Below are 112,633 nucleotides of genomic sequence, written 5' to 3' on the forward strand. Positions count from 1 at the left end.
CCTTACGACAGCTTCGCGACCTCGGCCTGCAGCCCATCGAGGCGTTGTAGCGTCTGATCGCGAGGCTCGGTCGGCAGGTCCACCAGAAGGTGCTCCACACCCAGATCGCGATACGCCTCGAGTTCCGTCGCCGTCGGCTTGCCGCCGTGGAAGTGGATCACCGGCACGTCCTTACCGGCCACGTCGCGCAATTGCGCTAACGGAGAAGACAACTCCTCTGCCGACCCCGTCATCGACAGCCAGCCCGCGTTCAGCCGGGCGATGCGCTTGAAGCCCGCCGGTCCGCCGCCGAGATAGAGCGGCGGATACGGCTTCTGGACAGGCTTGGGCCAACTGTAGATCGGGTCGAAGTCCACGAATTCGCGGTGGTATTGCGCCTTTTCGTGCGTCCAGATCTCGATCATCGCGTCGAGCCGCTCGTCAACGACGCGTCCGCGGACCGAAGGATTCACGCCGTGGTTGGCGATCTCCTCACGCAACCAGCCGATTCCCACGCCGAATCGAAATCGCCCCTGCGACACCAGATCCAGCGACGCCACCTCCTTGGCCGTGTGGATCGGATCGCGCTGGGGCACCAGGGCGATCCCGGTGCCCACGACCAGCCGGTCGGTGGCAACCGCCGCGGCGGTCAGCGCCACGAACGGATCCAGCGTGCGGTAGTACTTCGGCGGGATCGGGCCGCCGCCCGGATACGGGGTCTTCGCGTCGACCGGGATGTGTGAGTGCTCGGCGAGGAAGAGCGATTCAAAACCGCGCTGCTCGAGCGCCTCCCCCAACTCCGCGGGACCAATGCCGTCGTCGGTAACAAATGTCAGCACACCGAAACCCATGATGCTCAGTCAACAGCATCACCGCCCGCCTGTCAGCGCGAGATCGTCCCGGCGGCCGGGCGGCCGCAGATCTCAGCTCACAACGGCTTCTGCGGTCACCGCGCGGGGCGCCCGGCGCTCGACCGGACGTACCGCTCCCCAGAGGCCGGCGGCGACACCGACCGCGGCGCCGCCCAGGCCGATGATCTGCTGCGAAGGCTTCATCTCGCCGTGCACGCTCATCCCGCCGACCAGGTCGGCCACGTCGGCACCCGCGGAGGCCAAAAACCAGCCGCGCGTGTTCTTACCGCGCAGAGCCGCCGACGCGAGCAGGACACCGATCAACGCGTCGCGATAGCCCATCGACCGCAACAACAGTTGCGCGGTCGGTGACGGCTCGTCCGGGTCCCCCCACAACTTGTTCGCCCGCAGCGGGTCGACGAGGAAGGAAACGCCAGAGGCAAGTCGGATGGTGCCCGCAAGGAGGCCGAACCGGTCGATGGACATGGTCTTCAGAGCCTAGGAGCAAACCGTCCGGTCGCGCACGCATTCGACCCGAGAGTCGCTCACGGCGCCGGACAGGCATCGGCCATCTGCAGCGACGCCGGCCACAGCACCGTCGCCACCCCGAAGGCCATGGCGTCGGCGCCGGTCGGCGCCACGGCTTCTATCCGCGCCTGAATTCGCTGGGTCTGCTCGGGATGAAAAGCCGTCCACGCGAACCCGATACACAGGTATGGGATCAACAACCACAACCCCAGCTCGATCAACCCGCCGACGCTGACCTTGTGCCCGAGGATGCGCCGGACCGGGTCCATCGCGTGTTTGATTCCGCCCATGACCGCACTCCCTACCGCAGCACCAGTTTCAGCGCGTAATCGACGACGACATCGAGATCAGTGCCCAAATGCCCGGCGAGCCACTGCTGCGCGAGCTCGGCCATGGCGCCCGTGTACAGGGCGGCGGCGACCTCCGCGGCCACCGGATCGGAATCGGGGTTGAGGCGCCAGCCCTCGGTCAGCACGCCCGCGCGCAGCATGTCCTGAGTCGCGCGGCGCCGGGCGGCCAGCACCGGGTTGGTGCGCGCGTCAGTGAACAGCACCCGGCCGCGGCGCGGATCGGCCGACGAGAAGCCCAGCACCGCCGCGATGCCGGCCCGGGTCCTGGCGCCGAGCGAATCCCCCGCCTGCTCGATGGCGGCCTCGATCACTTCGCCGAGCTGATCACTCACCCGGTCGTAGACCGCGCCGAGCAGATCGTCGGTGTCGCCGAAACTTTCGTAGAAGTACCGCGTGTTCAGCCCGCATTCGCGGCATACCGAACGCACCGAGACGGCCGCCTCACCGCCGCCGCCGAACAGTCGATAGGCGGCCTCGACCAGCAGCGCACGACGCTCGGCGCGGCGGTCCTTGAGCGGTATACCGGCCCACCGGGTGGGACTCGACATCCCTACAGAGTAAGTCGGGATGGCGCGGGTCTTGTCACACCTGTAGCCAGAACCTATTCTGGTTACAGTCGTGACCAGAAGTTTTGAGGGAGTGCGCCGTGTTTCTGCCACACCAGATCGTCGGTCAACTGATCAACAAACGGTTGGACGACAACATGCGGCGATACTTTTTCCGCGGCATGGAGTTCGCCGCGCCCGTCGGCGACCCGGGTTGGTTCGGCCCCGACAGCGCCGTGTGGCGCGTGCACTCGCACCTGCCCGCGCTGATCTTCGGTCTGCAATGCGCGGCCTTCATGGAGACGCTGGACCCGTCGATCTACTGGATGGGCATGCACCACTCGCGACTGATCAAGCGGGACAGCAACGGAAACCCGATATCGCGAGTGCCCCAGATCGATCCTGAAGGCGCCGCGACTCGCCTCGGCCACTCGGTGGCGTTCTTCATCGGCACGGCATATGGGTCAACGGAAACCGCTGAGCGCCTGGCGAAATCCGTGCGCGCGATGCACCACACCATCAAGGGCACTCGTCCCGACGGTGCCCACTACGACGCCGACGACCCCGAGTGGCTGCGCTGGAACTACGCGACGGTCGTCTGGGGCCTGGCCACCGCGCACGAGCTTTATCACCCAATGCCGTTGCGCGGCAAGAAACTTGACCGCTACTACAGTGAGTTCGTCCGCGTCGGGCACGCGCTGGGAGGCACCGACCTGCCGACCACCAAGGCCGAGACGCTCGAGTGCCTGGAGTCCTACTTGCCGAAACTGGCTGTCACCCACGGCAAAGCGATGGGCACCGGCCCCAACGTCCAAATGCCGCAGGCCGCCGTGGACTGGGCCATCCGCGACACCATGCCGAAGTGGGCCAAGCAAATGCTGCAGCACCGCGACTGCAACATCGTCGAACGCACCGCCCGTCGCACCGCGGTGTGGTCGATCATCAACGGGATCAACGCCGCATCCGGCCCCGCGCCGGAATTTCGGCAGGCGCAGGCCAGGGTCAAGGGCGGCACCACGGTCCCCCACACCCTGCCGACCTACGTGCTCGGCAGCGATCAGGTTCGCAGCCGCTCCGAGGTCGAGCGCAGCTTCCAGTCCGTGTAGTCGCTCCCCCGCCACCGGTGTCCGACACTGGGGGCATCTCACAAACTTCCCCGGCGAAACGTCTACACAGCGTGACAGCCAAACGACCGTTCGAGGCGGTGGTCGTCGACCACGGTCCCGCCGTCCTGCGGGTATGCCGCGCCATCGTCGGGCCCGTCGACGCCGACGATGCCTGGTCGGAGACCTTTCTGTCCGCGTTGCGCGGCTACCCGGACCTGCCCGCCGACGCCAACGTCGAGGCCTGGCTGGTCACCATCGCGCACCGCAAGGCCATCGACCTCACCCGGGCCCGGGCGCGACGCGCGGTGCCGACCGGCAACGTCCCCGAAACCGCCGGCCCGGCGGATTCCGACAGGGACGACGACCTGGCCGACGCGCTGGCCCGGCTGCCCGCCAAACAGAAGCAGGCGGTCGCCTACCACTACCTGGCCGGCCTGCCCTACTCCGAGATCGCCGCCATCCTCGGCGGCAGTCCCGATGCCGCCCGGCGCGCCGCCGCCGACGGCATCGCCACCCTCAGACGCACATACCCCGGCCTCGCCGCCGGCACGACCGGGACAGGAGAACACCGATGAACAACGAGCACGAATTGACCCGCGAGCTGGGCCGGATCACCGACGCCACGGCCGATGACCTGGGCGCGCTGCGCGCCCGGCTCGCCACCGCCGCGCAGGCCGAGGGCCTCCTCGACATCGCCTACCGCATCGTCGACAGCCCGGTCGGCGCCCTGCTCATCGCGGCCACCGAACTCGGCCTCGTCCGCGTCGCCTACGCCAGCGAGGGACACGACGCCGTCCTGCAAAGCCTCGCCGACAGGATCAGCCCGCGCATCCTGCTCGCACCCGGCCGCCTTGACACGGCCGCAAGGCAACTCGACGAGTACTTCGCCGGTAAGCGCCGGGATTTCGGCGTGCCGTTGGACTGGCGGCTCTCGGCCGGATTCCGCAACACGGTGCTACGTCATCTGCCCGAGATCGGCTACGGCCACACCGCGAGCTATGCCGCGGTGGCCAAGCTGGCCGGCAATCCGAACGCGGTTCGCGCCGTCGGCAGCGCCTGTGCCACCAATCCGCTTCCCGTCGTGGTGCCCTGCCACCGCGTGGTGCGCAGCGACGGCGCGATGGGCGGCTACCTCGGGGGCGTGGAAGCCAAACGCATCCTGCTCACCCTCGAGGCCGCGGCCTGACGGGCGAATCCCGTTGCGATACAACCCGACCGCCGCCCGTACCGGCCGCTAGGCGGCGCCCGGCGTGAGGGGCGGAAGGTTGACGGCCGGCGACGACTGCTGCGTCGGCGCGGGCTGCGGTCCCTGGTTGACGTGTTGCCCCAGGTGCTGGGGACAGAAGGCGCTCGCCGCGATCATGGTGAACTGGGCGGCGCCGTCGACCGTGAATCCCGGGTTACTCGACGACACGCTCTTGATCACGTCGACCTGGGGACTGCCCTCGTCCATCAGTTGGCACGCCCGCTTACCCACCCCGACGGCCGCCGCCGGGTCCTGGTAGGTAATGCCCGCCTGGTTGAGCGCGGCGATGAAGCTCGCGTCAGCTCCCGACGTGGCGACCGGGTCGGCGTACGCGGGCGCGGCCACACCAGCGAGGGCGGCGCAGCCCGCAAGCACTAGCAGCATTCGCATCGCCTCATCCTCATATAGATCGGCGTCCTTGTCCTGCCGAGCCCCTCCGGCTGTGCCTAACCACGACAAACGCCCACGTTGGGCCGCCGGGCGCCGATTCCGCACGGACCCTTAAATTCGGGCCCTATGTGGTACACAGTGGCTATGTCCTCGCTGTCCCAGCAACATCGTTGAGAGCCCCGAGGTGGACAACGATCGACTTCTGACTCCCGGCCAGACCTGCTGGCGCACGGCACGGGCCGAGCAGTTCGCCGCCATCATCGACGCGGCCGACTACTTCAGGCACGTCAAGGCCGCGATGCTGCGCGCCCGCCATCGGATCATGCTGATCGGCTGGGACTTCGATTCCAGGGTGGCGTTCGAGCGGGGCGAGAAGACACTTCCCGGGCCGAACCAGCTGGGTCCGTTTCTTTATTGGATGCTCTGGAAACGGCCGGGCCTGAACATCTACCTGCTGAAGTCCAACTTGCGCCTGCTGCCGGCCTTCGACGGCATCTGGTTCGGCCTCACCCCGGTGTCTCTGCTGAACCAGATCAGCAGCAGGCGAATGCATTTCGCCATCGACGGCGCCCACCCCATCGGCTCGGTGCATCATCAGAAGATCGTGGTCGTCGACGACGCGGTGGCGTTCTGCGGCGGTATCGACCTGACGCTCGAACGATGGGACACCCGGGCGCACGCGCATGAGAACCCTCTCCGCCGCACGGCGGGGCGCGGCTACGGGCCGCGGCACGACGTCGGCCTGGCCGTCGACGGTGCGGCCGCACGGGCCCTGGGTGAGCAGGCCCTGGCCAGGTGGCAGACCGCGACTGAACACTCGTTGGCGCCGGTCGAGGCCAAGCACACCACCTGGCCCAGCAAGCTGGAACCGAACCTGTGCAATGTCGACGCCGGAATCGCACGCACCATGCCCGAGCTCGAAGACCGCCCCGAGGTCCGGGAGGTGGAGGCGCTCAACCTGGCCGCCATCGCGGCGGCGCGCCACACCGTCTATGTGGAGAACCAATACCTGGCATCCCGAACCATCGCCCAGGCGCTGGCAGCGCGGCTGCGCGAGGACGACGGCCCAGAGATCGTCATCGTGCTGGCCCGCAGAGGCAACAACCCGCTCGAGCGCGGAACCATGGACAGCGCCCGCCACCTCCTCATCCGGCTGCTGTGGGAAGCCGACGATCATGGCCGACTGGGCGTCTACTGGCCGGCGACCGACGGCGGCACCCCGATCTACATCCATTCCAAGGTGCTGGTGGTCGACGATCGGCTGCTGCGCATCGGCTCCTCGAACTTCAACAACCGCTCGATGGGCTTCGACAGCGAGTGCGACGTCGCGATCGAGGCGCAGCCGGCCAATTCCGAACACGACGCCGTCCGCCACGAAATCGCCTCGGTGCGAAGCGAATTGATGGCAGAGCACCTCGGCGTTTCGGTAGACGAGCTCGAAGAGGCGATCGGCGAACACCGGTCGGTGCTGAATGCGATCGAGGCACTTCGGGGAGACGGCAAGACGTTGCGGCCCTTCACCGAGCGCACCGTCGCCGATGAGGCGGGCCCGCTGGCCGAGAACGACCTGATGGATCCCGATCACGTCCCACGGTCGCTGACCCGCAGCGTGCAACGGTTCATCACCGGCCTTCGGGGTTGACCGGTCGGCGATTTGGGTGTGGGTCGGGCGAACCCGGCCTAGTGTGGGCAGAAGTGCCAGTGAATTAAGGACGAGCACCGATGAGCATCGACGACGACTCCGTCACCACCCTGGAGGACCTGCGCGGCGACCTGGCGCAGCGGTACAAGCGGACGCCGACTGGTGGAAGTGCGGCGGACAGCGCGCTCGTCGAGGCCGACATGGCCGCACTCGATCGCGACGGGTACGTCATCTGGGAGAACCTGCTCACCGCCGAGCAGTGCTCGCAGATCCGTGAGGTCGTGCGCCCCTGGCTGCGGCACACCGGGCGCAACTCGTTCGAGGGCCTGCGCACCCAGCGCATCTACAGCGTGCTGAGCAGGACCCGGGTATGCGATCGGCTGGTCGATGACCCGCGGGTGCTCGCCGTGCTCGATCGGCTGCTGATGCCCAACTACCTGCTTTCGGCGTTGCAGGCCATCAACATTCAGCCCGGCGAGGCCGCGCAGCTGGCCCACCACGACGACGGCTTCTATCCGGTTCCGCGCCCGCGGGAACCGCTGGCGGCCGCGACGATTTGGGCGATCGACGACTTCACCGCCGACAACGGCGCCACCGTCGTCTACCCGGGCAGCCACCGCTGGGGCAAGCGGCGGCCGGGCCCCGACGATCAGGCGCTGCCCGTCGTGATGCCCGCCGGCTCGTGCGTCTTCTTCGTCGGCACCCTCTGGCACGGCGGCGGTGCCAACAACACCGACCGCGAGCGCCTCGCCGTCACCGCCCAGTACTGCCAACCGTGGCTGCGGCCCATGGAGGCCTACACCCTGTCGATATCACGCGACGTCGCGCGGGTGGTCTCCGATGACCTTCGCCGGATGCTCGGCTACAGCATCCATCCGCCGTTCGTCGGCAATGTCGACGGCCTGCATCCGTTGCGGCTGTTGGAAGTTGAGCCGCAGCCGTAGCGGGCCGACTCGTTCGCCATACCGGTAGCGACACCGCACACCGACGGTTAGGCCGTTCATACGTCGTAGTACAGCGCGAACTACATACAGGCCGTTTGAACCGCTTAGCTGTGATGGCAGCACGACAAAATGCCTGTTCAAAGCGTTGGCCCTGATGGCTGGCGCAAGCCGCCGGAAACTCTGCTGCGTACCCACTGCGTACCCGCCGCTGCCCGCATCCCACGCGCGGCTCCCACCCATCGACGCCGTTCCGCGGACAGCCGTCGCTCGTTCGAGCTATAACTCAGCAACCCCTCAACTCCGAAAGGGCAGCCCGCGCATGACCGCGACCACCCCAACCATCCCCGCCGACCTGTGGGCCGCCTATAAGCACCTCGTCGTACGGGAACTGGCCGAGAAAATGTACGGCCGCTACGAAGACGCCGACCATGAGTAGCGACGACGATCAGCCTTCGACGGCTGTCGGGGCGGGCGACGACGAGACCATGATCGTCCCGGCGCCACCGACTGAGGCTGCGCAGGAGCTCGCGTGGTCAGAGGATCCTGAACCCGACTACTCGCCACACGAATCCTGGCGGGCCGCTCTCATCGCTGCCGGCGCCGTACTGTTGCTCTGCGCTGTAGCAGCAACACTGATCATCGCCTGGCGCCACCCACACCAGCCGATGCCCAACAACGCCGCCGCCAAACCAAGCGTCCCAGTCCCGGCCGCACCGCCGCCCCCAACAATTCAACGCGTCGAGCCCCCCACACCAGCAGCCCCGCGCCCACTGCAATACGACAGCCGCGGCGTCCCCATAATCCCGAAAGACCCCACCTCACAAGAACTGCAGCAAGTGCTAATAGCCGACCTCGACGGCGCCAGCATTCCCCACCCCGGCCCGGCAATCACCGTCAGCGAAGCCCAAGCCGTCTGCGATTACCTCACCAGCGGCCACCACACCGGCCCCGATACGTTCACGTGGATACAACACACCCACCCCAACTTCACCGACGGCCAAACAGGCGGCTTCGCGGGTGCATCCATCGGGATCTACTGCCCTCATTTCGGCTACCTACTCGACCCAAACAACCAACAAGCAACCTCGTAGCGTTGGGCCTGTCGGTCGATCCAGCTTGGACCGCATCGATATTCGCCGTTTTGCCGCTGTTCACAGAGCGGGCTTGTAGCTCAAAATTCCCGAGGTCAAGCTCGCCTAGGCGTGTCTGAATCGGGTCTATTCTTTCCCGTACCGCTCCAAGGCGGCCTGGGCGCTACGGCCCATCGCGGCGCCGATGACGGCCCACGAGTCGCCAGCTGCCCGCGCATCCGCGACCGCCGCCTCCAGTTCGGCCTGGGGCGCGTTGCCGGTCACCGCGGCGCGGATGCTTCGAAAGTGGGTTGCCTCGCGTGCGTGGGCCGGGTCAACTTTGAGAGCGTCGAGCCATTGGTCAATCTGGTCGGCGGTGGGATCTGCAGCACTGCCAAACATCTCCACCGGGCCCGTCCGGGCCTATACCAACCGCCGCCCAGGCCGCCCGGCGCCGAGCGTCAACGGGTTTCGCCCACAGTGGTGGCAGATAACTCAGTACGTCGGTTGCCGGGGATACGCTTTCTTCCGTGATGAAGAACCTCACCCTGCCGTCTGTTACTCATCGGCAGCTAACCGCCGATGAGTAAGAGAGGCGACAAGAGACGCGCCAAGCAACGAGGCACGCAGCTCGCGGAATCAGCGCGCCGCAGCACCACAGAACACCCACCGGACAGGACGCCGAAGCCCAAGCCGGAACGGAAGCCTGTTGACGAGGCCCAGAAGGCGACGCCCCGGCAGAAGCTCCAGCGGATGGGGGCGCCAGGTGCTTCGAAGTCGCCGGATGGTCCCAGCGGTCTAACGCCGGAGATGGTGTCGGAATCCGAGTACATGTCGATCGAATTCCCACCGGATGCGCCAGGCGCTCCGTCGATCCAGTTTCTGCTGAAGATCACCGAGCGGATCGTGAATCTCAGCCAGGAGACGTTGTCGTTCAAATCGGTGCCGGTGGAGGACACGATCCATCCCAGACCGCTGCCCTTTGAACCGCCGCTTCAGCAATACGGCGTCGGCGATGCGAAGGGGTTCCGTCACCACTGGGAGAAACTGGACTACGTGTTCGAGCTAGCCGATCCGTATGTGTTCCCCGAGATCCCGTTGCTCGAAGCCGACCGGGAGATCGTCGAGCGGTACATCCGAATGTGCCGACGGCTCGCGGGGTTCAGTGTGATCAATAACGACAAGTCCACGTTGTCTGTCGGTAGCGATGCCGGTGTATGGCATGTCCGCGTGGTAGACCCGCCAAGCGACGAAAGTTTTATGGGTACGTCCGCTGCATTTCGTCAGCTGCACAACGACGGCGAGCCAGCCTCATTCGTAAAGGTCTCCAACGCGCTGTTCAAGTCAATCAAAACCCTTCCGGAGGAACAACAAACCCCGATCCGCGACACTGTGAAGCGGTGGCGGGCAGCGCGGGACAGACTGCAGAAACATACCCTCCAAACACTTACTGCCCTAAAAGCGGGCAACGCCACCCTCGACAACCCGGTGAGCTACGGCAACATCAACCCTGAAGAGCTAATCCGAACTTTCAACTATGGCGACTCGCTGCACTTCGGGAGCGAACGGAGCCAGCTGGAGGACTTGCTGGCAGACCCTCGCCATCAGGCGTACTACACATACGCTGCCCTAAATTCGATCGTCGGGCTGAGCCATCTGTACTTCGGATTCGCCGTCTTGCTGGACAGCGCGATCGGCGGAATGGCATAACTGGCCCGCCTTCAGCGTACGCGAAGACAAAAAGTTGTCAGTAACGCCGAGTAGCGTCCGCGGCGTGAATCTTCATGAGCGAGTTGTGTTTAATGCCGCACGCGACGTCTGGGATCGAACGCGACAACCGGTGTCCGCCAATGCCATCGCGGAAGCCACCGGGTTCGACGATGAAACCACCCAGCAGGTATTGCTCGCGTTGGACTTGAAAGGGTACTTCGCGGACGCCCTACGCGCGACGACCGGATCGATTCAATAGCGTTTTGGCCCGGATTTCCCGATTTTCCTTAGAGCGCTTCGTCGATGGAGGTAAAGCATTGTCATGAGCCAGCCCTTCGAACTGACGGAAGAGTTCGCGGCCGAAGAGTGGGTGAAGATAGCCCAGCAGACCGACATTCTGATGCGCCAGACGCTAAGCCAGAGCGCCTTTCCGGTCGATCCGGGATCGGAGTTCGCCGCCGACGATGCGCAGAGCCATCCCTATCGCGTATCACAGTGCGCCCGTGGATTTATTAACGCGGGTATCGACCACATGCACGCACTCAAGACGTTGATCGTCGACGGGCGGACGCTCCACTCGGCGTCAGATTGGACTCTGATGCGTGCCGCACTCGAGCACTTCGCGGTGGCGTTTTGGGTGATGAACCCCTCGGATCGACGCATCCGGATCGAACGCGCGCTGCGCTGTGCGGCGCAGAATTTCAAGGATCAAGACAAGGCGATGCAAAAGCTCCTTGATCCGTCCGATTACGACTCGCTGCGTTCCAATCTCGACTCCGTCGCCGAGGTGGCCGCTAGTGCTGGGTGCAGCAAGAAAGGCGCCCAGGGCGGATACACCAGTACGGAGATATTGCAGTATGCCGAAAGGGAAACGTCGATATTGCCGAGCCCACATGTGATGTGGCAGGTGTGCTCGGGCTTCGCCCACGGGCGCCAATGGGCGAATCTTGGCATGAATGACGTAGAGATTAACCCGACAAGCGAGGAGGGCGTGTCAGCCGTGAGGACGACCAGCGACTACAAACGTCTGCTCGCCGCAGGCAGACCCGCCTCTATCTTGATGGCAGAGACGGTCCGGCTATTCACTGAACGGTCGCGGGCGTGAGGTCGTTTCGTTAGCCGGTTCAACTGGCTGTCGTCCACCGGTACGCTGAGATTCATTACAGCCGCGGCGGTCTGGCATTCGATCGGGTCTGGCCATCCGGCGCAGCGGTGCCCGTGGACATTTGCACGACGCAGGATGATTTCGGCCATCGTTAACGGTGTCGAACCGGCGGCGGGTAACGTGGACGGAGGGGCCGCCCGCTTCCGCGGTGAAGGTGGGCGTGGCGCAGGATGACGTGTCTGCGGCGCGGATGAGCCAAAAATGCTTGGCTGCCCGCGCATAGCGTTAGCATTCCCCACCATGCCCGCTGAAATGAGTGGTGGCCGTCTGAGCCAACAAATAGCCGAGTGGATGTGCGAACTAGCCCAGAATCGTCCAGTGTTCCACTCCGAAGCCGACTTCCAACTCGCTCTAGCATTGGTTATGACCCGACACGGAGCGCGGCGCGTCCGTCTAGAGCGCCGGATCCGACTGCAGAAGCCATTGCGCAACAAGAAACAGTTGACGGTTGATGTACTCGCGACTGTCGACAACCAGCGGATCGGGTTGGAGCTGAAGTACCCAAAAAACGCGTACACCGGAACTGCGCTCTCCGACGGAGAACCAGAGGAGTATTTTCTTCGCACGGGTGCATCCGACGTTGGGGCAGCTGATTTTTGGCACGACGCCGAACGTATCGAACTGCTTCTCGCGGAAAACATCATCGACGCTGGGGCATCGATCATGCTCTCGAACGTCCCGTACTGGCGGTCAACGACCCTAACCAAGACCGCAGCACGCGCTTTCGCCCTATGCCAGGACCGTTCTGTCGGGCCCACAACGCTCGAGTGGAGCGGTAAACCGTATTCAGCTCCGGTCGAACTCACAACTCAATACCTGTGCCGATGGCGGCCCTTCAGCACGCCACCCGGCGGCGAGTTCCGATACATCATCCTCGAAAGCCCGGCCCAACCCTAGGCCCAGTGTGATGCCCGCAAAATCACCGATCGACCCCCTAGTGCTGGGACAGCGAGTTGTCGGGATCATCGAGACGGGAAGACGCACTGCCACATACAAGCTCGCTGTTCTCTCTGCACTCATCGACTACTGCGTGGAACATCTCCCTGAAACACCAACGGCAACGCTGGATGTGCCGCTCGATGACCTGGCGGATCGCGTGATTGAGCTGTACTGGCGTCAGGTAGTCCCGTTCGAAGGCGATGAGCACAGGCTGTACCAATCCAGTGGCGAGAAGAGCGGGGACCGCGCACTCATCCTCGACGAGATCGCCCAACTGCGAAGCTCCCCAGGCAAGCAGGCTCGTCATACCCCGGCAGTAGCAAGGAAGCAGGCGCCGACTGAATACGAGCAGGCACGTGCGCGCATCGTCCGCGTACTGGTGAGACAGCCCCTGTACCGACTTCAGAAGCTCACCGGGAAAGGCCAGCACGACGCATTTCTCTACGATGACTCGTGGATGCACGACAGCGTCAGCAAACGAGAAATCGATAAACATCGCAACCAGATACAGCTTGAACCCGGCGTAGCGAACGGCCTCGCACGGTTGGCAGGATTACTCAAACCCACGCTCCGAATCCACTGGGTCCAAGAGGTGCGAGCCCTTAATCCCGCCATCAACCACAAAGTGCCGCCCGTCGAACGCTACCTCTTCGGTGCGGACAGAGTTGCCCTCGCCCGTGCCGGCAATGCCCTGAAAGACGCATTCTCACATTCGTGCTTTTACTGCAGCAAGAGAGCAGCAACAACTGTCGATCACGTCCTGCCCTGGTCGAGGTTAGGGCTCGACAGTCTGGCCAATCTTGTACCGGCCTGCGACCGGTGCAACGGAAGCAAGCTAGACGCAGTTCCAGCTGTCGAGCACGTAATCGCAGCGCTATGCCGGGACCGAAGCAAGCTGGAAGAGATCTCCGACCGACTCCACTGGCCCGCCGAGTTCTCCCGTGTAGCCCTCGCAGCACGTGGCATCTACCTAAGTACGCCGGAACAATCACCGACCTGGTTCAGCATCGGCAAGTCGGTGCCATTCGAGTCGTCTGCTCTGCCGGATTGGATCCGAAAGCCGAAACCAGATCCACCGCCCGAATGATTTCGCGGACCACACCGCGGCATGTACAGAAGATCAACCTCGTTGTCCCCTGCGAACGAGAGCTGATATTCGTCGGCGCTGACCGACTTGACGGGTGCGGCACCGGGAAAGCACTCCACTCCGCAGCTTTCCAAAAAACGCAGCGTCGGCGCTGATTCCATTGCTAGCGTGAGCCTTCCACAGGTGGGAGGAGTGATTCGTGGCCGGAGAGTTGCTGGTTGACGGCGGCATCGTGATCTCATGTGATCGTTGCGGCGCGGGCAATGTCTTCGAGTTGTCTGCCGCAGACCAGCGGTGTGCGGCGTGCGGTGCCTGGACTGCGTATAGGTGGTGCCCAGGCTGCAGCGAGCCAACTGCGATTCCGCCGAGCGCTACAGGTATCAGCACTGCCAAGTGGACGTGCCGAAATTGCGGAAAAACCGCGAAGCGAAGCCGTTGGCTTCCGTCTTCGGTTGGCTGCTATTACACGGGCTCGGCTACAGGGTGGGCGCTCGAACATTACGGCGCCGAGCGCGTCGCGGAGGTCCTATCAGACCCTGACCGCAGGCGCATAGACGGCTCGATAGAGGCCGTGAGCGGGATCTCCGGCTTAGCCAGCGGAGGATGCACGGTTTTCTTCGATCGTAACTCGGCGGTGCTACTGGTCGGGAACGAAGAAAATCGCTGGGTGCTCGACTACTCCCAAATTACTTCACTGCAAATTGGTGGCCGCGGAGACATCGTCTGGACGACCACGACGTCGTCTGGAACACGTTGGGCTGGCGGGGGTTTCGGCGCGGCCGGCATCGTCGAGGGACTCGTTCTAAGCAGCGTCTTGAATTCCGCTACATCTAAGACCACAACGACCACCCATCACGAGATCGAGACGATCTTTCAGCTCGATTGGGAGTCGGGAAGCTTGACCCTGCTGAATGAGACTCGGATTCCCGACGAATGGGATGCACTCCTCAAACCGGTATTTCAACGACTGGAAGCGCACTGGGAGGCGCTAGCGGATGATCAAGAGCAGGGTCGCGCCGGCGAAAAGGAGTGCCCGTACTGCGCCGAGACGATCAAAGCGGCGGCCATAAAGTGCCGCTACTGCGGATCAGAACTGGGTCCATGCGCGGACGCGGGAGGCGGGGCGCACGACGGAGATGAGGGACGGTGACACCGCTTGAACTAGCAAATCTGTTGTTCGGCGACGAAGGACCACCCGACCGTGAAGTGGTGCTCAATCAGGGATACACGCGAGCCCCGGAGATAACCAAGGATGCGCTCCCCGATCGTCGACTATGGCCCGAAGAATTTGACTCATTGCCTATTGTTAACGGACGAATTCGAATCGACCGGCGGCTAGTATTTACCATCGCTAAGCGGGCCATGAATGACGCTGAGAATGATTGGGCAGCAGCGCAACTCCACACAGCGGCCGCGGTATGGGGCGCAAAGCCCGGCCAAAACACATACCGCGCATTTAAGCCACTGTCCAACCCTCACGCGTCTGAAAGGCTCACGAAGGCTCTGCAGCTCGTCCAAGGCGGAGGTGCCCTGAGTGGATACAAAGCGATGTTGGCACCAAGGGGGCGGCTAAATATTCCCTACCTAGCATCATCCTTCTTCACAAAGTTCTTGTACTTCGGCGGCTGGGATGCGAAGCCATCCAGCATCATGCCGCAGCCACTGATCATGGACGACGATGTCGTCGACGCGCTAAGAGAATTGACTCAAGGGCCTTGGCAACGAGACTCAGCCGAGGACTACGGGCGTTACATAGAGCTTGCGAAAGAAGTCGCATACGAAGCCCAAACATCTGCAGACGTCGTTGAGTGGCGCCTATGGGGATGGCTTCACCAGAAATCGATCGAGTCCTAGACGCTGGGAACTAGGTGGCTCGCACTGCAGCGCGGCGGCCACACCTTGCGCCCCCAGTGCGGGGGCCGAATTTGCCTGTGCACCAACCGCCGCGGCGGTAACATCCGCACCATGCCGTTGGCCGAAGGCGACGTATTCGCTGGCTACACCATCCTGCGGCTGCTGGGATCGGGGGGAATGGGCGAGGTGTACCTCGTTCAGCACCCCCGGCTGCCTCGCCGCGACGCACTCAAAATATTGGGCAATGACGTCTCCGCTGATGACGACTATCGACAGCGATTCGTCAGAGAGGCAGACCTAGCGGCCGAGCTGTGGCATCCGAACATCGTTCGCGTAAACGACCGAGGCGAGTTCAACGGACAGCTTTGGATCTCGATGGACTTCGTCGATGGCACTGACGCGGCGACGTTGCTGCAGGAGCGCTACCCGTCGGGCATGCCGGCAGACAAGGTAGCCCCGATAATCGTGGCGATTGCCAGCGCGCTCGACTATGCGCATCGGCAGAATTTGCTGCACCGCGACGTCAAGCCCGCCAATATCCTGCTCGCCAATCCAGAAGAAGGTGAACGGCGAATTCTTCTAGGAGATTTCGGAATAGCGCGTTCCACGGGCGACGCGGGCGGTTTGACCGCTACAAATATGACTATCGGCACGCTTCCTTACGCCGCACCGGAACAGCTCACGGATGAGCCGATCGATGGACGCGCCGATCAGTATGCTCTGGCAGCGACTGCCTACCATCTGCTTACCGGATCAACGCTGTTCCCGCACACCAATCCAGCGGTCGTCATTAGCCGCCACCTCTCCGCACCACCTCCCGCGCTAGCCGACACCCGACCCGATCTCGCGCCGTTGGACTCGGTGCTGGCCGTTGCCCTCGCGAAGGAACGCGCCGATCGATTCGCCAGTTGCACCGATTTCGCACGAGTATTCGCGACGACAGCCGACTCAAGCGGACACGCGAAAGCCTTGGCTTCGACCCTGCAGGCACCTCTGGGCAGCAGACCATTTACAAGCTCCGGAGTTCCCTCAAGCCAAGGTGAGGCCGGTAATCAGCGATGGCGCCGCCGCCGTAGGATTCTCATCACGGCAGCCTCGACGCTGGTAGTGATTGCAGCTATCGGCACCATCGGCTATGTGGTCGAAAGGAAGTCAACTACCTCCAAACCGAATCCACCCGCTGCCGTGTTAGACGGTACCTATCGTGTGAACTGGGACTTTACGAAGCAGACGAACAATGGCGCCCCCGCCCCAATCACAAAGCCAGCCGCCGGACCAGCCGACAACGCAGCATGGTGGGCGTTTCGCTCATTGTGCACACAGACGGGATGCGTTGCTACCGGCACCTCACTAGACCCAAAAAACCACCAAGTGGCGTCCACACCCCCGCACACCGCCGAATTGCATTTCGTCAACGGTCACTGGCTGCGAACGCCAGTCAAGGCGAAAGAAGCCGGGTCACGCTGCCTAGGAGCAGACAACAAGATTGTCCCAGGCGAGTACACCGAGGTCGTTATTTGGGCATTGGAACCACAGCCCGACAACACCCTGAAAGGCCAGGCGACCATAACTCCCGTAACCAATGAATGCGGAATGGCGGGTGGGGTGTTTCAGACTCCGCTTGAGCTGACACGGGTAGGCGATACGCTGGCCACGGTTACCGTGGCTGATCCTGCGACCGTGGCAACAATCCCGACGCCAATCAGCCCAATCCCTGACGTTGCGGGAGTGACCCCGGCACTGAACGGTACTTACCAGGTGGTGTTCGACTGGACAAAACAAACGGTAAACGGCGAAGCAACAACCGGCCCAGGCGAAAGTGAAACAGTCTGGTGGGCCTTTCGATCCCTCTGTACGTCGGCAGGATGCGTCGCCACAGGAGCCGAGTTAGCCAAGGAAAATCAGCAATTACCCGTGGGCGGCGGTTCGGTGTTCCATTTTGTCGACGGCCACTGGCAAAACGAGCCTGAGCTTGTAGATCCGTCGCCCTGCCCCGCAGGAACCACCAAAGCCCAAAAGAGCTCTACCGCAACGTGGTCGTGGACCCCGTTGCCTAACGGCACTCTTCAAGGCACCGCCACCTCGACGATTTTGACCAACGAGTGCGGCACACAAGGAGCGGTTTATCGGACCCCGCTTTCGATCACGCGGGTAGGCGATGTTCCGCCTACGGTTGTACTCGCCGATCCAGCGTTGTTCATCGCCCCAACTGCGCAGCCCTCCGGCTCGCACCCTTAAAACCGGCTCCTCGTGGATCGGGCCTGCGCTGGCCACCTGGGATCTCATGCCCGACTCTGTTCCAGATCGATCTTGAACTGCTCAACGTCCATCGACTTCTCAGCCCTCACCTTGAGGTGGCCTTCGATATCTAGTAGACGGAGCACACGGCAGATCACCGCAAGGGCTAGAATACGGCCTATGAGCAAGCGAGACAAAGACTTTGATTGGTCGGCGGGTGACATCTTCTCCCGCGTAACTCGCGAGGAAGTAGTCGCAATGAACGACGCGCTCGTCGACAAGAGGGTCACCGACGCCGCCAAGGTGGACCGGGTCTTCACGAAGCACCACCGCCCTCGATAACCCTCAGCAATCCCAACGGATCACGCGGATCATCCTCAGCGGCTGCTTCCTCAGCCATCCGGTCAAGATCTGCCAGTGTCGGCCCCGGATCACCCAACGGCACACCGGCTTTCGACGCCGACGACGGCGTCAACGCCAACTCGACTTCCAGTGCCCGAAGCTCCGCACTCAACTGCCGTATCTCCACCATCGCCGGATGGAATTTGACCTGCTTGTGGCTGCCCAGCACCATCAGGCCCGGCCCACCTCGCCTCAGCTCCGCGTGTGCATCCGCCAACAGATCCCGCAGCATGCAGTACCGTTCCACCAACAACCGGTGCCGATCCGGGGAGATCCAGTACTGCCGGAACACGAAATCCCAAGCAGCACGCCCAGCCTCACCTAGCCCGTCCGGTGCAGGCGGTGGCGTACGCGGCGCACCCGCTTCAGCAGGCGCGCGACCCAACCACTGAGACTTCGGACGACGCGGCACGTCATCGCCTCCAATCGTTGATAATCGGATGACCTCCGACATTTGCTGGTACGAACCTGCCCCGAACGAGTCCGACTTCAACCGCGTCAAACCACCCGGAAACCGCCCGCAAAGACACAGGTCGTAGGCGCACCAAACCTGGGATGCAGTCCGAAACCAAGGGCGTTACCAGGGTCGCGGCGGCCGACGCGCCGAAAAAACCGGCGCCGAACGGCGGGCTGGTTGTTTGCTGGGGCCGTGTGTGGGTGGTGGCTAGGTGGTGTCAGTGTGGGTGGTGAGTGGGGGTGCGCCTGTCGCGGCGGAGGTGTCGGTTGGGTTGGGGTGGGGCGTCGCTGCTGGTGTTGGTGTTGGCGCGGTAGGTGGGTGCCACCGTTGGTGGTAGGTGGGTGGCGATGCGCGTGGTAGGTGCGGTGGTCATTGGTTAGCCCTGCTGCTCGCGTAGTAGCACTCGATGTGGTGGAGGCGGCCCGTTGCTGCCGTGCCATTGGGTTGGTTCGCCGTCGACGAAATGTTTGGTCCGGCGCCCCCGGCCGAGGGGTAAACCGGGGGCGCCGGAGTTGGTCGTAACAGCCGCCGACGCTTCCTTCGCCGTGTACGGCGCCTTGACCTGCAGTCGAACCTTGGGAGCTTCCTTCTCGTGGGGTTCGACGGGTGCCCCGGTGCTGCGGGGGCTGCATCACTAGCCCGCAGCGCCGGGGCGGTCTCGGTGTGCACCCGAACGCTGGGCGGAGGGGAAGAGGCCCCGCCCAGCGTCGGTGCGTGGCCCCCGCCGCGCGCCGGGACGATGGCACCCCGATCGGACGCGCGCAGCGGGTGAGGGCTTTTGGGGGCTCAGTTCCACTCGATCCTGGCCTCAGTGAGTTGCCCAATTTTTCGTTGGTATTCCAACTGGGCGAGTCTTTCGGCGTGGACGTCGCCGCGCTCGATCTCATCAAGGTGACGCTCCAGGTCATGGGCGGCCATCTGATCCAGGAAGCCCGCGCACTCGGCAACCGTGCGAGGGCGGGATGTTTCCCACGATGCGTGTTCTTCGGCGCGCTGCTTACGTGACGAGAAGGGCCACATCAGGGTTCACCGCCTCTCCGGGTTGTGTTGGGTCGCCAGGGTCCCCACGTAACAGGACCCTGGGGGCGGTCTTGGCGTGGGCCACGGGGCGTCAGGCCTCCGGGTAGCGGAGGTCGGTGATCTGCGCTCGGCGGCGGTGTTCCTCAAGGACGCGGAACCAATCGGCCTCGCGGGCTTCGCGCTGCGCGGTCGTGGCGATGTGGACGAGTTCGCGGTCCCGCAGCTGGGCTTCGTTCGCGTCGATAGACGCGGCTGTCCGCGCTCCCATGCGCTGCTGGATATTGATAATGTCCTGATTCAGATTGGGTAGCTTTGGGCCGTAGCGGATTTCGGCGAGCTCGGCCAGCGCCTTGTGCGGGTCGCGGCCTTCGGGCTCGGCGCCTGGTTGGGGCGTGGGTGGTGAACTTTTGCCCACCTGCGGGTCGATGTTGTCGGTCCGCTGCCAGAAGCTACGCAACTCGTCCTTCTGTGCACGCTCCACAACATCCTCAAACGGCGCATCCACAAACCGAGCGAACGATCGCAGCGCCACTGAAGTTTCGCTGTATGCCGGGTTTACGACCGGCGCAACATCGATAATCCTGCAGGACAACAGCTGTCGAACCGGGTAGCCGTTATCGAATTTGGTCCAGTCGTCGGTCCAGACCTGGAACGCGAAACTTGAGTGTGCGAGGTCGCCGCGGGCGGTCATCTCCAGAATGTCGTTGCGACACTCAGGCAGATCCACGGAGTAATCCAGGCCCGTGTTGTCAACCGTCAATCGCAACGTCCCGCTTCTCGTAGTGCCAAGCAGATAATCATCCGAATGGTTGAAACGACAGACGACTCCGGGGAACTGGTCAGACTTTGATTTGTTGAAGGCCTTGGGGTGAATACGTTCGTAGAAGCCGCCGAGGTTTTCACTAGAACGGTCGAACACGGCAGCGTACCCGCCGATGGTCCGGGACTGTGACGACCGGACCTCGATCGGCGAGCCGGCCCTAAAGCCCTGGAAGTCGCTGATGTGCAGCCGCTCGACCGGCGGCGCCGAACGTTCAGAGTTGGACATATATTTCGAATCCTCAGTTGCTTGTCAGGTGGCGATACGCATTGCGGCGGCCACGTTTTCGATGCTGGCGTGGCTCACTTCGGGCAGCAGCGACGCCCAGAGCTTCAATGCGGCCAAAAGCACCTCGTAGAGTGATTCGTCGGAGTTGGTGATGATCTTGTTGAAATCCTCTGCGGCGGGGTTGTGGTAGACGGCTGGGTCGATTCCGACGATGTTGAAGTCGTCCCAGTTGAGGGCGTCGATGGCACGCACGTGCGCACTGATCAGCGCGGCGGCGTTGCGCCGGTGGACCCGCCACTCCTCGTCTGCGATGTCGAAGAACGCGGCCTGAATTTCAAGGAGGCCCTGGGCTGTCCGGTTGCGTTGCGCGAGTGCGTAACAGAGCCGCAGGCAGCTGTAGATCAGATCACCACAGTCATCGTCTGGCGTGTTGTTGATGATCATGATGGCGGCGGTGTCGTCGCCGCGGAAGATTGCCGCGACGAGATCGACGGCGCCTGTGAGGGTTTGGGTGCCGCGGTTCCGCGCCCTCACCAGACTGTTCCGCCACGCATCGAATTCGATCACCGAATTCCCCGTTCCCGGTTGACATTCGTGACTGCGGTTTCGCCGGTGATGTCGCTGTAGGAGACGACACGAGCAATATCGGGGTGCAGCAACGCGTTCCGGCGTTGCTCAGCGGTCAGGAGAGCAGAGTTGACGAGAAACGCCTCGAACTTGAAACCGTTGGCCTCAACACGCTTCTTGAACTGGCGGACAATGCGGCTGACCTTCGATGACGACATCTCAATGCCGCAGTCTCCGAGCAACTGATGGGCGCGGGTGATCAGCGCGTCAGCGCTCCTGACGACCCCGGTTGTTTCACGGGTGGTAATGAGAGTGGCCATCAGGCTTCACCAGAATGCGCGGAAACTGTTGATGATTCCAGTATTTGGGTTATGCCAGTGCGCTGCTCGTCTGTGGGTTGGGGCCACGTGGCGAAAACTTCCGCCAAGTGCTCCGCGGCCTTGGCGTACGCGAGTCCTTGCTTCGCTTCGAGGAATCGAGGATGGTCGCGGCCGAAGCTTTGAGCGCGGCGTCCGACGCGGGCTTGCCAGCGCGCACGTTCTTTAGACCAAGACTCGGGCATGAGATACCACCTCCAGGGAATTTCCGGGTGGTGGTCTGCCTGCCGCGGGGGTTTTAGTGCTTAAGCGGGAGGTGGTGTTGCGCCTGCCTGATCCGCTCAAAGATTTGTGACACAGTTGTGTCGATACTCGGCGTTCGTCGATCCGCCGGATGACTTCAATTACATACGTGTGGTTGGCGTTTGGCAAGTCGCCGCGCCGATAGCAGCGCCGCGTATTGCTAAGCGCTATACCGGATTGCAGGACGGTCAGCTTTCTCTCGGACTGCCCAGTACAAGTTCGCCGGTGCGTTGTTGTCGACGTTGCCGTCACTGTGGCGTGCAACGTGATCCGGCGATGGTGCGGGTCCAGCCCACGCGGTAAGCACGACGGTCGACAGATCGTGGTCCGTTTGGATGTTGTCGCGTGATAACCGGATGCGCCACCGGTCGCCCTCGTACCGCCGTTTGGGTTTGCGAATGCGGCCCGGTACGAGCCTCATACCGCCTGCACCAGCTTCCATACCTGGCTGGCAACAGCGGACGTGGCGTGGCAGGCTGTGGATGTTGCCGCCGGTGTCTACGGCGTAGGCGTCCTCGTGGCCGAGCACCGGGCGCCGCGGGCGCCGCTGTTCCGTTTCGGTCTGGTCGGTCATGCAGCCTTCGGTGGTGGTCATCCCTTGAGCTTCCAGTTGCGGCGTTCCTCTAGCTCACGCAACCGCTGCTCTGCCTTCCGACGTAGTTCGTGCTCCTGACGCTCACGTTCCCGCTCTTCCCGGATCTCGCGTTCGACGGCTTCCTCGTCATCGGGGGTGAACTCGAACTCGGTCCATTCGATGAAACTGCCATCGTGAATGTTGTTGGTGCTGTGAGTGACGACGCGTGCCTTCTTGGCAAGACGCTGCCCCCAATCTGTGCTGTACCGCGCCGAAACCGTTGCACCAGCTATCAGTTCCTCCGTCCTGGGTGCGCGGCCCAGTTCGCGGATGAACAGGCGGACAATCGCCTCCTGCGCCTCGATCATGAGGTCGGTGGCGTCGTAGCTCCATTCGAGATTGGTGCACATTTCGTGCGGGGTGTACGGGGTGGTCTCGTAGTAGTCGGCGGTGAAGTTCCAAAAGCCCATGGTGGCGTTCTCCTTAGTGCGGTGTTGAGATGGTTGGTAGTGGTGCGGGCCGGGGTGGAGCGCGGTGCCACCCCGGCCACGCAGGTGGTCCATCAGGCGTTGACGAGCTTCTCGCCCAGTACGTCACGGAACGTGTTGAGCACACGTGCGATTTCGCATTCAGCGGCTAACACACCGAGCGGCGCGATGTGTGCCGCGATGTGGTCGACGGCACCGGCGTAGTCGTAGATGTCGAGGTCGAGGCGCTGAGCATTCCGGTTCATGGATTCCCATGCCTGGTCGGCGTCGTACTCCAAGCTCATACCGCGTACCGGTTCCCGCATCTGGGCGACCAGGTCGTTCAGGAGTTCGGTTACTTCCTCACGGGTGGCGGGGTCGTGTCCGCTGCCATCGAACTGCTGCGTGTATGCGCTCAGGATTTCGGTGTTGGTGATCATCAATGGTTCCCTTCGGGGGTTGGGGTGGGGTGGTGGGTGCGGGTTAGAACGGCTCGTCGGTTGCGGGATCGTCGTCCTCGGTGGTGCCGAACGCCTCCATGAAATCGAGGCCCCAAGCCTCAACAGCGTTCCGGTGCATGCGATCACGGATGCCCGCGTCTTCGATGATGAGGCCGAGCAGCGTGTTGATGCCGCGGAACACGTTGGCGAACAGAATGCCTGCGAGTTCGGGGTTCTTCACGATGCCCATGGCGGTGTGAATCCAGTCCTCGACGGCGTCCTCGTCATGGCAGATCGCCAGGTACTCCATACCCAGCTTGCAGCCGACGATCTGGATGTCGCCGATGTTCGGGAAGGTCATTTCCCCGGCGGGTTCCCCGGTGGCGTGGTCGAAGGCCGGGATGGTGTTGAGGCGCACCGGGTTCCCCGCCAGGTAGCGGCGGCGTGCCTGGTCGATGATCTCAAAAGGCCTGGTGCTGGTGGTCATGGTGCGTGGTTCCTTTCGATGGGTTGGGTGGTGCTAAGCCTTGGGGTGGGCTGCATTGTGTGGGGTGCGCACCGTCGCCTAGGTGCAGCGGATGGGGATTCCGGTCATGGTCATCTGCTTAAGACCAACAGCGGAAGGGCCTCTACGACCTCGCATTCGGCATCGACGCGGCCCTGCGTCGAGTCGACATGTTCGGGTAGGCAGTAGCGCCGCTCGACTCCCGACCGGACAAGCGCACCGGTTTCGCGGTGCCGACCAAGAACGTCAGCGCTGATGACCTCGTTGTCTCCCAGGGGGACGTTGAGGCGCCCAAACGGGTCGATCTCATCAAGCGGGGCGAAGTCGAGCTGCCTGGCCACGCCGATGGTCACTTGCTGGCTATCGACCGTGAGCACCCGGACCTCGGCGGTCGGGTAATCGGTGGCGGTGGGCGTGGTGGTCATGGTTGGTTTCCTTTCGCGGTTTGGGCGAGGAGTCGTGAGCTGTTGTTCAGGCGCCCGGCTGCTCGCCCTCGTTCGGGTGGGGGTCTTTTACAAGACCCCCCCCCACCCAGGGACACGTTGGGCGACGCACAGCCGGGTGTGTCCCCATGTGTCCCCAAAACTTTGGGGACACGCTTTGACCTGCAATAACTCTCAGATCCGCCCGTGCCGGCCCACTTTCGGGGCCTGACGTGTCCCGCGACATCCATTTCGGTGGAAACCGCAGGCCAAGCCGTGTCCCCAGAGGGTCCGGGGACACGTCAGACCGCCATTTCTAGTGTGTCCCCGCCTGTTTGGGACACTTGGGGACACATCGTCGCCTTTCGGCGTTTCAAGGCCGCTGCCACGACTTCGTTCCGCACTTTGTAGCCGCTGTCTCGGAGGGCCGTTCGTGCTTTGCGGGCGCCCATGTCGGGCGGCAGGCGGATGCGTTCCATGGCGGCGATGCAGTTCCGGATGCGCTGCTCCTCATCAACCGAGAGCGGCGGCGGCTTCGCCTCGTGCCGCAACCTGGGGTTGATATCCCGGAGCACGCGGATCAGCTCGGGGTGGGCATTGCCGCGCTGGCGCTCCAACTTCAGCGACACGTAGGCCTCCCCGTTGGGGCCGGGCTGTTGCGCCAGGCTCCAAACCACGTCCACGTCATCGTTCTTGGCTGATGAACCGCGCGCTCCGGCACCAGGGTCCTTACCCCGATGGTCGAGGCGCACCACAGTCCGCCTAGCCGCCTTCAGCGGCAGGAGGGTGTGACGGTAGAAGTTCCGGTAGGTGTCGGCGCTGTTCTCCTCACCGACGACCACGCGGGCCAGGGTGTCGATCACCACCAGCTCGGCGCCGTAGTGATCCGCGACCTCCGCAAGCGCCTTTCCACCGTCCGCGCGATCCAACGGCGGCATCGTCGGAAACGACAAATAATGCAGGTTGGCGAGATCCGCCGGCCCGTAACCCATATCGCCGAGGCGCTCAGTCAAGTCGTCGCGCGAGTTCTCGTGATCGACATACAGCACGTGAGCGGCCTTCTGTGCCGGGTGCCCGAGCACGGGACGCCCAGCGGCCAGCGCCGCCGAAAGGTCCTGCAACAGCAATGACTTGCCTGATTTCGCCCAAGCCACCACCGAATACAACAGGCCGCGCACCAGGAAGTCGGGGACCAGCCAATCAACGTCCTCTGGTAGCCGCTCGAAGGCACGCGCCCAATCCAGTTCGGGGTAGCGGAGATACGCGGGCAGATGCGCACCACGTTCCGGCGCATCTGAGGTCTCCGGCTCGGGCGGCAGCGGGATCTCGTCACAGGCCGTAGGTGGTCCCGGCTTGTACTTGCCGCTCTCGCCCAGGGATTTTCCCCTGGCGACCAGATCGTTGTCGTCGGTCATGCGACCCGACCCTGATACCGTGCCGCGAGTTCGGTGGCGCGAGCGCGAGCGGCGTCATCAAGCCACGGCCAGAGCTCACGCAACACATCGATTGCACCGCGGGCAAATCCGTACTGAAAATAGTCACCTGCCAACCCTGTTGACCCCCTGTGGTAGCGAGAGCCAGGGAAGGCCGGATCGCGGTCACCGGATTCTGTTGGCGTGGAACGCATTGCCGTCTCGCGGCGTCGGCGTGCACCCGCCAGCACGTCGAGCGTGCTGTTATCGCCGATTTGTTCTACAATATCCATAACTTCTCCTTGAATTCGCCGTCCCGGCCAGCGCTGCTAACGCGCCGGGGCGGCGGGTTTTTCGCTTAGGTGGTTTCCTGGGCCTTGAGCCATTCCTCGACCACCGAGCGCTTCCAAACCCGGCGGCGGCCGAGCTTGAACGAGGCTGGGCCTTGGCCGATGGAGGCCCAGTAGCGCCAGGTGCTTTGCACGGTGCCGGTCATCTCCTGGAGTTGCGGTGCTGTTAGGTACTCATCGGTCATGGTCAGGTCAGTCCTTTCGAAATCAGCGTGGTGTACCGTCTCGGTATATCTTTAGTTTGCTGGCGAGACTGGTGACGGTCAAACCAAAACGGTAGAGTTGCGAACATGGCAAGAAGCAAGTGGACCGAGGACTATTTCCGCAAGCGGATCAAGCTGGAGCGCGAGCGGCGACGCATGACACAGCAGGACCTGGTTAAGGCGCTGAAAACCAAGGGAATTGAGCTCCATGAGACGACGATCGCCAAGATCGAACGGGGCGATCGCTCGGTCAGGATTGACGAAGCCTCTGCAGTGGCTGACGTTTTTGGCATATCGCTCGATGCGTTGTTGGGGCGCCGGGCGCGGCCGAAGAGCGATCGTGTCCACGTGCTCACTGCGGTAGCGGACACGGCCATCCGATCGACGGGACAGATCCTCGACATCGCCGACGCTGTGCGCGATCGGATTGCCGATTTGTCCCCGCCCGACGATGACCTGGCCGCTCGCGAGGATCTGATAGCGGGATGCGAGCGTGCCTATGAGCTGCTGGTCGCTGCCAACGATGCGCTGGCGGATACGGGACAGGCTGCCCGCCACGCGGTACGGGATGAGGTGAAACCCAAGTGAGCGAAGCCAAGGTGACGCGGCATCAGCGGGCCGGGGTCGAGGACCTTTGGACCAAGACCGTCCGCGACGCGGAGGGCAAGAAGCAGACGGTGCCCAGTGCCAGGGATGGCCGGGGGATGCGCTGGCGGGCAAGGTATGTCGATGAGCGGGGCAACGAGCACACCAAGGGATTCACACGCAAGGTCGACGCCACCCGCTGGCTTGCATCCCAGACGGCCGCGCTCGTCGCTGGTTCGCATGTCGCACCGCGTGATGCGCAGATGACCGTCGAGCAATGGTGCGGTACGTGGATTGAGGGCTACAAGGTCAACCGGGACTCCACGGTGCGGGAGGCGCGCACGCATATCCGCCAGATCGTCGCCGAGTTCGGTGGCATGCAACTATCCGCGGTGCGGCCGTCACACGTGAAGGCGTGGGTCGCGAAGCTCAAGGAGAGCGCGAAGCCCAGTTATGTCTATGCGTTGCATTCGCGGCTGTCGCAGATCATGTCCGATGCTGTGCACGACGGCGTGCTCGGCCGCAACCCGTGCTCGCGGCGCACATCCCCGCCCATGGGCAAGCCCAAGGTATATGTGGCGACTACCGAACAGGTGTGGGCAATCCACGACGCAGTGCCCGACCACCTCCAAGCGGCTGTGCTCCTCGGAGCATTCGCCGGATTGCGCGTCGCCGAGGTGTCCGGGCTGAAGGTGACCGATGTCGATTTCATCAGGGGAGTGGTGCACCCCAGAAAGCAGTGGGGCGACAAACCGCTGAAGACCAAAGGCTCCGATGCGCCGATCCCGATACCGCAGGACTTGGCGTTGCTGCTCTCCGCGTCGGTGCAGAAGTACCCGAGCGACATGATGGTGACCAAAGGCGCGGGCACCGACCGTTGCGGTCCGTGGATCATCGACCGCGCTATTCGCGATATCCGCGCGGACATCGTGGGGCTGCCCGAGGAGTTTGTTTTCCACGATCTTCGCCACTACCTGGCATCGCTGCTCATCGCTTCCGGTGCGGACATCAAAACAGTGCAGGCGCGGATGCGGCACGCGACCGCGCGCACCACCTTGGACACCTACGGGCACCTTTGGCCTGACGCAGACGAGTCCACCCGCTCGGCGATCGGTGCTGTGATCGCTGAGCGGATGGACTCGCTTGAATCTGCTGCGTACCGACTGCGTACCGAGGCGCCGCAATGAGCGCGTCAGTGCAGGTCAGTACGGTTCGCTGGCCTATACGTCGTAGTACAGCGCGTACTCGTATGGGGTGACGCGGAGGTTGAACGGCGCGATCTCGTAATCCCGTTTGTAGTTGATCCAGGTTTGGATCAAGTCGGGCGTGAATACGCCCCCCTCGGTGAGGTATTCGCTGTCTTCCTCCAGACGGTCGATCACCGAGGACAGTTGGGTGGGCGCCTGCGGGATGTGCGCGGCCTCTTCCAGCGGAAGTTCGTAAAGGTCTTTGTCGATGGGGGGAGGCGGCTCGATCTTGTTCTTGATGCCATCGAGTCCGGCCATCAGCATGGCCGCGAACGACAGGTAAGGGTTGCCCGACGAGTCGGGGCAGCGGAACTCCAGCCGCTTGGCCTTCGGGTTGTTCCCGGTGATCGGGATGCGCACGCACGCCGAGCGGTTGCGCTGGCTGTAGACCAGGTTGATCGGCGCCTCATAGCCGGGAACCAGGCGCTTGTAGGAGTTGACCGTGGGATTGGTGAAGGCCAGCAACGACGGCGCGTGGTAGAGCAGACCGCCGATGTAGTGGCGGGCGGTGTCCGACAGGCCGGCGTATCCCTCCTCGTCGTACATCAGCGGGACACCGTCCTTCCACAGCGACTGGTGGCAGTGCATACCGGAGCCGTTGTCCCCGAACAGCGGCTTGGGCATGAAGGTCACGGTCTTCCCGGCCTGCCATGCGGTTTGCTTGACGATGTACTTGTACATCTGGTGGTCGTCGGCCGCATGTAGCAAGGTGTTGAACTTGTAGTTGATTTCGGCCTGCCCGCCACTGCCCACCTCGTGATGCCCCTTCTCCAGCAGAAATCCCGCGTTGGTGAGGTGGGTGAGAATCTCATCGCGGAGGTCGACGTAGTGGTCGGTGGGTGCGACCGGGAAGTACCCGCCTTTGGGGCGGACCTTGTAGCCGCGGTTGAGGGTGCCGTCGGGCTCGGTCTCCTCCCCGGTGTTCCACCACCCAGATGTCGCGTCTACCTTGTAGAACGAGGTGTCGGTGCGCGAATCGAACTTCACCGAGTCGAAGATGTAGAACTCTGCCTCCGGGCCGAAGTACGCGGCGTCCGCAATGCCCGAGTTGATCAGGTAGTTCTCCGCCTTGCGGGCGACATTACGCGGATCGCGCGAGTAGGGCTCCAGGGTGTATGGGTCGTGGACGTGGAAGTTCACGTTCAGCGTTTTGGCTGCGCGGAATGGGTCGATGGTCGCGGTTTCCGGGTCGGGAAGCAGCAGCATGTCGGACTCATGGATCGATTGGAATCCGCGAATCGAGGAACCGTCGAAGGCCAGACCGTCCTCGAATACGTTGTCGTCGAATGCGTAGATCGGAATTGTGAAGTGCTGCATGGTGCCTGGCAGATCGCAGAAGCGAACGTCGACGTAATCGACGTTCTCGTCCTCGGCCAGTTTGAAGATATCGTCGGGCGTCTTTTCGGTCACATATGCTCCCTTGCTCGCTCATCCGGGCCGACATCGGTTGCGCGTCATGTTTGCTCCGCCACGGGACCTTCCCGCAGAACCAGGCATTGCCAAGTCTTTTCAGGCGGATAGAACCGACTCGGGACTTTTCTCTACGCCACTGCTATTTCGCCTGCATGACGACCTTGAGTCGAACGTGTTGCGCCAGTACTAGGCAACTCGCCCACGACGCTATCCATTCTCGCTCCTCCGCTGGCGCTATCCAACGCTGTGGCCGATAGTCATATGAACGAGATGCGAACGCGTAGATGCACGTATCAGCAGAGGCGGGAGCGGCCATGCCGAACGACCTAGAGGAACGGCATAAGGTCGCTACCGGTCTTGGGAACAAGAGAACGAAGCGTCCGACTTCCCGCGAAATGGGCGCAATTCATCAATTCCATCGCGAGATCATCGTCAGCGGCGACGACGCGCTGTCGAAAACGATCGCCGAGGAGCTGAGGGGAGCCGGCGCGCGAATCATCAGAATCGACACCGCCGCCGATCTGCTCGCCGCCGGGGTGAACCGCGCGCGCGCCGTCGTCTGCGCTGGGCCCAATGATGCGGTAAATCTCGAAATCGCCTTACTTGCAAGGGAATACAGTCCCGACGTCCGTGTAGTGGCGCGTCTGTCCAACGAAGTGCTGCATGAAGCGGTGGCTGCCGTTAACGGCCCTGGCGCGATTCTGGACGTCGCCGACCTCGCGGCACCCTCCGTTGTAGAAGCGGTTCTCTCTCGCAACGCGCATCAGTTCGACACGGCCGGCATCGAATTCGTTGTCTGGGGATCCGAGGCGCCGTACAACGCCACTCTGCGTGAGATCTACGCTGACCTGGCGCCGGTGGCCGTCGTCCACGGCAAAAACTCGCCCACCCCCGGCGAGGTGGTGCCATGCCCGGGACGGGATCTACGGGTCTACGTCGGCGACTGGACCTCGATGATCGGCATCAAAGAGGAATTGGACGCCCGCGGGATGAAGGTGCCGCCCCGCACTGCGACGCGGTCTCGCGACTCACGGGTGCGACGCACGATCGATGCCGTGCGCGCCATGCGCGACGACGTGAACCCGATGCTTTTTTCCTTGCTGGCATTCGCGCTTTTCCTGACGCTCGGCTCGACGGCCGTGGTGCGTTTCGCCTATCGCAACCCGCCGATGTCGTGGATTGACGCCTTATACTTCGCCTCCGAGACGATTACAGGCGTGGGCTATGGTGATTTCAGCTTCACCCAACAATCCCCTTGGCTGCGAATTTTCGCGGTGTTGTTGATGTTCGGCGGTGTGACCGTTACCGCCGTCCTCGTCGCGTTTCTTGCAGACCTGTTGCTGTCGCGCCGCTTTCTGCAAACGGCCGGACTCCGCCGGGCACGCCATATGCGCGACCACGTCGTCGTCGTCGGACTCGGCTCCATCGGCGTCCGCGTCGTCAGCGACCTGACGGCCGCCGGTTACGACGTCCTCGTCATCGAGGGTGACGAGACCAACCGCTTCCTATCGACCGTGGCCGAACTCGATGTGCCGGTAATTTTCGGAGACGCAACGATGCATCAGACGCTGGAATCCGCGCATGTCGAACGCGCCCGCGGAGTCGCGGTGGTGACCGACCACGACATGAAGAACATCGAGACCGGGATCGTGCTGCTGGAGATGTTGGGATCCGACACCAAGGTGCCGATCGTCACGCGCGTTCAAGGCCGCGCATTGAGCGCTGCGATCAATCGGCGGTTCGGTTTCGAGAACGTGCGGTCGATCGTCGACCTGGCGGCTCCCTGGTTCATCGGTGCCGCGATGGGCTTGAAGGTGCTCGGAACGTTCTGGGTCGGGCAGCGCTCCTTTATGGTGGGCGCAATGCTGGTCGCGGCGGGCAGCGAGTTGGATGGACTGCGGATGGTGGATTTGTCTACCCAGACGCGCGTCATCGCGATCACTCGACCGGAAGGGCCGGTCAGCCTTCGCCCCCGCCGCGACTCCCGCCTGATAGCCGGTGACACCGTTTACCTCATCGGTCCGTACCGCGAGTTGATCGCGACGCTGCGCAAGGGCCAGCCGCCACCGCTGACCGCGGTCAACGGTGAGCGTGCGGCAGCACTGGCCTCGGCGCGTTCGCCGCGCAAGACAGCTGTTCGCCGACCAAAATGGGCACCCGACCCGGACGCTTGACGGAAATATGCGCGGGAAGCTTCTCCGAACTCGAACCGCCATCCGCAATACCCAGTTTGAAGCGCCCCGACCTGGCTATTCTCAGATTTGTCATGACGCGTCGAGCGGGCCCGCCCGGCGAAGAAGCAGATCCACCGACGGCTGGGCCACGAAAACGCTTGCACCGCAACCACCGGATGGTGGCCGGTGCCAAGGTGCTGGCCGCGCTGATATCACTGGTAGTGGTGGCCGTCATCGGCATCGCCTGGCACGCCTACCGCAGTGCGTCGGCGGGCATCACCAAATCCGAGGCACTGGCCGGCGAGCCCGCGTCGACCGGAAGCGACCAGAACATCCTGATCATGGGCCTGGATAGCCGCCGTGACCAGCACGGGCAGCCGCTGTCGCCCGACATCTATGACGCGCTGCACGCGGGCAACGAGGATTCCGCTGACGGCGATTCCGACGCGCTCATCGTGGTGCACCTGCCTGCCGGCGGCGGCCCGGCCACGGCGATTTCGATCCCCCGCGACGATTATGTCGATCTGGCCGGATGCCCGACCTCGGATTGCCACGGCAAGATCAAGGAGGCCTACAGCTACGCCTACCAGCGGGTGATGGCCGGCCACGGTTCCACAGGCTCGCGGCCGACTCCGACGCCGTTGCAAGGGCAAGACTCGACGGCCAAGGAGCAGGCGGCGCGGGAGGCGGGCCGCAAAGCCGAAATCAGCACCGTCAAAAGTCTTCTGCAGCTCCCGATCGATCACTTCATCGAAGTCACCCTGGCCGGGTTCTTCCAACTCGCCCGGGTGGTCGAGCCGATTACGGTGTGCCTCAGCGCGGATACCTCGGACCGGTACTACTCGGGCGCGGATTTTCATCAAGGCGTCCAACAGATCAGCGCGACTCAGGCGTTGGCCTTCGTCCGGCAGCGCCGCGACCCCAACGACGCGGCGTTCACCGACCTTGATCGGAGCCGGCGCCAGCAGGCCTTCATCGTCTCGGTGATCACTGCGATGCGGCGCGGCGGAACGTTGTCGGACCCCACCAAACTGCACGCCCTGTTGGATGTCGCCAAGCAGAACGTCGCCGTCGACGCCGGTTTCGACTTCGACGAAATCATTCGTAATGCGTTGGAATTCCCCAACAGATCGGTGGCGCTGTACACGCTGCCGGTCGCCGGCTTCGGTCAACTCTCAGATGGCGCTTATGTGAACTTCATCGACATAGCCACCATCCGCTCGATCGTGCATAACCTGGTGGGCGCCGATTCGTCTACCGCACCCTCGACCAGCAGCCCCACCACGGCGGCGCAACCGGACGGTGCGCAGAGCACCTCAGGCGGCGTCGCGCTCGACGTCGTCAATGCCTCGGGCCGGCAAGGTGAGGCGGCAACTGTCCAAATGCTCTTGGCGACTGGGAGATTCAGTGAAGGCAAGGTCAGCACGGCCGACTCCACCACCGAGACGAGCACCATCACCTACGGAGCCGGCGCGAAGGTGGCGGCCACCGAGCTCGCCGACCAGTACGACATCACGGCGACCGCATCCGACAGCGTCGCGCACAACACGGTGCGGCTGACCGTCGGGACCGATTTCTCCCGGTTCGACCAGACCCACAATTCCACGTCGGAATCGCCGACCGCGACCGCCACAGCACCTGTTACCACAGTGCCCGCCACCGGAACCGGCGCGCAGCAACCCGCCGTTACCAACCTCTCGCGGATGACCGCTGACGGCATTCCCTGCGTCAAATAACAAGGCGTTACGGTGTTTTCCGTGGGACGGGCGTCGGTATCGATGGTGCGGCGCCGTAGAGGTGCAAGGCCTGCGCCGCGGCCGTCGCCACCTCACCCCTGAGGTGCGAGATCGGCGGGCTGCCCCGTAGGTGGATCGAGTTCGACAGCAGGATGACGTAGGTATTCGAACCTGGGTCTATCCACAGCGTGGTTCCGGTAAATCCGGTATTGCCGAAGCTGCCGACCGGAAAGACCTTCCCGCGCGGCCTGGAGAAGGCCGTGTCGATGTCCCAGCCAAAACCAAACAGGCTCTGCCCTTCGATCGCCGGATAGGTCGGAGTGTGAGCTTGTCGAGCGGCACGGTTTGCCGCTGGGACTTGATCGGTGGTATGGCCGGGCTGCTGAGGGGTCGTCATCAGCTCGAGAGTCTCTGGCCGCAAAGGAAACTCACTCGGGCGGTCGGCCAGCCGGTCAAGCAGCGCCTGCGCAAAGATGCCGACGTCGTGCGCCGTCGAGAACATGCCGGCATTGCCGGCCACTCCCCCCATCCGGCGTGCCGTCGGGTCATGCACCGTACCCCGAAGCAGGGCAAAGAAATCCGGATTCTTGCCGGGGTCGTCTCTGCTTTCCTCGTCGCGCGCCGTGGGTGCGATGCGCGGCAAAAGGCTCGTGCTCCAGGTCCCCGCGGGACAAGCCGTCGACTCACCTGCCGCCGGCGCGGGGGCCCAGGCAACCGCCGCTCCTCTGATCGTGTGGGGGCCGCAGGCCTTGGCCGCGGGAAGGTAGCGGGTGTCTTGCAGGCCAAGCGGGGCAAACACATTGCGCTGCACGTAGGTGTCCTCGGCCTCGCCTGTGGCCTTCTCGAGCAGCGCACCCAGCAGGATGTAGTTGATGTCGGAGTATCGGAAGAGCTCACCCGGACCCGACTGCAGCGGCGTGGTGAGCGCGCGATGAATGCCTTCGGCTTTGTCGGGTCCGCCAAGCCCCCACGGGTCTGCGAGGCTTACGTCGATCCCCTCGCCCGACGTGTTGGTCAGCAGCATGCGCACGGTGACCTGTGCCCGCCGTGGATCGTTCGTCGCGTTGAAGTCGGGCAGATACTTCTGCACCGGATCGTCGAACGCCACCTTGCCCTGTTCGTAGAGCTGCATGATGGTGACCGCCGTTGCGAGACACTTCGTCAATGACGCCATGTCGAAGATCGTGTCCTCGGTCATAGGCTCCGCGGGTGCGGGCGATCCGTCCAACCCCGGTTCGCCCGCGAGTTTGCGCGACCCGTACGCCTGGTGGAAGACGACCTTGCCGTCATGCCCGACCATTACCACGCCGCCCGGCAGTCCCCCTGCCGCGATCGCGTCGTTCATCAGCTTGGAGATGGTCTCGAATTCGGGTGCGGGAGCCGCAGCCGGTGCCGCCGCGGGCGCCGGCGTCTGTGTGGGCGGCTGCGCGGGCTGCTGTGGGCGGTCGGCTACCGGTGTGCGTGCTGTAAAAGTCCACGGCGAAACCGCGATGAGGGCGAGCAACACAATTGCGACCACGACCGTCTTGCGTAGCGAGGATGGCCAGAACTTCCACCTGCCACTGACTACCGGCATATGGCAAGAGTAGGTCGGCGCCCTCGCGGATTGCAGTAGCGTTGGCGCCGGACCTGTCTCGCGACACCCGGTCGCGACGGTCTTGTCGCGATGGAGCAAGCGGTGAGGACCCATCCTCGGTGACCTTCGGCAGGCGGTGGGTTGCCGTGCTGGCGGGCGCGATGGCGGCCGGGGCCACGCTGACGCAATGCACCGCCGCGCCGACACCCCCGGCGTCCAGGCCATCGTCCAGCAAGTCGTCGGCGGCGGGCGCGCCGTCGACGCCCGCCGCCAGCGACGTTCGCCCGGTCACCGCCGCCGAGCTCGGTGCGAGCTGGCGGCCGGGCTGCCCGGTGGACCCCGCGCAGCTACGACGTGTCGAAGTTGATCACGTCGGTTTCGACGGCCGGACCCATCGCGGCGAGCTGATCGTGCACCAGGACCTGGTGCCGGAGGTCATCACGGTCTTCGCACAGCTCTACCGGGTGGGATTTCCCATCGAGAGGATCCGCACGGCGGACCGCTACCCGGCCGCCGACGACGAGCTGTCCATGGAGGACGACAACACGTCGGCGTTCAATTGCCGAGGCATCCCGGGGAGCGAGCACTGGTCGCAACACGCCTACGGTCGGGCCATCGACCTGAATCCGCGTCTCAACCCGTGCGTCTACGCCGACGGCACCTTCCAACCGCACAACGCGGCGGAGTATCTGGACCGCAACCGCAGCGACCCGGGGCTCTTGCACGGCGGGGACCCCGGCGTACACATCTTTACGGACCGCGGGTGGCGGTGGGGCGGCTACTGGACGTCGCCCGCCGACTACCAGCACTTTGAGCGACCGTGAGCCGGGCCTCTGTAAGAATGGGCGGATATGTCGCGCTCATTCGACGTCTCGACCGAGTCGTCCGCCACCGTCGAACAGATACATGCCGCGTTCGGTCGCGAGGACTACTGGCTGGCCCGCATCGCGGCCGGCTCCGCCGATGCCACGTTGGATTCGCTGGTGACCGACGCCGACGGCACGGTGACGGTGCGCACGACCCAGCACCTGGGCCGTCAGATTCTCCCCGGAATGGTCGCCAAATTCGTCACCGCTGACGTGAAGATCGTGCAGACCGAGACGTGGCGACCGGACGGCGACAGCCAAGTGCGCGGGCACATCAGCGTCTCGGCGTCGGGCGGGTTGGGATCGGGCCGTGCGGAATCCCGGCTGGCGCCGACGGATGACGGCGGTTCACAACTGCACACCACCCTGAGGGTGGAGGTCAAGATCCCGTTGGTGGGCGGCAAGCTCGAGAAAACCATCGGATCCGATTTGTCCAAGGGCATCCCCGAGATGCTGCGCTTCACCACCACGTGGATCATCGAAAACAGCTGAGGCACAACTCGTCGATCGCGTCTTGACGTATTTCGGGGCCGGAATGAAGCAAACCGGCGTCGCGACACCCGGCGCGGCACTACGCTCCCTGTTGACGTGGTGAATCGGTCACCACAACAACGTGTTTCGCGCAGCGTAACAATCTCACGCGTCGATGGGAGCACTCCTTGATTCGCACGGTCGTGTTCAGGTCAGCGGCGGCCGCGGCCGCACTGGCCGGGCTGGTATCGCTCGCGCCGACGGCGAACGCCGACCCCGATCCCATCTCGGTCGCGGCCTACCTACACACGCTGAATGTGCTGCATGTGCCGTATGACAACCCGGGAAGGATGGTCGACATCGGAAACAACGTCTGCCAGCAGGCGCGCGGCGGCACCGATTTCGACACCATCTACCCGACAGTGGCGGGCAATGGCTTCGCGTCGGCGCAAGCCGGCCAGATCATGGGCGCCGCGGTCGGAACATTCTGCCCGGATGTGGAGTCCGCGTTCGACCGCTGGACCAACAGCTAGGAGCCACGGGGACTCGAACCCCGTGCCGCCTAAACGCGGGCCGGCATGCTGTCCCAGCCGCGCACCGCCGACGACGAGGAAAACACCGCGGCGTCGAGGTCGACTTCCCAATCGGGGAACCGATTCATGATCTCGTCCAGCGCAATTCGCCCCTCGATTCGTGCCAGCGCGTTGCCGAGGCAGTAGTGGGCGCCCACCCCGAACGTCAGATGCTGACGCGGGACCCGGGTCACATCAAACGATTCCGCGTTCTCGCCGAACCGCCGTCCGTCGCGGTTGGCCGCGCCGATCAGCGTCAGGATCGCGCTCCCCTCCGGCACGGTCTGGCCGTGGAATTCGATGTCACGGGTGACATACCGCGCCGCTTGCAGCGCGGGTGGCTCGAAGCGCAGGAGCTCCTCGATGGCGCCGGGCAACAGTGACCGGTCGTCGACGAGCCGGCGGCGCTGATCGGGATGCTCGGAAAGCAGCTTGCCCGACCAGCCGATCAACCGCGTGGTCGTCTCCGAGCCGGCGACCGCGACGACCTTCATGAACATCAGCAGTTCGTCGCGGTGCAGCTTCCTGGTGATGCCCTTTTCGTCCTCGAACTCGGCGTTGAGCAGCTCGGTCGTGAGGTCGTCGGCGGGATGGGTTGTGCGCCAGTCGATGAAGTCGGCGAAGACCTCTCCGTCGGCGAGCTTGGCGTCGGTGTTGTCCGTCATTCGTCCGCCACGCTTGGTGCGGACGAACTTCTCGCCGTCCTCCTGAACCCGGCGCTGGTAGTCCTCGGGGATGCCGAACAGCATGCCCACCACGCGCAGCGGCATGATGGCGCCGAGATCCTTGACGAAGTCCACGCGGTCACCGCCGACCAGCGGGTCCAGACATCGCTGGGTGAACTCGCGGATCATCGGCTCGAGGGAGTTGATCTTGCGGGGCGTGAACGCGCGGGAGATCAAGCTGCGGTGGATGTCGTGCACCGGTGGATCTTCGAAGATGAGCAGGCCCGGCGGAATCTCGATGCCCGCCTTGATGATTTCCAGCACGACGCCGCGCGCGGAACTGAAGGTCTGATGGTCGACAAGCGCCCGGTTGACGTCGTCGAACCGGCTCAGCGCATAGAAGTCGTGTTCGGCGTTGTAATACAGCGGCGCGTTCTCGCGGATGCGCCGGAACATCGGATAGGGGTCGGCGTTGAGGTCGACGTCCCACGGGTCGTAGTACAGGTCGTCGGTGGTCTTGGTGGTCATGAGATTCCTGTCTACCGCGTGGGCGCGTCCACACCGAAGGTTTCGCGGTGCAGTTCGATCAAGGCGTGCAGTTGCTCGAGATAGTGCTGCAACGAACGGTGGACGAAGCGAGCCGAAAGCATGGTGGTGCCGCCGTCGGCCAACTCCCGCAACGTGTCCTGCGTCGCATCGGGTTTCCCGGCTGGATCCAGCGGTTGCTCCGCGGGCATCACCACCTCGAAATCCGGCGGTAATTCGAACTGCTGCAACCAGTCCGCGGCCGTGTGGATCGACACGTAGTACGGGCACCAACCGTCCGCGAGAGTGACCGCACGCCGCAAGGAACGTCGTGTACGCCCGCCGACCCAGATCGGCATGTGCGCCTGTGCCGCACAGGGCTCCACGGTCAGCCCGCCGAACGAGTAGAACTCACCGCGATACGTCGGCTCATTGCTGGGCAGCGCCGCCCGCAGCGCCCTCAGGGCGTCGTCGCCGCGGGCGCCACGGTCGTCGAACGGCGCACCGAGAAGGTCGAATTCCTCCTTGAGCGAACCGACGCCCACACCGAGGATCAGCCGCCCGTTACTGACGTGGTCGAGTGTGCCGTAACGCTTGACGATCGCCAGCGGATGGTGGTATCCCAGCACCAACGTCATCGTGGCGAAGCGAATTCGCTTGGTGCGCCCCGAAACGTACCCGAACGTTGATAGCGGATCCCAGTAGCGAGCTCCGCGCCGGCCGGATTCGGTCGAGGGCACGCCGATGTGCTCGCTGCAGGTCATATGGTGATAGCCGAGCCGATCCGCGACCTCCGCGACCCGGCCGATGTCCTCGATGCCGGCGTCCTTCTCCCATTCCAGGGGCGCTCCAGCGACATTGGTGACGACCGGGGTGGCGATGCCGAGCTTCACTGCAGGGGCTCTTCCCCCGCGAGAATCGTTCGGTGCATGAGGCGGCCGCTGTCGACCGAATACGGCAACACCCGGTGCATGGTTCCGGTGTTGTCCCAGATGAGCAGGTCGCCGGGTTGCCATTGATGCCGATAGACGTACTGCGGTTGGGTGGCCCAATCACGAAGTCGCGCAAGCAGTGCGCGGCTTTCCTCTACCGGCAGGCCGATCACGTAATCCGAGGTCGCACCCAGCAGCAGGGATTTCCGCCCGGATTGATGCGTCCACACGATCGGGCACGCCTTGGTTGGCGACTTCTGCCAGAAGGCCACCTCGTCGTAGCTCATCTCCGGGGTGACGTAATACTGCGAGCGCTCCGCGCTGTGCACCACGCGCAGCTCCGCGATCGCGTCCTTGTCGGCATCCGGAAGGTCGTCGTAGGCCGCGTAGGTGTTGCAGAATTCGGTCTGCCCCCCGGTCTCGGAGAGCCGCACCGCGCGCAGCAGCGTGGCAAGATTGGGCAGCGGCTGCAGCGATCCGTCGAAATGCCAGAACAACGAACCCTGCAGGTATTTGGCGCGCTGATTGACCTTCTCGTCGAGGGAGATCTTGTTGATGCCGCCCTGGCCCTCGTTGGCGACAAGCGTGCCGAGGGTCTTGGCGATGGCGACTTGCTCCTCGTCACCGATGTCCAGCCCGCGGAAGAACACCACGCCGCGCCGCTCGAGAACGTCACGGATCGTCGACGCCTCCCGCCCGCTCAGCAGCGTGCCGAGATCGGTTCTGATTTCGCTGCCGATTCTCGGGGTGAGGTCGACGATCTGCAGCTGCGCAGAAGTGAGTCCCATGGTTTCAGCTGACTCTCGTGAGAATGGTGTTGGCCGAATGCTTTACCCGCGGCTGCTTCCACAGCTCGACCGCCAACGAGACGGTGATCAGCGAGTAGAGCAGGTTGCGCAGATTGGCGACGTCGTCGGGCAGCGGCTCGGAGTAGTCGAATTTGTCGATGTAGGCGACGGCTTCCTCGGCGTGCGGAAACACCTCGTCGTAGAAGGCCCGGATTTCCGCCATGGAGCTGTTGACGCGTTTGACGTAGCGCTGGTGCCCATCCTCGATCGCCCACTCGGGCACCAGATGCTCCAGGCCCGAAAAATCGGGCGGCAGAACCCTACTCACGCTGACCCGCCTTCGCCGCTTCGCCGGCCGCAACGTAATCACCAACCACCTTGTGCAGGTGGCGCAGCAGAATCTCCTCGTCATTCATCGTGAACTGCGTCAGGACACCGCTGTTGAGCATCGCCTGCAGGCCCTCGGACGGGCTCGCGTCCTCGAGGATGATGTCGTTGAGGAAGGTGACGGTGAGCTCTTGGCCGAGCCTCTCCTTGTGGGTCTTCGGAGGTTGATAGAACATCTCCACTTCGAACACGTGCGAGTGCGGGCCGGTGGGCCAGTGGGCGTGGGTGGTGAAGCCGGATGCGCCGAAGATGATGACGAAGTTGGGGAAGAACTGGAACGAGTCGAACCCGTACTTCTCCGACCGGGTGGGATTGATCCCCGGGGGCATCGGCCCCCGGTCGACCTTCTTGTTCCAGGGACCCGCGGCGCTGGCTTCCATCACGCACTCAATTGGCTTGGAGTACGGCGTCTTTTGCGAGGGCTCACCGGAGAACGAGAACATCCGGTGCGGGCCGCTGAGCTGGTAGGCCAGCGCGTCGGTGAACGGGTTCGGCTGGTCGAACGCGTCCCTGGCCTCCGCGGTGAGAGCGCCGAACGACGATGCGTGCAGGTACGGGCCGTGGTAACTCTCGGCGAAGCTGTCGACGAAAATCTTCCAGTTACACTGCAATTCGGCCGAGAACTTGTAGACCTGGTGCGGGCCGTCGAACGGATAGCCCTCGATGCCATGGGCCAATGCGCCGAGGAAGGATCGCAGCGGCTCGGTGTTGTCCGGGTTGAGGTTGATGAAGATGAAGCCTTCCCACACCTCGCACTGCACCGCAGGCACCTGGCAGCTGTCCGCGTCGAAGTCCAGCAGCAGGTCCGTGCGGGTGGCCGAGTGCAGCGAGCCGTCCAGCTTGTAGCGCCAGCCGTGGAAGCGGCAGTACAGCAACGGGGCGCGCCCGGTCACTTCCTGGAACGGGTCGTCCTCCCACAGCATCTTGTTGCCGCGGTGTGGGCAGATGTTGTGAAAGGCGCGGATCACTTGGTCTTTGCCGCGCACGATGATGATCGAGGTGTTCAGGAACCTGAACTCGCGGGTGAAGTAGCTGCCCGAACGCGGGACTCGTTCGACTCGCCCGACGTAGAGCCAGGTCTTCTTGAAGACGTGCTCGCGTTCCTTCTCGTAGAACTCTTCGGATACACAGTCTTCGAGTGACACCGGGCCGCGGCCGAGTTCGGGATATGCGTCGGTCCAGTGCCCGTTTGGGGGCTTGGCGACGGCGATGGGCTGATTCATCCCCGCGTACCTCCTACGTGGTGCGGCCGACGCTAGCAGCTGCGGGGACCCCCAATAAGGTGTACGAACGCAACACCCTGTTGCATACTTGGAACACCGATGCAACAGAATCTGCCCTTTGACCTCGATGCCCTGCTGATATTCGGCAAGGTGGTGGACTGCCGCAGCATCTCGAAGGCGGCGACGGCGCTCGGGATGCCCAAGTCCACGGTGAGCCGGAGGCTGACCAAGCTGGAATCCGACCTGGGCATCAAGCTGCTGCGTAAGAACACCCACCAGTTGACGGTCACCGACATCGGCGAGCAGATCTACGACCATGCGATGAACATCTTGGCCGAGGCCAACGCTGTACGGGCGCTGGTGGAGGGCAGTCGGCAGGAGCCCCAGGGTGAACTGCGGGTCGCGATACCGGTGAGCCTGGGCATCGACTACGCATCCCGCGTCGGCACGACGTTCTTGCAGCGATACCCGAACTCGCGCTTGGATATTCGGTTGGTCGACAACGTCGTCGACCCGGTCAAGGACGGTTACGACGTGGTGTTCGGCCCCGGACCGCTACAGGATTCGACGCTGATCGCGCGGAAAGTCTTCGACCTGAGCCTTTTCCTCTGCGCCTCAACCGATTTCGTAGCGCAGCTGAAGGATCCGATTACCGAACCCGCGCAGGTGAGCACTCTGCCTTTCATCGATTTCGGCTTCTGCGGGCCCCAAAAGCTGAAGCTGGCGGTGACCAAACTGGACAGACGACACGAGTTGTCACCACGGGTACGCGCGCGGGCCAACAACTTTCAGGTTTGCAAGGAGTACATCCTGCAGGGACTCGGCATCGGCGCCATGCCCACGCAGATCATCTGCACCGAGGAACTGCGCGAGGGAACCATCGTGCCGATCCTGCCCGACTGGGCGGTCGAGCCGCTGGCCGTGCACATGATCTATCCCTTCGAGCTGTCCTTCTCCACCCTGATCAGCGCCTTCTACGACACGGCCTGCCAGATCATCGTCGAGAACATCGCCAGGGCGCAGAGCTAGGGTTGGCCCGAATTGAGAGATAATCGCGTCATGCCCACTGAACCCTCGCATCCACCGCGGCCCGCGCCGAAATCGAAGCGGGTGCACGTCACGCCCGAGGACGTGGAGCGGTTCGGCGACGAGGAGCAGGTGCGCGAGGCGTGGGACGAGCGCCGGCTGCGCGACGAACAACCGCCGCATCACCACTAGCCCGCCGCGCCTCGCGGAAGGCACTGGCGAAGCTTGCCGCCGCTGAGTGAGACTGGAAGTTATGAGTTTCGTGGAGAAGCTGCTCCCGCAGGTGCTGCGGGTGCACAACACGGTCTATCAGAAGACGAACGGCTGGATCGGTCACCGCACGCTGTGGATACCAAGTCTGCTGCTGCACTCCGTGGGCGCGAAGACCGGTAAACAGCGCACGACGTCGCTGACGTACGCCCGCGACGGGGACAACTATCTGGTGGTCGCCTCCAAGGGAGGTGCGCCCGAGGCCCCCGGCTGGTACCACAACCTGAAGGCCAATCCCGACGTTGAGATCAACGTCGGCCCAAAACGTTTCGCCGTCACCGCGCGACCGGTGTTGTCCGGCGATCCGGACTATCCGCGGCTGTGGCAGATCGTCAACAAGAACAATCAAAACCGCTACAACGAATACCAGAAGAAGACGTCGCGACCGATTCCCGTCGTCGTCCTGGCCCCGAAATCTTGAACTCCAGCTGAACAAACCAAGAACCCCCGGTGCGAGCGCAATCGGTTCCAGCGGGCGTCCTGTAGGACGTCACGTCGGTCATGCGAAGCTACGTGTTCGATGGCCGGAACTAAGGAGAACAAGCAGTGAGAGCCCTCGTCGCGGGCGCCGCCGGATTCCTGGGGTCCCACCTGTGCGATCGTCTCCGCCGCGACGGCATCGAAGTCATCGGACTCGACAATCTCTGCACCGGCAGGCGCGAGAACATCGCGCAGCTCGACGAAGACCCGGGCTTCAGTTTCGTCGAGCATGACATCACCCGGCCGGTCGACGCGGTCGTGCCGGGTCCGCTGGACGTCATCTTCAACCTGGCCTGTCCCGCTTCGCCGCGCGCCTACCAGCGGGATCCCCTGTTCACGCTGGAGACCAACTACGTCGGGACCAGAAACCTACTGGAGCTGGCGCGCGAGCGGGAGGCGACGATTCTGCAGGCCTCCACCAGCGAGGTCTACGGGGATCCGACGATCCATCCGCAGGCCGAGAGTTACTGGGGCAACGCCAACTGCTTCGGGGTGCGGGCCTGCTACGAGGAAGGCAAGCGGGTCGCGGAGACGCTGACGCTCGAGTACGCGCGCCGCTACCGCGTCCCTATCAAGGTCGTCCGCATCTTCAATACCTACGGTCCGAGGATGGATCCAGAGGATGGCCGAATCATCTCGACGTTCATCGTCCAAGCGCTGCGCGGCGAACCGATCACCGTCTTCGGGGACGGCAGCCAGACCCGTTCCTTTTGTTATGTCGACGATCTCGTCGAAGGGCTCGTCAATATGGCGGCGAGCGACGCCTCGTTCACTGGACCCGTCAACCTCGGCAGCCCAGCCGAACGCACCGTCCTCGAAACCGCGAGCCTTGTCAAGGAGATGACCGGATCGCCCTCGGCCACGGTCTATGAGCCCCTGCCGCCGGACGACCCGAAGCAGCGCAGGCCGGACATCAGCCTCGCCGAGTCCGCGCTCGGCTGGACTCCACGAATCTCGTTCGAAGAGGGCGTCGAACGGACGATCGGCTATTTCAGAGGCATCGTCGACCCAGGCTCCGATGGGGGCGTTCAGCGATGAGAATTGTGCTGGCAACCTTGGGAACTCGGGGTGATGTCGAGCCGTGCGCAACCATCGGTCGGGAGCTGCAGCGCCGCGGTCACGATGTCACCATGGCAGTGCCGCCCAACTATGTCGGCTTCGTCGAGTCGGCGGGGCTCGCGGCGGTCCCCCACGGCCCGGATCAGGTTGAGCAGAACGCGAATATCGCCCGGAAATACGGGGAGACGCCGAACCCTGTCTTCATGGCGTGGGTGATTTCCGAGGACCTCAAACGACTCTGGCCGCAGCTGGGCACGGCGCTCACGTCGCTGGCGGACGGGGCCGACCTGTTGTTGACCGACGCGAGCCAGCAGGGGCTGGCCGCCAATGTTGCGGAATATCACGACATTCCGCAGGCTGCACTGCACATCTACCCGCTCGGGCGCGATACGTGTACGCCGGTTACCAAAGAGGCCGAAGACGCCCTGCGCCAAACGTTGGGCCTACCGGAGGAAACGGGGCCCTCGGCGCGACAACCGCTGGAGATCCAGGCCTACGACGAACTCTTCTTCCCCGGGCTGGCAGCCCAGTGGGCGCAATGGGATGTCCGACGGCCTTTCGTTGGCGGGCTGACGCTGGAGCTGACGACGGACGTCGACGACGAGGTGTCGTCATGGATTGGCGCGGGAACGCCGCCGATTTACTTCGGCTTCGGCAGCAGCGCGCGCGTCGCGTTTCACGCCGGCCTGCTCGAGATGATCAGCGGGGCCTGCGCGCAATTGGGTGAGCGTGCGCTGATCTGCAGCGGCGTAAGCGATTTGGCCCGCACCTCACAGTTCGACCACATAAAGGTGGTGGGCGCGGTGAACCACTCGACCGTCTTTCCCGCTTGCCGCGCCGTCGTTCACCACGGGGGTCCCGGCACCACGTTCGCCGGCATCCGGGCCGGCAAACCTACGTTGGCCCTCGCGGTTTCGGTCGATCAGCCGATGTGGGCCGCCGCGGTCGGGCAGCTGGGCGTCGGCATCGGACGGCACTTCTCCGCAACCACCCCGGATTCGCTGCTCTCCGATCTGCGGGCCATCCTCACTCCGCACTGCATCGCGCGAACCCTTGAGGTCGCCGCTCAGATGGCCACCCCCGCCGAAAGCGCTGCCACGGCCGCCGATCTCCTGGAAGCCATGGTCGGCCAAGACTCGGGCTGAACCCGCCTCAGTGCTCGTCGGTCGAGTCGTGAATGTGCATGTCCGAAACACTGCGATATGACGGGAAGTCGAAGTCGGGGAAGGCGCAGATGTCACCGCGATCCCGGACCCGCTCTAACCAGTAAGCCTGATCGGCGGCCGACGTGCAGGCGTAGAGCTTCATATACGTCGCCGCGAAGGGGAACACGAAGCCGTTGCCGACCGCCTGCCAGACGGCCGCCGCCACGCCGGGGGTTTCGACCCCCCGATAATCGTCCATCACGATCACGCCCCGCTCGGCCGTATGAGTCACGGCGAGCCTGATGTCATTGGCCACGCACCGGTAGGCGTGACAACCGTCGATGTGGACGAACCGCAGCGCCCGTTCGCCCAGATCGAGCGCCGATGATTCGCAGACCTCCAGCGTTGGCCGGCGGGTGTGGAACCGATCCCAGTTGGCCAGGAACTGCTGCTGATCCAGGCCCGAATACTCCTGGCGCGGGGCCTGCGCGATGTCGGCGTGCTCCATCACCGCGCCGAACAGATCGCAGATCACCAGGTCTTCATCGTCACGTAGGCCATAACCCATCAAGATGGCGGACTTGCCCTGGTACGCGCCGATCTCCAACATGTCACCCTTGATGCCCTCGGCCGTCTGGCACGCGAGCAGCCGACTGAAGAGCTCGACATCGGCCTCGAAGAACCAGCCGTCGACGTTGTTCATCTGCTCGGTGTAGAGGGCCCAGGCGGCATCGCTCATGACGCACTCCTGCGCATGGACTCCTCCAGTGCGGTTGTGGGCTGCCGGTTTTTACGGCGGTCAATTCGGCGGCCGTGGATTGAACTTATCAATTCTGCGCCGAGCCGCAATCGAAGCTTCAGCCGAGCACTGTTCTCAGTGCGGCTTTCGGTCCTCTAGAGCGAGAGTGAAGACTTGCACCGCAGCGGATTTGCCCTTCAAAGCGTGCGTTCCCCGATCGAGGAGTCCGAGCGGTCGACTGGTCAGCGCGTCCACGCACGAACCGGTGAGAAGAATGGCGTCGCCGGTGGTCTTGGTGAGTTGCTCCACGCGAGCCGCGACGTTGACGGTGTCGCCGATCAGGGTGAACTCGAGCTTGCTTCCGCCGCCGATGGTGCCGGCGATCACCTTTCCGGTGTTGATGCCGATGCCGATGCGAAGCCCACCGCCGAATCGCTCGCCGACGAGACGCTGAATCACCGTGGCGGCGGAGACCGCCGCGTCGGCATGATCTGTAAGGTCGTTAGGGGCGCCGAAGACGGCCAGAGCTCCGTCACCCAGAAACTTGTTCACATGCCCACCCGCGTCGACGACGGCGGGCACGACGATCTCGAACAGCGCGTTGAGCCGGGCGACCGTGTCCTCGGCGGTGTTCGCCTCGGCGAACGGAGTGAAGTCGCGGATGTCCACGAACATCACGGTCACCTCGCGCCGCTCGCCGGTGAACACGTCGTCGCCCTGTTGAAGCAGCCGCGCAGCGAGGGCCGGGTCGACGTAGGTGCCGAACGCGCCCTGAAGTCGTTGCCGCTCAGCCAAACCCGTTTGCATGCGGTTGAACGACGCGGCCAGTGCGCCCAAGTCGTCGTCCTGGACGACCGGCAAACGCTGGCCATAGTCCCCCGCCGCAACACGTTCGGCGCCTCTGGCGAGGTCGCGAATGGGTTGCAGGGATGGCGAGAATCCAAGTCCGACGGAGATCGGCACCGCGAATACGACCGCCAGCCCACCTCCGATCACCACCGACAGGATGGGGATGTCACTGACGCGATTGAACACGGCCGCAAGCAGTGCGCCGCCGACGGCGAACCCAAACGCGACCGCAACCATGGACACGTTGGACCGCGCGGCAAAGGTCGGGCGTGAGCGCGGCAGGGCGTCGCCGATCCCTGTGTCGCCGGCCAAAGCGACCCTGGGCGGCCGCCATGCTGCGTCCACGGCGTTATGGAGCGCGACCAGCTGGACCGCTACGGCGATGGTGGAGGCCACGACGCCGTATTGCACCAGCCGTAACCATTCGGCTCCGGCGATCGCGCCGACAGCGATCGACAACGCGGCGGCCAACAGACCGGCGCCCCACAGCGTGCGAGAAGTCGTCTTGCGGCTGAAGATGTAGGTGCCCTCCAGGGCCGTCATCCGATCGACGTCGTGGCCGGCAGCCCACCGCTCCGCAGGGCGCGCCCATCGGCGATCCGGAAGAACCATGAGGCCTGCGAGCGCCAGCATGGCCACAACGGTGACGGCCGTCGCAGCAACGTAGCGACCCGATTTCTCAAAAGCGACGATGGGAAACGACACGAACGTGAGATAGATCGGCAGCGAGATGAAAAACGAAATCACGCCTCCCGCCAACGTGTACCGCGCCCCGTACCGATCCCACGCCCACTGCCAGATGCGGTCCATGGCAGGAGATTAAATCGTCGCCGGCCGCGATGTGCGGGAAAAGGGCCGCATCGGGTCGGCTGCAGCGGGCACGATGTCTTTTATGGTCGCCGTCTACCGCGCGCCGATGCGATCCCGCAACGATGCCGTCGAGCCACAAGCCACCATCGATCGCGCTCGCCGGCTCGGCGTGTGCGGGTTCGGCCGACTTGTGAGCAGTTCAGCCGAACAGGACCGGCTTGCCCGTCGGGTCGCCCGATTCGCCGAGCTCGACGAAGGCTCGTTCGTGTGGACCCGCGACGCCCACGGCTGGTTCTGGCTGGGCCGCATCTCCGGGCCCTGCGTTTACGACACCGACGACACCGCTAAGGCGGTGGATTTGGTGCACATACGACCCTGCGAGTGGCTGTCCACCCCAATCCTGGAACAGGATGCGCCGGCCGCCGTCGTCGCCACATTCAATAGGGGTGGACGGAACTTCCAGAAGATCCACGACCCCTCGGTCGGTGGTGAGACACAACGGATTTGGGATTCACGGATAGACCGGCCAGCCGAAACCTAGAGCACGGCGGAAGCCGGATCGCGTCAACCCTCGACGGCGAACAGCCCCCACGCCCCCGTCACACCCTTGAGGACGTGTTCGCCGCGAGCGGCGAAGCGAAGGCCCGACCCGGCGACCAGGTCGACGACGATGCGCGAAACCAGCACCTCGCCGGCCCTGGCCGCTGCCGCCACACGCGCTGCGATGTGGACGGCGATGCCGCTGATGTCGTCGTCGCGCAACTCGACCTCACCCGTGTGTACGCCGGCCCGCACCTCGAGGCCCAGGCTTCGCATTACGTCGCGGATCGCCATGGCGCATCGAATGGCGCGGGCGGGCCCGTCGAACCGGGCCAGGAAGCCGTCGCCCGTCGTGTTGACCTCACACCCCTGGAACCGTGCGAGCTGGCGCCGCACCTGGGCGTCGTGCCTGCCGAGCAGCTCCCTCCATCGCTGGTCGCCAAGCTCGACCGCCCGCTTCGTGGAGTCGACGATGTCGGTGAACAACACCGTGGCCAGGACGCGCTCGATCGCTGCCTGCGGGCGGACGCCGGTAAGGAACTCCTCGACCTCATCGAGCAGGGCGTCGGCGTCGTCCGTGAAGAACAGGTGGTCGGCGCCGTCGACCTCGACGAACTTGGCCCCGGGGATACGCTCGGCGAGGTAGCGACCCATCTCAAGCCTCACCATCCGGTCGTCGCGCCGGTGCACCACAAGCGTCGGGGCCTGGATCGTGGGCAGCACGTCGCGGATGTCCAGCTGCGGATAGAGCGCGAAGATGTTGCGGACCATGCCCGGGCTGGCGGCCACCCGCTGCAGCCGCGCCCACCACCGCCGGAAATCGGCATCGTCCCGCCGGCTTGGAGCCCATGCGCCCAATCCGACGCCCTCACCCCAGCCCTTGGCACTCACCTCGACCAACGCCGACAGTTGCTCCTCGGTGACGCCCAGGGGATAGTCACTTGCTTCGAGCAGGCGGGAGAACGTGCCATACAGGGCAAGCGCATTCACGCGATCGGGATGGCCGGCCGCCGTCAGCATCGCCATCGTGCCGCCTTCCGAAACGCCCACGAGATCGGCGCGTTCACATCCGGCCGCGTCCATGACGGCGCGCAGGTCATCGACGGACTCTTCCAATGTCGGCGCGTGCATCACCGGATCCGAGAGACCAGTGCCCCGCTTGTCGAAGGTGACGACGCGGCGAAAGGACGCCAGTCGCGAGTAGAAGTGAACGACCGACGGCTCCTCCCACATGATGTCGAGGTGCGAGATGAAGCCGGGCGCGACGACCAGGTCGGGACCCTCTCCGGTAACCGAGTACGCGATGTTGAGACCACCGCTCTTGGCATAGTGAATGTCCGGCGGGACGTTCATGGTCGAACCTTACGCCTGCGTGGCCCAGGTTAGGCGGCAACGGACGATCCGCCGACGACGGCCGCGCATGGCGGGCAATATTGACGCGCATATCTCCGTCAAAGTCGTCACCCCGCTATCCAATACTTACTCTCTGGCAGAGACTTTCGGGATCCGCGGCTGCAACAGGCCCCGCCGTTCTGGGTAGGTCCGGCTTTTTGGGGCCGATGCCTCATGTGCCGCCGACGACGTGCGGTGGACGATTCTTGCATCGAACTTCGACTACGCACGCGAAGCCGCTCTCGTGGATCAGCGGCTTGCCGCGAAAGGAATTGGGAGGCAATCATGTTCACCATCGAAGAGCTGGCCGCTATTCCGCTCTTCTCGACGCTGGGGGACAAAGAACTGGAGTACCTCGCTGGCGCCGTAGAGGACATCCATCTCATCGCCGGTGAGTACGTGGGGCACGAGGGCGAAGGAAGGTGGAAACCGATACGGTGCATTGCATGCGCCGTGTGGACTACGTCATTCACTATGTCGAGTCGCTCAGCGAGTCGGTGGCGTTCTACCGCGACGTCATCGGGCTCCAAGTGCGGATCGAGGGCGACGGCTATGTCGAGTTCGACATGGAGAACACCAAGTTCTCGCTTTTCGAACGCTCGAAGCTGCCGGAGCTCATCGGTCGCGAGGGCGGCAACCCGCCCTGCGGTGAGATCGGCTTCCTGGTCGACGACGTCGATGCGGAAGCGGAGCGCTTGCGCGGGCTCGGTGTCGACATCCTCAGCGGACCGGTGGATCGACCGTGGCACGAAAGGACGCTGCACATCGCCGACCCGGACGGCAACATCATCGAGTTCGCGCAGAAGCTGCGGTGATCCTCGCCGTCGACCTCGGTAAGACCTCCTGCCGGGCCACGGCAGGCGGCCGCAGGGCCGAGGGCGCGGGCGCGCCGGGGCTCGCGACGCCTGGCGGCGCACGGGCCGCAGAGGCGGCGATTCTGGCGGTCGCGCACGAACTCGGCCCGGTCGACGAGGTGATCGTGGGCGCTGCGGGGGCGCTCGCGGCGCCGGACGCAACGCGCGCGCTGGGCGATGCGTTGCTGAAATCGCTTGGGGCGCAACGCGTCGCCGTGACGAGTGACGCGGTGATTGCGCACGCGGGCGCGCTGAACGGGGAGCCGGGGGTCGTGCTGATCGTGGGCACGGGCGTCGTGGCGCTCGCCATCGACGCGAACGGCGCGCTGCGCACCGCCGACGGTTGGGGCCCCTGGCTGGGCGACGAGGGCGGCGGCGCGTGGATCGGCGCCGCCGGGCTGCGCGCGGCATTGCGCGCGCACGACGGCCGCGGGCCGTCCACCACGCTGCTCGACGCCGCCCGCGCCCGCTTCGGCGCGCCGGGGACCTGGCCCGCGCAGCTCACCGGTGCCGCTGCACTCGCGTCGTTCGCGCCGGACGTCCTGGCCGCGGAAGGTGACGCCGCGGCGGTGGCGATCACCAGTTCCGCCGCCGAGGCGCTCGCTGCGACGGCCCGTGCGGCGGGCGATGGCCCGGTGGCGATGGTCGGCGGACTGGCGGAAGTTCAGGCGCTGCGCGCGCGGCTCGACCTCATCGCCGCCCCCGGCGACGCGCTCGACGGCGCGCTGCAACTACGGGCGATCCACGAGCCGTATGTGATTCGCGTGCAGGCGGATCCGAAAGCCGTTGTCCCGCAAGGACTCGACGCGCTCGCCACCGAGGCGGTGCGGCCGGAGCTTGACGATCTCGACGCGCGCCCGATCGCCGAAGTCGTCGCGCTGCTCGTTGCCGCCGAAGCCGAAGCGCACGGCGCGGTGGCGGCGGCGGTCCCGAGGATCGCGGCGGCGGCCGAGGCGATCGCGGCGCGGCTCGAGCGCGGCGGCCGCCTGGTGTACGCCGGTGCCGGAACGCCGGGGCGGCTCGGCGTGCTCGACGCTGCCGAGTGCGCGCCGACGTTCGGCACCGACCTGGTGCGTGGCGTGATCGCCGGCGGACCGGCGGCGCTCACCGAGGCGATCGAGGGCGCCGAAGACGCGTTCGATCCCGCCGACCTTGCGGACCTGACCGCCTCCGACGCGCTTGTCGGGATCACGGCGTCGGGCCGCACGCCGTATGTGCTCGGGGCGCTCGAGCACGCGCGCGCGGCCGGCGCCCTGACCGTCGCGATCGTCAACAACCCGGGCAGCGAGGCGTCCGCCGACGTGGTGATCGAACTGCTGACCGGGCCCGAGGTGCTCGCCGGCTCCACGCGGCTGACCGCGGGCACGGCCCAAAAGATAGTGCTCAACGCATTATCGACGAGCGTGATGATCGCGCTGGGCAAGGCGTACGGACCGCGGATGGTCGACGTGCGCGCAACCAATGCGAAGGTGCGCCGCCGGGCGGTACGGATCGTCCGCGACGCGGCCGGCGTCGATGAGGAGGCCGCGACCGCCGCGCTCGCCGCCGCGGGTGGTCATGCCAAGACCGCGATCGTGGCACTGCTCACGGGCGTCGAGGCCGCCGAGGCCGCCGCCCGGCTCGACCGGGCGCGCGGACGCGTGCGGGACGCCCTCGGCGGGACATGAATGAATACGTCCCACGGGACGGCGGCTCGCCCGTATCGTCAGGACCGTGTGTGAGCCAGCGTGTGGCCGGCCAGCTCACGTCAGCCGCCGTCAGCTGCTGATGGTGGCCGGCAGCGCCGGCGTGGCGTCCCTGGTCGGCGGCTGCTCGAGTGCGACGCGGATGAACTCTGCCTCGGCGCCTGAGACCCGCACGAAGCCACCTTTGGCTTCGACTCCTCCCCCGACGCCGGCGATCAGCGCAAGCCTGACCGCTGCGACTTCGGCACTGTTGCTATGCCGGGACGCCTGGGGCGCGCGACCGGCCCGCTCCGGAGGGAAGCGCCACACCATCACCCGGATGACTCTCCACCACGAGGCCGTCGTGCTTGGCGAAAACCGTAATGCCCCTAACCATCTCCGGCAGGATCAGCGATACCACCAGGACCAGCACGGGTGGATCGACATCGCCTATCACGTCGGCGTCGACCGCAATGGCAACATCTACGAACTGCGGAGCACCGAACTCGCGGGTGACACCGCGACCGACTACGACACGACGGGCCATTTCCTGGTCCTCTGCGAAGGAGACTTCGATCAAGAGGCTGTGCCGGAGGCACAGCTCCAGGGAGCAGCTCGCGCGTTCGCCTGGGCGGCTCAGAATTTTCACATTTCGAGCGACACACTGGCGGGCCACCGGGACCTGGCCCAAACCTCTTGCCCGGGCCGAAACCTGTACGCCCACATGTCCTCGGGCGACCTCAAGCGCCGCATTGACGACCTGCTCGCCGCGGGCGGAGTGGACCTGCAGCGCTTCTGCGGTCCGGATGCGGCCGCCAGAGTCGCGTCAATCGAGGCCGGCGACTGACCCCCTTAGGCGCTCGTCGGCGGAGCCGGCCGGCACTCGAATCGACTTGAATGTTTGTAGTCCCGTAACAGCGGGCACTTCGCTGAACAGGCTTAAAAAGGGGTCAGCATGTCGGTCACGCATCTCAGCGGTTTCGCTAACGCCTGCCAGGAGGCCGTGAGGGCCGTCCTTCATGCCATCACCGCTCAGGGGGAGGAACGCCGAGGACACCTCTCGGACGCCAAATCGGCAGTGGACATGGCGTTACGCGATGCCCACAGCGGTGAGGAATGGTACCTGGCCCAGCACCTGCGCCAGGGAATAAAGGATGTGGAGAGCCGCCTGCGCGACGCTTCTTAGTTGCCGGCCGTTCCCGCTGGTAGACCGGCCGCAACAATCACTTTCACCCGGCCCACACGTCCTCGACGTAGTGGTCGGATTCGATGAGACCGTTCAGCCAATCGCGGGCCTGATCGTCGTCAGCACCCGTCCGTGCCCGATAGATATCGAGGAAGGACCCCCGCACCGCCGGCGCCATCCGCGCGCCGTCGCCGCACACGTAGACGTGGGTGTCCTTGCCCGGGTCCCCCAACAGGTTCCACACTTCGTCGGCGTCCGCGGCGATCCGGTCCTGCACGTAGCGAACCCCGTCCTGGGGCGCGCGGGAGAAGGCCGGGCGCATTCGCACGATACCGATCGCTTCGGCCTGCTCGAACCGGTCTCGGAAGATGTAATCGACCTCCGGGTCACGCACCCCGAAGAAGCACAACGCGGGCTCTACCGGAGCCCCGGCCTGTTGTGCGGCGAGTCGATCACCGAGGAAACCGAGGAACGGTGCGACGCCGGTACCGGCGCTGACCAGAATCACGCTCTTGGCCGGATCGGCACCGGCCCGGAACGCCTGCCGGGCCGGGTCGACGCGGGCCCGGATCACCTGTCCGGGTTGGACTGTCGCCAGGTAGTTGGACGCGACACCCTTGAACAGGCCGCGACCGGAACGGGCCGGCGCATCGAGCACACTGACGACCAGTCCTACGGTGCGGGGCGACAGCATCGACGATGATGCGATCGAATAGTGCCTGGGCACCATGGGATCCAGCAGTTCGAGAAGTTCGGCACCGGTGAGAACGCAAGCCGGGTATTCGTCGAGGCACTCCAAAACGCTGAGCGGACAGCCGTCTGGAGCCGCGGCCAATTCGTTAAGCCGCTGGCGCTCTGAAGGACTGCTGTTGGCCGCCGCAAGACTACGTAATTGACTGCTGGTCACCGGTTTCCGCAATTCGACGAAGTGCGTGAGAAGTTCTCGTGCGCTGACCTCTCGGTCCAGCGCGATCAGCCGCCGCGAGCTGCGCCGGGGATTGATCGCCAGCCGCAGTCCAGGGTCGATGCCGAGTTGTGCCAACACCGCGTCGACTACCTCGGGCGGGTTGTCGGCCATCACCGTGAGGTGATCGCCCGTTTGATAGTCGATGCCGTCCGGAAGATCCACGCGGACATTGGTTTTGGCTTGGCCCAGCCCGGGGCGGACCAGTTGGGTGTTCTCGACGATGGTCATCGGGATCACCGACGACCGTGCGTCCATCGCCGCCGTGACCGGCCCGACGATCCGGCGCAGCTCGTAGAGCGGCTCGGCCGCGTCCGTGAGCGGCGCGGCGTCGGGGTCTCCGAAGCGTTCGGCCAACGATGACCACAGCGCGGCTGCGAACTCCTCGATCGCGCCGACCATATCTCCCGAAGTGTCGGCCGCTGCCCGCGAGACCAGTCGGTTCGCTCCCAGCTCGCCGAGGCGCTCGTCGATGCGCCGCGGGATCACCTGGTAGGTGTCCGCCCAGTTGTGATCGCCCACACCGAGAACCGCGACATTGGGTACTGGATTCAGCGTGGTATTCGCGTCGAGCAGCCAGTTGAGGAAGGCGCGCGCGTCGTCGGTCGGCTGTCCGTTATAGGAGGACGCGATGATCAGGATGGCCTCGGCTTCGGGGAAGCCGCCGACGGCATCGTCGAGGGGTGCCACCGTGGCCGTGCAGCCCAGTGCGGTTGCATCGTCGGCGAATTGGCGGGCCAGGGCGCGGCACGTGCCGAGGTTGGAACCGTGAAAAACGGCCAGCCGGGTGCCGGCCGTGATCGCCGTCGGGTGCTGCGCTTCGTTCTGGGCGGCGTCGCCCTCAACGCCTGGTGTGACGGTCCGGCGCTCCTGTGGGGTGCGCCTGATGACATCGAGCCGGAATCCGACCGGTCGGCGGCTGGTCGGGGTTTCCCATTGCGGCACATAGTGGTAGGTGTCGATGAGCCGGTAGCGATGTACGACCCGGGCCACTGCCATGGCCGCCTCATGCAGCGCGAACTGCCGGCCGATGCAGGATCGTGCTCCGGTTCCGAAGGGTTTGAACAGCGCGGTCGGCCGGCCCGCCGAACGTTCGGGAGCAAACCGCTCGGGATCGAAGAGTTCGACATTGTCGCCCCACTGCGGCTGGCGATGCAACGCGCCGGTGAGCACCGTGACCGCCTCGCCGCGCTTGATCGGATACTTGCCGCCGATCACAGTGTCTTCCAAGGCCATTCGATCGAAATTCAGCACCGGCGGAGACAGCCGCAGGGTTTCCTCGATCACCTGCCGCAGATAGGTCAGCTTGCCGATGTCGTCGTAGCCGGGCAAGTAGTCGTCTGCGGTGCCGAAAACGCTGTCCACCTCGGCCTGCACCCGGTGCAGGACCGTCGGATCGCTGACGATGTTGTAGAGCGTGTTCGGCATCAACTCCGACGTGGTGAGCTGCCCGGCGATCAGGAAGGTCATGATCTGATTGCGAATGTTCTCGGTGCCCAGTACCGGTTCGCCGCTCGGATCCTGTTGCAGCATAAGCGCTAACAGGTCTTCATACTCGCGTTCGCCGGATTGGTGCTGGGCTATCAGCCCGTCGATGAACGTGTGCAACGTGGCCAATTCTTCGGTGAACACCGCCGTCGGCTCGTCCGATACGAGCTCCCCGAGGGCGGTAGTGAAGCTCTGCGGGATCGGAGCCAGGCCGGGGCAGTCGAAAGAGTCGAAGCGTGAACCGAATCCCGCGAGCGCCACGGTGTCCATGGCCAGCTTCTGCAGGTCGTTCGACACGTCCACCGGCCCGGCCCCCGCGCTGGCATCCCATCGGTCGATCAGTTTGCAGTTGATGTCCAGCATCGCTCCGTGGTAGGCGCGCAGACCCGCGTAACTGAAACCCGGTAAGAGGACATCGTGGGCGCGCTGCCAGTTCGGTTCGCCGTGGTAGGCCGTGAACAGGCCATCACCGGCCAACGGCCTGACTCGGGCAAGGGTCGCAGTCAGGTTCTTGGCGAAGCGGCTTTCGTCGCAGAGCTCGGTGACGAGATCCAACGAGCACGCGTAGAGCTTCCTGATGCCGCCGTTGAAGTCGGCGTAGAACAGCGGACCGTGCAATTCGCCGAGTAAATCCACGGCCAACGCGCGGGGCCGGCCGACCAATTGATCAAGGCCGGGCAGGCGTCCCTCGACCGAGGGGATGCCCGGAAGATCCGGGGGCGGCGACGCACGGAACTCGCCCATGCGGGCAGCATAGGTTTCGACGCCGCGGCTTCGTCAACAATCGGCGAGCCTCGTCCTCGGCGCGACGCACCCCTATCTCGATGGCCGTGTCGACGGGCCTTCGGCCCTTGGTGTATTTAGGCGCTTGACCAGCGCTTCCCGTTGTGGAACGGTCGGAAATCGCACCCGGCGGTGCATGGGCTGGTCTGCGAAATCGCCACGGCGATTTCCGCCCCTGCCCTAGACTCCCCAGCTATGGCCAGGGGGAAGAAGATCTTGTTAGCGCTGGTGCTCGCCTTCACGGTCTCAGCGACGACGTCGAGCTGCATTCCTATTGTCAGCATCCCCAGCTGCCCCGCAGGTGGCAGCTTCATCGGCTGCTGATCGGATCATTCCCAGCCCGGGCGTGTAGCCCGGTGAAACACCTCGTGCAGGACATCGTCACTGCGCATTGCCCGGAGCCGCCGGGCTTGTGGGACTCGTTGAGGTGGCAGGACTCGTCGTTGGGGTCGCAGGGCTCGTTGAAGTCGTCGGACTCGTTGGGCTGGTAGGGCTCGTTGAAGTCGTCGGACTCGTTGGGCTCGTAGGGCTCGTAGGGCTCGCGGGCGTGGTGCTCGCAAGGCCCGGGCCTTCGCCACACCAGTCCGCCACATCTTTCGGGTACTGCTCGAGCGGTGGAGGACAACGCTGCCCCGGCGGGAAATTAGCGCCGGCGTTGAGCAGATCGCAGGGCACGTAGACCTGCTTGCCCTTAGGAGTGTTGGTCAGACACTTCGTCGGCGGCGCGCCATGTGCCTGGACGGGAATGATGGCAGCCGCCATCACCGCGCCGAGCGCCCAAGCAAGACGGCGATAGGTCATGAGGGCTCCTCGTTGTCGCTGCGAAGTTCATCACCGGGCTCACCGGTGATAATCCCAAGCAAACCAAATTCTGCCTTGGCGACAAAAACGCTCGTGCGATACGCGTTGTCGTGATGCGGTGCGGGGCGTGCACAATGTGGCAGCGCCGTCATAGGACAAAATGCAGTCCGACCAGCCGGTTCCTTCGATTTCGTTCCCGTTCCACACCGCTCGATACGTGTGATTTCTGGCCTGCACGGCGTCAAGAGCCCCCGTGCGGACGAAGTCGTCCATCCCCATGACTTCGGGTCCGTCGATCTCCGTTACTCCGTTGATCGGGCCCAGCAGCGGCGCGGGCGACGGCGCTTCCTGGCTTCCTGACGGCTCAATCCCGCCCCGTCCTCGTCGTACTGAGATTGCCGCCGAGCAGGGTGAGCTGTCATCACCTCAACCGTCTATTCACCCGGGTAAGTAATGCGCCGCCGTGAAGCGAGGAGCGAATAGCTATGGCCGCGCGATAGTTAGTTCGTTGGCGTAAACAATTGAACGCCATCTGCTTTGCGCAACCTGAATTGTTCGCCCTCGATCTGAAACCAGCTTCGATTTAGGGCCGTCGCGCGTACGCTGAGCGATATGGTCAAGACCAAGACCAAGGTCTGCATACATTGCGGCCATACGTTCGATCCGAACGAACGACCGCGTGACTTGTCCGATCCGGACTGGCTTCCGGCCGCATCAGTCTATTGTTCGCATGATTGTAGTGACCGGTTCCATTGCGAGATGGGGCATTGCTGCTCGACCCACGCGAAGGAGAAGGCCCGGCGCGAAGCCGCCAAGGCGGCGGCTTCCTCCAATGGCTAGGCGGGCATAGCGGACGCTACGTCTGCGGACCCGACGCAGCCCCGTGCCGCGGGTGGTACAACAGCGCACGAACCAGCGGGCGCGGCCCCACGGACCGAAGCATCTGGCTGGCCGGCCGGACACGTACCCGCTTCGGCCACCAGAACCAGCGGCCCATCACCGTCATGATCGATGGCGTAATGAGCGATCGGACGACGAAGGTGTCGAACAACAGGCCGATGCCGATCGTGGTGCCGAATTGGCCGATCGCCCGGAGATCGCTGGTGATCATTGTGGCCATGGTGACGGCGAACACCACACCGGCGGCGGTCACCACCGGGCCGGTCACACCCATGCCGCGGATGAGTCCCGTTTTCAGGCCGGCTCCGATCTCCTCCTCGATTCGGGACACCAGCATCAGGTTGTAGTCCGATCCCACCGCCAAGAGCACAATCAACGCGAATTCTGTTGCCACCCAGTGCAACTGGAAGTTACCAAGATGCTGCCAGATCAGTGTCGAGAACCCGAACGCGGCCCCCAACGACATCACGATGGTGCCGACGATGACACCCGCTGCGACCAGAGCGCGGGTGACGATCACCATGATGATGAAGATGAGCACGATCGAAGCCACCCCGGCGATCATCAGATCGTACTTGGCGCCGTTGGCGATGTCGTAAAACGTTGCGGCCGTGCCGCCGAGGTAGATGTCAGCATTCTCCAGCGAGGTGAGTTTCAGCGCCTCCTTGGCCGCTTGGCGCTCCTGATCGACGGACGCGATTCCCTTCGTCGTCGCCGGATCCACAGCGTGAGTGATGATGAAGCGAGCGGCCTTGCCGTCCGGCGACACCATCAAGCTCAACCCCAGCAAGAAGTCTGGGTTCTGGAAGATCTCGGGTGGCAGGTAGAACAGGCTCTCCACCTGAGAGTCGTTGAAAGACTTGCCCATCACGGCGTTCGTGTCTGTCAGCCTGTCGAACTGATCGATCAGGCTGTCGAACGAACTGTAGATGGTCAGCGTCGTATCCCGGATCGACTTCGAGACCGCGATATTCTCGGGAATGATCGCCAGCAATTCGCGCGTGGCCTTGGCTGTGTCGGTGAGGTCGCTGGTGAGGGCGTGGAACTTTTCGGCCAGCTGATCGAACCCGTCCAGGGCGTCGAACAGGCTTCGTAGCGACCAGCAGATCGGGATGTCGTAGCAGTGCTTCTCCCAGTAGAAGTAGCTGCGAATCGGTCTCCAGAAGTCGTCGAAATCCGCGATGTGGTCCCGGATCTCGTCCGTGATGGCCGCCGTCTCCCCCGTGGTTTTCGAGCTGTCGTCCGCGGCGTTCGCAAGTCTCTGGGTCACGGCGTACTGGCGTTCCAAAAGGGCGATCTGAGTGTCGAGGAAACCGGTGATCTTCTTGATGTCGCCGACACGGTCCTTCAGGTAGTTCAGGTTGCTGCGGATCGGCGCGCTTTGCACACTGAGCTGGAACGGAATCGAGCCGTCTTGAATTGGCGGGCCGAGAGGTCTGGTGATGCTCTGCACCCGTTCGATTCCGGGCACCCGGAAGATGGCGCCGGCAATCTTGTCCAAAACCAGCATGTCTCTGGGATTGCGCAGATCGTGGTCCGATTCGATCATCAGAAGGTCCGGATTCAGGCGGGCCTGGGTGAAGTGTTGATCGGCCGCGGTGTACGCCTGCACAGACGAAGCACTCTGCGGCAGGTAGTACAGGTCGTTGTAGCGCGGAGTGAAGCCCATCAAGCCGATTGCGCCGACGATCGCCAGGATGACGGATGTCGCGAGGATCGGCGCCGGCCACCGCACGATGGCCGTCGCCAAACGGCGCCACCGGGTGTAGTTGAATTCGCGCTTCGGGTCGAACAGGCCGAAGCCGCTTGCGAAGGCGATCAGCGCCGGCGTCAGCGTGACCCCGGCGGCCACCACCACCAGCAGACCCACCGCGCACGGAAACGCCAGCGAACTGAAGTACGGCAGCCGGGTGAATTTCAGACAGGCCAGCGCCCCGACGATCGTCAAACCCGAACCCAGCACCACCTTGGTGACACCCGCGAAGGTGTCGTAGTAGGCGGCTTCGCGGTCCAGACCCCGTTCGCGGCCCTCCTGGTAGCGGCCGACCATGAAAATCGCGTAGTCGGTACCCGCCGCGATGGCCAGTGCCGTCAGCAAATTGACGGCGAAGGTCGACAGCCCCATGATGCCGGTTTCGCCCAGCAGTGCCACCACGCCGCGGCCGGTAGCCAGTCCGACGAACAGGATGACCATCGTCAGCAGCACCGTGCCGATGGATCGATAGACGAACATCAGCATGATCGCGATGATGATGATGGTGATGATCGTCATCTTGGCCAGGCTCGCGTCGCCTACGACGATCGTGTCGGCGGTCAGGGCTCCCTGACCGGCCACGTAGGCCTTCACCCCCGCCGGCGGCTTCGAATCCGCGACGATTTTGCGAACCGCGGCGACCGATTTGTCGCCGACCGCTCCGCCCTGGTCACCGCGCAGGTTGACCTGAACATAGGCGGCCTTGTGGTCGTAGCTCTCGACACCGGAGGACGTGAATCGCTGTCCCCAGAAATTCAGCGCATGCTCGACGTGTTCGTCGTCCCGCTGCAGCTTCTTGACCAGGTCGTCGTAATACCGGTGGGCGTCCTCGCCGAGAGGTTTGTCGCCGACGAGGGTCACCAGGACGAGGTTGTCGGAGTCGTACTCCTTGAATTTCTGCCCGATGTGCTTCATCCCGGTCACCGAAGGCGCGTCGGATGGCGACAGCGGCACCGAGACTTCCTCGGCGACCGCCTCCAACTGGGGGACGAAGACGTTGACGCCGACTGCGATCAGCAGCCAGATCAACACGATCGGCAGCGCCAGGGCGCGGATGGTTCGGGCCAGCCGCGGTTTGCGCTCAACTTCGGTGCGCTGCGCGACGGGGATTCTGTCCGTGTCGCTCGTGTCGTCGGCGGTCACGCGGACTTGTCCAAGCAGGAAACCTGCGCGTCGCGGTTGTTGGCCTGTTGTTGATCGACCAATTTGCCGTCGACCGTGATGCGGCAGCCGATGAAGGGGCTGTCACCTTGGGCGACGACATAGGCGAAGATGCCGGGCATCTCGGCGACGATCGTCTTCGACCACGGCAGTGTGCTGAAGCTGGCCTTCTGGGGTAGCGAGTCCGCATCCATCCAGTTGACGACGCCGGTCGTCCCGGGCGGTCCCAGGATTTCGTAGATGGCGGTCTTGGCCGCGTACGGCGGGGTCGCATCCCGCGGGTCGGGCTTGGGCAGGCCAGGTCCTGGGAAAACGCCATTGAGTCGAACCACCGCAACGCCGCCGATGATCAGCGCGACGGCCACCACCAGCGGAACCCATGCCCGCTTGAGAAGCCTCAACACCGTGCCCCCCGATTAGGAATGCTCGACGGGCTGATACTAAGGCATCTCTTCGCGTGCGCCACGGCTAGCCGAACGCCACAGCGGTCGAGTTGATTCCCTGGGTGGCCACCAGACCGACGCTGCAGCGGCAGCGGCGACACAACCTCATCTTCGCTGCGATGGTGGTGGCGCGGAGTAGCGGTGTCAGCGATGCGGCGGAGCAGCCTTTGCTTCCAACCAAATTCACGCCGATACACACCTCCGCGCCCCGCGGCCGTCAAACCACTCGCTTGCAGTGCTTTTCACTATGACCCTTCGTCGGTCGCTCGAACGATTACTGCGGAGGCGATGGTTCGGTCGCGGCCGAGGTGCTTGACGGTCAGCCACCGCACCTTCGCGATTTTTTGCTGCGTACCTCTGTCCTCGGGCGACTCAGCGGTCCGCTGTGCGATGCGGTGCTTGAAACGTCTTGCTCGGCCTCGGTTTCGGAGAAAGATCGAGCGCGAAAACCTGTTTGTGGTGCCGCTGGACATGTCGCGTCACTGGTATCGCTATCACCAGCTGTTCGGAGAGTTGTTGCGCACCGAGGTCCTCCGCTTCGAGCCCGATCTCGTCGCCGATCCGCACCGACGGGCCCGCGAAATGGTTCGAGAGCCAGGGCCTCGTCGATAAGGCGGTGCGCCATCTGGTCGCCGGCGGTGCTGACATCACCTCGACGGTGGTCCCGTCCGCCGAGCGGCCAGCGAGCGTCGCAGCGACTTCGTGCGACCAGGGGTGCGCGGTCGGTGAGCAGCTGACCCCCAAGGAGTTCGAGGTTCTTCGCGTACTCCCCACGCGCAGGGCGGCGGTTAGCCGCGCGCGAGAACTCGGCCTGTTGTAATTCGCATATCCTCTGTGGAGCTGCGTCACGAGGTCACCTATGAAGACCACCCTTGACCACCTAGCCACAGCGGCGGCTCCTGGCCGTTGTACATGCTGTTGGGCCGCCATCGCTGCCTGCGCATAAGCCGACTGGCGTGGTGCTCGGCCACGTCCTTCAGGTATTCGACGTCGTCGCTGGTCCACGGGTGCTGACCGGTCCCGTCCAACGACCACCTCGGTTGGCCGTCCTGCTCGTAGCGGGTTATCCGGTACCGCCAGGCGACGTGTCTGCCCTTGGCGTCAACCTGCCAGTCCAGCAGCCGCGGGCGGACGGCCTCGGGCGTCCGCTGGATGAATTCCCGGGGGTGGGTGATCCGGATCTCGATGAACTCGCCACCCATGAATCAACCCTAATCGAATGGAACGAGGTCGTGGCAGACCGAAAACAATCCGAGCCGAAAGCATGACCCCGGCCATCCGCACCTGGTGACGGTGGATGGCCACCACAACACTGCTCCGCAGCCATAGGTCGCGACGATCGGCCCCGGTCAGGCGTTGACATAGACCTTCAAATCCCTTGAGCAGCTTCGCCATAACGCGTGCGGGTGACGTTCCATCTGGCCCGCAGCGCAACTTGCGCCCGCCGGGACTTCCCTCATCGGCAAAACAGGTAGCCCAATACGCGCGAATTGCACGCACCGCTCTCGTACCGTCACTGGCAGGAGGTGCGATATGCGGAGACCGGTGTTCGCGTTCCTCGTTGCAGGGCTGCTGGTGGCCGCGTGCCACGGCGTCGACCGCGAAAAGAGTTCTTCACCGAATGCACAGCAGCAGGCCGTCGTCGGCGTCGTGCTGCGAACCGCTCAGCCGCAGTATCCGAGAGGGACTGCACCGAAACTCGACATGGTGCTGCACAACAACGGCACCACGACGTGCAAGCTGCCCACCTCGCCGGTGGGCTCGGTCGACGTCGTGTCGGTCACGCGCGACGCCGAGGCCGTGGTCGGGAAGGCGGGTAATGCAACCTATTACGGCGGAATCGGCGATGTGGTCAATCGCAGCCTGAAAGACGTCCCGCCCGACGCGGAGACGACCGTACCACTGGACATCAAGGCGTTAGCGAATAGCCCTGCGGTGCTTGTCGTTTCGCGGCCAACTGGCGCCGGCGACGCGAACCTGACCAGTTGGAAGCTGGATCCGCCGGGCAAGTACAAGGTGACCGCGCGCCTGGCACCGGTCGTCGGCACCGCCGAGACGTGTGTGACCCCGTCCGCGTTAGCCGCTGTCGAATTCGAGGTCACGCCGTGAAGCGCCGTTCGTGCGCCGTCGTGGCCGTCTGTGTGTTGACCGCTATCGCCGGAAACGCGAAACCCGCAGCGCTGGCCGATGTCACGGCCGACTCGGGCGCCGAGCCGGGGCTGGCCGCATGCGAAAAAGTGTTCGCTACCACCGACCCGGCGGGCCTGTGGCGCCAGTCCAATGGCCCCGGTACCCCGCCGGTGCAGATAGAGACGACCGACGTCGGCCCGGACGGCGCCGGCACGGGAACCAGCGTGGTCGAGGGGCAGGTCATCATCTACTGGGACCCCGACCAGGTCATCACCAAGGACGGCATCACAGCGAGCCCGTGTGAGGTGCTCTACCACGAGCTGCAACATGCGGCCGACGACGGGCCCAACGGACTTCCACGCAGCGAGCTGGACAACACATGCAACGGCGTCAAGTACGCGGAGTGGCGCGCGGTAGCGGCCGAGAACATGTTCCGGCGCGCAACGGGATTGGGCGATCGCCAGACGTACAACGGCGGCAGCGTCGGGCCAGGATCATTCCAGGACTGTAAAAAACAGGAGCAGCAGAAACAACAAGAAAAAGGCAGGCAACAACGCGTTCGGCGACCCGCACATCACCACCACCGACGGCTTGATTTATGACGTGCAGCAGGTCGGCGAGTTCACGGCGTACACCTCGGACAACGCCGACGCGCCGAAGGTGCAGCTGCGCACCGCACCGGTGCCGGACTCGCAGTCCGCATCGATGGTGACCGCCGCGGCGGCGGGAAACAACGGCGAGAGGGTGGCGTTCGTCCTCGACGACGGGCGACTGACCATCAGCCACGGCGCCAAGCACGAAGCCATCGCCGTGGGCCGGGGCTCCACCACGACTCTTCTCGGAGGCGTCACGGTTTCGGCCACGGCAGCCGAAGCGATCTTCGTCGGCAGCTCTTACACCGTGCACTGGCCCGACGGATCGGAACTGTACGTCGACGAGTCAGGCTACTGGGGTCTGCGGGTGTCGTTCTCTCCGTCCGACAAAGCCAACGGGGACAAACCGCGCGGCCTGTTCGGCACGTTCAACGGCGACCCCGCCGATGACCTGACGCGACCGGACGGCAGGGTGGTTCCGGTCAATTCGCCCGATGACGTCATCCGGTCGCAGTTCGGCGACGCATGGCGAATCAGCCAGAGCGACAGTCTGTTCCCGTACGGACCAGGCCAATCGACCGACACCTTCACCAACCGCGCCTTCCCGGCCCCGCGGCCGCCGTTCTCTCCCGCGGTGACGGATCAAGCGCGGCAAGTGTGCACCTCCGCCGGGGTGATCGGCGACGCGATCCTGGCGGCGTGCGTGTTCGACGTGTCCATTACCGGCAACCCGGCGCTGGCCGATACGGCGGCGCAGGTGTCCCGCGAACAGACGGTTACCGCGGTAGCCGGTGAACCGTTGAACGCCAAGGGCTTTGGGCCTGGCCTATCGGTCAGCGGCGCCGTCCACAAGGACCAGCCGGTGACCTATGAGTTCACCGCGAAACCCGGGCAGGTGGCCGACATCCGAAGTATGTGCACACCGACGGGAAGGAACGTGAGGTACACGATCTCGTCGTCCACCGGTTCGTTCGCCGACCCGATCGGCGGCGTCGACGGATGCGCAGACCTCGGCCGCGTGGCCTTCGCCAGCGCCGACAGCTACCAGCTGGTGATCACCGGCGACGGACAGTACGGCATCACCTGGCGGACCACGCCGGGCGACGTCCACCAAAATCTGAACCAGACGGCGTCGAACGCCGGACACGTGAACGCGGCCACACGGCATTACCTCGCTTTCACGGTCACGCCCGGGCAAACGTGGACGTTCACCCCCGACGGAAACTGTCGTCAAGTCAACGGGTTCCAATGGTCCGTGGTCGATAACGGCGGGGCACTCAACGACCGCGGCATCTACGACGGGTGCAACCCGATGGGACCGCTCAGCCTCGCACCAGGCCGATACTCCGTGAGGATCGAAGCCGGCGGCGCCGACGCCGACTACCACTTCACCGCCAAGCAGTCGTGAGGTCTGGCGTCCTGATGCTGGCCGCCTGACTCCGCATCTGCCGATCGGGGCGACCAACCACATGAAAAAGGTAGCGATCGAACTCCAAGCGTGCGACGGTTCAGCGGCGACGAGAAGTGTCGCCGTGATCGGGGCCGGACCCGGCGGGCTGATCGCGGCGCGCTGGCTGCTCTCGCAGGGATTCGAACCGACGATCTTCGAGCAGGGACCGATGTTGGGCGGGCAGTGGACGGGGCTCACTGATCAGAGCGGCGTGTGGCCGACCATGCACACCAACACCAGCCGCACCATGACTGCCTTCAGCGACCTCGAGCACGAGAGCGACGTCGTCTACCCATCAAGTCAGGAGATCCTCGACTACCTGCATCGCTATGCGGAGAAGTTCGGCATTACATCGCGGATCCGGTTCGGCACTCGGGTCGAACTGCTCAGGCGGGACGGCGACGGGTGGCGCGTCGGGCACGCCGGCCGCCATGAGGCATTCGAACGAGCGGTGGTGGCGGCCGGCAGGTTTCATGCACCCGCCATTCCGTCTGTCCCCGGCCTCGACACGTTCGTCGGCTCGGCGGGAGCGATCTCCACGTACCACTACAGAGGGCCGTCGCCCTATCGCGGCAAGCGCGTTCTCGTGGCCGGCTGCGCGATCAGCGCCCTCGAGATCGCCGCCGAACTAGCCCAGCTCGGCGCAGCACGAGTTGTAGTCACACAGCGTCGACAGCGGTATGTCCTACCGAAGTTCGCCTGCGGAGTCCCCTCCGATCACCGAATCTTCACGCGATACGGCACCCTCGCGAGCGAGACTCTCCCAGCTGCCGAAGTCGACCGGCAGCTGAGGGAGATCGTGGTCGAGGCCGGGGGAAGCCCCGAGCAGTATGGTGCACCGGCACCTGATCCCTCTCTGTTCGCCGCCGGGATCACCCTCAGCCAGCACTACCTGCCGCTCGTAGCCGAGGGCCGAATTACGGTGCGTCCGTGGATGACTTCCATCGCCGACGCAACCGTGACGTTCGCGGACGGCCATGCCGAGGAGTTCGATGGGATCGTGCTCGGCACTGGGTTCGATCTGTGTCTGCCGTTCCTGAGCAACGACATCCGGGCCATCCTGAACATCGACGCCGTACACATGGACGCCGACCGCTACACGTTCCATCCTGACCTCCCGGGGCTGGCTTTCATGGGTATGTGGGACCAATCAGGCGGATACTTTGTGCCGCTGGAACTTCAGGCCAGGTGGATCGCTTACACGTGGGGCGGCATCATCCCGCCGCCGTGTGAAACCGACCAGCGCTTGTCCATCAGTGCTTATCGCTCGAAGCGGGGGATGTCGCAGAAAACTCGGATGAACCTCGTGGCTTTGACCTTCGCTCGAGCAGCCGGGGTCGAGCCGCACCTGGATAACTGGCCGCTCCTGCGGCGCGCCTTGCTGTTCGGTCCGCTCGCACCAAGCTGTTTTCGGCTCGAGGGTCCGGATGCGCTGCCCGATGCGCCGGTGCGGTTCGGGCGCGACGCCGCCACCTTCGGTGCAGTCACGTCGAACGAGCTGACCGAACGTGAACGGCGCTACTGGTCGCTCGTGGAAACCGCTGCCGCCTCCGTGGCAACGCGAACAAGCTGGCATTGATATGCAGTTACTCAGTGGAGCTGCCGGGAATCGATCGGCGGTGCAACGCGCACTGCGACGGCTCAATACAGAGCCATCTCTCCTCTAGCATGTGCTGAGGAGGGCCCGCCTTCCGAAATCTCACGGGACATCATGTGTTGGTGGTAGTGCATCGCGCACTTGACCACGCAGACGAACAAGACGCTCGGATCCGGTCGGTGGCGAAGCATGGTCGCCATCCTGCGGCGATAAATGCGGCGCAGCTCCGGGTCTGGAACGTTCCACATCAGCCGGAGGAACAAGGCGATCGCTGCAAGCGCTTCGAGCGACTGGAATTTCCGCTTGATCCAGGGATGTTGGCGCCAGTAGGCGTTGCGAGTTCGTGCGAAATCGATTCGGCGCTTGAGATAGAGGTTTTCGAGCCGTTCGAAGTAGAACTCGGGATCGTGTAAGTCCCGCACCAAGCCGATATACCCGTCGCGTAACTCTTCACGAGTCATGCCGAGCGGAATAACGTTTGTGCCGAACATTCCGTCGGAGGGGTTCGTCTTCGAAACATCAAGGCGGCCTTCCTTCTTCAAACGCGCGTATAGCGGCGTCTTTGGGATGGCCACGAGCATGTTGAGTGTGGGGTGCATGATGTCGGTCTGACGGATGAACTCGTAGTGGGCCTTGAAGATCCGGGAATCGTCGTGGTCGAAGCCGACGATCATGCCGCACAGAACTTCGAGGCCGGAGTCTTGCACTTTGCGGACGCGATCGACGATCGTCCCGCCTTTACGGACGTTTTGATATTTCTTCGTCTCTTGCAGCGATTCTTCGTTCGGGCTCTCGATACCGATGAAGACCATCGCGATGTTCGCTGCGTCCATCAACTCCATCATCTCGTCGTCTTCTGCGAGGTTGAGCGACGCATAAGCCATAAACGTGAGGGGGTACCCCTTGTCGGCTTGCCACGCGGCAACGTCGCGCAGCAACTTCTTGACCGCGATCGTGCCAATCAGGTTGTCGTCGACGATGAAGGCCATTCGTACGCGCTGCTTACGCATCGCCTCTAGCTCGGCGATCACCTGCGCGGTCGTCTTCAATCTCGGCTTGCGACCGAACGTGATGGGTATATCGCAAAACTCACACTGGAACGGACAGCCCCGGCTGAATTGAATGCTGCCGAACAGATAGTGCTTAGCCTTGATCAGGTCGTACCGTGGCACCGGCGCGCGGGTCATGTCGGTCGGTTCGCGTTGCTCGTACCGGTGCAGATGCCGTCCCTGGGCCCATTCTTCAAGAAACTGCGGCCAGGTCGTATCCGCTTCACCGACGAAAATCACATCCGCCAGGCCGTCGAAGTAATCTTCTTGCACGGTGACCGACGGACCCCCGATGACCGTGAACACGTCACGGGCTTTCAGTTCGCGGAGAATCTCGACCATCCGATGGCCTTGGACGTCCATGCCGGTGAGGCCCACAATGTCGGCCTTCGCCATACGGTCGTAGTCGATTGCCTCGACGTTCTCATCGACGATCGTCACGCAATGGTCGTCAGGAGTCAGCGCGGCCAGCAATGGTAGGCAGACGCTTGGCAAGATGCGCTTCTTACCGAGTAGCGGGAGGGCGTATTCGAGGCCCCAATAAGACACGTCGAACCGAGGATTGATCAGCACAATATCGGCCATAATCGCCTACTTCGACCAGAGGGGTGGGTCGCGGTGCTATGTGAAGGGTCATTCTTCGCCGGCTCAGGGCACCAGTCAATGAGGTGGCCGGGGTCGACTGACCCGAGACGGATCCCGGTTCCGCGAAGCTGAGGTACTTAGACACGGCGCCTTGGACAGCTGGCCCCACAGGATGTAGCAGTCCACCCTGCAGGATGTGCTGCGTCGCTGCATAGCTACAAGGTGCAAGCACAATGGACAAGTCGGGCCCGCAAAAAGGGCCGCTGTGCTGCGGCCCTTTCTCAGTGGAGCTGCCGGGAATCGAACCCGGGTCCTACGGCATTCCCTCAAGGCTTCTCCGTGCGCAGTTCGCTACGCCTCTACTCGGATCTCCTGATCACGCGAACAAGTCAGGATGACGATCCCAGTCGCTGTTGGTGTCCCGATGAGTCCCGCGACCGAACTCATCGGTGGATCCCTCTAGCTGACGCCAGGGTCCGGGTCGAGGGCTTTCCCGGTCTGACGGACTAGCTGTCGCTTAGGCAGCGAGAGCGTAGTCGCGCTGATGTGAATCGGCGCTTATCTGTTTGCAACGACGCTTACGGTGGTCAGTTGCCTGCACCGGCACGCTTCCCTTGATTCGATGCGCGAAGTCGAAACCTTTCAGCCCCTCGCACCCCACCGAGTTTCGGCAGGAATATCAATGGTACCTGCATACCAACCAGCGGCAACGCAATAATCTTCCGCGCCGGGCTGTCGATCAGATCACGAAGTTGAGGTGCTCGACGATTTGCGCCGCGAAGTCCCGATCGCCGTCAAGCTCGATGTCCTGAGTCCGGGCGGGACACATGGGGCGCCCGCCGGCGAGCCTGGTGAACTGCAGCCCGTCCAGCCGGATGGTCGCGGTCGGGTCCTGCCCGGCGAAGTCGTCGACCACCGCGGCCCGCCCGTCGACGCTGACCCGGATGGTGCGGGCCAGCGGTCCGGTGAGGTCGAACTGGACGCGGGAACCGTCGGGCGCCTTGGCCAGCTTGCCCACGACGTAGCCCATCGTCGCGGCGATCTCGTCGACGGCCAGCGACGCCGCCAGGCCGGCCAGCTCATCGTCGGACGGCGGCCGTTCCAACGCCACGCGCATGTCTTGTTCATGCATCCAGCAGTCGAACACGCGGACCCGCATGAATCGACCATAGGAATCCGGGCCCGTCGGAGTCATCGTCACCGCGTCCCATTCCTCGCCGGACAGGCTGGTCAGCGCCTCGCGCCGATCGGTGGTGATCGCCCTGAAGCTTTCTAGCACGTCGGCGTCGGCGTGGGCGCTCAGCTGGCGAACCCAACACTCGTTCATCACACCGACGTCGTTGCGCACATGCTGCAGCGTCGAGACGTCGATGTCGGGCTGCGGTGCGGCAATGCCGGCGAGGAACGACTCGGTGCCGATCATGTGCGCCACCAAGGCCTTGACGTCCCAGCCCGGCAGGGGGCTCGCCGCCCGCCATTGCGCTTCGGACAACCCGGCGAGTAGCGCGTCGATGTCGTCCCACACCGCGAAGAGACCGGAGAGCACGGCAGACTTGTCGAGTTTGGTGACGGGACGATCGGCCATGCTCAGGATCGTAGGCCGATCCATCAACAGCAGGCGCCTCGGTGCCGTCAGGCGGACGCGATCATCGCCACGGAGCCCATGGCGAGCACCATGCCAATGCCCTGCAAGCGGGTCACCCGCTCACGCAGCACCACCATCGCCAGCACGACCGTCGCGGCCGGATACAGCGAGATCAGGATGCTGGCCAGCGACAGCAGCCAGGTGTGCAGCGCCGCCAGCATGGTGATGTTGGCGAAGATATCGAGCACCGCGACGGCCACGGCCAATTTGAGTGGCCGTCCGCGCGGCATCTCCAGGTTCTGGCTGGTTTTGGCCATGGCGAACACCACCAGGCTGGCCGCCACCCGGGCGAAGACGAGGGGCCAAAGCTTGCACGCGTGCGGCGCCTGGTGCAGGAACACCAGGTTCAACCCCATCGCCGAGCCCGCAACTACTGTGAGCCAGGCCACTTTTGGCGTAAAACGGTACGGCGTGCCCTCGACGGGGGCCTCACGACTCACGAGCATCACCGCGCCCAGCGCCAGGACGACGCCCACCAGGGCCGCCTGCCCGGGCCGCTCCCCCAGCGCCATACCCACCGCGACTGGTACCGCGGCGTTGAGCACGGCCGCCAACGGCGAGACAACCGAAATCGGCCCGGAGCCAAGGGCAGCGAAGAACGCCCACATACCGAACGCCATGCCGATGCCGTATAGGCATCCCCATAGAACGGCGCCGGTGTGAATAGGGCCGCCGACGAAAACGGCCATCACGCCCAGTAACAGCGTCTCGATCGGGTAGGCGACGAGCATGACGCGCAGCGCGGCCACCCGCCGAGCTGCTACACCGCCCACGAAATCGCTGACTCCGTACGTAACGGCAGACAGCTGGGCGTACGCCGCCCCGATCAGGTCATGCCCTTTGCTCGACGTCCCATCTCACGAACCACTTCACGCTGTGCATCGCGCTGCGCCATGTCCTGGCGCTTGTCGTAAGCCCTTTTACCGCGCGCAAGGGCAAGTTCGACCTTGACCTTGCCCTCGGAGAAATACAGAGACAACGGCATCAAGGCGAGGTTACCATCTCGTATCTTGCCGACCAGCCTGTCAATTTGTTGCCTATGTAACAACAACTTTCGGTTGCGACGCGGCTCATGATTGGTCCAGCTACCGTGCTGATACTCCGGAATGTACAAGTTACGCAACCAGACTTCGCCGTCGTCGATCGTTGCGAACGCGTCAGCTAACGATGCTTGGCCTTGGCGAAGGCTTTTGACCTCGGTGCCCTGCAAAGACACTCCGGCCTCGAACAACTCGATGATCGAATAGTTGTGCCGCGCTTTGCGATTGGTGGCGATGACTTGTTTGCTGCCACCTTTGCCGCCCGCCGCCTTGGCTCGGCCGGAACCCTTGGCCACAGCTACCGCCGTATATAGAGGCGCAAGGTCGCGTACCCCGTCACCGCCGCCATCGACACGCCAAGCAGGAACAGCCACGGCGAGATGTAGAGGATGTCGGCGTAGTCGACCTTGGCGATGAGGTGTGCTTGATAGAACTGGCTCAGAGCGTTGTCCAGGAACAATGCCCGAACCAGCATGAGTCCGACGACCGCGATCGCCACACCGATGGCCGCGGCCAGCATCGCCTCCACCAGGAAGGGCAGCTGGGTGTACCACCGGCTGGCACCCACCAGACGCATGATCCCGATCTCGGTGCGGCGGGTGTAGGCGGCGACCTGCACCATGTTGGCAATCAACAGGATTGCCCCTACGGCCTGCACCAGGGCGACGGCGAACGCGGCGTCGCGCAGGCCGTCCAGGACGGCGAACAACCGGTCGATGAGGTCCTTCTCATTGAGGATGCTGCGCACCCCGGGCTGGCCCTGCATCGCGGCATCGAACTCCGCATGCTGTTCGGGATTGTTCAGTTTGACGATGAACGACGCCGGAAACGAGTCCTTACCCGCCACGTCCTTGAACTCCGGGAACTTCTTGATGGCGTCGTTGTAGGCGTCCTGCCGGTTGACGAACCGCACCGATTTCACGTCTTGCCGTGCATCGATCTTGTCGCGCAGCCCCTTACAGGCCGCCGACGCGCACGTCGTGTCGTTGGCCGAGATGTCGTCGGTCAAGAACACCTGCGTCTCGACGCGGTCGAGGTAGATCTCGCGCGAGTTGTCGGCGAGCCGGACGACCAGCAGACCGCCGCCGAACAGGCCGATGGAGATCGCGGTCGTCAGGATCATCGCGGCCGTCATCGTGACGTTGCGACGAAACCCGGTCAGGACCTCGTTGAGTAGGAAACCGAAGCGCACTTAGCGGTCCATCCCGTAGATGCCGCGCTGCTCGTCGCGAACCAGCCTGCCCAGGGACAACTCGACGACGCGCTGGCGCATCGCGTCGACGATGTGGTGATCGTGCGTTGCCATCAGCACCGTCGTCCCCGTGCGGTTGATCCGCTCCAACAAATCCATGATGTCCTTACTGGTATCTGGGTCGAGGTTGCCCGTCGGCTCGTCCGCCAGCAGGACCAGCGGCCGGTTGACGAACGCGCGGGCGATCGCCACCCGCTGCTGCTCACCACCGGACAACTCGTGCGGCAACCGATTGGCTTTGCCGGACAGGCCGACGGTTTCCAGCACCTCCGGCACCGTCCGGTTGATCGCGTCGGTTCGTTTGCCGATCACTTCCAGCGCGAACGCGACGTTCTCGTAGACCGACTTTTGCTGCAGCAGGCGGAAGTCCTGGAAAACGCAGCCGATGACCTGGCGCAGCTTTGGGACGTGCCGACCCCGCAGCTTGTTGACGTGGAACTTTGACACCCGAACGTCGCCGCTGGTCGGGTTCTCCGCGCCGAGCAGCAGCCGCATGAAGGTGGACTTGCCCGACCCCGAGGGGCCGATCAGGAAGACGAATTCACCCTTGTCGATCTTGACGTTGACGTCTTCCAACGCCGGGCGGGCCGACGCTTTGTACTTCTTACTGACATGGTCCAGGGTGATCATCACGGCACGCCAGTGTAGCGGTGATTTTCGCTGGCAGGCGAAGTCAACTGGCCGGTGGCGGCGAACTCGGCACCGGCCCGGGCCCCGGCTGGGGTTGCTGCGGCGTCGGTGTGGCGGGGCTTGAGCTGGGCGGGCAGAACGGCGCCGGCAGGATGCACGGCAGCTGCGGCAGCTGGAACGGCGGTGTGGTGGTTGTGGTCGTCGTCACCGGTGGTGGCGGCGGTGGCGGGGGCGGCGGCGGCGTGCTCGTCGGCGTCGGCGTGAAGGTGACGGTCGCCTGCGGCGCCTGAAGGCGGCTGCGCGGCACCCAGGTGTAGTTGGGGTCGGGCACGAAGCCGGGCGGCACCACCTGCTGGGCCGGGGGCTTGGGCGCCGGTTCCGGGCGGTAGGTGTCGTAGACCCACCACGCCACGAAGAAAGCGACGATCAGTACGAACGTCGACGTGCGCATCCGCCCGCCGAACATGTGCTTCGGCCAGCGATGCTCCGCATCCGAGTCGTCGCCGCGCTTCTCGAGGATGTTCAGGGTGAACTTCAACGCTTCTGCACCGCACCTTGGACTTCATCATCGTTTTGCTGTTCGGCGGCCTGGGCGGCCGGAACCGAGGGGTCCTCGACCAGGCCCACCTTCGCGTCCGCCGCGGTCACGATCCCGACGCGGGCCAACGCCCGGATGACCAGCACGCGCAGCTGCCGGCCGACCTCGAACTGCTTGCCGGGCAGCGTCCGGGCCACCAGACGCAGGGTCACGGTGTCGACCGCGATGCTTTCCACACCCATCACGGTGGGAGCATCCAACAGCAGCTGTCCGAGTACCGGGTTGTCCATCGCGCGGTCGCATTCCTGGTGCAAGACCTCGTTGACCCGGTTGAGGTCGGCGCTGGTCGACACCGGGATGTCCACCACCGCGCGGGCCCAATCCTTCGACAGGTTGACCACCTTGACGATCTGCCCGTTCGGAATGGTCAACACCTCGCCGTCCGCTGACCGCAGCCGGGTCACCCGCAACGTCACGTTCTCGACCGTGCCGCTGGCCTCCGTGGCGGACACCACGGTGATGGTGACCAGGTCTCCGAAGCCGTACTGGCGCTCCACCAGAATGAAGAAGCCGGCCAACAGATCTCGTACCAACTGCTGTGCCCCGAAACCCAGGGCGGCGCCGACCACGGTGGCCGGCGCAACCAGTCCGCCCACTGAGAACTGCAGCACCGACGAGATCTGCATGATGACCCAGATGCCGATGATGACGACCGACACCCAGGAGATCACCGACGCCAGGGCCTGCCGGTGCTTGGACGCCTCCGAGCGCACCAGCGCATCGCTCTCGGCGAAGCCCAGGTTGAGCTGATGCGTCACCTGCTGGGCCACCCAGTTGACGAACCGGGCCGCCAGCACCGCGGCGATCAGGATCATGACGATCCGCAGACCCCGGGCGATGATCCACTCACCGAGCTCGCCCCGCCAGAAGTCGTGCCAGCGGTGCGTCATCGATGCGGCGAGAAAACTTGTGTTATTCGTCATCTTTTCGGTTGCGCCAACGGATCCCCGCTTCCAGGAACCCGTCGATGTCTCCATCCAGGACGGCCGCGGGATTGCCGACCTCGTACTCGGTCCGCAGATCCTTGACCATCTGATACGGCTGCAGAACGTAGGAGCGCATCTGGTTGCCCCACGAACTGCCACCTTCGCCTTTTAGCGCGTCTAGCTCAGCGCGTTCTTCGGAACGCTTGCGCTCCAACAACTTTGCTTGAAGAACTCGCATTGCCGAAATCTTGTTCTGCAACTGCGATTTTTCGTTCTGACAAGTCACGACGATACCCGTTGGGATATGGGTTAAACGTACCGCAGAGTCGGTGGTGTTCACCGACTGGCCTCCCGGACCACTCGAACGGTAAACGTCAACGCGCACATCACCTTCCGGAATGTCGATGTGGTCGGTGGTCTCCACCACGGGAAGCACCTCGACCTCGGCGAACGATGTCTGACGGCGGCTCTGGTTGTCAAACGGGCTGATTCGCACCAGCCGGTGGGTGCCCTGCTCTACGGACAGCGTGCCGTAGGCGAACGGGGCGTGCACCGCGAACGTCGCGCTCTTGATGCCCGCCTCTTCGGCGTAGGACGTGTCGAACACCTCGACGGGATACTTGTGTTGCTCGGCCCAGCGGATGTACATCCGCATCAGCATCTCGGCCCAGTCCGCGGCGTCCACTCCACCCGCGCCGGAACGAATGGTGACCAGCGCCTCGCGTTCGTCGTAGTCGCCCGACAGCAGGGTGCGCACCTCGGTGGCTTCGATGTCCGCGCGCAGCGCCTTCAGCTCGGCGTCGGCCTCGACCAGCGCGTCGGCGGCACCCTCGCCCTCCTCGGCCGCCAGCTCATAGAGCACCGGCAGATCGTCCAGGCGTCCCCGCAGCTCCTCGACCCGGCGCAGCTCGCCCTGAGCGTGCGACAACTCGCTGGTTACCCGCTGGGCGCGCGCCTGGTCGTCCCACAGTTGGGGATCGGATGCCTCGTGTTCGAGCTTCTCGATGCGCGCGCGCAGACCGTCCACATCGAGCACTCGCTCCACCGTGGTCAGGGTGGCGTCGAGGGCGGCGATATCGGCTTGACGGTCGGGCTCCACAGGCGACAACGTTACCGGGGCCCTCCGGGCAGCTTCCGCTCGCTGCGAGTGTCCAGGTCACGACCAGCGGTCATGCGTTTAGCATCGAGTCACGATCATGTGCGCCCCGCTTTGCGCGCGACAGCCCCTTGCGCGCATTCGGGCACGAATAGAAGGTCGAGAATGCGCCCTTATCACGTTGCAATCGTTGGCTCCGGACCGTCGGGCTTCTTCGCCGCGTCCTCCTTGCTGAAGGCGGCCGACGGGTCCGAAGACATCGATATCGCCGTCGACATGCTGGAGATGCTGCCCACGCCGTGGGGGCTGGTGCGCTCCGGCGTCGCGCCCGACCACCCGAAGATCAAGTCGATCAGCAAGCAGTTCGAGAAGACGTCCCAGGATCCGCGCTTCCGCTTCTTCGGCAACATCTCGGTCGGCGAACACGTGCAGGCCGACGAGCTCGCGGAGCGCTACGACGCCGTCGTCTACGCGGTCGGCGCGCAATCGGACCGTGCGCTGAACATTCCGGGCGAGAACCTGCCGGGCAGCATCGCCGCCGTCGACTTCGTGGGCTGGTACAACGCGCACCCGAACTTCGAGGAGGCCACGCCCGATCTCTCGGGGTCCCGGGCCGTCGTCGTCGGTAACGGCAACGTCGCACTCGACGTCGCGCGCATTCTGGTCACCGATCCCGAGGTGCTGGGACTGACCGACATCGCCGACCACGCGCTCGAGTCGCTGCGCCCGTGTGGCGTCGACGAGGTGGTGGTCATCGGGCGGCGCGGGCCGCTGCAGACCGCGTTCACCACCCTCGAGCTCCGAGAGCTGGGAGAACTGGACAACGTCGACGTGATCGTCGACCCCGCCCAGCTGGAGGGCGTGAGCGACGAGGACGCGGCCGCGGCCGGCAAGACGGCCAAGCAGAACATCAACGTGCTGCGCGATTACGCGAAGCGCGACCCGCGCCCCGGACACCGCCGCATCGTGCTGCGCTTCATGACCTCCCCGATCGAGATCAAGGGCGACGACAGGGTCGAAGGGATCGTGCTCGGCCGCAACGAGCTGGTCACCGACGACAACGGGCGGGTGTCCGCCCACGACACCGGCGAGCGCGAGGAGCTACCGGTTCAGCTGGTGGTGCGCTCGGTCGGCTACCGCGGTGTGCCCACCCCGGGCCTGCCGTTCGACGACAAGACCGCGACGATCCCCAACAGCGGCGGCCGGGTCGAGGGCAGCCGCAACGAATACGTGGTCGGGTGGATCAAGCGCGGGCCGACCGGTGTCATCGGCACCAATAAGAAGGACTCCCAGGACACCGTGGACACGCTGCTGGCCGATTTGTCCGGCGCCGACGGCCTGGCGGATTTCCCCGGCGACCGCGCCGAAAAGCTGGCCGACTGGCTGGCGTCGCGCCAGCCCAAGCTGGTCACCTCGGCGCACTGGGATCTCATCGACGCCCACGAGCGCGCGGCCGGCGAACCGCACGGACGGCCCCGCGTCAAGCTGCCGAGTTTGGCGAAGTTGCTTCGGATCAGCCACGGGTGAGCCTGCCACGGGAGTACGAAGGGCTCTACTCAACGCCCGCAATTCTCCGTAGCGTTGGGGGCGTGGGCAGCGACCAACCGGTAACCGTGCTTTCCGAGGACGAGAACTGGAATTTGTTGGGCAGTGTCGCGCTGGGCCGCCTGGTCACCAACTTCGCCGGTGAGCCCGAGATCTTTCCCGTCAACTTCGTCGTACAAGACCGCACCGTGCTGTTCCGCACCGCCGAGGGCACCAAACTGTTCTCGGCCGTGGCCAATCACGCGGTGGTCTTCGAGGTCGACGACCACAACCTCGTCGCGGGGTGGAGCGTGATCGTGCGCGGTCGCGCACGATTGCTGAAGGCGGACGCGGACATCCAACGAGCCGAACGCGCGCAGTTGTTGCCGTGGACGGCAACGCTCAAACCACACTATGTGCGCATCACGCCGGCCGAAATCACCGGCCGTCATTTCCGGTTCGGTCCGGAGCCTGACCATCACGAGCCGGTTGCGTGACGAGCAACTCGGGTGCGTCGGCTCCGGTCAGTCGTCGGTGCAGGGCCCATGCGATCCGGCCGGCCTGAACTTTCGCCCGGTCGGCCGCCGGGCCGCGATACATCTCGTCAACAGTGTTGTGCCACAAGGTGAGCCAGCGCCGGAAGTGGCGATTCGACAGTGGGGCACGCCGGTGGATTTGGCGGTGCACCTGCAACGCGCTGCCGCGATAGAGCCCGGCGCGGAACAGCACGGTCTCCCAGAAGTCGCACATCGTCGGAACGTGACTCTCCAACCCCGTCGCCCGCAACTCGGCGAACGGTTCCGCCAGGACCTCGTCGTCCAACGCCCGCCCGTAGAAACGGCGCAGCAACGCCTCCACGTCGGCGCGGTCGACCAGGTCCGCACCCGCCTCGGCCGTCAGCTGGCTCATGGTCGGCAACCCTTTCGATATATCTGCAACTCAGCGTAACGCCATCTTGCCCGAGGGCGTGGTCTCACAACAGGGCCATTCGTCCCTTGACACCGCCAGGAAAAGCCGGCACATACCGGAGAAAATTCCCGGAATGCGCCAGCCCGACTTCGATGAACGCTGTTGCAGAGCAGTATGTTTCAGATCACAGCAGGGCTGTCCGGACTTACAGGTTGCCGCAACGTATCGCGAGCACGGAGTGGCCCTCATTACACAGGGCCTCGGCCCGATAGGAGTCGGTGACGAGCAGCTGGCCGCCATCGTGATGGGCGCGCAGGTACCGCTCCACGCCGCCGGTCACCATCGCCGGCTCGGCCTCCACATCCGGGTACAGCCGCATCCACCGCGCCAGCTTGCGATCCAATTGCCCTTGCGCTGAGAGCTTTTCAGCATCTCCGTCGGGCGCTTCCGCGGCTTTGGATACCGACACCGCCCGCAGCGTCGCTCGGCGCAGCCTGGCTTCGTCGAACGCGTGCCGAAGCACCGTGCCGTTGTCCACTTCGGTCACCACGCCACTGACCTGCGGCGTGGTCGGACGGCTCGCCGACGGTTGGATCACGGCGACCGGGCACACCGCCGAGCGGACCAACGAGGCCGCGACAGCGGGTCCCCCGTGGCAGGCGTGGTTGAGCCCAATCCGCCCTATGCAGAGCATGACCGCAGACCTCGATGCTTCGAGCAGCTTGGAAACCGTCCTGCCCCTGAGGATTTCGGTTTCGATCTTGACCGGTTCGCCCACGGCGTCGACGGCCCGGTGCGCGTCGGTCAACGCGGCACGGGCGACGGCGAGCCGGGTGTCATCGGTGCCCGCGCCAGATGCGTCGTGCGGGTCGATGACATACACCAATCGCAGCGGAATGTCGCGGCTGACCGCCTCGTCGATCGCCCAGACGGCCGCATGTATCGCCGCCCTGGATCCGTCGACACCTACCAGAATTGCGGGAGCGGGATACATGTTGCTCATCGCGACTTCCTTCATTGCGCGGTAGAAAAGTGTTCATTACACCATTCAGTTAAGACTTTATGACCCGTAAACCCCACTCCCCCAGAGGCATTGGTCCCGAAATAGGTGCCATTGGACTCTATGGTCCGCTCATATAACCGAATTGACTGTTGCCATCGCGACGCCAGCGATCGAGTATTAGGTGCGGACGAACCTAGGTGTGTTTGACAAGCGAGACAGCGGGCACCACCACCCATCGCCTGGACGGGAGACCTCGCGCATGACCGCTCAAGAGACATCCGCTCAACAGTCATCGTCACAGCCCCTGGTCGGAAAAGGCTGGGTCCAGGGCGTCGCTCTGGTCATGATCTTCGGCTTCCTGGTGATGGGGATCCTGGCCTACCGCACGTATTCGGCGTCGATGCCGATGCCGGACAAGGTCGTCAACGAATCGGGTCAGATCCTGTTCACCGGCCAGGACATCACCCGGGGACAGGAGCTCTACCAGGCCCGCGGCCTGATGGAGTACGGCTCGGTGCTCGGCCACGGGGCTTACCTTGGTCCCGACTACACCGCCGAATACCTGCGGACCGCTACAGAGGATGTCGCCGGTCAACTTCGTGCGCAAGGTGTCACCGATCCGCGCGAACGCGTCGTCACCGAATTCCGCACCAATCGCTACAACCCCGCCGATAAGACGTTGGTGTTCACCGATCGCCAGGCCGTGGCGTTCGACCACATCCAGAGCCAGTACGCCGCCTACTTCGGTGAGAACTCAACGAAATACGGCCTGCTGCCCCACATGATCACCGACAAGGCGCAGATCCGAGACCTCACGGCATTCTTCGCCTGGACGGCCTGGGCCGCGGCGGCCGAACGGCCCGGCCACAAGTACACCTACACCAACAACTGGCCGGCCGAGCCGCGAGTCGACAACGGGCCTACCGCGGCGGTGATCGTCTGGTCGGCGCTGTCGCTGATCGCGTTGCTGGGCGGCATCGGAATCATGTTCGCGGTCTACGGTCGCTGGAGCCAGAAGGTCGGCTGGCACAGCGCCGAGTCGACCACCCTGTCCTTCCGCCAGCCCGGCGAGGTGAGCCTGACCCCGGCGCAGCGCGCCTGCATCTGGTTCTTCGCCATCGTGTCGGTGCTGTTCCTGGCCCAGACGCTGCTGGGGGCCGCGGCCGAACACTACCGGGCCGATCTGTCCAACTTCTTCGGGCTGGATCTGGCCCGCGTGCTGCCCTACAACCTGGCCCGAACCTGGCATCTGCAGCTGTCGCTGTTCTGGACCGCGGCGGCCTTCCTGGCCGGTGGCATCTTCCTGGTGCCGTTCATCGCGCGCCGCGAGCCCAAACGCCAGGCGCTGTTGGCCTACGTGCTGCTGGGCGCGGTCGCCGTGGTGGTGTTCGGGTCGTTGATCTGCGAGGCGCTGTCCATCTACGGCGTGATCCCGGCGGGCGGGCTGTTCTCCCAACAGTGGGAGTACCTCGACCTGCCACGTCTGTGGCAGATCCTGCTGATCATCGGCATGTTCGTGTGGATCGCCATCATCTGGCGCGGCATCCGCGGCAGGCTCAAGGGTGAGTCGAAGATGAACATGCCCTGGCTGTTCTTCTTCTCCGGGCTGGCCATCCCGGGCTTCTACGCCGTGGGCCTGCTGGCCAGCAGTGACGCCCACTACACCGTCGCCGACTTCTGGCGGTTCTGGGTCGTGCACCTGTGGGTCGAGGACTTCCTCGAGCTGTTCACCACCGTGATGGTGGCTTACATGTTCGTGTTGCTCGGCGTGGTGCGCGAGAAGATCGCCCTGGGCGTGATCTTCCTCGACGTCATCCTGTACTCCGCCGGTGGGGTCATCGGCACCATGCACCACCTGTACTTCTCCGGAACCCCGGTGGAGCACATGGCCCTCGGCGCATTCTTCTCGGCCGCCGAGGTCATCCCGCTGACCTTCCTGACCGTCGAGGCGTGGGCATTCCTGCAGTTGGGTGCGCGTCAGCAATCCGGCGACGCCAACCCGTTCCCGCACCGCTGGGCGGTCATGTTCCTGGTCGCGGTCGGATTCTGGAACTTCTTGGGGGCGGGAATCTTTGGATTCCTGATCAACCTCCCGGTGGTGTCCTACTATCAGATCGGCACCGCGCTGACGGCCAACCACGCCCATGCGGCGATGATGGGCGTGTACGGCATGCTCGCCGTCGGCCTGGCCATGTTCGCCTTCCGCTACGTGATCCCGCCCGACAAGTGGCCCGAGAAGCTGGCGCGAATCTCGTTCTGGTGCATGAACATCGGATTGGCGTGGATGGTGTTCGCCACCCTGCTGCCGCTGGGCATACTGCAGCTTTACCACTCGGTCAACGACGGTTACTTCGAGGCCCGGTCGCTGGGCTACATCACCAAGCCGGGCAACGCCGTCCTGGAGTGGCTCCGGCTACCGGGCGACGCCATCCTGATCGTCGGTGGGGTGGTGCCGTTCGTCTGGATCGCCCTGACGGCGCTGCGCCACTTCCGGTCCGGGACCACCGCCGACGAGCTGCCGGAAAACCCGCTGTACACCCAGGCACCGACGGAACCGGAGCCCGGTGCCGCGGTGCCGGCGAGGGATTGACCGGTGACCGCGCCGAGCGCCTCGGTGTGGATGATCGCCGGGTATTCCCTGGCGCTGCTGGCCGTCGGCTGGAGCTTCGACGTGATGGCCCGGCGGGCTTCCGCGCACGCGGCACGTTGGCGCACAGGGCAATTCACCTACCGGCCCGACCATGATGCATGGATCTGTCCGCAGAATCATTGGCTGTGGCCGACGTCGTTCGATCCGAAACATCGGGTCATGCGATATCGCGCGCTGCCGGTGGTGTGCAACAGCTGTCCCGTCAAATCCGATTGCACGACCTCCGAGCACGGCCGCGAGATCAGCCGCGAGGTCGACCCGTGGCCGCATTCGGACGCCGGACGGTTTCACCGCGGGATCGCCTGCTGCGTAGCCGCACTGGGGATCGTCCTGCCGCTGGCGACGTTGGTCGCCAACCACTCCGCCGCCGACGCGCTGGTCCTGACGGCGACCGTGTTGATCGTCGCGCTGTTGGGGCTGCCGCTGGTCCGCCACCTGTGGAACACTCCGTCCAACGCGCCCGACCACCTGCCGCACCGCACCGCGATCGAGGACCAGGTGGCCGCCGCGATCGACCGGTACTCCACGCGTTGGGGCGGCGGCTGGAAAAGCAAGGAGGACAACACGACATGACTGCCCTTGTGGTCGGCCTGATCGGCGCCGGGATAGTCCTGCTTGCCGTGCTCGCGACGTGGTCGCTGGCCGTGCTGCGCGAGTACGAACGCGGGGTCGTGTTCCGGATGGGACACGCGCGCCCGCTGTACGGTCCCGGATTGCGGTTTCTGATTCCGCTGGTGGACAAGATGATTCGGGTCGACCAGCGTCTGGTGACACTCACCATTCCGCCGCAGGAGGTGATCACCCGGGACAACGTGCCGGCCCGGGTCAACGCCGTCGTGATGTTTCAGGTGATGGAACCGCTGAAAGCGATCCTGGCGGTGGAGAATTACGCGGTGGCGACGTCGCAGATCGCCCAGACCACCCTGCGTTCGCTGTTGGGCCGGGCAGACCTGGACACGCTGCTGGCACACCGCGAGGACCTCAACAGTGACTTGCGTACGATCATCGAGAAGCAGACCGAACCCTGGGGCGTGCAGGTGCGCGTCGTGGAGATCAAGGACGTCGAGATTCCCGAGTCGATGCAGCGGGCGATGGCCCGGGAGGCCGAAGCCGAGCGCGAACGCCGCGCGAAAGTCATCAATGCCCGCGGCGAGCTGCAGGCGTCGGAGGAACTGCGCGAAGCCGCCGAGACCCTCTCGAAGAGTCCGGCGTCACTGCAGCTGCGCTATCTCCAGACGCTGTTGGAGTTGGGGGCGGATCAGAACTCGACCGTCGTCTTCCCGTTGCCCGTCGACATCATCACGCCGTTCCTCCGGCACCCCGAGGCGCTGCAGGGTGTGGTCGATAGCTTGAACCATCGCGGGTGACCACGCACGCACTCCTACCAGTTATCAAGCATTTCAAATACTTTCGTTGTTCAACAGGTGTAAATCTAGCTCGGGCCGTTGGTTAATGAAAGATGAACGGAAGATGAACACCAGCTGAATTCTGCCAGGTCGGTGCCGGGAAATAGGCAAAACCCCGCATGCATCAGCCGCACCTGCGACGTTTGAAGGGCCCGAAAACCGAAGGTCTTCTTCAATGCCATGCGCGCACGCTCCGCCGACCCGATAACACGCGCCACGCTGACCGTTAGTCGGCGGTAGCGCGATCGCGCCGGGCTGCCCTCTCACCTGACGCGGGGTGAGCTTTGCGAGCCGCAAAGCGATTCCGGGAGCGGCCTTTTCTTGAGAACACGCCGATGCGGCGAGCGCCGGCGCCAGTGGCGTTTGCCCGAAACCGACTTTGAGGGGATGTATCACAGATGGATTGGGCTTTTGTTCCACCCGAAATCAATTCAGCCCGGATGTACACCGGCCCCGGGTTGGCCTCGCTGTTGGCCGCCGCCGGAAGCTGGGACGCGCTGTCGGCCGAGCTGGCCTCCACCGCCGAGTCCTACGAATCGGTGCTCGCGGGCCTGGGCCTGCAATGGGCGGGCCCCGCCGCTGAGTCGATGGCGTATTCGGCCGCCCGCTACATGGGCTGGCTGCAAGCCACCGCCGAGCAGACAAAGCAGACGGCCATCCAGGCGCGGACGGCCGCGGCGGCCTACGAGCAGGCGTATGCGATGACCGTGCCGCCGCCGGTGATCGCCGCCAACCGCACGCTGCTGGCATCGCTGGTGGCGTCGAACATCGTGGGGCAGAACACCGCGGCCATCGCCGACACCGAGGCGCAGTACTCCGATTTCTGGGCTCAGGACGCCGCCGCCATGGCCGGCTACTCGGCGTCGTCGACGGCGGCGACGACGCAGTTGCCCCGGTTCGCCACCGCGAACAAGTCCACCACCGAATCCGGCGTGAGCGCCCAGAACGCCGCCGTGGCCACGGCCAACACCAACGCCGGCGCGACCAAGGCTGCCGCGCAGACGTTTTCACCGCTATCCACCGATCCATCCGGATCGGGAGGGATCAGCACGGGCGACATCACCTACCTGGACGCCTCGACCTCGGGCAACAACGCCTTCCGGGTCCTCGACGCGATTCAGGGGACCGGCCTCGGCTTCAGTGCTCCCTACAACATGGAGCAGTTCGTGTCCGGCATCATCGGGGCGGAAAACAATTTGGGCATCCTCGCCAAGCCCGGGGCGGCCGCGGCCAATCTCGCTCCCGCGATCGCAGCGCCCGCACTCCGCGGCGCCACGGCGGGCCTCGGCGGTGGCCTGGGCAACGTCACCGCGACCCTGTCGCACGCCGGCACCATCGGGCCGATGTCGGTCCCCGCGTCCTGGGCCGCACCCACGAGCACCCACATCTCGCCACTGGAACCCGCGGGATTCACCACGATTCCGGGAACCGAGGAGCCGGTGGCGTCCGGGTATCCCGGGTACCCCGGCATGCCGGGCGGCGGTGCCGCGCGATCGGCCGGCGCGGGGGTCCCGCCACGCTACGGCGTGCGGCTCACCGTGATGCCACGCCCGCCGGCTGCCGGGTGACGTGGCGCCACTGGCCCGACTGCTGTCGGTCATGGGACGAACCCGTCGCCGCAAGCAGTTTCGCTTCACGCAGCTTTTAGCGCTGTAAGACAATGGAATTCGGCTTTCTTCCACCAGAGGTGAACTCTGGCCGGATGTACGCGGGCCCCGGCTCGGGCTCGCTGCTGGCTGCCGCGGGAAGCTGGGACTCGCTGTCGGCCGAGCTGGGCTTCACGGCCGCGGTCTACGAATCGGTGCTGTCCGGCCTGACCGGTTTGTACTGGCACGGGCCCGCCGCCCAGGCGATGGCCGCGAGTGCGGCGCCCTATGTGGCGTGGCTGTATGCGACCGCCGAGCGTGCACAGCAGACGGCCATGCAGGCCCGGGTGGCCGCCGCGGCCTACGAGCTGGCGCATGCCATGACCGTGCCCCCGCCCGCGGTCGCGGCCAACCGCACCCAACTGGCCACGCTGGTGGCAACGAACTTCTTCGGCCAGAACACCGCGGCGATCGCGGCCACCGAAGCCCAGTACGCCGAATACTGGGCTCAGGACGCCGCAGCGATGTATGGCTATTCCGCCAGTTCTGCTGCGGCGGTGCAGTTCTCACCATTTTCCTCCCCGCGCCAGACCACCACCACCGATGCGACGACGGCGCAACAGGATGCCGTCGTCCAAGCCGCCGCCAACGCGTCGAACTCTGGCACGGACTCGGGATCGGACGTGGTGGTGGTGAACTCCTCGGCTTCCAATTCGTCGTCGGAACTCTTCCGATTCCTTGACACCATCCAGGGCGCCCAGACCACGTTCAGATCCATCTTCACCGCCGAGGGGACCACTTCCGGAATCATCCAGGCCGACAAGAACTTAGGGATTCTGCCGAACCTGGGCGCGATCCCGGCCGCGCTGCCCAAATCTCCCGCCCTCAGCGGCGCGACGTCGGGACTGGGCAACGTCAACGCGGTACTCGCGCGTGCCGAACGGATCGGCCCGATGTCGGTGCCCGCCGGCTGGGCCAGCGCGACAGGCAACCAAGTCGCGGCATTGCCGGGCGGCGGCTTGTCCGACCTGACGGCGAGCGACGCGGTCGCCCGGGCCGGGTCCGCGACGCCCGGCGTCCCCGGGATCCCGGGCGGGACGGTCAGGCGGGCGACACTCGTGGTCCCGCGCTACGGCAGACGGATCACGGTGATGACGCGTCCACCCGCGGCCGGTTGACGGAAACTCAGCCCGTCGGGGGCTGCGGCGACTCGGGTGGCGCGGGCGGCCCGGGCGGCGTCGGCGGTACCGCGGGGGCGAACTTCCAGTTGTCCGGGTTCTTCGGCGAATAGACCACCGGGAAAAGCTGGCCGATGGTCGGCCATTGATTCACGTCCACGGCCATGCGCTGATAGACCGCGTGTTCGTTCACGGTGGGCCCGTTGATCACGCCGGCGATGGTCACGAACTGCTCGCCGGTGGCGTCGGGCCGGGGGCTGATCCCGGTGACCAGCAGCGTGCCGCTCAGCAGCTCACCGCGGGGGCCACGCGGGACGAACCGCTGGACGAGGAACACGCCCAATATCGCCACCAGCAGGAGCAGCAGTCCGAATTCCCACACGAGGCCATGGTAGGTCCGTGATAAGACTGCGTGATGAATCGCACCGGCGATCTGGCGCTGGCGCTCATGCTGGCCGACCGCGCAGACACGTTGACGTCCGCTCGATTCGGCGCGCTGGACCTGCGCGTCGACACCAAACCCGACCTGACGCCGGTGACCGACGCCGATCGCGCGGTGGAAGCCGAGCTGCGCGAGGCGCTCGGGCGCGAACGACCGGAGGACAGCATCGTCGGCGAAGAGTTCGGCGGCGACACGACGTTCACCGGACGTCAGTGGATCATCGACCCGATCGACGGCACCAAGAACTTCGTGCGCGGGGTGCCGGTGTGGGCCACCCTGATCGCACTGCTGCACGACGGTGTCCCCGTCGTCGGTGTCGTCAGCGCGCCGGCATTGCAGCGCCGGTGGTGGGCCGCGCACACCCAGGGCGCCTTCGTCGCGGTCAACGGTGCGCCGGCCCGTCGTCTCTCGGTTTCCTCAGTGGCCCAACTGAATTCGGCCAGTCTTTCGTTCTCCAGCCTGTCCGGGTGGGCGCAACTCGGTGTGCGGGACCGGTTCATCGCGCTGACCGATGCGGTGTGGCGAGTGCGCGCCTTCGGCGACTTTCTGTCCTATTGCCTGCTCGCCGAAGGGGCGGTCGATATCGCCGCCGAACCGGAAGTGTCGGTGTGGGATCTCGCCGCACTCGACGTCCTGGTGCGCGAGGCGGGCGGGGCGCTGACCGCGTTGGACGGCACCGCGGGGCCGCATCACGGCAGCGCCGTGGCCACCAACGGCCTGCTGCAACAGCAGGTGCTCGGCAGCCTCTCGGTCCCGCCGGTGTGAATTAGTTAACAGGTGTTCTCTCCGATCTTACTCCGGAGTAAGATCGGAGATATCCGCATTGCCCGTCGACCTGAGGCTGCTGAAAAATGACCGGTTCCGGTTCCAAAGAGACTTCACAATCCGTCCGCTCCCGCGTCAAACGGCGCGACCACAAGTCCGCGGTCGGGCTACAACCACACAAGCGCACCGGCATCGACATCGCGATCGCGCTGATCACCCCGCTGGTCGGGCAGGAGTTCCTGGACAAGTACCAGCTGCGCGACCCGCTCAACCGCGCCCTGCGCTACGGCACGAAGACCGTCTTCTCCACCGCCGCCACTTCTTCTCGGGAGTTCAAGCGGATCCAGAACCTGCGCGGTGGGCCGACCCGGCTCAAGTCCAGCGGCAAGGACTACTTCGACCTGACGCCCGACGACGAGCAGAAGATGATCGTCGAGACTCTCGACGAGTTCGCCGAGGAGGTGCTGCGCCCCGCCGCGCACGACGCCGACGAGGCGGCGACCTACCCGCACGAACTGATCAGCAAGGCCGCCGAGCTCGGCATCACCGCGATCAACATCCCCGAGGACTTCGACGGCATCGCCGCGCACCGGTCCAGCGTGACCAACGTGCTGGTCGCCGAGGCGCTGGCCTACGGCGACATGGGTCTGGCGTTGCCACTGCTGGCGCCGGGAGGCGTGGCCTCCGCGCTGACCCACTGGGGTAGCGCCGACCAGCAGGCCACCTATTTGCCCGAGTTCGCCGGTGAGAACGTGCCCCAGGCGTGCGTGGCCATCGCCGAGCCGCAGCCGCTCTTCGACCCCACCCGGCTCAAGACCACAGCGGTGCGCACCCCGAGCGGGTACCGCCTCGACGGGGTGAAGTCGTTGGTCCCGGCCGCCTCCGACGCGGAGCTGTTCATCGTCGGCGCGCAACTGGACGGCAAGCCGGCGTTGTTCGTCGTCGAGTCTTCGTCCAAAGGCGCTAGCGTGAAAGCGGATCCGAGCATGGGGATTCGCGCGGCGGCCCTGGGCCACCTGGAACTGTCCGGGGTGACGGTGCCACCGAACGCGCGGCTCGGCGAGGACGAGGCGACCGATGAGGATTACTCCGAGGCGATCGCGCTGGCCCGGCTGGGCTGGGCGGCGCTGACGGTCGGCACCTCGCACGCGGTCCTCGACTACGTCGTTCCGTACGTGAAGGAGCGCGAGGCCTTCGGTGAGCCGATCGCTCACCGGCAGGCGGTCGCCTTCATGTGCGCCAACATCGCCATCGAACTGGACGGGCTGCGCCTGATCACCTGGCGCGGCGCCGCGCGGGCCGAGCAAGGCCTGCCGTTCGTCCGCGAGGCGGCCCTGGCCAAGCGTCTGGGCGCCGACAAGGGCATGCAGATCGGCCTGGACGGCGTTCAGCTGCTCGGCGGCCACGGCTACACGAAAGAGCACCCGGTCGAGCGCTGGTACCGCGACCTGCGGGCCATCGGCGTCGCCGAGGGCGTCGTCGTCATCTAGGCCGGTATCCAACTCGAACTGAAAGTTCAATCATGGCAATTAATCTGGAACTTCCCCGCAAGATGCAGGCGGTAACGACGAAGACGCATCAGGGCGCCGCCGAGTTGATGCGGCCGATCGCCCGCAAGTATGACCTCAAGGAGCACGCCTACCCGGTCGAGCTGGACACGCTGTTCAGTCTCTTCGAAGGGGCTTCGGAGTCAATCGAATTCGCAGGAGCGAACGCGCTGGGCGGCGAGGACGAAGAACGGGACAAGAACCACAACGGCGCCAACATGGCCGCGTTGCTGCAGACGCTGGAAGCCAGCTGGGGCGACCTGGCGATGATGCTGTCAGTCCCCTATCAGGGGCTGGGGAACGCGGCCATCTCCGCCGTCGCCAACGAGGAACAGCTGCAACGCCTGGGCAAGGTGTGGGCGGCGATGGCCATCACCGAGCCCGGCTTCGGATCGGACTCGGCGGCCGTGTCGACGACCGCCACCCTGGACGGCGACGAGTACGTGATCAACGGCGAGAAGATCTTCGTCACCGCGGGATCACGCGCCACCCACATCGTGGTGTGGGCGACGCTGGACAAGTCACAGGGCCGGGCGGCGATCAAGTCGTTCGTCGTGCCGCGTGAGCACCCCGGTGTCACGGTCGAACGGCTGGAGCACAAGCTCGGCATCAAGGGTTCCGACACCGCGGTCATCCGATTCGACAACGCCCGCATCCCAAAGGAAAACCTGCTCGGCAACCCCGAAATCGAGGTGGGCAAAGGTTTTTCCGGAGTGATGGAGACCTTCGACAACACCCGGCCCATCGTCGCGGCCATGGCGGTCGGTGTCGGCCGCGCCGCGTTGGAGGAGATTCGCAAGATCCTCACCGAGGCCGGCGTGGAGATCTCCTACGACAAGCCCTCGCACGTCCAGAGTGCGGCAGCATCGGAGTTCTTGCGGATGGAAGCCGACTGGGAGGCCGCCTACCTGCTGTCGCTGCGTGCGGCATGGCAAGCCGACAACAAGATCCCCAACTCCAAAGAAGCCTCGATGAGCAAGGCCAAGGCCGGCCGGATGGCCACCGACGTCACGCTCAAGACCGTCGAATTGGCCGGCACCGCAGGCTATTCCGAGCAATTGCTGCTGGAGAAGTGGGCGCGCGACTCGAAGATCCTGGACATCTTCGAAGGCACCCAACAGATTCAGCAGTTGGTGGTCGCCCGCCGCCTGCTCGGCCTGTCCTCCGCCGAACTCAAGTAGCGATCACGTAGCGGCCCTCTGCGCCGAACGTGCAACCACGGCGGAATATTGACGATTTTTTCGCCGTGAGTACACGTTCGGCGAAACCTACGCAGCGATCGCGTTCAGTCGCTCGCGGGCTTCGTCGTCCAGTTGGATGGACGCGACGTCCATGTTCTCTTCCAGGTGACTCAGCGACGAGGTGCCGGGGATCAGCAGCACGTTGGACGCCACGCCGAGCGTCCACGCCAACGCGACCTGAGCCGGGGTGCGGCCCAGGCGCTGCGCGATCTCCTGGACCACCGGGTGGCTGAGCACCGGGTTGGGCTGCATGAAGGCCGCGCCGAGCGGGAAGAACGGGACGAAGGCGATTCCGCGCGCCTCGCATTCCTCGAGCACCGGGGCCGACTCCCGGTGCACCAGGTTGAATGCGTTTTGCACACAAGCGATCTCGGTGCGCCCCAAGGCATGTAGCAGGTGGTCGCGGTTGACGTTGCTCAGCCCGACGCCGCCGATCAGCCCCCGGTCGCGGGCCTCGATCATGGCCGAGAGTTGATCGTCGAACTCCTGGTCCGGACCGTCGCTTTCGAATACCCGCAGGTTGACCACCGCCAGTCGCTCGACGCCGAGGCTGCGCAGGTTCGTTTCGATGTCGCGGCTCAACTCGGCCGGCGCACCGGCCGGCAGCCAGGCGCCCTTGTCGTCGCGGCGCCCGCCGACCTTGCTGACCAGCGCCAGGTTCCGCGGATAGGGATGTAATGCGGCACGAATCAGTTCGTTGGCGATGTCGGGTCCGTAAAACTGCGAGGTGTCGATGTGGTCGACGCCGAGGTCGACCGCGCGGCGCAGCACGGCCAGCGCCTCGTCGCGGTCGCGCGGCGGACCGAAAGCATTGGGCCCGGGCAACTGCATGGCCCCGAAGCCGACGCGGTTGACCGAAAACCCACCGAGTGGAAAGGGATCCATACGGTGAGGTTAGCGTCGAAGGATGGACACGTTTCACGCGCTCGTCGCGCGCCAAGATGGAGACCGGATAACCGCGTCGGTCGAGACGCTGAACCACTCCGAGCTGCCGCCCGGCGATGTGACCATCCGGGTCCTGTATTCCAGCGTGAACTACAAAGATGCGCTGGCGCTGACGCCAGGTGGCGGCGTGGTGCGCAACTACCCGGTGGTCCCCGGCATCGACCTGACCGGTGAGGTCGTGGAGTCGACGTCCGCCGACTTCGCCGTCGGAGACCAGGTACTGGCCCACGGGTATGCCATCGGCACCGGCCACCACGGCGGCTACGCCGAGTACGCACGCTTGCCCGCCGACCAGGTGGTGGCGCTCGGCGCGTTGAGCCCGCACGAGGGCGCCGCGATCGGAACGGCGGGCTTCACCGCCGCGATGAGCGTGCAGGCGCTGATCGACTGGGGCATCACGCCGGACGCCGGTCCCATCGTCGTCACCGGAGCCACCGGCGGCGTCGGTTCGGTCAGCGTGGACCTGCTGGCGGCCGCCGGCTATCAAGTCGTCGCCTCGAGCGGCAAGACGGAGGCCGCCGGCCGCCTCAAAGCCCTTGGCGCCGTGGAGGTTATCGGCCGGCTGCCCGCGGACCGCGACGCCAAGCCACGGCCGCTGGGCAAGGCGCGTTGGGCGGGCGGGGTGGACTGTGTCGGCGGCGCGACGCTGGCCGACGTGCTCAGCACCGTCGATTACGGCGGCGCGGTGGCGGCCAGCGGCCTCACCGGTGGCCCAGCCCTGCACACCACGGTGCTGCCCTTCATCCTGCGCGGCGTCGCGTTGCTGGGCATGGACTCGGTGCTGATGCCGATCGGACCGCGCCGCGAATTGTGGTCCCGGCTCGGCGATTCGTTGCGGCCACGTCACCTGGACTCGCTGGTCAGCGACGTCGACGTGAAGGACGTCGTCGGCGTGATCGATCAGGTGCGCGCCGGGAAATTCTCCGGCCGGGCCGTGGTGCGGGTCGCGGGCGGATTTTGAGCGGCCAGTAGGCTCTGCTGGCATGCGCGCGGTACAGGTGACTCGGCTCGATGGTCCGGACGCGGTCGAGTTGACCGACATCGACGAACCGTCGGGCGACGGGGTCCTCGTCGACGTGCACGCCGCCGGGGTCGCCTTCCCGGACGCCCTACTCACCCGGGGTCTGTACCAATACCGCCCCGAGCTGCCGTTCGTCCTCGGTGCCGAGATCGCCGGTGTGGTGCGATCCGCACCCGAGGGCGCGCACGTGCGCGCCGGCGACCGGGTCGTCGGCCTCACGATGCTGTCCGGCGGCATGGCCGAGGTCGCGGTGCTGGCCCCGGACCGGGTGTTCAAGCTGCCCGACAACGTGAGCTTCGAGGCGGGCGCCGGCCTGCTGTTCAACGACCTGACGGTGTACTTCGCGCTGACCGTTCGGGGTCGGCTGCAGCGGGGCGAGACGGTTTTGGTGCACGGCGCGGCCGGAGGCATCGGGACCTCGGCGCTGCGGCTGGCGCCGGCGCTGGGCGCGTCCCGGACCATCGCCGTGGTCAGCACCCAGGACAAGGCCGACATCGCGACGGCCGCGGGCGCGACCGATGTGGTGCTGGCCGACGGCTTCAAGGACGCGGTCAAGGAGTTGACCCACGGCCGTGGTGTCGACATCGTCGTCGACCCGGTCGGCGGCGACCGGTTCACCGATTCCGTGCGCTCGCTTACTCCCGGCGGGCGGCTGCTGGTCGTCGGGTTCACCGGCGGCGAGATTCCCACCGTCAAGGTAAACCGGTTGCTGCTCAACAACGTTGACGTGGTCGGCGTGGGTTGGGGCGCCTGGGCGGGGACGCATCCGGGCGCGCTGGCCGAGCAGTGGGCCGGACTCGAGCGATTGCTCACTTCCGGGGAGCTGGCCCCGCCCGAGCCGGTGACCTACCCGCTGGAAGAAGCCGGGGCCGCCGTCGCATCCCTGGAGAATCGCAGCGCCAAGGGCAAGGTCGTGCTGCGCGTTCGCGGTTAGGCGCTGCACTTGTCCCCAGCTGCCCCAGTGGTTTCGGCGCGGGGCAGTCGACTGTTTGCCCGCCTCGTAGCGACATTCGCCCGCCGGCTGCACGCGTCACTGGTGTTGTCGCTGTGAGGTGGGCGCACGACAAGTCCTGCCCGGCGGAGACGCCTGTGGCGATTGTGACGAGCGCGGGACGGTGACGACGACGGCTCGCGCCGGCCCTGGTGCGGCCGCCTGCCGGCGACCCTTGTGCGGTCCAAAAAGAGAAAGTAATGTCACTTTCAGTTTTGTAATCTCGCTCGCCACCCAGCTGGTCCCCACCGGAGGAGCCGTCCATGGAATCCTTTGTGCACCTGCGAAAAGGCCGAACACCGCGCCGCCTGCACGCCGACCTCGAAGGCCTTAAGGACGACGAGTTGGGCCGGGGCGGCTTCACCGGCCGCACCGCCAACCTGTACCGGCGTCACGACCCCACCGCGTACCGATCGGTCGGCCCACTGCGGCCCATCGATGTGCTGTCCAGTGAGCTCAAGCCCAGCGACGCCACCGAGGCTGACGGTGGACCGCTGCTGATGTTCAGCAACGACGACTGCCGAATCCTGTTGAGCCGTCGTCACGAGCCGATGCCGTTCTTCGTCCGTCACGTCGACGGCGACCTGCTGTGCTTCGTGCATCAGGGCAGCGGCCTGGCCGAGACCGAATTCGGGCCGCTGCGCTACCGGGAGGGCGACTGGCTGTACATCCCGAAGGCATGCACCTGGCGCCAGCTACCCGACAGCGCGACGACGATGCTGATGATCGAGGCCACCGACGAGTTCCGGGTGCCGCCACCCGGCGCGCTGGGCCGCCACTTCCCCTTCGACCCGTCGCAGGTCGTCATCCCCGAGCCGGCGCCGGCCGACGAGGCCGACGGCGAATTCGAGGTTCGGCTCATCCACGAAGGCGGCCCGACAACGCTGTTCTACCAACATAATCCGCTCGACGTCGAGGGCTGGCGCGGCGACAACTTCGCATTCACGTTCAACATCGCCGACTACAACGTGGTCACCTCCGACAGTGTCCACCTGCCGCCGACGGTGCACCTGTTCATGCAGGCCACCGGCGTCTACGTGATGAACTTCCTGCCCAAGCCCGCCGAGGGGATTCCGGGCACCGAACGCACACCGTGGTATCACCGCAACGTCGACTACGACGAGATCGCCTTCTTCCACGGCGGCTCGCTGTACGGCATCCCGATGCCGCCCGGTTTGATTTCCCATGCGCCGCAAGGGGTTCACCACGGCGCACCGGAGAAGGCGCGCGAACGGGCGCGCCGCAAGTTCGACGACTACTCCCGCGTCGACTGGCAGGTAATCGCCATCGACACGCGCCGGCGGCTCACCCCGTCGGCCGAGGTACTGGCCCACGACCTAGGACAACACTGATGACGCAAGCGCAAGCCGTGAAACCCAAGAAGCACGAATACGAGCGAATCCCCTATCTCGTTGCCTTCCAGAACAATTCCGGGGTACGAGACGTCTACGGCGGGCTGGCCGAGATCACCGTGCTGGAGAGCTACCTGCTCAAGCCGAAGGACAAGCCGTCGGACACCGTGCTGGTGTTCATGCATCCCATCGGCGGCGGCGCCTACCTGCCGATGATCAACGCGCTGGCGCGGGCCGGCCATCACGTCATCTACTGCAACAGCCGCTTCCGCGGCACCGACTCGGCGCTGCTGATGGAGAAGGTCGTCGAGGATCTCGGCGAGTGCATCAAGGACGCCAAGAAGCGGCTGGGCTACCAGAAGGTGGTGCTGGCCGGGTGGAGTGGCGGCGGTTCGCTGTCGGTGTTCTACCAGCAGCAGGCGCAGAATCCCACCATCACGTCCAGCCCGACCGGCGACGGCCCCGACCTGACCAAACTCGACCTGCCGGCGGCCGACGGCATCATGCTGCTGGCCGCGCACATCAGCCGGCACGGCACGCTGACCGAATGGCTGGACGCGTCGATCCTCGACGAATCCGACCCCGGCAACCGCGATCCCGAACTGGACCTGTACAACCCCGACAACCCCAATCAGCCGCCGTACAGCCAAGAATTCCTGGACCGCTACCGGCAGGCGCAGATCGACCGCAACCGACGCATCACCGCGTGGGTCAGGGCCAAGCTGGCCGAGTTGGCGGCCGCCGGCCGACCCGACGACGAGTTCGGTTTCGTCGTGCACGGCACCATGGCCGACCCGCGCTGGCTGGACCCGGCCGTCGATCCCAACGAACGCGTGCCCGGCACCTGCTATCTGGGGGATCCTCAGGTGGTGAACATGAGCCCGGTCGGGCTGGCCCGGTTCTCCACCCTGCGCGGCTGGCTTTCGCAGTGGAGCTACGACGACGCCCGCGGCGACGCGGTGGCCTGCGGTCCGGACATCGCGATTCCCGCGCTGGTGATCGGTAACCTGGCGGATGACGCCTGCACGCCCAGCCACACCCGGCGGCTGTTCCAGGCGATCGGACACGAGGACAAGGAGATGCACGAAATCCCCGGCGCCACACACTATTACGCGGGCCCCGACCAGCGCGATGCGCTGCGGTCCGCCGTCACCATCGTCACCGACTGGCTGGTACGGCATGATTTCGCGAGTGCCGAATGACGGTGACCGGCCCGCTGGACGGCGTTCGGGTGCTAGAACTGGGCACCCTGATCGCCGGGCCCTTCGCCGGCCGGCTGCTCGGCGACATGGGCGCCGACGTCATCAAGGTGGAACTGCCCAAGGCCCCGGACCCGCTGCGCACCTGGGGTCAGGCCGAGCTCGACGGGCAGCATGTCTTCTGGACGGTGCACGCGCGCAACAAGAAAGCGATCACCCTCGACCTGCGTCATCCCCGTGGGCGTGAACTGTTCTGCGAGCTCGTCGAGAAGTCCGACATCGTGGTGGAGAACTTCCGCCCGGGCACCCTGGAAAAGTGGAACCTGGGTTACGACGTGCTCAGCGAACGCAATCCGGGCATCATCCTGGTCCGGGTGTCCGGCTACGGGCAGACCGGACCGGACGCCACCAAGGCCGGCTACGCGTCGGTCGCCGAAGCGGCCAGCGGGCTGCGCCACCTCAACGGTTTTCCGGGCGGTCCGCCGCCCCGGCTGGCGCTGTCGCTCGGCGACAGCCTGGCCGGCATGTTCGGCGCCCAGGGCGCACTGGCCGCGCTGTACCGGCGCAGCGTCACCGGGCGCGGCCAGGTGGTCGACGTCGCCCTGACCGAATCATGCTTGGCCGTACAGGAATCCACCATCCCCGACTACGACGTCGGCGGCGTGGTGCGCGGGCCGTCGGGCACCCGGCTCGAGGGCATCGCCCCGTCCAACATCTACCGCAGCGCCGACGGCTCGTGGGTGGTGATCGCCGCCAACCAGGACACCGTCTTCGCCCGGCTGTGCAAGGCGATGGGCCGCCCGGAGCTGGCCACCGACGACCGGTTCGCCACGCACGTCGCGCGGGGCCGCAATCAAGACGAACTCGACAACATCATCGGATCATGGGCCGCGGAACGTCAGCCAGGCGAGATCATCGAAACCCTCTCCGCCGCGGGGGTGATCGCGGGGCCGATCAACACCGTCGCCGAGGTGGTCGACGACCCGCAGCTGCGGGCGCGCGGCATGCTGGTCGAGCACTACGACGAGCGCGTGCAGCGCAACGTGTTGGGCCCGGGCATCGTGCCGATGCTCTCGGAATCGCCGGGGCAGGTCCGCAACGCCGGCCCCGCACGCCCCGGCCAGCACAACGACGACGTCTTCATCGGGCTACTGGGCAAGACGGCCGAGGAGCTCGACGAGCTGCGTGCCGAGGAGGTGCTGTGACACACGTCGGCGACGATGCAGAGCGCAGCGATGAGGTGGGGGCACCTCCCGCTTGCGGGGGAGAGCGGCGCCAATGACACACGTCGACATTCGAGAAGTGGCCCTGCGCGACGGTCTGCAGATCGAAACGCCAATTCCGTTGTCGGCCAAGCTTGAACTGCTGGCCGCGGTGGCGGCCACCGGGGTTCGCGAGGTCGAGGTCACCGCGTTCGTCTCGCCCACCAAGGTGCCGTCGATGGCCGATGCCGCCGAGCTGGCCGCCCATTTGCATGACTATCCCGACATCGAATTCTCGGCCCTGGTGGCCAGCCCCAACGGCGCCAGGCGGGCAGTCGCCGCGGGGCTGCGCTCCATCGAATACGTGGTGGCCGCCGACGACACCTTCAGCAAAGCCAACGTCGGGCGCACCAGCACCGAGGCCACCAACCAGATCGACGAGATCCTGACCATCGCGCACGACGGCGACGCCACCGTGGAAGTCGTCATCGCCACCGCCTGGGACTCACCGTTCGAAGGCCCGACCCCGCCCCAGCGGGTTCTCGAGATCGCCGCGGCCGCCCGCGACCGCGGCGCAGACCGCCTGTCGATCGCCGACACCATCGGCACCACCACCCCGGGCCGGGTGAGTTCGCTGATCGCACAACTTCGTCCGGTGATCGGCGACCTGCCGTTGGGCGGACATTTCCACAACACCCGCGGCTCCGGACTGGCCAGCGCCTACGCCGCGGTCAACTCCGGGGTGACCCGGTTGGACGCCTCGGTCGGCGGTCTGGGCGGCTGCCCCTTCGCGCCGGGCGCCACCGGCAACATCGCCACCGAGGATCTCGTATACCTGCTGGCCGACAGCGGCATCGACGTGGACGTCGACCTGCAGGCCGCCATCGCCGCCGCCGGCGTGGCCAAGTCGGCGGTGGGTCACGACCTGCCGAGCGCCCTGTTGCGCGCCGGCGACCGGATGCGGAACTGATGTCCGCCCCGGAGGCGAACCGCGAGCTGACCGCCAAAGGCCGCCAGACCAGGCAGGCGATCGAACAAGCCGCCCGAAAGCTGTTCGCCGAAAGGGGTTTTCACGGCACCACCCTCGCCGACATCACCTCGGCCGCGGGAAAATCACCCGCGGTGTTCTACCGATACTTCACCGATAAGGAAGACCTGCTGGCCGCCCTCGCGGAATCGTTCCTGCACGAGGTGGTGGCGCCGTCGGGACTCAGCGTGCACCTGCCGGACTCTCCCCCGCAAGCGGCTGGGGGTACCTCCCGCGTGGGGGGGAGTGCCCCCACCGACGACGACGACTTTTTCACCGCGGTGGTCACCGGCTACTGGAACATGTTCAAGCAGAACATCGGCATCATGATCGCCATGGCCCAGCTGGCCGCCACCCAGCAGCGCTTCGCCGCCGTCCAGAACGAATTCCGGCGGTTCGGAATCGATCTCGTGGCGGCCTCGGTGCGCCGCGCGCAGGAACAGGGCTACGGCACCGAGCTGCACCCCCAGCACACGGCGGCGGCCATCGCGTTGCTGTTCGAGAACTTCACCACGGTGTTCGTCGGGCCATCTGGCCCCGCGGGGTTGGGCGTGGACCTCAGCGACGACGACGCCATCGCGACCTTGTCGACGATCTGGAAGAAAACCCTGTACGGCGACCTCACGAAATCGTAGGAGAAGACGTGGATTTCACTCTGCCAGAACATCTTCCGGGCCTGCTCGCCGAGATGGACGAGTTCATCGAGACCGAGATCAAGCCGCTGGAACGCGAGAACATGCAGTACTTCGACCAGCGCCGCGAGCACGCGCGCACCGATTGGGACAACGACGGGATCCCGACGCGCGAATGGGAGGATCTGCTCTCCGAGATGCGCCGGCGGGCCGATAAGGCGGGCTGGCTGCGCTACGGATTGCCGGCCGCACTGGGTGGCCGCGACGGCAGCAACGTCGACATGGCAATCATCCGGGAACATCTGGCGCACAAGGGGCTTGGCCTGCACAACGACCTGCAGAACGAATCGTCGATCGTCGGGAACTTCCCGCAGGTGATCATGATGGAGCGGTTCGGCACCGACGAGCAACGCAAGGACTGGTCGGAGGCGCTGATCACCGGGGAGCGGTCCATGGCGTTCGGCCTGACCGAGCCGCAACACGGATCGGATGCCACCTGGCTGGAGACGCACGCCGAACGAGACGGCGACAGCTGGGTGATCAACGGCTCCAAGCGGTTCAACACCGGCGTGCACCGCGCGACCCACGACCTGGTCTTCGCGCGCACCTCCGGCGAGCCGGGGGCCGCGTTCGGCATCACCGCGTTCCTGGTGCCCACCGACGCGCCCGGCTTCAACGTCCCCTACTACTGGTGGACCTTCAACATGCCCACCGACCACGGCGAAGTCGAGTTGACCGATGTTCGAATTCCCGCCGACGCGGTGCTCGGCGACGTGGACCGCGGCCTGGAGGTCGCCCAGACCTTCCTGCACGAGAACCGGATTCGGCAGGCGGCGAGCAGCCTGGGCGCGGCGCAGTACTGTATTGACCGCGCCGCCGAATACGCGGCCGGCCGAAAGGTATTCGGCAAGCCGCTGTCGGTGAACCAGGCCGTGCAGTGGCCGCTGGCCGAGCTGCAGACCGAAGCGCAGATGGTGCGGCTGCTCGTGCAGTACGCCGCCTGGCATCTGGACCGCGACCACCACATGGAGGTCTCCGACAAGGTGTCGATGGCGAACTACCGCGCCAACCGGCTGGTCTGTGACGCCGCCGACCGCGCCATGCAGGTCTACGGCGGCCTCGGCTACAGCCGGCACGAGCAGTTCGAACACATCTACCGCCATCACCGCCGCTACCGGATCACCGAGGGCGCAGAGGAGATCCAGATTCGCCGGGTCGCGCAGCGGCTGTTCAAATTCGGCAAGAAGTGATGGACAGCGACGAGTCGGCGGAACTGGGCACCAAACTGGCCAGGGTGCTCACGGCGGCCGTCGGCGCCGACACCGCGGTCGAGAATCTGCGCGCGCTGACCGGTGGCGCCAGCAGAACCACCTGGGCGTTTGAGGTCGTCATCAACGCGCAGCGTCGTGCGCTGATCTTGCGCACCGGCCCACCCGACGATGTGCACGCCGGCATGGAACTGGAAGCCAGGACGCAGGCGGCCGCGGCGGCCGCCGGGGCGCCGGTCCCCCACGTGCTGATCGCCGACAATTCCCCTGCCGCACTTGGCAATCCGTATTTGATCTGTGACGCGATCAAGGGCGAGACCATCGTGCGGCGCATCCAGCGCCAGCTCGACGGCGCCGACGGGCACGCGGCGCGCACCCGATTGCTGCAGCAATGCGCGCACGCGGTGGCCGCCATCCACCGCGCCGACACCGACATCCCGGACCTGACGCACGAGGACCAACTCGCCGAATGGCGCCAGCGCCTCGACGACATGGGCGACACCACCGCGACATTCGAATGGGGGTTCCGCTGGCTGGCCGCCCACCGTCCGCAGCAGTCGCCGGCGGTGTTGGTGCACGGGGACTTTCGGATGGGCAACCTCATCGTCGACGGATCCAACCTCGCCGCGGTGCTGGACTGGGAGCTGGTGCACGTCGGGCAGGCCTACGAAGACCTGGCGTGGTTCTGCATCCGGGCCTGGCGATTCGGCGCCCCGGCCAGCCTCGGCGCCGGCGGCCTGGGCAGCATCGAAAGCTTCCTGCGCGCCTACGAGCAGGCCAGCGCGACTACCGTCGACCGGGTGGCATTTCACTGGTGGCTGGTGCTGGCCACCTTGCGCTGGGGTGTCATCTGCCGCTTCCAGGCCGAACGGCACCTGAGCGGGCAACATCGCTCGGTCGAGTTGGCCACCATCGGGCGCCGAGTCTGCGAGACCGAGTGGGACCTGCTCAACCTGCTCGAGGCGCCCGATGACGATGCGCGCCGCTGGGCGGCGCGAGGAGGAAGCGGGCGATCGGGGCTGGGCCCATGATCGGCGCATACGGCCGCCCGCTGGCCGCCGAACTCGTGGCCGCGGTCGCCGAATTCCTGGAAAGCGATGTGCGCGGTGCGACCGAAGGACAGGTCAACTTCCACGCCCGGGTCGCCGCCAACGCGCTGCGCATCGTCGAGCGCGAACTGCTCGACGAGAGCGAAGCGGAATCCCGCACCGCGCTGGCCGGCCTGGGCTTCGCCGACGAGGAACAGCTGGCCGCGGCGATACGGGCCGGCGAGCTGGACGGGCGAGCCGACCAGGTGACCGCCTGCCTGCGCACCCTGGTGCGACGCCGATTGGCCGTCGCCCACCCCGGATACGACACCGAATAGCCCGGCCATCAGCGAGGAGCCAGACATGCCCGCTTCCAGCACCGAGACCGTCCTCGACGCGGCCAACCGCCTGTTCACGGCGATCGAGCGGAGCGACGTCGCCGCGGTTGACGCGATGTGGAGCAACGACATCGCGGTGTGGCGGGTCGGCTCACGGCGCGACGACGACAAGGCCCGCGCGATGCGGGTCATCGATTGGTTCATCGGCGCGACGACGCAGCGCCGCTACGAGATTTTGGACCGGCAGCTCTTCGATGACGGATCCGCCCGGGGCTTCGTTCAGCAGCACATCTTGCACGCCACCGGGCATGCCGGGCAGTCGATCTCGCTGCGGGTCTGCATCGTGATCCGGGTCGGTACCGACGGCCTGATCGAGCGGATCGACGAGTATTTCGACCCGGCCGGGATCGCGCCGCTGATGAACTAGCGCTAGATTCGCCACGACACATTGGGGGTGACGATGACGACCTTGGAGACACTGCTTCACGATCCCGACATGGCCGGCGTGTGGAACCTGGCCCCGGATCGCTCGGCCATCACTTTCAAGATCAGGAACATGTGGGGCCTGCTGAACGTCAAGGGCCGCTTCACCGACTTCACCGGCGACGGCCAACTGACCGGCAAGGGAGCGGTTTTCGGCCGGGTGGACATCCGGACCGCCTCGCTGGACACGGGCATCGGCCGTCGGGACAAACACCTGCGCTCGGCCGACTTCTTCGACGTCGACCGCTTCGCGGAGATCAGCGTCGTCGTCACGGCGGTGCAGCCGACCAAAGGCAGGGCCGCGGACCTGCGGACCACATTCACCATCAAGGGCGTCACCGCGGAGGTGCAGCTGCCCGTGACGATCTCCGAGCTCGACGACGGCTCGATCCGAATCACCGGTGAAACCAAGCTCGATCGGGACCGGTTCGACCTGGGTTGGAACCAGCTCGGCATGGTGAGCTCGACGGCAACGGTCGCGGCCGACGCCATCTTCGTGCGGGTATCGCAGTAGGGATTTCTGCGGGCACCCCGCTGAACCGGGTGCGACACCAGTAGCATCTGCACCGTGCCCGACTCCACCATCGCCCTGCGGATCCTCGTCTACAGCAGCAATGTGCAAACCCGCGAGCGGGTGATGCGTGCGCTGGGCAAGCAGCTGCATCCCGATCTGCCCGAACTGAGCTACGTCGAGGTGGCGACCGGGCCCATGGTGGTGGCGACGATGGACAAGGGCGGCATCGACTTGGCCATCCTGGACGGCGAGGCCTCCCCGACCGGTGGCATGGGAATCGCAAAGCAGCTCAAAGACGAACTCGAGACCTGCCCACCCCTGGTCGTGCTGACCGGGCGGCCCGACGATGCGTGGTTGGCCTCCTGGTCGCGCGCCGAGGGCGCGGTGCCGCATCCCATCGACCCCATCCTGCTGGGCCGCACGGTGCTCAGCCTGCTGCGAGCACCGGTTCGCTGATTCGTTCCACGCCGCGTCTTTGCCGCGGCCGTTGATTCCCGGCCGTCAAACGCGGCAGTCCTGACCACTTCGGCGGCCGATGCCACCGCGACCGCCGCTACTCGCGACGTTGCTGACGGCGGACCATCCGCCCTGGCGACGCCCCTGATCTTTGGTGCCGCTGCGATCGGCGTCGCCGCGCCTTTGCTGGTGCTCATCGAGCGGTTGGTGCGGCGGATCGCGTCCGGCGGCGAGCGTTGGTTGTACCTGCTATCGAGTTTGCGCAGCACAGCGCGACATGGCACCGCCAATACTGCAAAACGCCCACCCCGGACAAGCGCGCCGCACGCCGCGACGCTATGTTGTAAATCACTGTGACGGGCCTCAGACCCGGTTCGTCACAGCAGCCCGGTTACCGCCTGGCCGCTGCAGGCGGCTCGTACGACGGATCATGGAGCGAGTTGAACGTCTACATACCCATCCTGGTGCTAGGCGCCATCGCCACTGCCTTCGCCGTGGGCTCGGTGGCGATCGCGAGCCTGGCCGGCCCGTCACGTTTCAACAAGTCGAAGATGTCGGCCTACGAATGCGGAATCGAGCCCACCGAGACATCGGTGAGCGGCCCGCATGCGACAGCCGGACAGCGCTTTCCGGTGAAGTACTACCTCACCGCGATGCTGTTCATCGTCTTCGACATCGAAATCGTGTTTCTGTATCCCTGGGCGGTCAGCTATGACGCGCTGGGCACGTTCGCTCTGGTCGAAATGGTGATTTTCATGCTGACGGTTTTCGTGGCCTACGCCTATGTGTGGCGCCGCGGCGGCCTGACGTGGGATTGAGGTAAGACGTGGGTCTTGAGGAACAGCTGCCCGGCGGGATCCTGCTGTCAACAGTCGAGAAGGTCGCGGGCTACGTCCGCAAGAACTCACTGTGGCCGGCGACGTTCGGGTTGGCCTGCTGCGCCATCGAGATGATGGCAACGGCCGGGCCAAGATTCGATATCGCGCGGTTCGGGATGGAGCGATTCTCGGCCACCCCCCGGCAGGCCGATCTGATGATCGTCGCCGGCCGGGTCAGCCAGAAAATGGCTCCCGTGCTGCGACAGATCTACGACCAGATGGCCGAGCCGAAATGGGTGCTGGCCATGGGCGTGTGCGCATCATCCGGCGGGATGTTCAACAACTACGCGGTCGTGCAGGGCGTCGATCACGTGGTCCCGGTGGACATCTACCTGCCCGGCTGCCCGCCGCGACCGGAGATGCTGTTGTACGCAATCCTGAAGCTGCACGAGAAGATTCAGGAGATGCCGCTGGGCGTCAACCGGGAAACCGCCATCGCTGAAGCCGAGCAGGCGGCGCTGACGGCCCGGCCCACGATTGAGATGCGCGGACTGCTGAGATGAGCTCACCGGACCAAGATCCCAAAGAAGCGATCAGCCGCGCCGACGAAGAAGTCATCGACGTGCGCCGCGGCATGTTCGGCGCCAAGGGCTCGGGTGACACGTCCGGTTACGGACGACTGGTGCGCGAGGTGCTGCTGCCGGGCAGCAGCCCGCGGCCCTACGGCGGCTACTTCGACGAGGTGGTCGACGCACTGGCCGCGGCGTTGAGCCAGGCCAACGTCGAATTCACCGACGCCATCGAAAGAGTCGTGGTGTACCGCGACGAGCTGACCTTGCACGTCCGTCGTGACGCGCTCGAACAGGTCGCTCACCGGCTGCGCGACGACCCGCGGTTGCGCTTCGAAATGTGCCTGGGCGTCAGCGGGGTGCACTACCCGAACGAGACAGGACGCGAACTGCACGCCGTGTATCCGTTGCAGTCGATCACGCACAATCGCCGCATCCGCCTGGAAGTGGCTGCGCCCGACGGTGATCCGCACATCCCCTCGCTTTTCGGGATCTATCCGACCACCGACTGGCACGAGCGCGAGACCTACGACTTCTTCGGGATCATCTTCGACGGACACCCGTCGCTGACCCGCATCGAGATGCCCGACGACTGGCACGGGCATCCCCAGCGCAAGGACTACCCCCTCGGCGGGATTCCGGTCGAATACAAAGGCGCACAGATACCCCCGCCCGACGAGCGGAGAGCGTACAACTGATGAGCACCACCACTGAATCGACGCACGACGGCGCCGGCGAGACCTTCGTGGTCGCCGGTGGCCAGGACTGGGACAAGGTCGTCGAGGCCGCCCGCGGGGTCGACCCCGGCGAGCGCATCATCGTCAACATGGGGCCGCAGCATCCGTCCACGCACGGGGTGTTGCGGCTGATCCTGGAGATCGAGGGCGAGACGGTCACCGACGCCCGTTGCGGCATCGGGTATTTGCACACCGGCATCGAGAAGAACCTCGAATACCGCTACTGGACCCAAGGTGTCACGTTCGTGACCCGGATGGATTACCTCGCACCGTTTTTCAACGAGACGGCCTACTGCCTCGGTGTGGAGAAGCTGCTCGGTATCACCGATCAGATTCCGGAGCGGGTCAACATCATCCGGGTGATGATGATGGAGCTCAACCGGATCTCGTCGCATCTGGTGGCGTTGGCGACCGGCGGCATGGAACTGGGCGCCATGACCCCGATGTTCGTCGGATTCCGGGGGCGCGAGATCGTGCTGACCCTGTTCGAATCGATCACCGGCCTGCGGATGAACAGCGCCTACGTCCGCCCCGGCGGAGTGGCGCAGGATCTGCCGCCCAACGCGGAGGCCGAGATCGTCGAAGGCCTCAAGGGACTCAGGCAGGTGCTGCGCGAAATGGGTGGCCTGCTCAACGAGAACGCCATCTGGAAGGCCCGCACCCAGGACGTCGGATACCTGGACCTGACCGGATGCATGGCGCTGGGCATCACCGGCCCCATCCTGCGCGCCACCGGGTTACCGCACGATCTGCGCAAGAGCGAACCGTACTGCGGATACGAAAACTACGAATTCGACGTAATCACCGAAGACACGTGTGATGCTTACGGGCGCTACATGATTCGTGTCAACGAGATGTGGGAGTCGATCAAGATCGTCGAGCAGTGTCTGGACAAGCTGAAGCCGGGCCCGACCATGGTCGAGGACCGCAAGATCGCCTGGCCGGCCGACTTGAAGGTGGGCCCCGACGGCTTGGGTAACTCACCGGACCACATCGCCAAGATCATGGGTGGCTCGATGGAGGCGTTGATTCACCACTTCAAACTGGTCACCGAGGGCATCAGGGTCCCGGCCGGCCAGGTCTACACCGCGGTCGAATCACCGCGCGGGGAGCTGGGTGTGCACATGGTCAGCGACGGCGGCACCCGGCCCTACCGGGTGCACTATCGAGACCCCTCGTTCACGAATCTGCAGGCGGTGGCGGCGATGTGCGAAGGCGGCATGGTCGCCGACCTGATCACCGCGGTCGCCAGTATCGACCCGGTCATGGGCGGGGTGGACCGGTGACCGGGCCGCAGGGACAGCCGGTCTTCATCCGGCTCGGCCCGCCGCCCGACGAGCCCAACGCGTTCGTCGTCGAGGGCGCGCCCGAGACGTATCCGCCCGAGGTGCGGGCCCGGCTGGAGGTCGACGCCAAGGAGATCATCGGCCGCTACCCCAACAAACGTTCGGCGCTGTTGCCGTTGCTGCACCTGGTCCAATCCCAGGATTCCTACCTGACGCCGGCGGGGCTGGAGTTCTGCGGCGAGCAGCTGGGGCTCACCGGGGCCGAGGTGTCCGCAGTGGCCAGCTTCTACACGATGTATCGCCGCGGCCCCACCGGCGATTACCTGGTGGGTGTCTGCACAAACACGTTGTGCGCCATCATGGGTGGCGACGCGATCTTCGACGCCCTGAAAGAACACCTGGACGTCGGCAACGACGAGACCACCGAGGACGGCGCGGTCACGTTGCAACACATCGAATGCAACGCCGCCTGTGATTACGCACCGGTGGTGATGGTGAACTGGGAGTTCTACGACAACCAGACGCCGGAGTCGGCGCGCGAACTCGTCGACTCGCTGCGTTCCGGCGAGCCCCGGCCGCCCACTCGCGGCGCCCCGCTGTGTGTCTTTCGCGAGACGTCGCGCATCCTGGCCGGCCTGCCCGACGAGCGTCCCGACCAGGGCCAGGGCGGCGCCGGGGCGGCCACTCTGGCCGGCCTGAAGGTAGCCAAGGAACACGGCATGCAGGCGCCGGACGCGCCGGAAGGCCAGTAATGACAACGACTTCTGACACTTCACAGGCGACGCCGCTGACTCCCGTCATCAGCCGCTTCTGGGACGACCCCGAGTCGTGGACCCTCGAGACCTACCACCGCCACGGCGGCTACGAGGCGATGAAGAAGGCGCTGGCGATGGAGCCCGATGCGGTGATCGGGCTGGTGAAGGACTCCGGCCTGCGCGGGCGCGGCGGCGCGGGATTCTCGACCGGCACCAAGTGGTCGTTCATCCCGCAGGGTGACACCGGCGCGGCCGCCAAACCGCATTACCTGGTGGTCAACGCCGACGAGTCGGAACCCGGTACGTGCAAAGACATTCCACTGATGCTGGCGACACCGCACGTCCTGGTCGAGGGCGTCATCATCGCCGCGTACGCGATCCGTGCCAGCCACGCGTTCATCTATGTGCGCGGGGAGGTGCTGCCGGTCCTGCGCCGCCTGCAGAACGCGGTGGCCGAGGCCTACGCCGCCGGCTACCTGGGCCGCGACATCAACGGCTCGGGCTTCGACCTCGAGCTGGTGGTGCACGCCGGTGCCGGCGCCTACATCTGCGGTGAGGAAACCGCGCTGCTGGATTCGCTGGAAGGCCGGCGCGGCCAGCCGCGGCTGCGCCCGCCGTTCCCCGCCGTGGCCGGGCTGTATGGCTGCCCCACGGTGATCAACAACGTCGAGACCATCGCGAGCGTGCCGTCGATCATCGGCAACGGCGTGGACTGGTTCCGCTCGATGGGCAGCGAGAAATCGCCTGGCTTCACACTGTATTCGCTGTCCGGCCACGTCGCCCGGCCCGGACAGTACGAGGCCCCGCTGGGAATCACGTTGCGGGAGTTGCTCGCGTACGCCGGCGGTGTGCGGGCCGGGCATCGGCTCAAGTTCTGGACACCGGGCGGGTCGTCGACCCCGCTGCTGACCGACGAGCACCTGGATGTGCCGCTGGACTACGAGGGTGTCGGCGGCGTCGGCTCGATGCTGGGCACCAAGGCGCTGGAGATCTTCGACGAGACCACCTGCGTGGTGCGTGCCGTGCGGCGCTGGACCTACTTCTACAAGCACGAATCGTGCGGAAAATGCACGCCGTGCCGCGAGGGCACCTTCTGGCTGGACCAGATTTACGAGCGGCTGGAAACCGGCAAGGGCACTGACGAGGACATCCAGAAGCTGCTGGACATCTCCGACACCATCCTCGGAAAGTCGTTCTGCGCGTTGGGCGATGGTGCGGCCAGCCCGGTGATGTCGTCGATCAAGTTCTTCCGCGACGAATACGTCGCGCACGTCGAGGGCGGCGGATGCCCCTTCGATCCACGAGACTCCATGCTGACGGCGGAGCGCGACGGCGCGAAAGGGTAAGACTCGATGACGAGTGCGGCCAAGACCGAAACCGGCGACGAGGTGCGTCCGCCGGACATGGTGACGCTGACCATCGACGGCAACGAAATCAGCGTTCCCAAGGGAACTCTGGTGATCCGGGCCGCCGAATTGATGGGCATCCAGATCCCGCGGTTCTGCGATCACCCGCTGCTGGAGCCGGTCGGTGCGTGCCGGCAGTGTCTGGTCGAGGTCGAAGGGCAGCGCAAGCCGATGGCCTCGTGCACCACGGTCGCCACCGACGACATGGTGGTGCGCACCCAGCTCACCTCGGAGGCCGCCGACAAGGCCCAGCACGGTGTGATGGAGCTGCTGCTCATCAACCACCCGCTGGACTGCCCGATGTGCGACAAGGGCGGCGAATGCCCGCTGCAGAACCAGGCAATGTCCAACGGCCGCGCCGATTCTCGCTTCACCGACGTCAAGCGCACCTTTGCTAAACCGATCAACATCTCCTCGCAGGTGCTGCTGGACCGGGAGCGCTGCATCCTGTGCGCGCGCTGCACCCGATTCTCCGAGCAGATCGCCGGGGACACCTTCATCGACATGCAGGAGCGGGGCGCCCTGCAGCAGGTCGGCATCTACGCCAACGAACCATTCGACTCCTACTTTTCGGGCAACACGGTGCAGATCTGCCCCGTCGGCGCACTGACCGGGTCCTCGTACCGGTTCCGGGCCCGCCCGTTCGACTTGGTCTCCAGCCCCAGCGTCTGCGAGCACTGCGCTTCCGGATGCGCGCAGCGCACCGACCACCGCCGCGGCAAGGTGCTGCGCCGGCTGGCCGGCGACGACCCCGAGGTCAACGAGGAGTGGAACTGCGACAAGGGCCGGTGGGCGTTCACCTACGCGACCCAGCCCGATGTGCTCACCACTCCCCTGATCCGCGACGCCGACGGCTCGCTGCAGCCGGCCTCGTGGTCGCACGCGATCGCCGTCGCGACCAAGGGACTTGAAGCGGCGCGTGGCCGCGCGGGTGTGCTGGTCGGCGGCCGAGCGACCTTGGAGGACGCCTACGCATATTCCAAGTTCGCGCGAATCGTGCTGGACAGCAACGACATCGACTTCCGCGCCCGGCCGAGCTCGGCCGAGGAGGCCGACTTCCTGGCCGCCCGGATCGCCGGCACGCAGATCACCGTCAGCTACGCCGATCTGGAGTCGGCGCCGGTCGTCGTGCTGGCCGGATTCGAGCCCGAGGACGAGTCGCCCATCGTCTTCCTGCGGCTGCGCAAGGCGGTCCGCAAGCAGGGGTTGCCGGTCTACGCCATCGCGCCGTTCGCCACCCGCGCCCTGACCAAGATGTCCGGGCGGCTGATCAAAACCGTTCCCGGCGCTGAGGCTTCGGCGCTGGACGGGTTGGCCACCGGCGAGGTGAGCGACCTGCTCTCCACCGCGGGTGCGGTCATCATGGTCGGCGAGCGCCTGGCCACGGTGCCGGGCGGATTGTCCGCGGCGGCACGGCTCGCCGACACCACCGGCGCCCGCCTGGCCTGGGTGCCGCGGCGGGCCGGCGAGCGGGGTGCGCTGGAGGCCGGCGCGCTGCCCGGGCTGCTGCCCGGCGGCCGCCCGGTGGACGACGAGACGGCCAGGGCGCAGGTCGCCCAGGCGTGGAACGTGTCCGAATTGCCGTCCGGCAGTGGGCGTGACGCCGATGCGATCCTGGCCGCCGCCACTGACGGCACGCTGGGTGCGCTGCTGGTGGGCGGTGTCGAGCCCGATGACTTCACCGACCCGCAAGCGGTGCTGGCTGCGCTGGACGGCGTCGGCTTCGTGGTCAGCCTGGAGTTGCGCCACAGTGCCGTCACCGAACGCGCCGACGTCGTCTTCCCGGTCGCGTCGACGACGCAGAAGGCGGGCGCATTCGTCAACTGGGAGGGCCGCTTCCGGCCATTCGAGGCCGCACTGCGCGGCACCGCCCAGCAGGCCAGCCAATCCGACCACCAGGTGCTCGACACGCTGGCCGACGAGATGGGCGTGTACCTGGGCATGTCCACCGTCGCCACGGCCCGCGAAGAACTGGCTGCGCTGCGGCACTGGGACGGCACGCGCGTCGCGAACCCGGCAGTCGCGGCCCCGGAGCCGGCCCAGCCCGCGTCGGGTGAGGCGGTATTGGCCGGCTGGCGGATGATGCTGGACAACGGCCGGATGCAAGACGGCGAGCCACATCTGGCGGGCACGGCCCGCAAGCCCGTCGCTCGGCTGTCCGCCGATACCGCCGCCGAGATCGGCGCCGCCGACGGCGACGCGGTCACGGTCAGCACGTCACACGGATCCATCAGCCTGCCGTTGATGATCACCGACATGCCCGACCGGGTGGTGTGGCTTCCGGTGAACTCGCCCGGCTCGGCGGCGCATCGCCAGCTCGGCGTATCGGCCGGCGACACAGTCAAGATCGGAGTTGGCAAATGACCGGCTTGACCGCCTTCGGGCACGACACGTGGTGGCTGGTGCTCGGCAAGGCGCTGGCGATCTTCGTGTTTCTCATGCTGAACGTGCTGGTGGCGATTCTGCTCGAGCGCAAGATCCTCGGCTGGATGCAGCTGCGGCCCGGGCCCAACCGGGCGGGGCCGTGGGGTGTCCTGCAGAGCCTGGCCGACGGAATCAAGTTGGCGCTCAAGGAAACCATCACCCCGGGTGGGGTCGACAAGTTCGTCTACTTCGCGGCGCCGGTCATCTCCACGATTCCGGCGTTCACCGCGTTCGCGTTCATCCCGTTCGGCCCGGTGGTGTCGGTGTTCGGCCACCGCACACCGCTGCAGCTGACCGACCTGCCGGTCGCGGTCCTGTTCATCCTGGGGCTGTCGGCGATCGGCGTGTACGGAATCGTGCTGGGCGGTTGGGCTTCCGGGTCCACCTACCCGCTGCTGGGCGGGGTGCGCTCCACCGCCCAGGTCATCTCCTACGAGGTGGCGATGGGGCTGTCGTTCGCCGCGGTCTTCCTCTACGCCGGCTCCATGTCGACGTCGCAGATCGTCGCCGCGCAGGACCGGGTCTGGTACGCGTTCCTGCTGCTGCCGTCGTTCGTCATCTACCTCATCTCGATGGTCGGTGAAACCAACCGGGCGCCATTCGATTTGCCCGAGGCCGAGGGTGAGCTGGTCGCCGGGTTCCACACCGAGTACTCGTCGTTGAAGTTCGCGATGTTCATGCTGGCCGAGTACGTCAACATGATGACGGTCTCCTCGCTGGCCACCGTCCTGTTCTTCGGCGGCTGGCACGCACCGTGGCCGCTGAACATGTGGGCCGGCGCCAACACCGGCTGGTGGCCGGTGCTCTGGTTCACCGCGAAGATGTGGACCTTCCTGTTCGTCTACTTCTGGCTCCGGGCCTCGCTGCCCCGGCTGCGCTACGACCAGTTCATGGGGCTGGGCTGGAAGCTGCTGATCCCGGCCTCACTGGTCTGGGTGCTGATCGCCGCCGTCATTCGCACCCTGCAGAACGAGGGCTATCAGCACTGGACCCCGATCCTGGTGGTCAGCAGCCTCGTGTTCGCCACCGCGCTCGTGCTGTTGCTGCGAAAGCCGTTCAGCGCGCCAGGTATTCGCGCGATGGAGAAACAGCTGCGCCGCGAGGCGAAGAAGCTGCCGACCGGACTCGACTCCGCACCCGTATTCCCGACACCGCCCCTGCCATCGAAGGGTCAGAAATCTTTGGCGGCGGCGAGCAAGGAGAAAGCACGTGGCTAAATTCTTGGACGCCGTAGCCGGATTCGGCGTGACGTTCGGATCGATGTTCAAAAGGAATGTCACCGAGGAGTATCCGGAGAAGCCGGGCCCGGTCATGCCGCGCTACCACGGCCGTCACCAGCTGAACCGCTATCCCGACGGTTTGGAGAAGTGCATCGGCTGCGAATTGTGCGCCTGGGCGTGCCCGGCCGACGCGATCTACGTCGAGGGCGCCGACAACACCGAGGAACTCAGGTATTCGCCCGGGGAACGCTACGGCCGGGTGTACCAGATCAACTATCTGCGGTGCATCGGTTGCGGGTTGTGCATCGAGGCGTGCCCCACGCGGGCGCTGACGATGACCAATGACTACGAGATGGCCGACGACAACCGCGCGGACCTGATCTACGAGAAGGACCGGCTGCTGGCGCCGCTGCTGCAGGACATGCTCGCGCCGCCACACCCCAGGACCGAAGGCGCGACCGACAAGGACTACTACCAAGGCAATGTGACCGCAAACGGGTTGCGGCAGACCGAGCAGGCCGG

115 protein-coding genes, 1 other RNA gene and 1 pseudogene (1 of these 117 cut by a window edge) are annotated in these 112,633 nt (G+C 65.1%); 70 read left to right on the forward strand and 47 right to left on the reverse strand.

Annotated features, from left to right (window positions below; all coding sequences use genetic code 11):
• Positions 1-2: 2 nt before the first annotated feature.
• The 4 genes from A5708_RS08215 to A5708_RS08230 form a co-directional block, all read right to left on the reverse strand.
• Positions 3-830, reverse strand: a complete 828-nt coding sequence (locus tag A5708_RS08215; RefSeq protein ID WP_065028146.1) for an LLM class F420-dependent oxidoreductase — start codon at positions 828-830, stop codon at positions 3-5.
• 72 nt (positions 831-902) lie between these two features.
• Positions 903-1,316, reverse strand: coding sequence for a DUF4267 domain-containing protein (locus A5708_RS08220; RefSeq protein ID WP_065028147.1), 414 nt, complete (start codon positions 1,314-1,316; stop codon positions 903-905).
• Positions 1,317-1,375: 59 nt separating this feature from the next.
• On the reverse strand, positions 1,376-1,648 hold the full coding sequence (locus A5708_RS08225; protein ID WP_065028148.1) for a hypothetical protein: 273 nt from the start codon (positions 1,646-1,648) through the stop codon (positions 1,376-1,378).
• Between the two features lie 11 nt (positions 1,649-1,659).
• The gene (locus A5708_RS08230; protein ID WP_065028149.1) at positions 1,660-2,256 is read right to left on the reverse strand and encodes a TetR/AcrR family transcriptional regulator; all 597 of its coding nucleotides are present in this window, start codon (positions 2,254-2,256) and stop codon (positions 1,660-1,662) included.
• A gap of 98 nt (positions 2,257-2,354) precedes the next feature.
• Between A5708_RS08230 and A5708_RS08235 the strand changes: the two genes are divergently transcribed.
• From A5708_RS08235 to A5708_RS08245, 3 genes are all read left to right on the forward strand, one after another.
• Positions 2,355-3,359, forward strand: a complete 1,005-nt coding sequence (locus tag A5708_RS08235; protein ID WP_065028150.1) for an oxygenase MpaB family protein — start codon at positions 2,355-2,357, stop codon at positions 3,357-3,359.
• A gap of 71 nt (positions 3,360-3,430) precedes the next feature.
• Entirely contained in the window at positions 3,431-3,934 is a 504-nt protein-coding gene (locus A5708_RS08240; protein ID WP_065028151.1) for an RNA polymerase sigma factor, read from the forward strand.
• Positions 3,931-4,545, forward strand: a complete 615-nt coding sequence (locus A5708_RS08245; protein WP_196772569.1) for a methylated-DNA--[protein]-cysteine S-methyltransferase — start codon at positions 3,931-3,933, stop codon at positions 4,543-4,545. Before A5708_RS08240 ends, A5708_RS08245 begins: the two co-directional genes overlap by 4 nt.
• A 48-nt stretch (positions 4,546-4,593) precedes the next feature.
• On the opposite strand, the gene A5708_RS08250 is transcribed toward A5708_RS08245, so the two are convergent.
• Positions 4,594-4,995 (reverse strand): DUF732 domain-containing protein, encoded by a 402-nt coding sequence (locus A5708_RS08250; RefSeq protein WP_065028237.1) that lies wholly within the window; start codon positions 4,993-4,995, stop codon positions 4,594-4,596.
• Positions 4,996-5,179: 184 nt separating this feature from the next.
• Between A5708_RS08250 and A5708_RS08255 the strand changes: the two genes are divergently transcribed.
• The 3 genes from A5708_RS08255 (at position 5,180) to A5708_RS26055 (ending at position 8,672) form a co-directional block, all read left to right on the forward strand.
• Positions 5,180-6,637, forward strand: coding sequence for a phospholipase D-like domain-containing protein (locus A5708_RS08255; protein ID WP_065028152.1), 1,458 nt, complete (start codon positions 5,180-5,182; stop codon positions 6,635-6,637).
• An 80-nt stretch (positions 6,638-6,717) separates the two neighbouring features.
• Positions 6,718-7,581, forward strand: coding sequence for a phytanoyl-CoA dioxygenase family protein (locus A5708_RS08260; protein WP_065028153.1), 864 nt, complete (start codon positions 6,718-6,720; stop codon positions 7,579-7,581).
• 428 nt (positions 7,582-8,009) lie between these two features.
• A complete protein-coding gene (locus A5708_RS26055) occupies positions 8,010-8,672 on the forward strand; it encodes a DUF732 domain-containing protein (protein ID WP_081292861.1) in 663 nt (220 codons plus the stop codon).
• A 126-nt stretch (positions 8,673-8,798) separates the two neighbouring features.
• Here the strand turns inward: A5708_RS26055 and A5708_RS27935 are convergent, their stop codons facing one another.
• A complete protein-coding gene (locus tag A5708_RS27935; RefSeq protein ID WP_231117843.1) occupies positions 8,799-8,936 on the reverse strand; it encodes a hypothetical protein in 138 nt (45 codons plus the stop codon).
• A gap of 297 nt (positions 8,937-9,233) precedes the next feature.
• Between A5708_RS27935 and A5708_RS08275 the strand changes: the two genes are divergently transcribed.
• The 8 genes from A5708_RS08275 (at position 9,234) to A5708_RS27770 (ending at position 17,644) form a co-directional block, all read left to right on the forward strand.
• On the forward strand, positions 9,234-10,361 hold the full coding sequence (locus A5708_RS08275; RefSeq protein ID WP_155765934.1) for a hypothetical protein: 1,128 nt from the start codon (positions 9,234-9,236) through the stop codon (positions 10,359-10,361).
• 64 nt (positions 10,362-10,425) lie between these two features.
• Positions 10,426-10,620, forward strand: a complete 195-nt coding sequence (locus A5708_RS26690) for a hypothetical protein (RefSeq protein ID WP_155765935.1) — start codon at positions 10,426-10,428, stop codon at positions 10,618-10,620.
• Positions 10,621-10,683: 63 nt separating this feature from the next.
• Positions 10,684-11,466 (forward strand): hypothetical protein, encoded by a 783-nt coding sequence (locus A5708_RS26060; RefSeq protein ID WP_081292863.1) that lies wholly within the window; start codon positions 10,684-10,686, stop codon positions 11,464-11,466.
• 300 nt (positions 11,467-11,766) lie between these two features.
• On the forward strand, positions 11,767-12,423 hold the full coding sequence (locus tag A5708_RS26695; protein ID WP_155765936.1) for a hypothetical protein: 657 nt from the start codon (positions 11,767-11,769) through the stop codon (positions 12,421-12,423).
• 10 nt (positions 12,424-12,433) lie between these two features.
• Complete coding sequence (locus tag A5708_RS26065) at positions 12,434-13,552, forward strand: HNH endonuclease (protein WP_081292864.1); 1,119 nt, start codon at positions 12,434-12,436, stop codon at positions 13,550-13,552.
• A gap of 571 nt (positions 13,553-14,123) precedes the next feature.
• Positions 14,124-14,702, forward strand: a complete 579-nt coding sequence (locus A5708_RS08290; RefSeq protein ID WP_155765937.1) for a hypothetical protein — start codon at positions 14,124-14,126, stop codon at positions 14,700-14,702.
• The gene (locus A5708_RS27435; protein WP_231117844.1) at positions 14,699-15,406 is read left to right on the forward strand and encodes a hypothetical protein; all 708 of its coding nucleotides are present in this window, start codon (positions 14,699-14,701) and stop codon (positions 15,404-15,406) included. The genes A5708_RS08290 and A5708_RS27435 overlap by 4 nt, the downstream gene beginning before the upstream one ends.
• A 111-nt stretch (positions 15,407-15,517) precedes the next feature.
• Positions 15,518-17,644, forward strand: coding sequence for a serine/threonine-protein kinase (locus A5708_RS27770; protein WP_081292865.1), 2,127 nt, complete (start codon positions 15,518-15,520; stop codon positions 17,642-17,644).
• Positions 17,645-17,960: 316 nt separating this feature from the next.
• Here A5708_RS27770 and A5708_RS27775 read toward each other — a convergent pair whose 3' ends face one another.
• Entirely contained in the window at positions 17,961-18,500 is a 540-nt protein-coding gene (locus tag A5708_RS27775; protein WP_155765938.1) for a P27 family phage terminase small subunit, read from the reverse strand.
• 717 nt (positions 18,501-19,217) lie between these two features.
• On the opposite strand from A5708_RS27775, the gene A5708_RS26700 reads away from it, so the two are divergent.
• Positions 19,218-19,508 (forward strand): hypothetical protein, encoded by a 291-nt coding sequence (locus tag A5708_RS26700; RefSeq protein ID WP_155765939.1) that lies wholly within the window; start codon positions 19,218-19,220, stop codon positions 19,506-19,508.
• A gap of 106 nt (positions 19,509-19,614) precedes the next feature.
• On the opposite strand, the gene A5708_RS08310 is transcribed toward A5708_RS26700, so the two are convergent.
• The 11 genes from A5708_RS08310 to A5708_RS26080 form a co-directional block, all read right to left on the reverse strand.
• The gene (locus tag A5708_RS08310) at positions 19,615-20,571 is read right to left on the reverse strand and encodes an HK97 family phage prohead protease (RefSeq protein ID WP_065028161.1); all 957 of its coding nucleotides are present in this window, start codon (positions 20,569-20,571) and stop codon (positions 19,615-19,617) included.
• A 24-nt stretch (positions 20,572-20,595) separates the two neighbouring features.
• Positions 20,596-21,138 (reverse strand): hypothetical protein, encoded by a 543-nt coding sequence (locus tag A5708_RS08315; protein ID WP_065028162.1) that lies wholly within the window; start codon positions 21,136-21,138, stop codon positions 20,596-20,598.
• Positions 21,135-21,458: a hypothetical protein gene (locus tag A5708_RS27450; RefSeq protein ID WP_231117845.1), complete on the reverse strand. Its 324-nt coding sequence runs from the start codon at positions 21,456-21,458 to the stop codon at positions 21,135-21,137. Before A5708_RS27450 ends, A5708_RS08315 begins: the two co-directional genes overlap by 4 nt.
• A gap of 460 nt (positions 21,459-21,918) precedes the next feature.
• Positions 21,919-22,353 (reverse strand): hypothetical protein, encoded by a 435-nt coding sequence (locus tag A5708_RS26705; protein ID WP_155765940.1) that lies wholly within the window; start codon positions 22,351-22,353, stop codon positions 21,919-21,921.
• Positions 22,350-22,802: a hypothetical protein gene (locus A5708_RS08325; RefSeq protein WP_065028163.1), complete on the reverse strand. Its 453-nt coding sequence runs from the start codon at positions 22,800-22,802 to the stop codon at positions 22,350-22,352. Before A5708_RS08325 ends, A5708_RS26705 begins: the two co-directional genes overlap by 4 nt.
• A gap of 92 nt (positions 22,803-22,894) precedes the next feature.
• Positions 22,895-23,239, reverse strand: a complete 345-nt coding sequence (locus tag A5708_RS08330) for a hypothetical protein (protein WP_065028164.1) — start codon at positions 23,237-23,239, stop codon at positions 22,895-22,897.
• Positions 23,240-23,282: 43 nt separating this feature from the next.
• On the reverse strand, positions 23,283-23,726 hold the full coding sequence (locus A5708_RS08335) for a hypothetical protein (protein WP_065028165.1): 444 nt from the start codon (positions 23,724-23,726) through the stop codon (positions 23,283-23,285).
• A 110-nt stretch (positions 23,727-23,836) separates the two neighbouring features.
• A complete protein-coding gene (locus tag A5708_RS08340) occupies positions 23,837-24,169 on the reverse strand; it encodes a hypothetical protein (protein WP_065028166.1) in 333 nt (110 codons plus the stop codon).
• 299 nt (positions 24,170-24,468) lie between these two features.
• Positions 24,469-25,581 carry an AAA family ATPase gene (locus A5708_RS08345; RefSeq protein ID WP_081292867.1) on the reverse strand — a complete coding sequence of 371 codons (1,113 nt, stop codon included), beginning with the start codon at positions 25,579-25,581 and terminating at the stop codon, positions 24,469-24,471.
• Entirely contained in the window at positions 25,578-25,871 is a 294-nt protein-coding gene (locus tag A5708_RS26710) for a hypothetical protein (protein WP_155765941.1), read from the reverse strand. Before A5708_RS26710 ends, A5708_RS08345 begins: the two co-directional genes overlap by 4 nt.
• Positions 25,872-25,936: 65 nt before the next feature.
• The gene (locus A5708_RS26080) at positions 25,937-26,113 is read right to left on the reverse strand and encodes a helix-turn-helix transcriptional regulator (RefSeq protein WP_081292868.1); all 177 of its coding nucleotides are present in this window, start codon (positions 26,111-26,113) and stop codon (positions 25,937-25,939) included.
• Between the two features lie 105 nt (positions 26,114-26,218).
• Here A5708_RS26080 and A5708_RS08350 point away from each other — a divergent pair, with 105 nt between their 5' ends.
• Together A5708_RS08350 and A5708_RS08355 are read left to right on the forward strand one after the other, a co-directional pair.
• Positions 26,219-26,719: a helix-turn-helix transcriptional regulator gene (locus tag A5708_RS08350; protein WP_065028167.1), complete on the forward strand. Its 501-nt coding sequence runs from the start codon at positions 26,219-26,221 to the stop codon at positions 26,717-26,719.
• Positions 26,716-27,903 (forward strand): tyrosine-type recombinase/integrase, encoded by a 1,188-nt coding sequence (locus A5708_RS08355; RefSeq protein ID WP_231117846.1) that lies wholly within the window; start codon positions 26,716-26,718, stop codon positions 27,901-27,903. The genes A5708_RS08350 and A5708_RS08355 overlap by 4 nt, the downstream gene beginning before the upstream one ends.
• Before the next feature lie 33 nt (positions 27,904-27,936).
• Here A5708_RS08355 and glnA read toward each other — a convergent pair whose 3' ends face one another.
• Entirely contained in the window at positions 27,937-29,373 is a 1,437-nt protein-coding gene (gene glnA, locus A5708_RS08360) for a type I glutamate--ammonia ligase (RefSeq protein WP_065028168.1), read from the reverse strand.
• A gap of 398 nt (positions 29,374-29,771) precedes the next feature.
• On the opposite strand from glnA, the gene A5708_RS08365 reads away from it, so the two are divergent.
• Together A5708_RS08365 and A5708_RS08370 are read left to right on the forward strand one after the other, a co-directional pair.
• Entirely contained in the window at positions 29,772-31,550 is a 1,779-nt protein-coding gene (locus A5708_RS08365; RefSeq protein ID WP_065028169.1) for an NAD-binding protein, read from the forward strand.
• A gap of 176 nt (positions 31,551-31,726) precedes the next feature.
• Entirely contained in the window at positions 31,727-33,286 is a 1,560-nt protein-coding gene (locus A5708_RS08370; RefSeq protein ID WP_065028243.1) for an LCP family protein, read from the forward strand.
• Between the two features lie 7 nt (positions 33,287-33,293).
• Here the strand turns inward: A5708_RS08370 and A5708_RS08375 are convergent, their stop codons facing one another.
• Positions 33,294-34,862: a serine hydrolase domain-containing protein gene (locus tag A5708_RS08375; protein WP_065028170.1), complete on the reverse strand. Its 1,569-nt coding sequence runs from the start codon at positions 34,860-34,862 to the stop codon at positions 33,294-33,296.
• A 161-nt stretch (positions 34,863-35,023) separates the two neighbouring features.
• On the opposite strand from A5708_RS08375, the gene A5708_RS08380 reads away from it, so the two are divergent.
• From A5708_RS08380 to A5708_RS08390, 3 genes are all read left to right on the forward strand, one after another.
• Positions 35,024-35,686, forward strand: coding sequence for a M15 family metallopeptidase (locus A5708_RS08380; RefSeq protein WP_081292879.1), 663 nt, complete (start codon positions 35,024-35,026; stop codon positions 35,684-35,686).
• A gap of 27 nt (positions 35,687-35,713) precedes the next feature.
• On the forward strand, positions 35,714-36,220 hold the full coding sequence (locus A5708_RS08385) for a DUF2505 domain-containing protein (protein ID WP_065028172.1): 507 nt from the start codon (positions 35,714-35,716) through the stop codon (positions 36,218-36,220).
• A 167-nt stretch (positions 36,221-36,387) separates the two neighbouring features.
• Positions 36,388-36,732, forward strand: a complete 345-nt coding sequence (locus A5708_RS08390) for a DUF732 domain-containing protein (protein WP_065028173.1) — start codon at positions 36,388-36,390, stop codon at positions 36,730-36,732.
• Between the two features lie 29 nt (positions 36,733-36,761).
• Here A5708_RS08390 and A5708_RS08395 read toward each other — a convergent pair whose 3' ends face one another.
• From A5708_RS08395 to A5708_RS08415, 5 genes are read right to left on the reverse strand one after another with little or no spacing between them, the layout of a single operon-like run.
• Complete coding sequence (locus tag A5708_RS08395) at positions 36,762-37,964, reverse strand: cytochrome P450 (protein WP_065028174.1); 1,203 nt, start codon at positions 37,962-37,964, stop codon at positions 36,762-36,764.
• Positions 37,965-37,975: 11 nt separating this feature from the next.
• Positions 37,976-38,854: a TIGR03619 family F420-dependent LLM class oxidoreductase gene (locus tag A5708_RS08400; RefSeq protein ID WP_065028175.1), complete on the reverse strand. Its 879-nt coding sequence runs from the start codon at positions 38,852-38,854 to the stop codon at positions 37,976-37,978.
• On the reverse strand, positions 38,851-39,681 hold the full coding sequence (locus tag A5708_RS08405; protein WP_065028176.1) for a TauD/TfdA dioxygenase family protein: 831 nt from the start codon (positions 39,679-39,681) through the stop codon (positions 38,851-38,853). The genes A5708_RS08400 and A5708_RS08405 overlap by 4 nt, the downstream gene beginning before the upstream one ends.
• Before the next feature lie 4 nt (positions 39,682-39,685).
• On the reverse strand, positions 39,686-40,009 hold the full coding sequence (locus tag A5708_RS08410) for a hypothetical protein (RefSeq protein ID WP_065028177.1): 324 nt from the start codon (positions 40,007-40,009) through the stop codon (positions 39,686-39,688).
• Positions 40,002-41,291, reverse strand: a complete 1,290-nt coding sequence (locus tag A5708_RS08415) for an aromatic ring-hydroxylating oxygenase subunit alpha (protein ID WP_065028178.1) — start codon at positions 41,289-41,291, stop codon at positions 40,002-40,004. Before A5708_RS08415 ends, A5708_RS08410 begins: the two co-directional genes overlap by 8 nt.
• Before the next feature lie 99 nt (positions 41,292-41,390).
• Here A5708_RS08415 and A5708_RS08420 point away from each other — a divergent pair, with 99 nt between their 5' ends.
• The 5 genes from A5708_RS08420 to A5708_RS08435 all read left to right on the forward strand — a co-directional run bounded on the left by A5708_RS08420 (position 41,391) and on the right by A5708_RS08435 (position 45,271).
• On the forward strand, positions 41,391-42,320 hold the full coding sequence (locus tag A5708_RS08420; protein WP_065028179.1) for a LysR family transcriptional regulator: 930 nt from the start codon (positions 41,391-41,393) through the stop codon (positions 42,318-42,320).
• Between the two features lie 30 nt (positions 42,321-42,350).
• Positions 42,351-42,509: a hypothetical protein gene (locus A5708_RS27170; RefSeq protein ID WP_196772570.1), complete on the forward strand. Its 159-nt coding sequence runs from the start codon at positions 42,351-42,353 to the stop codon at positions 42,507-42,509.
• Positions 42,510-42,570: 61 nt separating this feature from the next.
• Positions 42,571-43,008, forward strand: coding sequence for a nitroreductase family deazaflavin-dependent oxidoreductase (locus tag A5708_RS08425; protein WP_065028180.1), 438 nt, complete (start codon positions 42,571-42,573; stop codon positions 43,006-43,008).
• 125 nt (positions 43,009-43,133) lie between these two features.
• Positions 43,134-44,105 (forward strand): UDP-glucuronic acid decarboxylase family protein, encoded by a 972-nt coding sequence (locus A5708_RS08430; RefSeq protein WP_065028181.1) that lies wholly within the window; start codon positions 43,134-43,136, stop codon positions 44,103-44,105.
• Complete coding sequence (locus A5708_RS08435; RefSeq protein ID WP_065028182.1) at positions 44,102-45,271, forward strand: glycosyltransferase; 1,170 nt, start codon at positions 44,102-44,104, stop codon at positions 45,269-45,271. The genes A5708_RS08430 and A5708_RS08435 overlap by 4 nt, the downstream gene beginning before the upstream one ends.
• Positions 45,272-45,278: 7 nt before the next feature.
• Here the strand turns inward: A5708_RS08435 and A5708_RS08440 are convergent, their stop codons facing one another.
• Positions 45,279-46,010, reverse strand: coding sequence for a class I SAM-dependent methyltransferase (locus A5708_RS08440; protein WP_065028183.1), 732 nt, complete (start codon positions 46,008-46,010; stop codon positions 45,279-45,281).
• 135 nt (positions 46,011-46,145) lie between these two features.
• Positions 46,146-47,669 (reverse strand): adenylate/guanylate cyclase domain-containing protein, encoded by a 1,524-nt coding sequence (locus A5708_RS08445; protein ID WP_065028184.1) that lies wholly within the window; start codon positions 47,667-47,669, stop codon positions 46,146-46,148.
• 82 nt (positions 47,670-47,751) lie between these two features.
• On the opposite strand from A5708_RS08445, the gene A5708_RS08450 reads away from it, so the two are divergent.
• Positions 47,752-48,210: a GAF domain-containing protein gene (locus tag A5708_RS08450; RefSeq protein ID WP_081292869.1), complete on the forward strand. Its 459-nt coding sequence runs from the start codon at positions 47,752-47,754 to the stop codon at positions 48,208-48,210.
• Between the two features lie 23 nt (positions 48,211-48,233).
• Here A5708_RS08450 and A5708_RS08455 read toward each other — a convergent pair whose 3' ends face one another.
• On the reverse strand, positions 48,234-49,562 hold the full coding sequence (locus tag A5708_RS08455; protein WP_065028185.1) for an adenylate/guanylate cyclase domain-containing protein: 1,329 nt from the start codon (positions 49,560-49,562) through the stop codon (positions 48,234-48,236).
• Between the two features lie 485 nt (positions 49,563-50,047).
• On the opposite strand from A5708_RS08455, the gene A5708_RS08460 reads away from it, so the two are divergent.
• The 5 genes and pseudogenes from A5708_RS08460 to A5708_RS08475 all read left to right on the forward strand — a co-directional run bounded on the left by A5708_RS08460 (position 50,048) and on the right by A5708_RS08475 (position 53,305).
• Positions 50,048-50,416 (forward strand): VOC family protein, encoded by a 369-nt coding sequence (locus tag A5708_RS08460; RefSeq protein ID WP_065028245.1) that lies wholly within the window; start codon positions 50,048-50,050, stop codon positions 50,414-50,416.
• Positions 50,413-51,138, forward strand: a pseudogene (locus A5708_RS27940) (BadF/BadG/BcrA/BcrD ATPase family protein); the annotation flags it as partial. The gene A5708_RS08460 and the pseudogene A5708_RS27940, both read left to right, overlap by 4 nt.
• 81 nt (positions 51,139-51,219) lie before the next feature.
• A complete protein-coding gene (murQ, locus tag A5708_RS27945; protein ID WP_419538313.1) occupies positions 51,220-52,122 on the forward strand; it encodes an N-acetylmuramic acid 6-phosphate etherase in 903 nt (300 codons plus the stop codon).
• A gap of 268 nt (positions 52,123-52,390) precedes the next feature.
• Positions 52,391-52,966: an N-acetylmuramoyl-L-alanine amidase gene (locus A5708_RS08470; RefSeq protein WP_269199382.1), complete on the forward strand. Its 576-nt coding sequence runs from the start codon at positions 52,391-52,393 to the stop codon at positions 52,964-52,966.
• A 108-nt stretch (positions 52,967-53,074) separates the two neighbouring features.
• Positions 53,075-53,305: a hypothetical protein gene (locus A5708_RS08475; protein WP_065028186.1), complete on the forward strand. Its 231-nt coding sequence runs from the start codon at positions 53,075-53,077 to the stop codon at positions 53,303-53,305.
• Between the two features lie 43 nt (positions 53,306-53,348).
• Here A5708_RS08475 and A5708_RS08480 read toward each other — a convergent pair whose 3' ends face one another.
• Entirely contained in the window at positions 53,349-56,501 is a 3,153-nt protein-coding gene (locus A5708_RS08480; RefSeq protein WP_065028187.1) for a cytochrome P450, read from the reverse strand.
• Positions 56,502-56,850: 349 nt separating this feature from the next.
• On the reverse strand, positions 56,851-57,120 hold the full coding sequence (locus tag A5708_RS26715) for a hypothetical protein (protein WP_155765942.1): 270 nt from the start codon (positions 57,118-57,120) through the stop codon (positions 56,851-56,853).
• A gap of 833 nt (positions 57,121-57,953) precedes the next feature.
• Here A5708_RS26715 and A5708_RS26095 point away from each other — a divergent pair.
• Complete coding sequence (locus A5708_RS26095) at positions 57,954-58,181, forward strand: ferric uptake regulation protein (protein ID WP_081292872.1); 228 nt, start codon at positions 57,954-57,956, stop codon at positions 58,179-58,181.
• Between the two features lie 16 nt (positions 58,182-58,197).
• Here A5708_RS26095 and A5708_RS08490 read toward each other — a convergent pair whose 3' ends face one another.
• The 3 genes from A5708_RS08490 to A5708_RS08505 all read right to left on the reverse strand — a co-directional run bounded on the left by A5708_RS08490 (position 58,198) and on the right by A5708_RS08505 (position 62,800).
• Entirely contained in the window at positions 58,198-61,137 is a 2,940-nt protein-coding gene (locus tag A5708_RS08490) for an RND family transporter (protein WP_065028189.1), read from the reverse strand.
• Complete coding sequence (locus A5708_RS08495; protein WP_196772571.1) at positions 61,134-61,556, reverse strand: MmpS family transport accessory protein; 423 nt, start codon at positions 61,554-61,556, stop codon at positions 61,134-61,136. Before A5708_RS08495 ends, A5708_RS08490 begins: the two co-directional genes overlap by 4 nt.
• An 899-nt stretch (positions 61,557-62,455) precedes the next feature.
• Entirely contained in the window at positions 62,456-62,800 is a 345-nt protein-coding gene (locus A5708_RS08505; RefSeq protein WP_065028192.1) for a hypothetical protein, read from the reverse strand.
• A 343-nt stretch (positions 62,801-63,143) separates the two neighbouring features.
• On the opposite strand from A5708_RS08505, the gene A5708_RS27185 reads away from it, so the two are divergent.
• The 4 genes from A5708_RS27185 (at position 63,144) to A5708_RS08525 (ending at position 67,350) form a co-directional block, all read left to right on the forward strand.
• Positions 63,144-63,707, forward strand: coding sequence for a hypothetical protein (locus A5708_RS27185; protein ID WP_065028193.1), 564 nt, complete (start codon positions 63,144-63,146; stop codon positions 63,705-63,707).
• Entirely contained in the window at positions 63,704-64,330 is a 627-nt protein-coding gene (locus tag A5708_RS08515; RefSeq protein WP_065028194.1) for a M91 family zinc metallopeptidase, read from the forward strand. Before A5708_RS27185 ends, A5708_RS08515 begins: the two co-directional genes overlap by 4 nt.
• A 1-nt stretch (position 64,331) precedes the next feature.
• The gene (locus A5708_RS08520; protein ID WP_065028195.1) at positions 64,332-65,729 is read left to right on the forward strand and encodes a hypothetical protein; all 1,398 of its coding nucleotides are present in this window, start codon (positions 64,332-64,334) and stop codon (positions 65,727-65,729) included.
• 124 nt (positions 65,730-65,853) lie between these two features.
• The gene (locus A5708_RS08525) at positions 65,854-67,350 is read left to right on the forward strand and encodes a flavin-containing monooxygenase (protein ID WP_231117849.1); all 1,497 of its coding nucleotides are present in this window, start codon (positions 65,854-65,856) and stop codon (positions 67,348-67,350) included.
• A gap of 62 nt (positions 67,351-67,412) precedes the next feature.
• Here A5708_RS08525 and A5708_RS08530 read toward each other — a convergent pair whose 3' ends face one another.
• From A5708_RS08530 to prfB, 10 genes are all read right to left on the reverse strand, one after another.
• Positions 67,413-69,002 (reverse strand): B12-binding domain-containing radical SAM protein, encoded by a 1,590-nt coding sequence (locus A5708_RS08530; RefSeq protein ID WP_065028197.1) that lies wholly within the window; start codon positions 69,000-69,002, stop codon positions 67,413-67,415.
• A 282-nt stretch (positions 69,003-69,284) separates the two neighbouring features.
• Positions 69,285-69,652, reverse strand: a transfer-messenger RNA (tmRNA) gene (gene ssrA, locus A5708_RS08535).
• Between the two features lie 89 nt (positions 69,653-69,741).
• A complete protein-coding gene (locus A5708_RS08540; protein ID WP_065028198.1) occupies positions 69,742-70,587 on the reverse strand; it encodes a maleylpyruvate isomerase family mycothiol-dependent enzyme in 846 nt (281 codons plus the stop codon).
• A gap of 47 nt (positions 70,588-70,634) precedes the next feature.
• On the reverse strand, positions 70,635-71,477 hold the full coding sequence (locus A5708_RS08545; RefSeq protein ID WP_155765943.1) for an EamA family transporter: 843 nt from the start codon (positions 71,475-71,477) through the stop codon (positions 70,635-70,637).
• Positions 71,474-71,983 carry an SsrA-binding protein SmpB gene (gene smpB / locus A5708_RS08550; RefSeq protein ID WP_044484454.1) on the reverse strand — a complete coding sequence of 170 codons (510 nt, stop codon included), beginning with the start codon at positions 71,981-71,983 and terminating at the stop codon, positions 71,474-71,476. The genes A5708_RS08545 and smpB overlap by 4 nt, the downstream gene beginning before the upstream one ends.
• 2 nt (positions 71,984-71,985) lie before the next feature.
• On the reverse strand, positions 71,986-72,879 hold the full coding sequence (gene ftsX, locus A5708_RS08555) for a permease-like cell division protein FtsX (RefSeq protein WP_065028200.1): 894 nt from the start codon (positions 72,877-72,879) through the stop codon (positions 71,986-71,988).
• Entirely contained in the window at positions 72,880-73,569 is a 690-nt protein-coding gene (gene ftsE / locus A5708_RS08560; protein WP_065028248.1) for a cell division ATP-binding protein FtsE, read from the reverse strand. It lies immediately after the preceding gene.
• 43 nt (positions 73,570-73,612) lie between these two features.
• Positions 73,613-74,107 carry a hypothetical protein gene (locus tag A5708_RS08565; protein ID WP_065028201.1) on the reverse strand — a complete coding sequence of 165 codons (495 nt, stop codon included), beginning with the start codon at positions 74,105-74,107 and terminating at the stop codon, positions 73,613-73,615.
• Entirely contained in the window at positions 74,104-75,090 is a 987-nt protein-coding gene (locus A5708_RS08570; RefSeq protein ID WP_231117850.1) for a mechanosensitive ion channel family protein, read from the reverse strand. The genes A5708_RS08565 and A5708_RS08570 overlap by 4 nt, the downstream gene beginning before the upstream one ends.
• The gene (gene prfB / locus A5708_RS08575; RefSeq protein WP_065028203.1) at positions 75,080-76,192 is read right to left on the reverse strand and encodes a peptide chain release factor 2; all 1,113 of its coding nucleotides are present in this window, start codon (positions 76,190-76,192) and stop codon (positions 75,080-75,082) included. Before prfB ends, A5708_RS08570 begins: the two co-directional genes overlap by 11 nt.
• Positions 76,193-76,354: 162 nt before the next feature.
• On the opposite strand from prfB, the gene A5708_RS08580 reads away from it, so the two are divergent.
• Both A5708_RS08580 and A5708_RS08585 read left to right on the forward strand, forming a co-directional pair.
• Complete coding sequence (locus A5708_RS08580; RefSeq protein WP_065028204.1) at positions 76,355-77,716, forward strand: FAD-dependent oxidoreductase; 1,362 nt, start codon at positions 76,355-76,357, stop codon at positions 77,714-77,716.
• 62 nt (positions 77,717-77,778) lie between these two features.
• Positions 77,779-78,210, forward strand: coding sequence for a pyridoxamine 5'-phosphate oxidase family protein (locus A5708_RS08585; protein ID WP_065028205.1), 432 nt, complete (start codon positions 77,779-77,781; stop codon positions 78,208-78,210).
• On the opposite strand, the gene A5708_RS08590 is transcribed toward A5708_RS08585, so the two are convergent.
• Entirely contained in the window at positions 78,152-78,622 is a 471-nt protein-coding gene (locus A5708_RS08590) for a group III truncated hemoglobin (RefSeq protein WP_065028206.1), read from the reverse strand. The two genes, A5708_RS08585 and A5708_RS08590, sit on opposite strands and share 59 nt — an antisense overlap.
• Positions 78,623-78,827: 205 nt before the next feature.
• The gene (locus A5708_RS08595) at positions 78,828-79,625 is read right to left on the reverse strand and encodes a universal stress protein (RefSeq protein WP_065028249.1); all 798 of its coding nucleotides are present in this window, start codon (positions 79,623-79,625) and stop codon (positions 78,828-78,830) included.
• A 259-nt stretch (positions 79,626-79,884) separates the two neighbouring features.
• Between A5708_RS08595 and A5708_RS08600 the strand changes: the two genes are divergently transcribed.
• From A5708_RS08600 to A5708_RS08620, 5 genes are all read left to right on the forward strand, one after another.
• Complete coding sequence (locus tag A5708_RS08600; protein WP_065028207.1) at positions 79,885-82,215, forward strand: nitric-oxide reductase large subunit; 2,331 nt, start codon at positions 79,885-79,887, stop codon at positions 82,213-82,215.
• A 30-nt stretch (positions 82,216-82,245) separates the two neighbouring features.
• On the forward strand, positions 82,246-82,848 hold the full coding sequence (locus A5708_RS08605) for a hypothetical protein (RefSeq protein ID WP_419538314.1): 603 nt from the start codon (positions 82,246-82,248) through the stop codon (positions 82,846-82,848).
• The gene (locus A5708_RS08610) at positions 82,845-83,642 is read left to right on the forward strand and encodes a slipin family protein (protein ID WP_065028209.1); all 798 of its coding nucleotides are present in this window, start codon (positions 82,845-82,847) and stop codon (positions 83,640-83,642) included. Before A5708_RS08605 ends, A5708_RS08610 begins: the two co-directional genes overlap by 4 nt.
• 437 nt (positions 83,643-84,079) lie before the next feature.
• Positions 84,080-85,249, forward strand: coding sequence for a PPE family protein (locus A5708_RS08615; RefSeq protein ID WP_065028210.1), 1,170 nt, complete (start codon positions 84,080-84,082; stop codon positions 85,247-85,249).
• Positions 85,250-85,341: 92 nt separating this feature from the next.
• Positions 85,342-86,445: a PPE family protein gene (locus A5708_RS08620; protein WP_065028211.1), complete on the forward strand. Its 1,104-nt coding sequence runs from the start codon at positions 85,342-85,344 to the stop codon at positions 86,443-86,445.
• A gap of 7 nt (positions 86,446-86,452) precedes the next feature.
• On the opposite strand, the gene A5708_RS08625 is transcribed toward A5708_RS08620, so the two are convergent.
• Positions 86,453-86,827: a hypothetical protein gene (locus A5708_RS08625; RefSeq protein WP_065028212.1), complete on the reverse strand. Its 375-nt coding sequence runs from the start codon at positions 86,825-86,827 to the stop codon at positions 86,453-86,455.
• A 33-nt stretch (positions 86,828-86,860) separates the two neighbouring features.
• Between A5708_RS08625 and hisN the strand changes: the two genes are divergently transcribed.
• From hisN to A5708_RS08640, 3 genes are all read left to right on the forward strand, one after another.
• Positions 86,861-87,652: a histidinol-phosphatase gene (hisN, locus tag A5708_RS08630; RefSeq protein ID WP_065028213.1), complete on the forward strand. Its 792-nt coding sequence runs from the start codon at positions 86,861-86,863 to the stop codon at positions 87,650-87,652.
• 86 nt (positions 87,653-87,738) lie between these two features.
• Positions 87,739-89,142, forward strand: coding sequence for an acyl-CoA dehydrogenase family protein (locus A5708_RS08635; RefSeq protein ID WP_065028214.1), 1,404 nt, complete (start codon positions 87,739-87,741; stop codon positions 89,140-89,142).
• A 32-nt stretch (positions 89,143-89,174) separates the two neighbouring features.
• Entirely contained in the window at positions 89,175-90,380 is a 1,206-nt protein-coding gene (locus A5708_RS08640) for an acyl-CoA dehydrogenase family protein (RefSeq protein WP_065028215.1), read from the forward strand.
• Positions 90,381-90,467: 87 nt separating this feature from the next.
• Here the strand turns inward: A5708_RS08640 and A5708_RS08645 are convergent, their stop codons facing one another.
• Complete coding sequence (locus tag A5708_RS08645; RefSeq protein WP_065028216.1) at positions 90,468-91,325, reverse strand: oxidoreductase; 858 nt, start codon at positions 91,323-91,325, stop codon at positions 90,468-90,470.
• Positions 91,326-91,347: 22 nt separating this feature from the next.
• Here A5708_RS08645 and A5708_RS08650 point away from each other — a divergent pair, with 22 nt between their 5' ends.
• From A5708_RS08650 to nuoI, 22 genes are all read left to right on the forward strand, one after another.
• Complete coding sequence (locus tag A5708_RS08650; RefSeq protein WP_065028217.1) at positions 91,348-92,346, forward strand: acryloyl-CoA reductase; 999 nt, start codon at positions 91,348-91,350, stop codon at positions 92,344-92,346.
• A gap of 22 nt (positions 92,347-92,368) precedes the next feature.
• Positions 92,369-93,340, forward strand: a complete 972-nt coding sequence (locus A5708_RS08655) for an NADPH:quinone oxidoreductase family protein (protein ID WP_065028218.1) — start codon at positions 92,369-92,371, stop codon at positions 93,338-93,340.
• A 320-nt stretch (positions 93,341-93,660) separates the two neighbouring features.
• Positions 93,661-94,749: a homogentisate 1,2-dioxygenase gene (locus A5708_RS08660; protein ID WP_065028219.1), complete on the forward strand. Its 1,089-nt coding sequence runs from the start codon at positions 93,661-93,663 to the stop codon at positions 94,747-94,749.
• On the forward strand, positions 94,749-95,951 hold the full coding sequence (locus A5708_RS08665; protein WP_065028220.1) for an alpha/beta hydrolase family protein: 1,203 nt from the start codon (positions 94,749-94,751) through the stop codon (positions 95,949-95,951). Before A5708_RS08660 ends, A5708_RS08665 begins: the two co-directional genes overlap by 1 nt.
• On the forward strand, positions 95,948-97,153 hold the full coding sequence (locus A5708_RS08670; RefSeq protein ID WP_065028221.1) for a CaiB/BaiF CoA transferase family protein: 1,206 nt from the start codon (positions 95,948-95,950) through the stop codon (positions 97,151-97,153). The genes A5708_RS08665 and A5708_RS08670 overlap by 4 nt, the downstream gene beginning before the upstream one ends.
• A gap of 73 nt (positions 97,154-97,226) precedes the next feature.
• A complete protein-coding gene (locus A5708_RS08675) occupies positions 97,227-98,120 on the forward strand; it encodes a hydroxymethylglutaryl-CoA lyase (RefSeq protein ID WP_065028222.1) in 894 nt (297 codons plus the stop codon).
• Positions 98,120-98,812: a TetR/AcrR family transcriptional regulator gene (locus tag A5708_RS08680; RefSeq protein ID WP_065028223.1), complete on the forward strand. Its 693-nt coding sequence runs from the start codon at positions 98,120-98,122 to the stop codon at positions 98,810-98,812. The genes A5708_RS08675 and A5708_RS08680 overlap by 1 nt, the downstream gene beginning before the upstream one ends.
• A gap of 8 nt (positions 98,813-98,820) precedes the next feature.
• A complete protein-coding gene (locus A5708_RS08685; protein WP_065028224.1) occupies positions 98,821-100,059 on the forward strand; it encodes an acyl-CoA dehydrogenase family protein in 1,239 nt (412 codons plus the stop codon).
• On the forward strand, positions 100,059-101,108 hold the full coding sequence (locus A5708_RS08690) for a phosphotransferase family protein (RefSeq protein WP_065028225.1): 1,050 nt from the start codon (positions 100,059-100,061) through the stop codon (positions 101,106-101,108). Before A5708_RS08685 ends, A5708_RS08690 begins: the two co-directional genes overlap by 1 nt.
• The gene (locus A5708_RS08695) at positions 101,105-101,443 is read left to right on the forward strand and encodes a DUF6285 domain-containing protein (RefSeq protein ID WP_065028226.1); all 339 of its coding nucleotides are present in this window, start codon (positions 101,105-101,107) and stop codon (positions 101,441-101,443) included. The genes A5708_RS08690 and A5708_RS08695 overlap by 4 nt, the downstream gene beginning before the upstream one ends.
• 25 nt (positions 101,444-101,468) lie before the next feature.
• Positions 101,469-101,870, forward strand: a complete 402-nt coding sequence (locus tag A5708_RS08700; RefSeq protein ID WP_065028227.1) for a nuclear transport factor 2 family protein — start codon at positions 101,469-101,471, stop codon at positions 101,868-101,870.
• 33 nt (positions 101,871-101,903) lie between these two features.
• Positions 101,904-102,440, forward strand: coding sequence for a YceI family protein (locus A5708_RS08705; protein ID WP_065028250.1), 537 nt, complete (start codon positions 101,904-101,906; stop codon positions 102,438-102,440).
• A 54-nt stretch (positions 102,441-102,494) separates the two neighbouring features.
• On the forward strand, positions 102,495-102,896 hold the full coding sequence (locus A5708_RS08710) for a hypothetical protein (protein ID WP_065028228.1): 402 nt from the start codon (positions 102,495-102,497) through the stop codon (positions 102,894-102,896).
• Between the two features lie 440 nt (positions 102,897-103,336).
• Complete coding sequence (locus tag A5708_RS08715; RefSeq protein ID WP_007772880.1) at positions 103,337-103,714, forward strand: NADH-quinone oxidoreductase subunit A; 378 nt, start codon at positions 103,337-103,339, stop codon at positions 103,712-103,714.
• 8 nt (positions 103,715-103,722) lie between these two features.
• Entirely contained in the window at positions 103,723-104,277 is a 555-nt protein-coding gene (locus tag A5708_RS08720; RefSeq protein WP_065028229.1) for a NuoB/complex I 20 kDa subunit family protein, read from the forward strand.
• A complete protein-coding gene (locus tag A5708_RS08725; RefSeq protein WP_065028230.1) occupies positions 104,274-104,981 on the forward strand; it encodes an NADH-quinone oxidoreductase subunit C in 708 nt (235 codons plus the stop codon). Before A5708_RS08720 ends, A5708_RS08725 begins: the two co-directional genes overlap by 4 nt.
• On the forward strand, positions 104,981-106,306 hold the full coding sequence (nuoD, locus tag A5708_RS08730) for an NADH dehydrogenase (quinone) subunit D (RefSeq protein WP_065028231.1): 1,326 nt from the start codon (positions 104,981-104,983) through the stop codon (positions 106,304-106,306). The genes A5708_RS08725 and nuoD overlap by 1 nt, the downstream gene beginning before the upstream one ends.
• Positions 106,303-107,058 carry an NADH-quinone oxidoreductase subunit NuoE gene (gene nuoE / locus A5708_RS08735; RefSeq protein ID WP_065028232.1) on the forward strand — a complete coding sequence of 252 codons (756 nt, stop codon included), beginning with the start codon at positions 106,303-106,305 and terminating at the stop codon, positions 107,056-107,058. The genes nuoD and nuoE overlap by 4 nt, the downstream gene beginning before the upstream one ends.
• A complete protein-coding gene (nuoF, locus tag A5708_RS08740; protein ID WP_065028233.1) occupies positions 107,058-108,407 on the forward strand; it encodes an NADH-quinone oxidoreductase subunit NuoF in 1,350 nt (449 codons plus the stop codon). Before nuoE ends, nuoF begins: the two co-directional genes overlap by 1 nt.
• Positions 108,408-108,413: 6 nt before the next feature.
• On the forward strand, positions 108,414-110,831 hold the full coding sequence (locus A5708_RS08745) for an NADH-quinone oxidoreductase subunit G (protein ID WP_065028234.1): 2,418 nt from the start codon (positions 108,414-108,416) through the stop codon (positions 110,829-110,831).
• A gap of 5 nt (positions 110,832-110,836) precedes the next feature.
• Positions 110,837-112,108, forward strand: coding sequence for an NADH-quinone oxidoreductase subunit NuoH (nuoH, locus tag A5708_RS08750; RefSeq protein ID WP_065028251.1), 1,272 nt, complete (start codon positions 110,837-110,839; stop codon positions 112,106-112,108).
• Positions 112,101-112,633, forward strand: the 5' portion of a protein-coding gene (gene nuoI, locus A5708_RS08755) for an NADH-quinone oxidoreductase subunit NuoI (RefSeq protein WP_065028235.1). 13 nt of this gene lie beyond the right edge of the window; the window shows 533 of its 546 coding nt (coding positions 1-533); the start codon lies at positions 112,101-112,103; the stop codon falls past the right edge of the window. The genes nuoH and nuoI overlap by 8 nt, the downstream gene beginning before the upstream one ends.

Source organism: Mycobacterium colombiense (genome assembly GCF_001672755.1).
In the GTDB taxonomy this organism is placed as follows: domain Bacteria; phylum Actinomycetota; class Actinomycetes; order Mycobacteriales; family Mycobacteriaceae; genus Mycobacterium; species Mycobacterium colombiense_C.

What these genes read in the sequence shown, in the direction of transcription:
- A5708_RS08640 (WP_065028215.1), top strand. Translation starts at nt 89,175, where the DNA reads ATGGCAATTAATCTGGAACTTCCCCGCAAGATGCAGGCGGTAACGACG.
- A5708_RS08725 (WP_065028230.1), top strand. Translation starts at nt 104,274, where the DNA reads ATGAGCTCACCGGACCAAGATCCCAAAGAAGCGATCAGCCGCGCCGAC.
- A5708_RS08505 (WP_065028192.1), bottom strand. Translation starts at nt 62,800, where the DNA reads ATGGGTGGCGAGTTCATCGAGATCCGGATCACCCACCCCCGGGAATTC.
- A5708_RS08330 (WP_065028164.1), bottom strand. Translation starts at nt 23,239, where the DNA reads ATGATCACCAACACCGAAATCCTGAGCGCATACACGCAGCAGTTCGAT.
- A5708_RS08705 (WP_065028250.1), top strand. Translation starts at nt 101,904, where the DNA reads ATGACGACCTTGGAGACACTGCTTCACGATCCCGACATGGCCGGCGTG.
- A5708_RS08475 (WP_065028186.1), top strand. Translation starts at nt 53,075, where the DNA reads ATGTCGGTCACGCATCTCAGCGGTTTCGCTAACGCCTGCCAGGAGGCC.
- A5708_RS08325 (WP_065028163.1), bottom strand. Translation starts at nt 22,802, where the DNA reads ATGGGCTTTTGGAACTTCACCGCCGACTACTACGAGACCACCCCGTAC.
- A5708_RS08680 (WP_065028223.1), top strand. Translation starts at nt 98,120, where the DNA reads ATGTCCGCCCCGGAGGCGAACCGCGAGCTGACCGCCAAAGGCCGCCAG.
- A5708_RS08415 (WP_065028178.1), bottom strand. Translation starts at nt 41,291, where the DNA reads ATGAATCAGCCCATCGCCGTCGCCAAGCCCCCAAACGGGCACTGGACC.
- A5708_RS27775 (WP_155765938.1), bottom strand. Translation starts at nt 18,500, where the DNA reads ATGTCGGAGGTCATCCGATTATCAACGATTGGAGGCGATGACGTGCCG.
- A5708_RS08375 (WP_065028170.1), bottom strand. Translation starts at nt 34,862, where the DNA reads ATGCCGGTAGTCAGTGGCAGGTGGAAGTTCTGGCCATCCTCGCTACGC.
- A5708_RS08380 (WP_081292879.1), top strand. Translation starts at nt 35,024, where the DNA reads ATGGCGGCCGGGGCCACGCTGACGCAATGCACCGCCGCGCCGACACCC.
- A5708_RS08610 (WP_065028209.1), top strand. Translation starts at nt 82,845, where the DNA reads ATGACTGCCCTTGTGGTCGGCCTGATCGGCGCCGGGATAGTCCTGCTT.
- A5708_RS27450 (WP_231117845.1), bottom strand. Translation starts at nt 21,458, where the DNA reads ATGGCCACTCTCATTACCACCCGTGAAACAACCGGGGTCGTCAGGAGC.
- A5708_RS08600 (WP_065028207.1), top strand. Translation starts at nt 79,885, where the DNA reads ATGACCGCTCAAGAGACATCCGCTCAACAGTCATCGTCACAGCCCCTG.
- A5708_RS27170 (WP_196772570.1), top strand. Translation starts at nt 42,351, where the DNA reads ATGCCCACTGAACCCTCGCATCCACCGCGGCCCGCGCCGAAATCGAAG.
- A5708_RS08530 (WP_065028197.1), bottom strand. Translation starts at nt 69,002, where the DNA reads ATGGCCGATATTGTGCTGATCAATCCTCGGTTCGACGTGTCTTATTGG.
- A5708_RS26055 (WP_081292861.1), top strand. Translation starts at nt 8,010, where the DNA reads ATGAGTAGCGACGACGATCAGCCTTCGACGGCTGTCGGGGCGGGCGAC.
- A5708_RS08460 (WP_065028245.1), top strand. Translation starts at nt 50,048, where the DNA reads ATGCGCCGTGTGGACTACGTCATTCACTATGTCGAGTCGCTCAGCGAG.
- A5708_RS08690 (WP_065028225.1), top strand. Translation starts at nt 100,059, where the DNA reads ATGGACAGCGACGAGTCGGCGGAACTGGGCACCAAACTGGCCAGGGTG.
- A5708_RS08605 (WP_419538314.1), top strand. Translation starts at nt 82,246, where the DNA reads ATGATCGCCGGGTATTCCCTGGCGCTGCTGGCCGTCGGCTGGAGCTTC.
- A5708_RS08450 (WP_081292869.1), top strand. Translation starts at nt 47,752, where the DNA reads ATGGTCGCCGTCTACCGCGCGCCGATGCGATCCCGCAACGATGCCGTC.
- A5708_RS08335 (WP_065028165.1), bottom strand. Translation starts at nt 23,726, where the DNA reads ATGACCACCAGCACCAGGCCTTTTGAGATCATCGACCAGGCACGCCGC.
- A5708_RS08590 (WP_065028206.1), bottom strand. Translation starts at nt 78,622, where the DNA reads ATGAGCCAGCTGACGGCCGAGGCGGGTGCGGACCTGGTCGACCGCGCC.
- A5708_RS26080 (WP_081292868.1), bottom strand. Translation starts at nt 26,113, where the DNA reads ATGACCGATGAGTACCTAACAGCACCGCAACTCCAGGAGATGACCGGC.
- A5708_RS08650 (WP_065028217.1), top strand. Translation starts at nt 91,348, where the DNA reads ATGGACACGTTTCACGCGCTCGTCGCGCGCCAAGATGGAGACCGGATA.
- A5708_RS08670 (WP_065028221.1), top strand. Translation starts at nt 95,948, where the DNA reads ATGACGGTGACCGGCCCGCTGGACGGCGTTCGGGTGCTAGAACTGGGC.
- A5708_RS08250 (WP_065028237.1), bottom strand. Translation starts at nt 4,995, where the DNA reads ATGCGAATGCTGCTAGTGCTTGCGGGCTGCGCCGCCCTCGCTGGTGTG.
- A5708_RS08615 (WP_065028210.1), top strand. Translation starts at nt 84,080, where the DNA reads ATGGATTGGGCTTTTGTTCCACCCGAAATCAATTCAGCCCGGATGTAC.
- A5708_RS08345 (WP_081292867.1), bottom strand. Translation starts at nt 25,581, where the DNA reads ATGACCGACGACAACGATCTGGTCGCCAGGGGAAAATCCCTGGGCGAG.
- A5708_RS08695 (WP_065028226.1), top strand. Translation starts at nt 101,105, where the DNA reads ATGATCGGCGCATACGGCCGCCCGCTGGCCGCCGAACTCGTGGCCGCG.
- A5708_RS08440 (WP_065028183.1), bottom strand. Translation starts at nt 46,010, where the DNA reads ATGAGCGATGCCGCCTGGGCCCTCTACACCGAGCAGATGAACAACGTC.
- A5708_RS08480 (WP_065028187.1), bottom strand. Translation starts at nt 56,501, where the DNA reads ATGGGCGAGTTCCGTGCGTCGCCGCCCCCGGATCTTCCGGGCATCCCC.
- A5708_RS08260 (WP_065028153.1), top strand. Translation starts at nt 6,718, where the DNA reads ATGAGCATCGACGACGACTCCGTCACCACCCTGGAGGACCTGCGCGGC.
- A5708_RS08275 (WP_155765934.1), top strand. Translation starts at nt 9,234, where the DNA reads ATGAGTAAGAGAGGCGACAAGAGACGCGCCAAGCAACGAGGCACGCAG.
- A5708_RS08370 (WP_065028243.1), top strand. Translation starts at nt 31,727, where the DNA reads ATGGTGGCCGGTGCCAAGGTGCTGGCCGCGCTGATATCACTGGTAGTG.
- A5708_RS08660 (WP_065028219.1), top strand. Translation starts at nt 93,661, where the DNA reads ATGGAATCCTTTGTGCACCTGCGAAAAGGCCGAACACCGCGCCGCCTG.
- A5708_RS26695 (WP_155765936.1), top strand. Translation starts at nt 11,767, where the DNA reads ATGCCCGCTGAAATGAGTGGTGGCCGTCTGAGCCAACAAATAGCCGAG.
- A5708_RS08215 (WP_065028146.1), bottom strand. Translation starts at nt 830, where the DNA reads ATGGGTTTCGGTGTGCTGACATTTGTTACCGACGACGGCATTGGTCCC.
- A5708_RS08745 (WP_065028234.1), top strand. Translation starts at nt 108,414, where the DNA reads ATGACGAGTGCGGCCAAGACCGAAACCGGCGACGAGGTGCGTCCGCCG.
- A5708_RS08340 (WP_065028166.1), bottom strand. Translation starts at nt 24,169, where the DNA reads ATGACCACCACGCCCACCGCCACCGATTACCCGACCGCCGAGGTCCGG.
- A5708_RS08365 (WP_065028169.1), top strand. Translation starts at nt 29,772, where the DNA reads ATGGGCGCAATTCATCAATTCCATCGCGAGATCATCGTCAGCGGCGAC.
- A5708_RS26060 (WP_081292863.1), top strand. Translation starts at nt 10,684, where the DNA reads ATGAGCCAGCCCTTCGAACTGACGGAAGAGTTCGCGGCCGAAGAGTGG.
- A5708_RS08420 (WP_065028179.1), top strand. Translation starts at nt 41,391, where the DNA reads ATGCAACAGAATCTGCCCTTTGACCTCGATGCCCTGCTGATATTCGGC.
- A5708_RS08405 (WP_065028176.1), bottom strand. Translation starts at nt 39,681, where the DNA reads ATGGGACTCACTTCTGCGCAGCTGCAGATCGTCGACCTCACCCCGAGA.
- A5708_RS08385 (WP_065028172.1), top strand. Translation starts at nt 35,714, where the DNA reads ATGTCGCGCTCATTCGACGTCTCGACCGAGTCGTCCGCCACCGTCGAA.
- A5708_RS08455 (WP_065028185.1), bottom strand. Translation starts at nt 49,562, where the DNA reads ATGAACGTCCCGCCGGACATTCACTATGCCAAGAGCGGTGGTCTCAAC.
- A5708_RS26065 (WP_081292864.1), top strand. Translation starts at nt 12,434, where the DNA reads ATGCCCGCAAAATCACCGATCGACCCCCTAGTGCTGGGACAGCGAGTT.
- A5708_RS08620 (WP_065028211.1), top strand. Translation starts at nt 85,342, where the DNA reads ATGGAATTCGGCTTTCTTCCACCAGAGGTGAACTCTGGCCGGATGTAC.
- A5708_RS08425 (WP_065028180.1), top strand. Translation starts at nt 42,571, where the DNA reads ATGAGTTTCGTGGAGAAGCTGCTCCCGCAGGTGCTGCGGGTGCACAAC.
- A5708_RS08540 (WP_065028198.1), bottom strand. Translation starts at nt 70,587, where the DNA reads ATGGCCGATCGTCCCGTCACCAAACTCGACAAGTCTGCCGTGCTCTCC.
- A5708_RS08570 (WP_231117850.1), bottom strand. Translation starts at nt 75,090, where the DNA reads ATGACGAATAACACAAGTTTTCTCGCCGCATCGATGACGCACCGCTGG.
- A5708_RS08350 (WP_065028167.1), top strand. Translation starts at nt 26,219, where the DNA reads ATGGCAAGAAGCAAGTGGACCGAGGACTATTTCCGCAAGCGGATCAAG.
- ftsE (WP_065028248.1), bottom strand. Translation starts at nt 73,569, where the DNA reads ATGATCACCCTGGACCATGTCAGTAAGAAGTACAAAGCGTCGGCCCGC.
- A5708_RS08225 (WP_065028148.1), bottom strand. Translation starts at nt 1,648, where the DNA reads ATGGGCGGAATCAAACACGCGATGGACCCGGTCCGGCGCATCCTCGGG.
- A5708_RS08655 (WP_065028218.1), top strand. Translation starts at nt 92,369, where the DNA reads ATGCGCGCGGTACAGGTGACTCGGCTCGATGGTCCGGACGCGGTCGAG.
- A5708_RS26095 (WP_081292872.1), top strand. Translation starts at nt 57,954, where the DNA reads ATGGTCAAGACCAAGACCAAGGTCTGCATACATTGCGGCCATACGTTC.
- A5708_RS08395 (WP_065028174.1), bottom strand. Translation starts at nt 37,964, where the DNA reads ATGACCACCAAGACCACCGACGACCTGTACTACGACCCGTGGGACGTC.
- A5708_RS08665 (WP_065028220.1), top strand. Translation starts at nt 94,749, where the DNA reads ATGACGCAAGCGCAAGCCGTGAAACCCAAGAAGCACGAATACGAGCGA.
- nuoF (WP_065028233.1), top strand. Translation starts at nt 107,058, where the DNA reads ATGACAACGACTTCTGACACTTCACAGGCGACGCCGCTGACTCCCGTC.
- nuoD (WP_065028231.1), top strand. Translation starts at nt 104,981, where the DNA reads ATGAGCACCACCACTGAATCGACGCACGACGGCGCCGGCGAGACCTTC.
- A5708_RS08435 (WP_065028182.1), top strand. Translation starts at nt 44,102, where the DNA reads ATGAGAATTGTGCTGGCAACCTTGGGAACTCGGGGTGATGTCGAGCCG.
- A5708_RS26710 (WP_155765941.1), bottom strand. Translation starts at nt 25,871, where the DNA reads ATGGATATTGTAGAACAAATCGGCGATAACAGCACGCTCGACGTGCTG.
- A5708_RS08580 (WP_065028204.1), top strand. Translation starts at nt 76,355, where the DNA reads ATGCGCCCTTATCACGTTGCAATCGTTGGCTCCGGACCGTCGGGCTTC.
- A5708_RS27770 (WP_081292865.1), top strand. Translation starts at nt 15,518, where the DNA reads ATGCCGTTGGCCGAAGGCGACGTATTCGCTGGCTACACCATCCTGCGG.
- A5708_RS08645 (WP_065028216.1), bottom strand. Translation starts at nt 91,325, where the DNA reads ATGGATCCCTTTCCACTCGGTGGGTTTTCGGTCAACCGCGTCGGCTTC.
- A5708_RS26705 (WP_155765940.1), bottom strand. Translation starts at nt 22,353, where the DNA reads ATGACCACCACCGAAGGCTGCATGACCGACCAGACCGAAACGGAACAG.
- hisN (WP_065028213.1), top strand. Translation starts at nt 86,861, where the DNA reads ATGAATCGCACCGGCGATCTGGCGCTGGCGCTCATGCTGGCCGACCGC.
- A5708_RS08595 (WP_065028249.1), bottom strand. Translation starts at nt 79,625, where the DNA reads ATGAGCAACATGTATCCCGCTCCCGCAATTCTGGTAGGTGTCGACGGA.
- A5708_RS08220 (WP_065028147.1), bottom strand. Translation starts at nt 1,316, where the DNA reads ATGTCCATCGACCGGTTCGGCCTCCTTGCGGGCACCATCCGACTTGCC.
- A5708_RS08245 (WP_196772569.1), top strand. Translation starts at nt 3,931, where the DNA reads ATGAACAACGAGCACGAATTGACCCGCGAGCTGGGCCGGATCACCGAC.
- A5708_RS08230 (WP_065028149.1), bottom strand. Translation starts at nt 2,256, where the DNA reads ATGTCGAGTCCCACCCGGTGGGCCGGTATACCGCTCAAGGACCGCCGC.
- A5708_RS08310 (WP_065028161.1), bottom strand. Translation starts at nt 20,571, where the DNA reads ATGTCCAACTCTGAACGTTCGGCGCCGCCGGTCGAGCGGCTGCACATC.
- A5708_RS08635 (WP_065028214.1), top strand. Translation starts at nt 87,739, where the DNA reads ATGACCGGTTCCGGTTCCAAAGAGACTTCACAATCCGTCCGCTCCCGC.
- A5708_RS08445 (WP_065028184.1), bottom strand. Translation starts at nt 47,669, where the DNA reads ATGGACCGCATCTGGCAGTGGGCGTGGGATCGGTACGGGGCGCGGTAC.
- A5708_RS08675 (WP_065028222.1), top strand. Translation starts at nt 97,227, where the DNA reads ATGACACACGTCGACATTCGAGAAGTGGCCCTGCGCGACGGTCTGCAG.
- A5708_RS08700 (WP_065028227.1), top strand. Translation starts at nt 101,469, where the DNA reads ATGCCCGCTTCCAGCACCGAGACCGTCCTCGACGCGGCCAACCGCCTG.